Source organism: Cupriavidus sp. DB3 (genome assembly GCF_020418465.1).
GTDB classification, from domain to species: domain Bacteria; phylum Pseudomonadota; class Gammaproteobacteria; order Burkholderiales; family Burkholderiaceae; genus Cupriavidus; species Cupriavidus cauae.
Genome location: NZ_JAIZPL010000007.1, coordinates 220096 through 304213, shown reverse-complemented (window position 1 = coordinate 304213; position 84118 = coordinate 220096). Strand labels below are relative to the sequence as shown.

The 84118-nt window shown below is 67.3% G+C and carries 82 protein-coding genes, 1 tRNA gene and 1 riboswitch; of the genes, 57 read left to right on the top strand and 26 right to left on the bottom strand.

Going from position 1 to position 84118, the window contains the following annotated elements; translation table 11 throughout:
• From K7G19_RS22375 to K7G19_RS22365, 3 genes are all read right to left on the bottom strand, one after another.
• A partial coding sequence (locus K7G19_RS22375; protein ID WP_226109195.1) for a polysaccharide deacetylase family protein occupies positions 1 to 447 on the bottom strand: 447 nt, incomplete at its 3' end.
• Positions 448 to 540: 93 nt separating this feature from the next.
• Positions 541 to 1947: a nucleobase:cation symporter-2 family protein gene (locus K7G19_RS22370; RefSeq protein ID WP_149319416.1), complete on the bottom strand. Its 1407-nt coding sequence runs from the start codon at positions 1945 to 1947 to the stop codon at positions 541 to 543.
• A gap of 179 nt (positions 1948 to 2126) precedes the next feature.
• Positions 2127 to 2867: a GntR family transcriptional regulator gene (locus K7G19_RS22365; RefSeq protein WP_006576976.1), complete on the bottom strand. Its 741-nt coding sequence runs from the start codon at positions 2865 to 2867 to the stop codon at positions 2127 to 2129.
• A gap of 294 nt (positions 2868 to 3161) precedes the next feature.
• On the opposite strand from K7G19_RS22365, the gene uraH reads away from it, so the two are divergent.
• Both uraH and K7G19_RS22355 read left to right on the top strand, forming a co-directional pair.
• The gene (gene uraH / locus K7G19_RS22360) at positions 3162 to 3515 is read left to right on the top strand and encodes a hydroxyisourate hydrolase (RefSeq protein WP_149319441.1); all 354 of its coding nucleotides are present in this window, start codon (positions 3162 to 3164) and stop codon (positions 3513 to 3515) included.
• Between the two features lie 31 nt (positions 3516 to 3546).
• On the top strand, positions 3547 to 4755 hold the full coding sequence (locus K7G19_RS22355) for a urate hydroxylase PuuD (RefSeq protein WP_149319415.1): 1209 nt from the start codon (positions 3547 to 3549) through the stop codon (positions 4753 to 4755).
• Positions 4756 to 4889: 134 nt separating this feature from the next.
• On the opposite strand, the gene K7G19_RS22350 is transcribed toward K7G19_RS22355, so the two are convergent.
• From K7G19_RS22350 to xdhA, 7 genes are all read right to left on the bottom strand, one after another.
• A complete protein-coding gene (locus tag K7G19_RS22350; RefSeq protein ID WP_226109194.1) occupies positions 4890 to 5465 on the bottom strand; it encodes a TMEM165/GDT1 family protein in 576 nt (191 codons plus the stop codon).
• 50 nt (positions 5466 to 5515) lie between these two features.
• A riboswitch (yybP-ykoY riboswitch) is annotated at positions 5516 to 5696 on the bottom strand.
• 212 nt (positions 5697 to 5908) lie between these two features.
• Complete coding sequence (locus tag K7G19_RS22345) at positions 5909 to 7111, bottom strand: fatty acid desaturase (RefSeq protein WP_226109193.1); 1203 nt, start codon at positions 7109 to 7111, stop codon at positions 5909 to 5911.
• Positions 7112 to 7244: 133 nt separating this feature from the next.
• Positions 7245 to 8567, bottom strand: a complete 1323-nt coding sequence (guaD, locus tag K7G19_RS22340) for a guanine deaminase (RefSeq protein WP_226109192.1) — start codon at positions 8565 to 8567, stop codon at positions 7245 to 7247.
• 70 nt (positions 8568 to 8637) lie between these two features.
• A complete protein-coding gene (locus tag K7G19_RS22335; protein ID WP_226109191.1) occupies positions 8638 to 9693 on the bottom strand; it encodes an adenosine deaminase in 1056 nt (351 codons plus the stop codon).
• Positions 9694 to 9754: 61 nt separating this feature from the next.
• Positions 9755 to 10837: a xanthine dehydrogenase accessory protein XdhC gene (gene xdhC, locus K7G19_RS22330; protein ID WP_226109189.1), complete on the bottom strand. Its 1083-nt coding sequence runs from the start codon at positions 10835 to 10837 to the stop codon at positions 9755 to 9757.
• Between the two features lie 29 nt (positions 10838 to 10866).
• Complete coding sequence (gene xdhB, locus K7G19_RS22325) at positions 10867 to 13275, bottom strand: xanthine dehydrogenase molybdopterin binding subunit (RefSeq protein ID WP_226109187.1); 2409 nt, start codon at positions 13273 to 13275, stop codon at positions 10867 to 10869.
• 17 nt (positions 13276 to 13292) lie between these two features.
• Positions 13293 to 14813, bottom strand: a complete 1521-nt coding sequence (xdhA, locus tag K7G19_RS22320; protein ID WP_226109185.1) for a xanthine dehydrogenase small subunit — start codon at positions 14811 to 14813, stop codon at positions 13293 to 13295.
• Between the two features lie 267 nt (positions 14814 to 15080).
• On the opposite strand from xdhA, the gene K7G19_RS22315 reads away from it, so the two are divergent.
• Positions 15081 to 16031: a LysR substrate-binding domain-containing protein gene (locus K7G19_RS22315; protein WP_149319408.1), complete on the top strand. Its 951-nt coding sequence runs from the start codon at positions 15081 to 15083 to the stop codon at positions 16029 to 16031.
• A 42-nt stretch (positions 16032 to 16073) separates the two neighbouring features.
• Here the strand turns inward: K7G19_RS22315 and K7G19_RS22310 are convergent, their stop codons facing one another.
• Positions 16074 to 16976: a substrate-binding domain-containing protein gene (locus tag K7G19_RS22310; protein WP_226109184.1), complete on the bottom strand. Its 903-nt coding sequence runs from the start codon at positions 16974 to 16976 to the stop codon at positions 16074 to 16076.
• A 165-nt stretch (positions 16977 to 17141) separates the two neighbouring features.
• Here K7G19_RS22310 and K7G19_RS22305 point away from each other — a divergent pair, with 165 nt between their 5' ends.
• The 5 genes from K7G19_RS22305 (at position 17142) to K7G19_RS22285 (ending at position 23208) form a co-directional block, all read left to right on the top strand.
• A complete protein-coding gene (locus tag K7G19_RS22305; RefSeq protein ID WP_226109183.1) occupies positions 17142 to 18233 on the top strand; it encodes a substrate-binding domain-containing protein in 1092 nt (363 codons plus the stop codon).
• A gap of 180 nt (positions 18234 to 18413) precedes the next feature.
• On the top strand, positions 18414 to 19013 hold the full coding sequence (locus K7G19_RS22300) for a DUF4126 domain-containing protein (RefSeq protein ID WP_149319405.1): 600 nt from the start codon (positions 18414 to 18416) through the stop codon (positions 19011 to 19013).
• A 164-nt stretch (positions 19014 to 19177) separates the two neighbouring features.
• Positions 19178 to 21970 (top strand): ABC transporter permease, encoded by a 2793-nt coding sequence (locus K7G19_RS22295; protein ID WP_226109182.1) that lies wholly within the window; start codon positions 19178 to 19180, stop codon positions 21968 to 21970.
• 153 nt (positions 21971 to 22123) lie between these two features.
• A complete protein-coding gene (locus tag K7G19_RS22290) occupies positions 22124 to 22564 on the top strand; it encodes a group II truncated hemoglobin (RefSeq protein ID WP_226109181.1) in 441 nt (146 codons plus the stop codon).
• Positions 22565 to 22587: 23 nt separating this feature from the next.
• Positions 22588 to 23208 carry a DUF924 family protein gene (locus tag K7G19_RS22285; protein ID WP_226109180.1) on the top strand — a complete coding sequence of 207 codons (621 nt, stop codon included), beginning with the start codon at positions 22588 to 22590 and terminating at the stop codon, positions 23206 to 23208.
• 99 nt (positions 23209 to 23307) lie between these two features.
• Here the strand turns inward: K7G19_RS22285 and K7G19_RS22280 are convergent, their stop codons facing one another.
• From K7G19_RS22280 to K7G19_RS22235, 10 genes are all read right to left on the bottom strand, one after another.
• Entirely contained in the window at positions 23308 to 23892 is a 585-nt protein-coding gene (locus K7G19_RS22280; protein ID WP_149319403.1) for a TIGR00730 family Rossman fold protein, read from the bottom strand.
• Entirely contained in the window at positions 23889 to 24635 is a 747-nt protein-coding gene (locus K7G19_RS22275; protein WP_226109179.1) for a TetR/AcrR family transcriptional regulator, read from the bottom strand. Before K7G19_RS22275 ends, K7G19_RS22280 begins: the two co-directional genes overlap by 4 nt.
• A gap of 167 nt (positions 24636 to 24802) precedes the next feature.
• Positions 24803 to 25282: a diacylglycerol kinase gene (locus K7G19_RS22270; protein ID WP_149319401.1), complete on the bottom strand. Its 480-nt coding sequence runs from the start codon at positions 25280 to 25282 to the stop codon at positions 24803 to 24805.
• Positions 25203 to 26324, bottom strand: coding sequence for a glycosyltransferase family 1 protein (locus tag K7G19_RS22265; RefSeq protein ID WP_149319400.1), 1122 nt, complete (start codon positions 26322 to 26324; stop codon positions 25203 to 25205). Before K7G19_RS22265 ends, K7G19_RS22270 begins: the two co-directional genes overlap by 80 nt.
• 68 nt (positions 26325 to 26392) lie before the next feature.
• Positions 26393 to 27418, bottom strand: coding sequence for a UDP-2,3-diacylglucosamine diphosphatase (locus K7G19_RS22260; protein ID WP_149319399.1), 1026 nt, complete (start codon positions 27416 to 27418; stop codon positions 26393 to 26395).
• Between the two features lie 259 nt (positions 27419 to 27677).
• Positions 27678 to 28679, bottom strand: coding sequence for a triacylglycerol lipase (locus tag K7G19_RS22255; protein ID WP_226109178.1), 1002 nt, complete (start codon positions 28677 to 28679; stop codon positions 27678 to 27680).
• A complete protein-coding gene (locus K7G19_RS22250) occupies positions 28676 to 29218 on the bottom strand; it encodes an RDD family protein (RefSeq protein WP_370639589.1) in 543 nt (180 codons plus the stop codon). The genes K7G19_RS22255 and K7G19_RS22250 overlap by 4 nt, the downstream gene beginning before the upstream one ends.
• A gap of 251 nt (positions 29219 to 29469) precedes the next feature.
• On the bottom strand, positions 29470 to 30309 hold the full coding sequence (locus tag K7G19_RS22245; RefSeq protein ID WP_226109177.1) for a DUF3106 domain-containing protein: 840 nt from the start codon (positions 30307 to 30309) through the stop codon (positions 29470 to 29472).
• Positions 30284 to 30712, bottom strand: coding sequence for a DUF3619 family protein (locus K7G19_RS22240; protein WP_226109174.1), 429 nt, complete (start codon positions 30710 to 30712; stop codon positions 30284 to 30286). The genes K7G19_RS22245 and K7G19_RS22240 overlap by 26 nt, the downstream gene beginning before the upstream one ends.
• Positions 30709 to 31275 carry an RNA polymerase sigma factor gene (locus K7G19_RS22235; RefSeq protein ID WP_006577025.1) on the bottom strand — a complete coding sequence of 189 codons (567 nt, stop codon included), beginning with the start codon at positions 31273 to 31275 and terminating at the stop codon, positions 30709 to 30711. The genes K7G19_RS22240 and K7G19_RS22235 overlap by 4 nt, the downstream gene beginning before the upstream one ends.
• A gap of 305 nt (positions 31276 to 31580) precedes the next feature.
• Here K7G19_RS22235 and K7G19_RS22230 point away from each other — a divergent pair, with 305 nt between their 5' ends.
• From K7G19_RS22230 to K7G19_RS22200, 7 genes are all read left to right on the top strand, one after another.
• Positions 31581 to 33344, top strand: a complete 1764-nt coding sequence (locus K7G19_RS22230) for an acetolactate synthase 3 catalytic subunit (protein WP_149319396.1) — start codon at positions 31581 to 31583, stop codon at positions 33342 to 33344.
• Positions 33344 to 33835, top strand: a complete 492-nt coding sequence (ilvN, locus tag K7G19_RS22225; protein WP_006577027.1) for an acetolactate synthase small subunit — start codon at positions 33344 to 33346, stop codon at positions 33833 to 33835. The genes K7G19_RS22230 and ilvN overlap by 1 nt, the downstream gene beginning before the upstream one ends.
• The gene (ilvC, locus tag K7G19_RS22220) at positions 33832 to 34977 is read left to right on the top strand and encodes a ketol-acid reductoisomerase (RefSeq protein WP_255650881.1); all 1146 of its coding nucleotides are present in this window, start codon (positions 33832 to 33834) and stop codon (positions 34975 to 34977) included. Before ilvN ends, ilvC begins: the two co-directional genes overlap by 4 nt.
• A gap of 194 nt (positions 34978 to 35171) precedes the next feature.
• On the top strand, positions 35172 to 35816 hold the full coding sequence (locus K7G19_RS22215) for a phosphatidylserine decarboxylase (RefSeq protein ID WP_149319395.1): 645 nt from the start codon (positions 35172 to 35174) through the stop codon (positions 35814 to 35816).
• Positions 35817 to 35841: 25 nt separating this feature from the next.
• Positions 35842 to 36729 (top strand): CDP-diacylglycerol--serine O-phosphatidyltransferase, encoded by an 888-nt coding sequence (gene pssA, locus K7G19_RS22210; RefSeq protein WP_226109172.1) that lies wholly within the window; start codon positions 35842 to 35844, stop codon positions 36727 to 36729.
• 213 nt (positions 36730 to 36942) lie between these two features.
• Positions 36943 to 37449 (top strand): peptidoglycan-binding protein LysM, encoded by a 507-nt coding sequence (gene lysM, locus K7G19_RS22205; RefSeq protein WP_226109170.1) that lies wholly within the window; start codon positions 36943 to 36945, stop codon positions 37447 to 37449.
• Positions 37450 to 37817: 368 nt separating this feature from the next.
• Positions 37818 to 39356, top strand: a complete 1539-nt coding sequence (locus K7G19_RS22200) for a 2-isopropylmalate synthase (protein ID WP_006577032.1) — start codon at positions 37818 to 37820, stop codon at positions 39354 to 39356.
• Positions 39357 to 39518: 162 nt separating this feature from the next.
• Here the strand turns inward: K7G19_RS22200 and K7G19_RS22195 are convergent, their stop codons facing one another.
• Positions 39519 to 40043 carry a hypothetical protein gene (locus K7G19_RS22195; RefSeq protein ID WP_226109168.1) on the bottom strand — a complete coding sequence of 175 codons (525 nt, stop codon included), beginning with the start codon at positions 40041 to 40043 and terminating at the stop codon, positions 39519 to 39521.
• A 130-nt stretch (positions 40044 to 40173) separates the two neighbouring features.
• Between K7G19_RS22195 and K7G19_RS22190 the strand changes: the two genes are divergently transcribed.
• Entirely contained in the window at positions 40174 to 41421 is a 1248-nt protein-coding gene (locus K7G19_RS22190) for a branched-chain amino acid ABC transporter substrate-binding protein (RefSeq protein ID WP_149319391.1), read from the top strand.
• Between the two features lie 210 nt (positions 41422 to 41631).
• Complete coding sequence (rpsO, locus tag K7G19_RS22185; RefSeq protein ID WP_149319390.1) at positions 41632 to 41901, top strand: 30S ribosomal protein S15; 270 nt, start codon at positions 41632 to 41634, stop codon at positions 41899 to 41901.
• A 315-nt stretch (positions 41902 to 42216) separates the two neighbouring features.
• On the opposite strand, the gene K7G19_RS22180 is transcribed toward rpsO, so the two are convergent.
• Positions 42217 to 42456, bottom strand: a complete 240-nt coding sequence (locus K7G19_RS22180; RefSeq protein ID WP_149319389.1) for a hypothetical protein — start codon at positions 42454 to 42456, stop codon at positions 42217 to 42219.
• Between K7G19_RS22180 and pnp the strand changes: the two genes are divergently transcribed.
• From pnp to ureG, 40 genes are all read left to right on the top strand, one after another.
• Positions 42455 to 44626, top strand: coding sequence for a polyribonucleotide nucleotidyltransferase (gene pnp, locus K7G19_RS22175; RefSeq protein WP_226109166.1), 2172 nt, complete (start codon positions 42455 to 42457; stop codon positions 44624 to 44626). The genes K7G19_RS22180 and pnp overlap by 2 nt on opposite strands.
• A 212-nt stretch (positions 44627 to 44838) precedes the next feature.
• Positions 44839 to 45843 carry an NAD(P)H-quinone oxidoreductase gene (locus K7G19_RS22170; RefSeq protein ID WP_149319387.1) on the top strand — a complete coding sequence of 335 codons (1005 nt, stop codon included), beginning with the start codon at positions 44839 to 44841 and terminating at the stop codon, positions 45841 to 45843.
• Between the two features lie 330 nt (positions 45844 to 46173).
• On the top strand, positions 46174 to 46914 hold the full coding sequence (tpiA, locus tag K7G19_RS22165; RefSeq protein ID WP_149319386.1) for a triose-phosphate isomerase: 741 nt from the start codon (positions 46174 to 46176) through the stop codon (positions 46912 to 46914).
• A gap of 45 nt (positions 46915 to 46959) precedes the next feature.
• On the top strand, positions 46960 to 47328 hold the full coding sequence (secG, locus tag K7G19_RS22160; RefSeq protein WP_226109164.1) for a preprotein translocase subunit SecG: 369 nt from the start codon (positions 46960 to 46962) through the stop codon (positions 47326 to 47328).
• A 199-nt stretch (positions 47329 to 47527) separates the two neighbouring features.
• A tRNA-Leu gene (locus K7G19_RS22155) sits at positions 47528 to 47612 on the top strand.
• Positions 47613 to 47781: 169 nt separating this feature from the next.
• Positions 47782 to 48141, top strand: coding sequence for an NADH-quinone oxidoreductase subunit A (locus tag K7G19_RS22150; RefSeq protein ID WP_144828915.1), 360 nt, complete (start codon positions 47782 to 47784; stop codon positions 48139 to 48141).
• A 6-nt stretch (positions 48142 to 48147) separates the two neighbouring features.
• The gene (locus tag K7G19_RS22145) at positions 48148 to 48630 is read left to right on the top strand and encodes an NADH-quinone oxidoreductase subunit B family protein (RefSeq protein ID WP_006156837.1); all 483 of its coding nucleotides are present in this window, start codon (positions 48148 to 48150) and stop codon (positions 48628 to 48630) included.
• A gap of 1 nt (position 48631) precedes the next feature.
• Positions 48632 to 49231 (top strand): NADH-quinone oxidoreductase subunit C, encoded by a 600-nt coding sequence (locus K7G19_RS22140; RefSeq protein ID WP_149319384.1) that lies wholly within the window; start codon positions 48632 to 48634, stop codon positions 49229 to 49231.
• Between the two features lie 19 nt (positions 49232 to 49250).
• Positions 49251 to 50504: an NADH-quinone oxidoreductase subunit D gene (locus K7G19_RS22135; protein ID WP_149319383.1), complete on the top strand. Its 1254-nt coding sequence runs from the start codon at positions 49251 to 49253 to the stop codon at positions 50502 to 50504.
• A 166-nt stretch (positions 50505 to 50670) separates the two neighbouring features.
• Positions 50671 to 51171: an NADH-quinone oxidoreductase subunit NuoE gene (gene nuoE, locus K7G19_RS22130; protein ID WP_149319382.1), complete on the top strand. Its 501-nt coding sequence runs from the start codon at positions 50671 to 50673 to the stop codon at positions 51169 to 51171.
• 1 nt (position 51172) lies between these two features.
• Entirely contained in the window at positions 51173 to 52468 is a 1296-nt protein-coding gene (nuoF, locus tag K7G19_RS22125) for an NADH-quinone oxidoreductase subunit NuoF (protein ID WP_053821438.1), read from the top strand.
• A gap of 12 nt (positions 52469 to 52480) precedes the next feature.
• A complete protein-coding gene (gene nuoG / locus K7G19_RS22120; RefSeq protein WP_226109162.1) occupies positions 52481 to 54847 on the top strand; it encodes an NADH-quinone oxidoreductase subunit NuoG in 2367 nt (788 codons plus the stop codon).
• Between the two features lie 30 nt (positions 54848 to 54877).
• On the top strand, positions 54878 to 55942 hold the full coding sequence (gene nuoH, locus K7G19_RS22115; protein ID WP_150084776.1) for an NADH-quinone oxidoreductase subunit NuoH: 1065 nt from the start codon (positions 54878 to 54880) through the stop codon (positions 55940 to 55942).
• A gap of 98 nt (positions 55943 to 56040) precedes the next feature.
• Positions 56041 to 56532: an NADH-quinone oxidoreductase subunit NuoI gene (gene nuoI / locus K7G19_RS22110; RefSeq protein WP_149319379.1), complete on the top strand. Its 492-nt coding sequence runs from the start codon at positions 56041 to 56043 to the stop codon at positions 56530 to 56532.
• A gap of 127 nt (positions 56533 to 56659) precedes the next feature.
• Positions 56660 to 57301, top strand: a complete 642-nt coding sequence (locus K7G19_RS22105; RefSeq protein WP_149319378.1) for an NADH-quinone oxidoreductase subunit J — start codon at positions 56660 to 56662, stop codon at positions 57299 to 57301.
• Positions 57302 to 57316: 15 nt separating this feature from the next.
• Complete coding sequence (nuoK, locus tag K7G19_RS22100; RefSeq protein WP_006576687.1) at positions 57317 to 57622, top strand: NADH-quinone oxidoreductase subunit NuoK; 306 nt, start codon at positions 57317 to 57319, stop codon at positions 57620 to 57622.
• 72 nt (positions 57623 to 57694) lie between these two features.
• Entirely contained in the window at positions 57695 to 59803 is a 2109-nt protein-coding gene (nuoL, locus tag K7G19_RS22095) for an NADH-quinone oxidoreductase subunit L (RefSeq protein WP_150084777.1), read from the top strand.
• 14 nt (positions 59804 to 59817) lie between these two features.
• Positions 59818 to 61284, top strand: a complete 1467-nt coding sequence (locus tag K7G19_RS22090) for an NADH-quinone oxidoreductase subunit M (protein ID WP_149319376.1) — start codon at positions 59818 to 59820, stop codon at positions 61282 to 61284.
• Between the two features lie 18 nt (positions 61285 to 61302).
• On the top strand, positions 61303 to 62778 hold the full coding sequence (gene nuoN, locus K7G19_RS22085) for an NADH-quinone oxidoreductase subunit NuoN (RefSeq protein ID WP_149319375.1): 1476 nt from the start codon (positions 61303 to 61305) through the stop codon (positions 62776 to 62778).
• 45 nt (positions 62779 to 62823) lie between these two features.
• Positions 62824 to 63132, top strand: a complete 309-nt coding sequence (locus tag K7G19_RS22080) for a DUF2818 family protein (protein WP_053821445.1) — start codon at positions 62824 to 62826, stop codon at positions 63130 to 63132.
• 48 nt (positions 63133 to 63180) lie between these two features.
• Positions 63181 to 63816: an NUDIX domain-containing protein gene (locus tag K7G19_RS22075; protein WP_223819859.1), complete on the top strand. Its 636-nt coding sequence runs from the start codon at positions 63181 to 63183 to the stop codon at positions 63814 to 63816.
• A 146-nt stretch (positions 63817 to 63962) separates the two neighbouring features.
• The gene (locus K7G19_RS22070; RefSeq protein WP_226109160.1) at positions 63963 to 64427 is read left to right on the top strand and encodes a DUF1178 family protein; all 465 of its coding nucleotides are present in this window, start codon (positions 63963 to 63965) and stop codon (positions 64425 to 64427) included.
• Between the two features lie 89 nt (positions 64428 to 64516).
• Positions 64517 to 65719 carry an acyl-CoA dehydrogenase family protein gene (locus tag K7G19_RS22065; RefSeq protein ID WP_149319373.1) on the top strand — a complete coding sequence of 401 codons (1203 nt, stop codon included), beginning with the start codon at positions 64517 to 64519 and terminating at the stop codon, positions 65717 to 65719.
• Between the two features lie 13 nt (positions 65720 to 65732).
• The gene (locus tag K7G19_RS22060; RefSeq protein ID WP_226109158.1) at positions 65733 to 66851 is read left to right on the top strand and encodes an acyl-CoA dehydrogenase family protein; all 1119 of its coding nucleotides are present in this window, start codon (positions 65733 to 65735) and stop codon (positions 66849 to 66851) included.
• 100 nt (positions 66852 to 66951) lie between these two features.
• On the top strand, positions 66952 to 67404 hold the full coding sequence (locus K7G19_RS22055; protein WP_149319371.1) for a MaoC family dehydratase: 453 nt from the start codon (positions 66952 to 66954) through the stop codon (positions 67402 to 67404).
• Between the two features lie 55 nt (positions 67405 to 67459).
• Complete coding sequence (locus K7G19_RS22050; protein ID WP_006576677.1) at positions 67460 to 67939, top strand: MaoC family dehydratase; 480 nt, start codon at positions 67460 to 67462, stop codon at positions 67937 to 67939.
• A 200-nt stretch (positions 67940 to 68139) separates the two neighbouring features.
• Positions 68140 to 69396 carry an urea ABC transporter substrate-binding protein gene (urtA, locus tag K7G19_RS22045; RefSeq protein ID WP_149319370.1) on the top strand — a complete coding sequence of 419 codons (1257 nt, stop codon included), beginning with the start codon at positions 68140 to 68142 and terminating at the stop codon, positions 69394 to 69396.
• Positions 69397 to 69581: 185 nt separating this feature from the next.
• Entirely contained in the window at positions 69582 to 71219 is a 1638-nt protein-coding gene (gene urtB, locus K7G19_RS22040) for an urea ABC transporter permease subunit UrtB (RefSeq protein WP_226109156.1), read from the top strand.
• Positions 71216 to 72481, top strand: a complete 1266-nt coding sequence (urtC, locus tag K7G19_RS22035; RefSeq protein ID WP_226109154.1) for an urea ABC transporter permease subunit UrtC — start codon at positions 71216 to 71218, stop codon at positions 72479 to 72481. Before urtB ends, urtC begins: the two co-directional genes overlap by 4 nt.
• Positions 72478 to 73356, top strand: a complete 879-nt coding sequence (gene urtD / locus K7G19_RS22030) for an urea ABC transporter ATP-binding protein UrtD (protein WP_226109152.1) — start codon at positions 72478 to 72480, stop codon at positions 73354 to 73356. The genes urtC and urtD overlap by 4 nt, the downstream gene beginning before the upstream one ends.
• A 49-nt stretch (positions 73357 to 73405) precedes the next feature.
• The gene (gene urtE / locus K7G19_RS22025) at positions 73406 to 74098 is read left to right on the top strand and encodes an urea ABC transporter ATP-binding subunit UrtE (RefSeq protein ID WP_149319367.1); all 693 of its coding nucleotides are present in this window, start codon (positions 73406 to 73408) and stop codon (positions 74096 to 74098) included.
• A 58-nt stretch (positions 74099 to 74156) separates the two neighbouring features.
• Positions 74157 to 75041 (top strand): urease accessory protein UreD, encoded by an 885-nt coding sequence (locus K7G19_RS22020; protein WP_226109150.1) that lies wholly within the window; start codon positions 74157 to 74159, stop codon positions 75039 to 75041.
• Positions 75029 to 75262: a hypothetical protein gene (locus K7G19_RS22015; protein WP_226109149.1), complete on the top strand. Its 234-nt coding sequence runs from the start codon at positions 75029 to 75031 to the stop codon at positions 75260 to 75262. Before K7G19_RS22020 ends, K7G19_RS22015 begins: the two co-directional genes overlap by 13 nt.
• On the top strand, positions 75253 to 75555 hold the full coding sequence (locus tag K7G19_RS22010) for an urease subunit gamma (protein WP_149319365.1): 303 nt from the start codon (positions 75253 to 75255) through the stop codon (positions 75553 to 75555). Before K7G19_RS22015 ends, K7G19_RS22010 begins: the two co-directional genes overlap by 10 nt.
• Before the next feature lie 305 nt (positions 75556 to 75860).
• Positions 75861 to 76559: a HupE/UreJ family protein gene (locus K7G19_RS22005; protein ID WP_226109148.1), complete on the top strand. Its 699-nt coding sequence runs from the start codon at positions 75861 to 75863 to the stop codon at positions 76557 to 76559.
• 105 nt (positions 76560 to 76664) lie between these two features.
• Positions 76665 to 76970 carry an urease subunit beta gene (locus tag K7G19_RS22000; protein WP_149319363.1) on the top strand — a complete coding sequence of 102 codons (306 nt, stop codon included), beginning with the start codon at positions 76665 to 76667 and terminating at the stop codon, positions 76968 to 76970.
• Positions 76970 to 78688 (top strand): urease subunit alpha, encoded by a 1719-nt coding sequence (ureC, locus tag K7G19_RS21995; RefSeq protein WP_226109147.1) that lies wholly within the window; start codon positions 76970 to 76972, stop codon positions 78686 to 78688. Before K7G19_RS22000 ends, ureC begins: the two co-directional genes overlap by 1 nt.
• Positions 78689 to 78690: 2 nt before the next feature.
• Entirely contained in the window at positions 78691 to 79404 is a 714-nt protein-coding gene (gene ureE / locus K7G19_RS21990; protein WP_226109146.1) for an urease accessory protein UreE, read from the top strand.
• A 15-nt stretch (positions 79405 to 79419) separates the two neighbouring features.
• Entirely contained in the window at positions 79420 to 80112 is a 693-nt protein-coding gene (locus tag K7G19_RS21985; protein WP_226109145.1) for an urease accessory protein UreF, read from the top strand.
• A 151-nt stretch (positions 80113 to 80263) separates the two neighbouring features.
• Positions 80264 to 80887 carry an urease accessory protein UreG gene (gene ureG, locus K7G19_RS21980; protein WP_006578011.1) on the top strand — a complete coding sequence of 208 codons (624 nt, stop codon included), beginning with the start codon at positions 80264 to 80266 and terminating at the stop codon, positions 80885 to 80887.
• Positions 80888 to 80929: 42 nt separating this feature from the next.
• Here the strand turns inward: ureG and K7G19_RS21975 are convergent, their stop codons facing one another.
• The 3 genes from K7G19_RS21975 to K7G19_RS21965 all read right to left on the bottom strand — a co-directional run bounded on the left by K7G19_RS21975 (position 80930) and on the right by K7G19_RS21965 (position 83926).
• Positions 80930 to 81313, bottom strand: coding sequence for a helix-turn-helix domain-containing protein (locus tag K7G19_RS21975; protein WP_149319359.1), 384 nt, complete (start codon positions 81311 to 81313; stop codon positions 80930 to 80932).
• Positions 81314 to 81776: 463 nt separating this feature from the next.
• Positions 81777 to 82469 (bottom strand): glutathione binding-like protein, encoded by a 693-nt coding sequence (locus K7G19_RS21970; protein ID WP_226109144.1) that lies wholly within the window; start codon positions 82467 to 82469, stop codon positions 81777 to 81779.
• 194 nt (positions 82470 to 82663) lie between these two features.
• Positions 82664 to 83926 carry an acyl-CoA dehydrogenase family protein gene (locus tag K7G19_RS21965; RefSeq protein WP_149319357.1) on the bottom strand — a complete coding sequence of 421 codons (1263 nt, stop codon included), beginning with the start codon at positions 83924 to 83926 and terminating at the stop codon, positions 82664 to 82666.
• Between the last annotated feature and the right edge of the window lie 192 nt (positions 83927 to 84118).

The window sequence follows — 84118 nt, the reverse complement described above, 5'->3', positions numbered from 1 at the left end:
CATCGCGATGCGCATGTGCTCGCGCTCGGTGGCCTCGTCGATGTTCTGGTAATGGATCCAGCGCCAGCCGTGGCAGGCGATCTCGTGGCCCAGCTCGACGAAGGCGCGGGTCAGCTCGGGATGGCGCTGCAGCGCCATCGACACGCCGAAGATGGTCAGCGGCAGGCCGCGCTGCTCGAACTCGCGCAGGATGCGCCAGACACCGGCGCGCGAGCCATATTCGTAGATGCTCTCCATGCTCATGTGGCGGTCGGGATAGGCCGCCGCGCCGACGATCTCGGAGAGGAACTGCTCGGACGCCGCGTCGCCATGCAGCACGCAGTTCTCGCCGCCTTCCTCGTAATTGAGCACGAACTGCAGCGCCACGCGCGCGCCGCCCGGCCATTGGGCATGCGGCGGCTGGCTGCCGTAACCGATCAGATCGCGTGGATAGTTATGGTTTGTCATCAGGGTCACTCGGGTTGTCAAAACAGGCCGCACGGCATCGACCCGGCCCGCGCCGCCACCGAGGCGGCGACGCGGGCGATTGCACGGCTGGCCTTATTCCGTGCCGTGGGTATTGGCGGCCGCGTTGCGCATCGCTTCGTCGGCCGACTGCATGCCGTTGTAGAACAGGTTCAGCGCCACCGCGACCACGGTGCCCAGCACGATGCCGCTGTGCGTGATCGCATGGGTCCAGCTCGGCAGGTACTGGAAGAAGGTCGGTGACAGCGTCGGGATCATGCCGAAGCCGATCGAGATCGCGACGATGAACAGGTTGTGGCGGTTGCGGTTGAAATCGCACGAGCCCAGGATGCGGATGCCGGTCGCGGCCACCATGCCGAACATCACGATGCCGGCGCCGCCCAGCACGAACTGGGGCACCGAGGCAACCACGTGCGCCATCTTGGGGAACAGGCCGAAGGCGATCAGGATCAGGCCGCCCGCCGCCGCGACATAGCGCGAACGCACGCCGGTCACGGTGACGAGGCCCACATTCTGCGAGAACGAGGTGTACGGGAAGGTATTGAACACGCCGCCGATCACCGTGCCCAGGCCGTCGGCGCGCAGGCCGCGCGTCAGGTCGGCGTTGGACAGCCGCTTGCCGGTGATGTCCGCCAGTGCAAGGAACATGCCGGTCGATTCGACCAGCGTGATCACCATCACGATGCACATCGACAGGATCGCCGAGAAGTGGAAGGTCGGCATGCCGAAATGCAGCGGCGTGATGACGGCCACATAGCTCGCTTCGTGCAGGCCTTCGAACGACACCTTGCCCATCGCCATCGCGATCAGCGTGCCGGCGATGATGCCGAGCAGCACCGCGCAGTTCGACACCAGGCCGCGGCCGTACTTGGTCAGCAGCAGGATGATGACCAGCACCGCCCCGGCGATGCCGAGGTTGGTCAGGTCGCCGTAGGCGAGGTTGGGCACTTCCTTGACCACGCCGTCGATCACCGCACGGGTGGTGGGCTGGCCGCCGGCGGCCCAGTTGATGCCGACCCGCATCAGCGACACGCCGATCAGCGTGATCACCGTGCCGGTCACCACGGGCGGGAACAGCCCGAGCATGCGGCCCATCATCGGCGCGATCAGGATGCCGAACAGGCCGGAGGCAATCACCGCGCCGTAGATGCCCAGCAGTCCGATATTGGGATCGGTGCCGATCGCGATCATCGGCGCCACCGAGGCGAACGTCACACCCATCATCACCGGCAGCCGGATGCCGAATTTCCAGAAGCCGAACGCCTGGATCAGCGTGGCGATGCCGGCGGCGAACAGGTCGGCGTTGATCAGGAAGGCCAACTGGTCCTTCGGCAGCTTCAGCGCGCCGCCGACGATCAGCGGCACCGCCACGGTGCCCGCGTACATCACCAGTACATGCTGCAGCCCGAGCGCGAGCAGCCGCCCCGAGGGCAGGCGCTCGTTGGTCAGGTCCGTGGGGACCGTGGTGCTTGCGCTTGTCATTGTGTTTGTCTCCTCTCCGATGGTTGGACGTTTGCTTGGCGTCCGCATGCCTTCTGGTGCGTCCGGCCAGATCGTTCGGAACGATCCGGGCCTGGGCCCGCTGCCGGCACCTGCGAGGGTGCGCGTGGCTGGGCGGGCTGCGAAAGCTGGGCGGGGCGCCGGCAGGGTGGAACAGCGGGCTAGGTGGAGCGTCCCAGCACGCTGCGAAGATCGAAGCTGCCCGGATCGTCGGGCTGTACGCGGTCGGCGCAGGCGCCGAGATGGTGCGCCATGCGCGATTGCGCCAGGGCGGCGTCGCCCTGTTCCAGCGCATCGAGAATGGCCTCGTGTTCGTCGAAGGAGCAGGCGTTGTTGCCCGGCGCCTCGACGCTGGCGATCATCAGCGTGGTGCGCGACACCAGGCGGCGCATCATCGTGACCAGCAGCGCGTTGCCGGACAGCTCGGCGAGCGCGGTATGGAATTCGGCCGACAGGCGGATCCACTTGGGCCGTTCGTTGTTCAGGAAGGCCTGCCGTTCCTGCTGGACCATCTGGCGCACCGGCGCGATCACGCTGCGGACATTGCGCTGCGCCGCGAGCTTTTCCAGCACCGCGCGCTCGAGCATCTGGCGCAGCTCGAACATGTCGTGCGCCTCGTCGGTGGAAGGGCTGGCGATGAAGGCGCCGCGATTCGGTTCGAGGTCCACCATGCCGTCGGCCGCGAGACGGGCCAGCACCTTGCGCACGGTGTGCCGCGCGGTGGCATAGATCTCGCAAAGCGAATGCTCGGTCAGCTTGGTGCGCGGCGGCAGCCGATGCTCCATGATCGCGTCGTAGATCTCGTGATACATGCGCTCCTCGACCGAACCCTTGCGCGGCTTCGTTTCGTTGGGCGCGGCGCCTTCATCGGCGCCGGCAATCAGCTTGAGAGTCTTGGACATCGTGGGCACCCGCTGGTAGAGGGTTCGGCCGCGCCTCGTCCGAGGGCGCCGATCCAAAAATTGTTGACAATTATTTGGTTGTGCATTCAATATTGTCAACAAAACCGAACCAGGTTTTCGACAACTACGGGTAATCCCGCAGTTGTCATCCGGATTGGTGCAGCGCATTGTCGCCATGCACCAGTTCTGCGCCGGGATGCGTTGAAAAGACGTACCGAGCGGGCACCATACCCACAAATGGTGCTAGTGAAGGCAGCGGCGCCTCTCACCACCCACGTGCTAAGGAACCAGACCATGGGACGCTTGACCACCCACGTTCTCGACACCGCCGCAGGCATTCCCGGCCAAGGCCTGTCGATTACCCTTTCCAAAATTGTTGACAATCGCCGCGAAACGCTGAAGACCGTTGTGACCAATCACGATGGCCGTTGCGATCAGCCGCTGCTCGAGGGCGCCGACTTTGCCGTCGGCGTCTACGAGCTCGAATTCGGTGCCGGGGATTATTTCCGCGCGCGCGGCGTGCAGTTGCCCGAGCCCGCCTTTCTCGACGTGGTGACGCTGCGTTTCGGCATTGCCGATACGAACGCGCATTACCACGTGCCGCTGCTGGTGTCGCCGTGGTCGTATTCGACCTACCGCGGCAGCTGATTCGCGCAGCGAGGGAAACAGGAGACAAGAGATGGAAGGCTACATTCTCGACTGGGCCAATCTGCTGCTGCGCTGGGCCCACGTGATTACCGCGATCGCGTGGATCGGCTCGTCGTTCTACTTCGTCTGGCTGGACAACAGCCTGCAAAAGCCGGTCGATCCCGATCTGGTGGACAAGGGCGTCGGCGGCGAGCTGTGGGCCGTGCACGGCGGCGGCTTCTACAACCCGCAGAAATACCTGACCGCACCGAAGAAGCTGCCAGAGAACCTGCATTGGTTCTATTGGGAGTCGTATTCGACCTGGATGACGGGCTTCGCGCTGCTGGTGGTGCTGTACCTGTTCAACGCCAGCACGTTCCTGATCGACAAGAACGTCTACGACATGTCGCCCGGCGCGGCGGTCGGCCTGGCGGTGGCGTACCTGCTGGTGGGCTGGGTGGTCTACGACTGCATCTGCCGCGTGTTCGGCAAGAACGATCGCGTGGTCGGCATCCTGGTGGCGCTGTACGTGGTGCTGGCCGCCTATGTGGCCTGCCATCTGTTCTCGGGCCGCGCCGCGTTCCTGCTGACCGGCGCGATGATCGCGACCATCATGAGCGCCAACGTGCTGGTGTGGATCATCCCGGGGCAGCGCAAGACCGTTGCGGCGATGCGCGAAGGCAAGCCGGTCGATCCGATCCACGGCAAGAACGCCAAGCAGCGCAGCGTGCATAACACCTATTTCACGCTGCCGGTGCTGTTCGCGATGCTGTCGAACCACTACAGCATGACCTACGCGCACAAGTACAACTGGGTCGTGCTGGTGCTGATCATGCTGGCCGGCGTGCTGATCCGCCAGTTCTTCATCCTGAAGCACAAGGGCAAGATCAATGTCCTGTGGCCTGCCGCCGGCGTTGCCGCGCTCGGCGTGGTCGCCGTGATGATCGCCCCGCAGCCGCGCCAGCCTGTGGCCGCGCAACCGGACGGCGCCACCGCGACCAAGGTCAGCTTCGCCAAGGTGCAGGAGATCATGAACGCGCGCTGCGTGCAGTGCCATGCCGAGGCGCCGAAGATGATGCCGACCGCGGCCAAGGGCATCAAGCTCGATACCGCCGACGAGATCAAGGCGCATGCCCAGCTGATCTATCAGCAGGCCGTGCAGCAGAAGGCGATGCCTCTGGGCAACGTCACGCAGATCACGGACGACGAGCGCGCGCTGCTGGGCCAGTGGTTCGAGTCCGGCGCCAACACGACGCAATAACCCACCGATCGGTGATCGACGGTCCGGTGGCCGCGCAGTCGGCGACCGCAGTACCGGACCGGCGAGGGTTTGAACGGGGCGAAAGCCCCGTTTTTTTATGGGCGGCTGCTTTTTGGGTGCGGCTGGTGGGCGTTCTAGCGCGCGATATCCATCAACGCCACCACGCCCAGCACCACGAACACCGCCGCGGCGATGCGGTGGACCAGCCGGATCGGCAGCCGGTGGGCGAAGCGTTCGCCGAGCAGCACGGCGGGCACGTTGGCCAGCATCATGCCGAACGTGGTGCCGGCGACCACGGCGAGGATATCGGTGCTGAAGCGGGCGGCGAGGGCGACGGTGGCGATCTGGGTCTTGTCGCCCATCTCGGCGAAGAAGAACACCACGACGGTCGCGCACAGCACGCCGAACGCGCCCTTGACTGCCTTGGGCTTTTCGGTCTCGTCGAGCTTGTCGGGGATCAGCATCCATGCGCCCATCGCGATGAAGCCCAGGCCGAGGATCCAGCGCAGCAGCGCCGGGCCGACCATTTGCGTGATCCAGCCGCCGAGCGCGCCGGCCAGGCCGTGATTGACCAGCGTCGCGATCAGGATGCCGAGGATGATGGGGATGGGCTTGCGGTAGCGCGCAGCGAGGATGAGCGAGAGCAGCTGAGTCTTGTCGCCCATTTCCGCGAGGGCGACGATACCGGTCGAGACGAGCAGGGATTCCATTCGTTGTTATCGGAGCAGCGGGCCGGACGCATCGCGAGATGCCAATGACGTGCGTTTTCCCCGGCCCAGCCGAAAAACGACGTCATCGGTCTCGCCAGGCCCTGGAACAGGCATTGCACCGTTCCGAAGCTGCGCACGCCATAACCGCGAGCGGTCAAGTCTGTTGACGTACGCCCCTGTCGCCAGGCTAGGTGCCGAGCGGCAGGGCGGCTACTCCCCAATGAGGAAGCGCGATTATAGCCAGTCTGCGAGGCGGTCGTCCATACCACGGCTAGCCTGTGACGCACCGGATCGCGCCAAGATCTGGCGCAGACCGGCCTCGGACTGGGCACCGATCGCGCCCGGACCGCGCCCGGACCGCGCCCGGACCGAGCCCGGACCGCGCCAACACCGCGCCAACACCGCGCCAACACCGCGCCCGGGCCGCGCCAACACCGCGCCCACTACGCCGGCACCGCCGACGGCGCGGTGGTGCGGCGGCCGCGGAAGTCGGTCCAGCACAGCGCCTGGAAGTCGTACAGCTTGCAGCGGCGCGCGGTATCGAAATACCAGCGCCACGAGAAGTTCTGCACCACGATGCGGCCGGGCAGCGCCTGCTCCAGCAGCGCTTGCGCCCGCTTGAGCCGGTACAGCGGCACGCTCATGTCGACGTGGTGGGCGGTGTGTTCCATGATGTGGTGCAGCAGGGTGCCGACACCATGGCGAAAGCGCAGATGGACCGTGGTCGAGACGAAGGGCTGTGCGCGCGCCCACATCGTCTTGCTGTCGTACCAGGCCACGCTCTCATGGGTATGGTGGACGTACAGCACGAAACCGACGGTCGCGTTCCAGACCAGGAAGGGCACGGCGAAGCCGGCCACCAGCAGCAGCGCGACCGACTGCTGTGTCGCCAGCGCCAGCCAGACCAGCGAGCCGATCCACAGCGCCGCAAAGCCGGCCACCAGCAGGCAGTCCAACAGGAAGATCTTGCGGCGCGTCGCCATCTGCCGCCGGCTGGGGAAGAACAGTTTCAGCCACCAGATCTCGATCAGGTAATACAGCCCGGCACCCAGGCCGTTGCGGTACAGCCGTTCGAGCGCGCGCCGCCACCACGGCAGCGCCGCGTATTCCTGCATCGAACACGGGGCCCAGACGAAGTCGAAGCCCTTCAGGTTGGTATAGCCGTGATGGACGACGTTATGCCCGACCTCCCACAGGCTGTATGGCGTCAGCGACGGCAGGAAGGCGATCCGGCCCAGCCATTTGTTCAGGCCGCGGCGCGGCGTCAGGCTCTGGTGGCAGGCATCGTGCCCGAGGATGAACAGGCGCGCGATCAGCACGCCGGCCAGCACGCCGAGCCCGAGCTTGGCGAGCCAGTGCGGGGCGACGACCAGCGCGGCGAGGGCGGCGATGAACAGCGTCGCGTCGAGCGCGAACAGCAGCAGCGCGCGCGGCGTGCTGCGCTCGGACAGCGGAATCAGCCAGCCGCGGATGATCTTGCGCGGCGGCAGCGGCGCGTCGGCAGACAGCGGCGCGGGCGGATGGCCGGAACCATCGGCATCGGCGGACGGAACGGCCGAGGCCGCGGGAACGGCTGGGGCGGGGGAAACGAGCGAGACGGGCGAGACGGGCGAGACGGGTGCAACGGCTGAGGCGGGTGTGGTCATCTTGGCATCGGCATTGTCGAATGGCGCGGGCCAGCGTAATGCAGATCGATGACAACCGCCTTGACCGCGGTCAAGCCACGGCGCCGGACCGCCTGCGCGGCCTGTCCGGCGCCGTTCGGGGCTGGCGAGGCGCTTAGACGCCCGCCCGCTCGCCCATCACGTAGACGCTGTCGATCACCCGATCGTCGCCCAGCATCGCAAACGCGAACAGCTGCTCCTCGAGCGTTTCCGAGCGCGCGCTGCGGCGGCCCAGCAGCGGCGTGGCGTCGGGGTCGAGCACGATGAAGTCGGCCTCGTTGCCCGGCGCGAAGCTGCCGACGCGGTCGCCCCAGCCCAGCGCATCGGCCGGCGCGCGCGTGGCAAGGTAGAACATCCGCAGCGCGGTCAGGTGGTAGCCGCCCATCCGGGCGACCTTGTGCGCGGCGTTCATCGTGCGCAGCATCGAGAACGAGGTGCCGCCGCCGACGTCGGTGGCCAGCGTCAGATTGAGCCGATGCGCGTCCGACTGGTGGAAGTCGTACAGGCCGCTGCCGAGGAACAGGTTCGAGGTCGGGCAGTGCGCCACGGCCGCGCCGGTATCGGCGAGCCGGCGGCGATCGTCGTCATCCAGATGGATCGCATGGCCGTAGAACGCGCCCGGGCGCAGCAGGCCGTATCGATCGTAGACGTCCAGATAGCTGCGCGCCTGCGGGAACAGCTCCGCGACCCATTTGACCTCGTCGCGGTTCTCGGCCACGTGGGTCTGGATCAGCGCATCGGGGTAGGCGCGCGCCAGCTCGCCGCAAGCTGCCAGCTGCGCCTCGGTCGAGGTCGGCGCGAAGCGCGGCGTGATCGCATAGGACAGGCGCCCCTTGCCATGCCAGCGCGACAGCAGATCGGCCGATTCGCGCGCGCCCGATTCCGCGGTATCGCGCAGGAAGTCCGGGCAATGGCGGTCCATCAGTACCTTGCCGGTCGCCAGCCGCAGATTGCGGCGATGGCTCTGGGCGAACAGCGCGTCGGCCGAGGCGGCATGCACGGTGCTCCAGACCAGCGCGCTGGTGGTGCCGTTGCGCAGCAGCTCGTCGGCGAAGAAGCTGGCCACCGCGGCCGCGTATTCGGGCTCGGCGAAGCGGCGCTCCTCGGGGAAGGTATAGGTGTCGAGCCAGTGCAGCAGGCCCGGCGACGGCGACGCGATGATGTCGGTCTGCGGGTAGTGCACGTGCGTATCGATAAAGCCCGGCACGATCAGCTTGCCGCGATGGTCGATCACCTCGGTGTCCGGGGCAATCGAATGCGCCAGTTCGGCGTAGGGGCCGGCCGCGGCGATGCGGCCATTGGCGACCAGCAGCACACCGTCTTCCCAATACTGATACGCGTCATCATGGAATTGCGGGTCGCGCAGGAAATGCAGCACGCGGCCGCGGATGGCGCGGGTGGTACCGGTCGGGGAAGAGGAGCTGGTGGTCTGGTTCATGGTCGTGGGGTTGGAGAAGGCCGGCGCGGGGCGCCGGCCCGATGTTGCGCCGGTCAAGGCCGCAACGGCGTCAAGCCGTCGCGGCGCTTGCCGGCGTCGTGGGGCTGGCCGATTGCCAGAAGCGGTCGACCTCGGTCAGGTATTCGGCCTTCAGGGCCGGCCGCAGGAAACTCGCCTCGAAGCTGTTGCGTGCGAGCCGGTGCGCGTCGGCGGCATCGAGGGGCAGCGCATCGAAGGTCGCTTCCCAGTTGGCGTTCATATAGCCGCCGAAATAGGCCGGGTCGTCCGAATGGATCGTCACCGCGACGCCGGCATCCAGCAGCTTCTTCAGCGAATGGTCGCGCAGGTCCGGATAGACCTTGAGCTTCTGGTTCGACAGCGGGCAGACCGTCAGCGCGATGCGTTCGCGCGCCAGCCGCTCGACCAGCGCCGGATCGTCGATGGCGCGCACGCCGTGGTCGATCCGCTCGACCTGCAGGATGTCGAGCGCGTCGCGGACATAGTCGGCGGGGCCTTCCTCGCCGGCATGGGCCACGCGATGCAGGCCCAGCTCGCGCGCGCGGGCAAATACCCGCGCGAACTTCTCGGGCGGATTGCCGCGCTCCGACGAATCGAGGCCGACGCCGATAAAGCGGTCGCGATAGGGCAGCGCGGCTTCGAGCGTGGCGAACGCGTCTTCCTCCGACAGATGCCGCAGGAAGCAGAGAATCATGCTGCTGGAGAAATCGTACTGCGTGCGCGCCTGCGCCAGGGCGTCGGCGATGCCGTCGATCACGATCTCGATGTCCACGCCGCGCGCGGTATGCGTCTGCGGATCGAAGAAGATTTCCGCGTGGCGCACGTTGTCGGCGACGGCGCGCTCGACGTACGCCATCGTCATGTCGAAGAAGTCTTCCTCGGTCAGCAGCACGCTGGCGCCGGCATAGTAGATGTCGAGGAAGGACTGCAGGTCGGTGAACGCATAGGCGGCGCGCAGCGCCTCGACGCTGGGGTAGGGCAGCTTGACCTGGTTGCGCTGCGCGAGCCGGAAGATCAGCTCGGGCTCGAGCGTCCCTTCGATGTGCACATGCAGTTCGGCCTTGGGAGTGCGGCGGATGCGTTCCGCGAGCGCGGCGTCGAGCGTCATGGGGGGATCCTTTTTTGCTATGCCGGCATGCTGTTCGGGTTCGAGCAGAAGGCCGGCGCGGTTACCGGTGGGCGGGGCTGCCGCTGTCGCTATCGCCTTCGCCCGGTTGCCCGCCGTCCCGCTGCGTTGCCGGTGCGTCGGAGCGCAGCGCGGCCAGGCGCTGATCGCGCACTTGCAGCAGCTGGGCGACGATGGCAACTGCAATCATAGCCGGAGCCTTGTCGGTGATGCCCGCGACGCCGATCGGGCAGGTCATCCGCGCAAAGGCGGCCGGGTCGATGCCATGCTCGACCATCCGGTGTTCGAAGCGGGCGCGCTTGGTCTTGGAGCCGATCAGCCCGAAGTACGCGAAGTCGGTGCGCCGCAGGATCCGTTCGCACAGCGCCTGGTCCAGCGCATGGCTGTGCGTCATCACCAGGAAGTAGCTGCCGGGCGGCGCGTGATCGACCACCGCCTCGGCCGTATCGGTGGCCTCGGCCACCACGTTGCCGGGCAGGCCGGCCGGAAACAGCGTGTCGCGCTCGTCGACCCAATGGACCGTGCACGGCAGCGTGCCGAGCACCTTGACCAGCGCATGGCCGACATGGCCGGCGCCGAACAGCACCACGTGCATCTCGTCCGGGGCCAGCAGGTCGGTCCAGCTGCCGTCCTCGTGCAGCGTGACGGCGGGCAGCGTCGGCAAGGGCGTGCGGTCGACGGCATGGCGCACCGGGCCGGCGGCCGGCACCGTGCGCGTCACGGTGCGGCGCGCGGCAAAGGCCGCTTCCACCGCGTCGAGCCATTCCAGATCGGCCGCGCCAAGCCGCTCGAAGCCGAGCTGCACCACGCCGCCGCAGCACTGGCCCAGCGCGGGCCCGAGCGGAATCCGCACGACGCGGCGCGTGGCATCGGGCGCGAGAGAAGCGGCCTCGCCGCGCGCGGCCGCATCGAGCATCTCGCGCGCGATCGCCATGCCGCGCCATTCCAGATGCCCGCCGCCGATGGTGCCGATCAGGTCGTCGCCGGTCACCAGCATGCGGATGCCGGGCTCGCGCGGCGCGGAGCCCTTGACCTCGACGATGGTCACCATCGCCACCGGCACGCCGGCGCGCACCAGGGCGGCGGCATCGGCGAAGCGGAAGGGCTTGAGCGGAGCGTCCTGCATGATCGCTTTCGTGCCGTCGGGGACCGCGATCACGCGGCCGCGGCCTGACGCACGGCATCGGCCGCGTTCAGGATCGCCTCGGCGGTCGCCGGCGCATCCAGCGGCGGGTTGACGCGATAGCCGCCCAGGCTGGCGATGGCGTCGCGGATCGCGAAGAACACGGAGAACGGCAGCAGCAGCGGCGGCTCGCCGACCGCCTTCGAGCGGTGGATGCTGTCCTCGGCGTTGCGGTTCTCGAACAGCCGCACGTTGAACACTTCGGGGCAGTCGTTGACGGTCGGGATCTTGTAGGTCGACGGCGCATGCGTCATCAGCTTGCCGTCCTTGTTCCACCACAGCTCCTCGGTGGTCAACCAGCCCATGCCCTGGATGAAGCCGCCTTCGACCTGGCCGATATCGATCGCCGGGTTCAGCGAGCGGCCGACGTCGTGCAGCACGTCCGCGCGCAGCAGCCGGAATTCGCCGGTCAGCGTGTCGACCAGCACTTCCGAGCAGGCCGCGCCATAGGCGTAGTAGTAGAACGGCCGGCCCTGCAGCTTGCTCTGATCCCAATGCAGCTTGGGCGTCGCGTAGAAACCGTCGGACCACAGCTGCACGCGGGCCACATACGCCTGGCGCGCCAGTTCGTCGAAGCGCAGGCGCAGCTCGCCCGCGACCACCAGATCGTCGCCGAAGCGCACGGTCGACGGATCGACGCCGGCCTGGCGCGCGGCGAAGGCGGCCAGCCGCTCGCGGATCTGGCGCGCCGCGTCCTGTGCGGCCTTGCCGTTCAGGTCGGTGCCGGTCGAGGCCGCCGTCGCCGAGGTGTTGGCCACCTTGCTGGTGTCGGTCGCGGTCACGCGCACGCGTTCGAGCCGGATGCCCAGCTCGTGCGCGACCACCATCGCCACCTTGGTGTTCAGCCCCTGCCCCATCTCGGTGCCGCCGTGATTGACCAGCACCGAACCGTCGTTATAGACGTGCACCAGCGCGCCGGCCTGGTTGAAGTGGGCGACGTTGAACGAGATGCCGAACTTGACCGGCGTGATCGCGATGCCCTTCTTCAGCACCGGGCTGGCCGCATTGAAGGCGCGCGTGGCCTCGCGCCGGGCGCGGTAGTCGCTGCTGGCCTCGAGCTGGTCGAGCAGCTCGTGGATGACGTTGTCCTCGACGGTCTGGCCGTAGGGCGTCACGTTGCGCTCGGTCTTGCCGTACAGGTTGTCGCGCCGCACGTCGAGCGCATCGCGGCCCACGGTACGCGCGATATTGTCGAGGATGTACTCCATCGCGAACGCGCCCTGCGGTCCGCCGAAGCCGCGGAAGGCGGTATTGCTCTGCGTGTTGGTCTTGCCGCAGTAGCCGTCGATCTGCACGTGCGGCAGCCAGTACGCGTTGTCGAAATGGCAGATCGCGCGGGTCATCACCGGGCCCGACAGGTCGGCCGAGAAGCCGGCGCGCGACACCATTTCCACCGCGACCGCCTCGATGCGGCCCTGCGGGTCGTGGCCGACCTCGTAGTCGAACACGAAGTCGTGGCGCTTGCCGGTGATCATCATGTCGTCGTCGCGGTCCGGACGCAGCTTGACCGGGCACATCAGCTTCCACGCGGCCAGCGCTGCGCAGCAGGCGAACAGCGCGGACTGCGATTCCTTGCCGCCGAAGCCGCCGCCCATGCGCCGGCATTCGACCAGCACCTGGTGCACCTGCCAGCCCAGCACGTGGGCGACCGCGTGCTGCATCTCGGTCGGATGCTGGGTCGAACACCAAACGTGCATGCCGTCGTTTTCCTTCGGCACCGCATAGGCGATCTGGCCTTCCAGATAGAACTGCTCCTGGCCGCCGAGGCGGATATGGCCCTTGTCGCGATGCGCGGCCTTGCCCAGATGCTCGCGCGGCTGGCCGCGCTCCAGATGCATGGGCGGCAGCACGTAGCTGCCGGCCTCGTGCGCGGCTTGCGGCGACAGGATCGGCGGCAGGTCTTCGTAATCGATCGCGGCCAGGCGCGCCGCGCGGCGCGCGGCATCGTGCGAGGAGGCCACCACGACGAAGATCGGCTGGCCGACGAACTGCACCGTGTCGCTCGCCAGGATCGGATCGTCGTGGATGATCGGGCCGCAGTCGTTGACGCCGGGGATGTCCTTCGCGGTCAGCACCGCGACGACGCCGGGCGCGGCGCGCACCTTGTCGAGCGCGATCGAGCGGATGCGGGCATGGGCGCGGGCGCTCATGCCGAGCGCGGCGTGCAGCGTGCCGGCTAGTTCGGGGATGTCGTCGGTATAGGTCGCCGTGCCGGCCACATGCAGATGCGCGGACTCGTGCGGGCGCGACACGCCGATCTGCGGCGGCGCCTCGGCGGCGATATGCGCGGCGAGGTCGCGGCCGCTGAAGTCCGCCGTCGCGGGGGCACCGCCGTTGGCGGCACCGGTGTCGAGCAGGAAGGCCTCGGTTTGCTTGTTCATGCCGATCGCTCCTCTTCTTAAACGGTGGCCGCGGTGGCCGCGGAGGCGGGCACGCTGCCCGCGCCGGGCGCCCGTACGTTGACGGCCGCGGCCGGCAGCGCATCGTCGCGCGTCTCCAGCCAGAAGCGGTACAGCAGATTGGCGGCGCCGCGCGCGCGGTATTCGGCGGTGGCGCGCATGTCGGTCAGCGGCGTGTAGTCCCGCGACAGCGCGGCCATCGCGCCCTTGACGGTGGCTTCGTCCCAGCGCTGGCCGAGCAGCGCGGCTTCGGCCTGGGCCGCGCGCTTGGGCGTGGCCGCCATGCCGCCGAAGGCGATGCGGGCCTGGCGGACCACGCCGTCGGCGACGGTGATGCCGAAGGCGGCGCAGACCGCGGAAATGTCCTCGTCAAAACGTTTGGACAGCTTGTAGGTACGGAAGTGCTGGGGCCCGGACACCGGCACGCGCAGCGCCGCGACGAACTCGCCTTCGGCCATCGCGGTCTTCTGGTAGGCCAGGTACAGCTCCTCGAGCGGCAGCGTGCGGCGCGTGTCGCGATGCTGCAGCACGACCTCGGCGCCGAGCGCGATCAGCGCCGGCATCGAGTCGCCGATCGGCGAGCCGTTGGCGATATTGCCGCCGAGCGTGCCGGCATTGCGGATCGGCAGCGAGGCGAAGCGTTTCCAAAGTTCTTCCAGCTCGGGATGCGCCTCGGTCAGCGCGGCATAGGCGCGTTCCAGCGAGACGGCGGCGCCGATCTCGATGACGCCATCGTGCTCGACGACCTGCTGCATGTCCTCGACCTGGCCGACATAGAGCAGATTGCCCAGCTCGCGGAACTGCTTGGTGACCCACAGGCCCACGTCGGTGCTGCCGGCCAGGATGCGCGCGGACGGATCGTCGGCCTTCAGCGCGGCGAAGGCCGAGGCGGTGCGCGGCGCATGGAAGACGGCCCCCGACGGGTCGCGATAGTGGAAGGTGTCCTCGCGTATCAGCGTGCGCAGCGCGGTGGCGATCGCCTTCGGCTCGAGCCGGCTGGCGTGCGGGGCGGGCAGCGACATCATGCGCTGGCCCGCCTCGATGATCGGGCGGTAGCCGGTGCAGCGGCACAGGTTGCCGGTCAGCGCGTCGCAGATGGTCTGGCGGTCCGGCGCGGGTCCGCCCGGCTGGTGCTGCTGGTACAGCGCCCACAGCGACATCACGAAGCCCGGCGTGCAGAAGCCGCATTGCGAGCCGTGGCATTCGACCATCGCTTCCTGCACCGGATGCAGCGAGCCGTCGGCCTGGCGCAGGTCCTCGACCGTGATCAGCGCCTTGCCGTCGAGCGTGGGCAGGAACTGGATGCAGGAGTTGACGGCCTTGAAGCTCAGTTCGCCATCCTGCTGCAGTTCGCCGATCACCACGGTGCAGGCGCCGCAGTCGCCCTCGGCGCAGCCTTCCTTGGTGCCGGTGCAACGCGCATCCTCGCGCAGGTATTGCAGCACGGTGCGGGTGATCGGGGCATCGGTGACCTGCTGAACCTGGCCGCGATGGTAGAAGCGGATGGGTTGTGTCTCCATGGTCGTTTTATCTCCTTGCGATGGGGACAAACATAGCACTCGCGCCGAGTAGCAATATTCGGCCCAGGTGATATGCCCCATCATGACGCGCACGCCGCCCGCGGGCCCGCCGCCGCGCCCCCCGATTGCGCTGCAGTGCACAGATTTGCGGGGATTCCGCGGGTTTGCGCCGAATTGACCGCTGCCAGGGTGACTGGCATACACTATGCGCCGATCCTTATCCCCACGCCACCGGCCCGCAGGCTTATCAGGCCGGACGAATTCATCATGCACGGACGCGACCATCTGGACACCTATCTGCTTCGGGTATTGCATACCCTGCTGACCGAGCAGAGCGTCACGCGCACGGCGGTGCGGATGGGGCAATCGCAGCCGGCCATCAGCAATACGCTCAAGCGGCTGCGCGAGATCACCGGCGACGCGATCCTGGTGCGCGGCAAGAGCGGCATGGTGCCGACCGAACGCGGCCGCGAGCTGCTGGAGCTGGCCGAACAGAGCCTGGCGGCGATGGACCGCATCGCGCGGCCGCCGCAGCAGTTCGATCCGGCCACCACCGACCGCACCTTCCATCTGGGCGCGCCCGATTATCTGGACGCCTTCTTCCTGCCCAATATCGTCGAGCGGGTGCGCCGGCTGGCGCCGGGCGCGAAGCTGTTCGTCCATCCGCTGACCAGCGCCACGGACTTTCTGGAGGAGCTGGAGCAGGGCAAGCTCGACATCGTGATCGGCAACTGGCTGTCGCCGCCCGAGCATCTGCATATCTCGCCGCTGTTCGAGGACGAGGTGGTCTGCATGCTCGGCGCCCAGCATCCGCTGGCGAAGAAGGGGCTGTCGCTGAAGCACTACCTGGAGATGCCGCATCTGGCGCCGGCGCCGTATGCGTCGATGCAGCGGAGCATGATCGACCAGGCGCTGGCGGAGCAGGGCTACAAGCGCCGCATCCAGGTCACGCTGCCGTATTTCGGGCTGGTGCCCTATGTGCTGATGAAGACCGACATGGTCTTTACCACCGGCCGGCAGTTCGCCGCGCACTATGCGCAGTACCTGCCGATCCGGATGGTGCCGGCACCGGTGTCGTTCCCGCGCATGCGCTTCTACCAGCTATGGCACGAGCGCTGCCACGCCGCGCCGGACGTGCTGTGGCTGCGCCGGATGATCGCCGAGGTCGCGGCCGACCTGCCGCTGCTGCCGCGGCTGGAGATGGCGGCCGAGCCCTGACGAGGAACGCGGCGGCCGCCGGCGCAGGCCGGGGATTGGCGCTCAGGAGCCGGTCTTGTAGCTCGGGAAGAACAGCTGCTCGCCGTCGACCTTGTAGCTGGCGATGGCGTCCTGCCCGGCCTTCGAGGTGATCCACTCGATCAGCTTGCGCGCATCGGTGTAGTTGATGCCGGGATGCCGGGCCGGATTGACCGCGATGATGCCGTAGGGGTTGAACATCTTCGGATCGCCCTGCACCGCGATCGCCAGGCCCGTCTTGGCGCGATAGGCGCCGTAGGTGGCGCGATCGGACAGCGTGTAGCCGGGCATTTGCGCCGCCATCGTCAGCACCTCGCCCATGCCGAGCCCGGCGTTGACGTACCAGGACTGGCCCTTGGGCTCGATGCCGGCCGCCTTCCAGTACGACTTCTCCATCAGGTCGGTGCCCGAGTTGTCGCCGCGCGAGATGAACCTGGCGCCGCTGGCGGCGATCTTGCGGAAGCCGGCAATCACGTCCTTGCTGCCCGCAATTCTGGCCGGGTCCGCCGCCGGGCCGACCACGATGAAGTCGTTGTACATCACGTCGCGCCGGTCTATGCCGTGGCCCGCCGCGACGAAGGCGTCTTCCATCTTGCGCGCGTGCACCAGCAGCACGTCGACGTCGCCCATCTCGCCCATCTTCATCGCCTTGCCCGAACCTACCGCGATCACCTTGACCGTGACGCCGGTGTCGCGCTCGAAGCGCGGCAACAGGGTCTTCAGCAGGCCGGAGTTTTCGGTGCTGGTGGTGGTCGCCAGCTTCAGTTCGCCGCCGAAGGCGGCGCCGGTGCCGAGCAGCGCGGCGGCCGACAGCAGGGCGGCGGCCAGGCGCGGCAGAGCGCGGGCGGCGCGGAATGGGCGGAATGGGTGGGAGGGGGCGGTCAGGCCGGATGAGGCGGAGTGGCGACCCGGACGGGCAAACGGCATGTCGGAATTCCTCTTGTTATGTTTATCTGAACATAATTGCATGCGCCCATCCGCTTCGGTGACAATGCGCGACATCCGAAGCTTCCGCTAATCTGCGCAAGCTTGTACGGGCGCCATGATTGTCTCGGCACTCCAAGAACAAAGTAAATAAGAACAGCGGAACATATGACATTCCATTTCGAACTGTTTCCGGTGGTATCGACGGACGACAACCCGCGTGCCAACGGCAAGGTGTTCCTGCTGCTGCAGGCGGTGCGCGAGACCGGTTCGCTGCATCGCGCCGCCGCCAAGGTCGGGCTGTCGTACCGGCATGCCTGGGGCGTGATGCGCGACTGGGAGGCGCTGCTCGGGCGCAGCATGCTCGATATGGAACGCGGCCGCGGCGCCTCGCTGACCCGCTTCGGCGAGCGCCTGCTGCGGGCGGAGGTCAAGCTGCGCGAGGCGGTCGATCCGGCGGTGCGCAAGGCGCTTGCCGAGTTCGCCGCGGAGCTGGACGATGCGGCCCGGCCGCAGACGCGCATCCATTTCTCCGGCAGCCACGACCCGGCGATGGAGGTGCTGGCGGCGGCGCTGAACGAGCAGCCCGAGGGCCTGCAGCTCGATACCGTGTTCTGCGGCAGCGTCGAGGGGCTGATCTGCCTGCACGAGCGGCAGGCCGAGCTGGCGGGCTTCTATGTCGCGCCGATCCAGACCGCCGGATCGGTTGCGCACGTGACGCTGCGCAAATGGCTGCGCCCGTCCTCGGTGCGGCTGATCCCCGTGGCCTCGCGCGAGCAGGGCCTGATCGTCGCGCCGTCGCGGGCGCGCGAGATCCGCGAGCTGCGCGACCTGGTGCGCACGCAGGCGCGCTTCGTCAACCGGCAGCGCAGCTCGGGCACGCGGCTGCTGTTCGACCAGTTGCTGGCGGCGCAGGGCCTGTATGCCGACCAGGTCGCCGGCTACGACCAGCCCGAGTTCAGCAACGAGAAGGTCGCCGAGGCCGTGCATGCCGGCCGCGCCGAGGTCGGCTTCGGCCTGCGCGTCAACGCCGAGGCGCACGGCCTGGCCTTCGTGCCGCTGACGCGCGAGGTCTACTATCTGGCGCTGCGCAAGGCCGACCAGTTCGCGCCGTGGGCGCACGCGCTGCTGGCGCTGCTGGCCGATCCGGCGATCGGTGCCCGCATCACCGCGCTGCCGGGCTATGCGCTGGCCGAGCAGCGCGGCTTGCTGGCGCCGGAGCAGGTGCTGCCCTGGTACGGGGTGGACGGGCGGGAGTAGGGGCGGCTCCCAGACCATTGGTCTTCTCCCTCTCCGCAGGCGGGAGAGGGGAGCAGGGTTGAGGCTTGGCGCGAGCCGCGCCGGGCAGGCCACGACGGGCCCGGAGGGGCGCGGATCAGGCCCGTATTACACTGCGCCCATGGCCGGCGCCGCCGGCCGCGACTCTGCGAGGGCGTCCCGATGCTGGAAACCGCCGCGCTGGCCGCGGGCATGTCCTGGGCCAGCGGCTTTCGTCTCTATCTGGCCGTGCTGGCCGCCGGCGTGCTGGCCCGCATGGGCTGGCTCGATCTGCCGGCCGGGCTGCAGCCGCTGGCGTCCAACTGGGTGATCGGCGTGGCGGCGGTGCTGGCGCTGGCCGAGTTCATCGCCGACAAGGTGCCGGGCTTCGATTCGGTCTGGGACGGCTTCCATACCTTTGTCCGCATTCCCGCCGGCGCGATCCTGGCGGCGGCCGCCTTCGGCAATCTCGATCCGCAGTGGATGGTGATCGCCGGCCTGATCGGCGGCACGCTGGCCGGCACCGCCCATGCGGCCAAGGCCGGCACCCGCGCGCTGATCAATGTGTCGCCGGAACCCTTTTCGAATTGGGCGGCCTCATTCACCGAGGATGTGACCGCCACCGGCAGCCTGCTGCTGGCGTTCTTCCTGCCGGTGCTGTTCTTCGTGCTGCTGGCGATCAGCCTGCTGCTCGCGTTGTGGCTGCTGCCCAAGCTGTGGCGCGGCGTGCGCAAGCTGCATGGCGCGCTGACCCGCAAGGGCGGGCCGCCCGCCGCGTACTGACCGGGAACGGCGCCATCGCCGGCGCCATCCGCGCCAGCAAGGCGAATATCCGGAATATCCGGAATATCCGCCGAATAGCCCGAGTACCCGCCGAATACGCCGAATACGCCGAATACGCCGAAACACTCGAATACGCCGAACACCGAATACCCGACCACGACATCATGCCGACCGATTCCGCCGCGGACTCCGCCGCCCCTGCGCTAGTACGCCCCGTCGCCGTTCCCCATGCCGGGACCCGTTTCTCGCCCTGGGCGCAGGCGTGGCGGATGGCGCGGCGCGACTGGCGCGCCGGCGAGCTGACGTTGCTGCTGTTCGCGCTGGTGCTGGCGGTGGCCGCGCTGGCCAGCGTCGGCTTCCTGTCCGACCGGATGCGGCAGGGGCTGGAGCGCGATGCCCGCCAACTGATCGGCGCCGACGTGCTGCTGGTCGCCGACCAGCCCTTCGATCCGGCCTTTGCGGCGCAGGCGGCGGCACAGGGCCTGACCGTCGCGCAGACGGTGACCTTTCCGAGCATGGCGACCGTGGCGAGCCCGGGCGGCGCTGCGAGCGGCACCACGGCCGGTGCCACAGACGGCGCCACCAAGGGCGCCACCAACGGCGCCACCAACGGCGCCACCGGGCAGATCGCCAATGGCGCGAACGGTGCCGGGCGCGCGGACAACGGAAATGCCGCCCAGCCCGGCGCCGCCACGGCCGAGGGCGCCGCGCCGGCCGAGGCCGATGCACCGGCCAGCCAGCTCGCCGCGCTGAAAGCCGTCAGCCCCGGCTACCCCCTGCGCGGCACGCTGAAGACCGCCACCGCGCCCGGCGCTCCCGGCGAGCCGGCCGGTGGCATCCCGGCGCCCGGCACGGTATGGGTCGACGAGGCCCTGCTCGGCGGGCTCGGCGTGCAGGTCGGCGACACGCTGCGGCTGGGCAGCCGCAGCTTCCGCATCGAACGGATCATCACGCAGGAGCTCGACCGGGGCGGCGGCTTCATGAACTTCGCGCCGCGCGTGATGCTGCCGCTGTCCGATCTCGAGGCGACCGGCCTGATCGGCTGGGGCAGCCGAGTCAGCTACCGGCTGCTGGTGGCGGGGCCGGAGGCGGCCGGCGTGGCCTATCGCCAGTGGGCGGAGGGGGAGATCGAACGGCGTGGGCTGCGCAATACCCGCGTCGAGTCGCTGGACTCGGGCCAGCCGCAGATGCGGGCGACGCTGGACCGGGCCGAGCGCTTCCTGTCGCTGGTCGCGGTGCTGTCGTCGATGATCGCCGCGGTTGCGATCGCGATGTCGGCGCGCCGCTATATGCAGCGCCATACCGACGCCTGCGCCATCTACAAGTGCCTGGGGCTGTCGCGCAGGGAGATCCTGCTGGCCTTCGGGCTCGAATTCCTGCTGGTCGGCGTGCTCGGCGCGGCGCTGGGCGTCGTGCTCGGTTATCTCGGCCATTACGGGCTGCTGCTGTCGCTTGGCAACCTGCTGACCGTGTCGCTGCCGCAGCCGTCCGCGCTGCCGGCGGTGATCGGCCTGCTGTCCGGGCTGGTGCTGCTGATCGGCTTTGCCTTGCCGCCGCTGCTGGCGCTGACGCGGGTCGCGCCGCTGCGCGTGCTGCGCCGCGACGTCGGCATGCCGCCGATCTCGGTGTGGATCGCCTATGCGCTGGGCCTGGGCGCCTTCGTCTCGCTGCTGCTGGTGGCCGCGCGCGACCTGAAGCTCGGCCTGCTGACTGCGGGCGGCTTCGCCGGCGCGGGCGTGGTGTTCGCGCTGCTGGCGCTGGGCCTGCTGACGCTGCTGGCGCGACTGGTACGCGGCCGCCTGGTCGGCGGCAAGTCGGCCGGCCGCGCGGTGGGCTGGCGCTTTGCGCTGGCCGTGCTGGAGCGCCGCCGCGCGGTCACGATGCTGCAGACCGTGGCGCTGGCCGTCGGCCTGATGGCGCTGCTGCTGCTCGGCATGACGCGCAACGACCTGATCGATTCGTGGCGCAACACCACCCCGGCCGACGCGCCCAACCGCTTCATCATCAATATCCAGCCGGACCAGCGCGAGCCGCTGCGGCAGATGCTGTCGCGCGACGGCATCGACGATCTGCTCTATCCGATGGTGCGCGGCCGGCTGACGCATATCGGTGGCGAGCCGGTGCAGGCCTCGCGCTACGAGGAGGGCCGCGCGCGCAATCTGGTCGAGCGCGAATTCAACCTGTCCTATACCGATGCGCTGCCCGAGGGCAACCGCGTGGTGGCTGGCCGCTGGTTCGACGGCAAGCGGCCCGAGGCGTCGATGGAGGAGGGTATCGCCAGGACGCTTGGCGTGAAGCTGGGGGATACGCTGCGCTTCGACGTGGCGGGCCAGCAGATCGAGGCGCCGGTGACTTCGCTGCGCAAGCTGGACTGGAGCTCGATGCGCGTCAATTTCTTCGTGATCCTGCCGCCGTCGATGATGCAGGGGCTGCCGGAGACCTATATCACCGCCTTCCACCTGAAGCCCGAGCAGGCGCCGCTGGGCAATGCGCTCAGCGCGCGCTTTCCCAACATCACGATCGTCAATACCGAGCTGATCCTGCGGCAGGTGCAGGGCGTGCTCGACCAGGTCATTGCTGCGGTGCAGTTCCTGTTCGCCTTCACGCTGGCGGCCGGGGTGACCGTGCTCTATGCCGCGCTGGCAGGCGCGCGCGACGAACGCCGTCGCGACGCCGGGCTGCTGAAGGCGCTGGGCGCCTCGGCGGCGACCATCAAGCAGACGCAGTACGCCGAATTCCTGGTGGTCGGCGGGCTGGCCGGGCTGCTGGCCAGCATCGGCGCGATCGCGGTCGGCTGGGCGCTGTCGCGCTTCGTGTTCGACTTCTCCTATGTGCTCAATCCGTGGATCGTGCCGGTCGGCGTGGTTTCTGGCATGCTGTGCGCTTTTGCCGGCGGCTGGCTGGGCCTGCGCGACGTGCTGCGCCAGCCGGCACTCGCGACGCTGCGGGAGGCTTGAAGGGCTCAGAGGGCTCGGAGGGCTCGGAGGGCTCGAAGGGCTCGAAGGGCTCGAAGGGCTCGAAGGGCTCGGAGGGCTCGAAGGGCTCGGAGGGCTCGAAGGCCATGAAGCGGCGCCATCGCCGGCAAACCGACTCCGTTGATTCGAACCGCAATGTCCGACGTATCCCGGCAGACTGCCGACACCCCCAACGCTGCCGACGAGCAGACCCCGCAGCCCACCGCCTACGAGTTGATCGGTGGCGAGGCGCGCGTGCGCGAGCTGGTCGACCGCTTCTATGACCTGATGGACCTGGAGCCGGAGTTCGCCGGCCTGCGCGCGCTGCATCCGCCCTCGCTGGACGGCTCGCGCGACAAGCTGTTCTGGTTCCTGTGCGGCTGGCTGGGCGGTCCCAACCATTTCATCGAACGCTTCGGCCATCCGCGCCTGCGCGCCCGCCATCTGCCGTTCGAGATCGGCATCAGCGAGCGTGATCAATGGATGCGTTGCATGGCGATGGCGATGCAGGACGTGGGCCTGTCCGAGGATCTGCAGATGCGGCTGCTGCAGGCGCTGTTCCAGACGGCCGACTGGATGCGCAACGTGGCGCGGTGATACGACGGCAGCAAGGAGAAACGATGGACCACATCAATCACAACAACCTCGCCGCCCGCATCCTGGCGTTCTGGTTCGGCACGCCCGACTCGGCCGACTGGGATCGCGAGCGGGCGATGTGGTTCACCCGCAGCGAGGCCTTCGATGCGCGCGTGCGGGAAGAATTTTTGCCCGCATGGGAAGCCGCGCATGCGGGCACCGATGGGTGGTCGTCGTTCGTCGAGAACACCGCCGACGTCGCGCCGGAAACCGTCTGCGCGCGCATCGTGCTGCTTGACCAGTTCCCGCGCAACATGTTCCGCGGCGATCCGCGCAGCTTTGCCACCGATGCGCAGGCGCTGGCGCTGGCCCGGCGGATGGTCCAGCGCGGCGACGATCGCTGCCTGCCGACGCCGTATCACCGCATGTTCTGCTATATGCCGTTCGAGCATGCCGAAGCGCTGGACGCCCAGCACGCGGCGGTCGAGCTGATGACCGCGCTGCGCGAGGACACCGCGGGGCGGGTCGATGTCGTCGAATGGGCCGAGCGGCACCGCGTGGTGATCGAACGCTTCGGCCGCTTCCCGCATCGCAATGCGGTGCTGGGCCGGCCCAGTACCGACGAGGAAGTGGCCTTCCTGCGCCAGCCGGGATCCTCGTTCTGAGTTCCGATTCTGGCGTTCTGAAGTTTCGAAGTTCCGAAGTCCTGACGCTAATACGCAGCGCGCGTCGTTACGCGCCCGCTGGCGAAACCGAAACGGCGTTCAGGTCTTGTCGCGCGCCTGCTGCCACTTGTCGACGCGCAGCTGCGGCACGTTGGCCAGCGACTCGATGATGCCGTCCGGGGTGTCGGCCACGCGCAGCAGGCCGGCATGTTCCGGCTTCAGGAAGCCTTCGCCGACCGCATGGCGCAGGAAGCCGAGCATGCCGTCATAGAAGCCCGCGACATTGAGCACGCCGACCGGCTTGGCGTGATAGCCCAGCTGCAGCCAGGTGAAGGTCTCGAACAGTTCCTCGTAGGTGCCGATGCCGCCGGGCATCGCGACGAAGGCGTCGGCGCGGTCGGCCATCATCTGCTTGCGCTCGTGCATGTTGCGCACGACGTGCAGCTCGGTCAGGCCGGCGTGGCCGATCTCCTTGTGCATCAGCGCCTCGGGAATGATGCCGATCGCGGTGCCACCGTGTTCGAGCACCGCATCGGCGACCATCCCCATCAGGCCCACCTTGCCACCGCCGTAGACCAGCGCCAGGCCCTTGTCGGCCAGCGCGCGGCCCATCGCGCGCGCCGCCTGCGCGTATTCCGGGCGATTGCCGGGGCTCGAACCGCAATAGACGCAAACCGATTTCACTGCTTTCCTTCCTGTCGTGGTTTGGGGTGGGCGGGCGACGGCGCACCGGCCTTGCCCGATGGCTCCGCCTGCGCCTTGCCGGCGGCGAACTCGCGCGCGAGCTGATCGAAGGCCTGGCGCGCGTTGCCGCGCAGATAGGGCGCGAGGATCGAGAAGATGTGGTAGCTGGCGCTGTGCAGGTAGCCGCGGATCTGCTCGGGATCGTTGTACTGGCGCGGGTGCTGCACGAACTGGAACGACAGCCAGTAGGTCGCGACCACGACGATGTTGGTGCAGATCGCGTCGACCTGCTCGGGCGTGGCTTCCATCTCGCCGTCGTCGAGGAACTGGCGGCAGATCTCCTGCGCGAAGCGCTTCTTCTGCTCGACGATGCGCTTGAAGTTGGTCTCCAGCATCCGGTTGCGGGCCAGCAGGTCGTTGATGTCCCGGTACAGGAAGCGATAGTTCCACAGGAACTCGGACATGTACTGCAGATAGCCCCAGCTTTCGCCGAGCGTCGGCTTGTGGTCGTCCGGCAGCTTCAGCCGGCGCTCCATTTCCTGCTCGAAGCGCGCGAAGATCGACGTGATGATGTCGTCCTTGTTGCGGAAGTGGTAGTACAGGTTGCCGGGGCTGATGTCCATCGCCTCGGCGATGGTGGTGGTGGTCACGTTGGGCTCGCCGACCTCGTTGAACAGGCGCAGCGAGACATCGAGGATGCGGTCCCGCGTGCGGCGGGGACCGGTCTGGGGTTTGGATTCCATGAGGCCGGGCAAGCTAGGACAGGCGAGGGCCGCAAACGGACGGACCGGCGCACTGCGAATGGACGGACTGCGATTATATGCAATGGCATCGCAGCTGGCCCCGCGGCGCCATGCCGCTGCGGTCCACTCAGCCGCCCAGCCGCCCAGCCGGTCAGCTGCTCAGCCGATCAGCCGATCAGCGCGCGCAGCCAGCCCACCACATGCGGGGCGGCGATCGCCAGCCAGGTGCCGCCGCACAGCACCAGCGCCAGCATCACCGCCGCGCTGCCGAAATCCTTGGCGCGCTTGGACAGCCCGTGCCGCTCCAGCGAGATGCGGTCGACCGCGGCCTCGACGCTCGAATTGAGCAGCTCGACGATCAGCACCAGCAGCAGCGTGCCCAGCAGCAGGATCCGTTCGACCACGGTGACTGGCAGCAGGAAGGCCAGCGGCGTCAGCACCGCGACCAGCGTCAGTTCCTGCCGGAACGCGCTTTCCTCGAGCACCGCATAGCGCAGGCCCGACAGCGAATTGACCGCGGCTCGCCAGGCGCGGGCGATGCCGCGGTTGCCCTTGTGGGGGTTGTCTTCAATCGTGTAGTCGCCGTTCTCGCGGGGCAAGGTCGGCTTCGGCACGGAGTTGTCGGAGGGAAGAGGGGGTTTCGCCATGATCTTGTCGGGGGCGCGCGGTCTGGCCGTGGCCGTTCGGCATGCCGTGCAGCGGTCGCAGATGCGCGAGGAACTGTTCGGACGCGGCGCGCCACGAAAAGCGTTCGGCGTGCGCGCGTGCGGTGGCACGGTCGATGCGCAGCGCTTCGAGGCAGGCCTCGCGCAAATCCTCGTGCATCACGCCGGCGTCGCTGTCGCCCAGCACATCGATCGGACCGGTGACCGGATAGGCCGCGACCGGCAGGCCGCTGGCCAGCGCTTCGAGCAGCACCAGGCCAAAGGTATCGGTGCGGCTCGGGAACACGAAGACATCGGCCGAAGCATACACCTTGGCAAGCTCGGGCTGGCTCAGCACGCCCAGGTAATTGGCGTTCGGATAGCGCGCCCGCAGCGCCGGCAGCGCGGGGCCGTCGCCGACGACCCACTTCGAGCCGGGCAGATCCAGCGCGAGGAAGGCCTCGACGTTCTTCTCGACCGCGACGCGGCCGACGTAGAGAAAGATCGGGTGGGCGGTGTTCAGCACGTTGACCGACTGCGGCACGAACACATCGAGATCGACGCCGCGCGTCCACAGCACCGCATGCTCGATGCCGAAGCGGTGCAGGTCCTGCAACACCACCGGCGTCGGCGCCATCACCGCCTGCGCGGGACCGTGGAACCAGCGCAGGAAGCGGTAGGTCCAGGCCAGCGGAATGCCGAAGCGCGCCTGCACGTATTCCGGAAAGCGGGTGTGATACGCGGTGGTGAACGGGAGCTTCTGGCGCACCGCGTGACGGCGCGCAGCGAGGCCGAGCGGGCCCTCGGTGGCGATATGCAACGCGTCCGGCGCGAACTCGCGGATGCGCCGGCGCACCGCCGCGCCGGGCAGCAGCGACAGGCGGATCTCGGGGTAGGTCGGGCAGGGCACCGTGCGGAATTCGAGCGGCGTCAGCAGCTCGACGGTATGGCCCATCGCCTGCAGCTCGCGGCGGGTCGACTTCAGCGTGCGAACCACGCCGTTGACCTGCGGTTCCCAGGCATCGGTGACGATCAGGATTTTCATGGTGTGTCCTTGCGGCGGCGCCGCGGTATCGGTTGCCCAGCAGCGATCGATCGGCATGCGGCGCGGCGCTACACCGTCGCCGCGCTCTTGCGCATGCGGCGCGCGACGGGCTGCGCAGGGTCGCGCAGCGTGGTCCAGTAGACGATCTTCAGCTCGCCCTCCATGGTCTCGACCAGCGCCGACAGGCTTTCGACCCAGTCGCCGTCGTTGCAGTAGAGCTGGCCGTCGACCTCGCGGATCTCGGCCTTGTGGATATGGCCGCAGACCACGCCGTCGCAGCCGCGCCGGCGCGCTTCCTCGACCATCGCGTGTTCGAACGAGCTGATGTAGTTGACCGCGTTCTTGACCTGGTGCTTCAGGTACTGCGACAGCGACCAGTAGGGAAAGCCCAGCCGCGCGCGGATGCGGTTGAAATGCCGGTTCAGCGCCAGGATCAGCGTGTAGAGCGTGTCGCCAAGATAGGCGAGCCAGCGCGCGTGCTGCACCACGCCGTCGAACAGGTCGCCATGCACGACCCACAGGCGCCGGCCGGTGGCGGTCACGTGCACCGCTTCCTCGCGCACCACCACATCGCCGAAGGCCAGGCCGTCGAACTGGCGCGCGACCTCGTCGTGGTTGCCGGGCACGTAGATGACCTCGGTGCCCTTGCGCGCCTTGCGCAGCAGCTTCTGCACGACGTCGTTGTGGCTCTGCGGCCAGTACCAGCCGCGCCGCAGTTGCCAGCCGTCGATGATGTCGCCGACCAGGTACAGCGTGTCGGACTCGTTGTGCTTGAGGAAGTCGAGCAGGTAGTCGGCCTGGCAGCCCGGCGTGCCCAGATGGATGTCTGACAGCCAGATCGCGCGGTAGCGCTCGACTTCAGGCGGATCTGCGGAGGGGACGGAGGCCGGAACCGGGTCGCGCCGGTCCTGGTGGTTCAGGCGGTCGGTATCGGCGGGGAAGGCGGTGGTCGGCGCACGGTCCAGGCCGGGCGGCATGAAGGCGGCTGGCATGCCGGGAATGGCGGCCAGCGGCAGCATCGGGTCGGAGCGTCCGCGCAGTCGCTGCGCGGCGCGGGCCAGATGTGCCCGGGCGGAACGGAGTGGACTGACCATGGCGGCCCCGGTGACGGCAATGACTGCATTGAGCCAGCCATCGATGACGGCGCCATGACGGAAACATGAATGACATGTGACCAACCGTAAAGGCGGTCGGCGGTTCGCCGTCGGCCGTTAGCGATCAGCGATCAGCGGTAAGCGGTAAGCGGTAAGCGGTCCGCGGTCCGCGGTCGACGGGGGGCGAGCGGCGATGCCCACGGAAATCGATCGGTCAGAAGTTGGCCGCTCAGGAAGCGACCGATCAGGGCGAGACCGCTCAGGAAGCGGCCGGAGCCGCGGCGTGCGCGAGCCGGTCCAGCGCCGACAGCACCGCGTCGAACGCGCGCGGGTCGCGCAGCAGCGACACATGGCCGATGCCGGCCAGCGCGACGTTGTGGGCGCCGTCGAGCCAGCTGGTTTCGGCCGGGCCGGCGATCGAATCGTGCCAGCTGAAGATCGACACCATCGCGGCGCGATCGCGCGGGCTTTCGCTGCGCGCGAGCGCATGCAGCCAGTCGTTGCCGCAGCGCATCTGGCGCGCATTGGCGCCGCTGCCGATGCTGGCCAGCGTGCAGCCGTGGTGCGGCGTGCCGAGCGTGACGATGCCCGCGCAGGCGGCCGGGCGTCCCTCGCGGCGGGCGCGGGCCAGCGCCGCGCGGGCGGCGAGTCCGCCCATGCTGTGGCACAGCAGCAGCGGGGCGCGGCCGGCGCTGCGGTTCAGCGCTTCGGTCGCCGCCAGCAGCGCGTCGCCATAGTCGTCGATATCGGCCAGCATCGGCTCGAGGTCGATCGCCTCGCAGCGATAGCCGGCCGCCGCCAGCGCCGGCTGCAGGTCGAGCCAGACCGCGCGATTGCAGCCGTAGCCGTGCACCAGCAGCACCGGCGGGCGCACCGCCGCGGCATCCGGCGTCGCCGGTACCAGCGGCTGGCGATGGCGGAAGGGCTGCAGCCAGTTGAACATGCGGAACACCGCGATGCATTCGCGCAGATAGCAGAGCAGGGCCCGCCCCGGACCGAGGCGCGCGGCGGCGCGATGCGCCTGCAGCGCGGGCGGCAGCGTCGGCATGCCGCCGCCGAACGCACCGGTGCCGCCCACCGAGATCGCGAAGGCCATCGCCACCGACAGCGCGAACAGCACCAGCACCGTGGCGATGCCGCCGGCCAGCGCCGCCGGCCAGCTCCAGCCGGCCAGCCGCACCAGCGCCAGCGCGACGCCGTACGCACCGCCGAGCTGCATCGCCACGGCGATGCGGCGCACCGCGGTGGCGGTCAGTTTCATGGCTGGCGCGGCGGCCGCAGGTCGACCAGCCGCGTGCCGGCCAGGCGGTCGTGCAGGAACTGGCGGCGCCGATCGAGGAAGGCCAGCAATAGCCAGATCGCCAGGCCGCACGCCAGCACGCCGACGAAGGGCCCCTTGACCAGGCCCAGCGCATGGCCGGCTGCCGCCGACGGCGGCAGCCACAGCCAGGCCAGCAGATAGCGCAGCGCCGCGCGCGGCCAGCGCGGCGGCTGGCCGTCGGCGCCCTCGACGCGGATGCGCCAGGTCTGCATCGGCAGGGTCTGGCCGGTGCGCTGCCAGAACCAGGTGAAATAGAAGCCCATCACCAGGAAGCTCCATAGCTGCATGGTCAGCGGCGTATCGACGCGCAGTTCGCGCAGCAGCGGCCGGGCCAGCAGATAGAGCGCGGTGGAGGCGCTCAGCACCCCGAACAGCAGCACGCCTTCGTACAGCATGCAGGCGACGCGGCGGCGGATGGTGGGCGCCGCCGGCGTGGGCTGCTTCGAGGCGTGCATCGAGGCGTGCGCCGCGGCCTGCATGGGAGCCTGCCGCGCGGCGGTCGGCTCGGTGCGGGGTTCGGCGGCGTCAGTGGCGGGCTTGGCGGACATGGGCTGGCATGGTCAGAGTCGGGGCGAGGCGCGGACGAACGCGGTGCGCCGGCGTGATGGGCAGCGGCATTATGCCAAACGCGTCGCCGTGCGCTGCATTGGGCGGCGCGGCGGCGGTGCGTGGGATGGAGCGGGAGCGGTGGGGGGGCCGTCGCGTGGCCGCGGCGGACGACGTGGGTGGATCAGTTGCCGCGAGAGAAGGTGTCGGTGGTCGCGGGTGGCGTGGTTTCGGCGACGGGCACCGAGGCCGCCGCCGCGCCGCTGGCTGCGTCGGCGGGGAGGCTCGCGCTGGCTGCCGCCACGTTGGCACCGCTGGCCGGGGCGACGCCCGGCACCAGCGCCGCGGAGGCGGAGAGCGCCGCGGCAGCGTTCGCCGCCGCCGGGACCGAGGCGGCGCTCGCCGCGTGGGGCGGCACCGCCCGCGCCGGCGTCGTCGTCGAAATCGGCGGCTTGCGGCTGGAGGGCAACGCGCTGACCGCGCCGGGTCGCGGCGGCACCTTGGCGGCCTCGGCCAACTGGCGCTTCTGCGCTTCGGGCAACTGCTGGTAGCGGTCCCAGGCCTCGGTCTTGCGCTCGACCGGCACGGTGCGATGGATCTGGAAGTTCTCGCGCGCCAGCCTGCGCTGCTCCGGCGTCAACTGCGCCCACTCGGTCATGCGCGCATGCACGCGCTGCTGCTCGGCCGGCGACAGTTCCTGGAAGCGGGCGGCGATGCGCAGCCATTTGCGGCGATGGACCTCGGTCAGCGTGTTCCACTGGCCGGCCAGCGGCGCGAGCACGCGCTGCTGGGCCGCCGTCAGCTCGGACCAGGCGGGGCGGGCCGTACGGACTGCCGCGCTGGTGCCCGGCCTGGCCGCCGGGCTCGACGCCCTGGCCCCCGGCTCGACGGCATCGTGGGCATGCGCGGCGGGCGGCGTCAGGCACCACAGCACCATGGCGCCAAGGCCGGCGCCCAGCAGCAGCGCCAGGCCGCGGCGCGTGCGGATCCTCGCCGGCTTATTCGCCATGCTTGAGGAAGACATGGAAGCCCTCGTCCGCGTAGGCGGCGGGCGGCAGTTCGTCGAGCAGCATGGCGGCGTCGACATCGGCGAGTTCCTCGATCCGCTGCTGCTGTTGCCATTGGTAGATGCCGGCGAGGCCGCCGGCCAGCGCGACCAGCGTCCATACCAGGCCGAGCCGGCGCACCCAGTCGCCCAGCGGCCGCATGGCGCGGCGAGCGTCGCCGTGCAGCGACGGGCCGGCCGCGGCAAGGCGGGGTGATGTTTGAGGCGCTTCGACGCGGCGGCGCGACAGCGCCACGCGGCGTGCGGCGGCCAGCCGGTCGGCGATGTCGGCCGGCACCTGGTTGGCGGAGGCGTCCAGCATGGCGGTGATCTGCCGGGCCAGGCGGCGTTGCTCGATCTCGGATGCGTTTCTGCTGTTCATAGTCGGAGTCCCCGGGCGCGCAGCGCCTGCGCCAGGGCATGCGTGGCGCGCGAACAGTGGGTCTTGACGCTGCCTTCGGAACATCCCATGGCAGCGGCCGTTTCCGCGACGTCCATATCCTCCCAGTAACGCAGCAGGAAGGCCTCCCGTTGACGGGTGGGCAGGCGCTGCACTTCTTCCTCGATGATGCGCATGGTCTGCACGCGCTCGAACCGGTCTGCGCTGCTCTCGGCGGCCTGCGAACCCGGCTCGCTCTCCAGCGCCTCGAGCAGGTCGGCGTCCTCGCCGTCGCGCTCGTCGCGCAGGTTCGAGAACAGCGTGACCCAGGTATTGCGCACCTTCTGGCGGCGAAACCAGTCGTGGATGGTGTTCTGCAGGATGCGCTGGAACAGCGGCGGCAACTCGGCCGGGCCGCGGTCGCCGTATTTTTCGGCCAGCTTGATCATCGCGTCCTGGACGATGTCCAGGGCCGCCTGTTCGTCCCGTACCGCGAATACCGCGTGCTTGAAGGCGCGGCGTTCGGCGCTGGCGAGAAAATCGGATAGTTCCTGTTCGGTTGCCATGCGGCGGGCAAGGGCGGCCGGCGCGCATGCCGCACCCTGGCGGGGCGGCCGGCAGCCCGGAAATCAGCAAAATGCGCCGATGCTAGCAAATAACCGGGCGGCCGTGTCGCCCCGGCGACACGATACGAGACCATAGACCGTGCTGGTGCGATGCAGTATCATCGACGGTTCACGACATCAGTGGTTGTCTCATCTGGCCGCTTATGAGGCGGTCTCCCATGCAGACGCGCACCGCTTGAACCCGTGCCACAAGCCCGGCAGAGAGCATCCAAACAATTTTTTGCCGAAAATTGCAAAGGACTGACATGAACATGCCCAGCGCGGAATTCTCCCACGCCGACAGCAATTCATCCGCCGCACCCGAAATGATCGGGGCGGAAATCCTCGTCCACGCACTTGCCGAAGAAGGCGTCGAATACGTCTGGGGTTATCCCGGCGGCGCAGTGCTGTATATCTACGACGAGCTGTACAAGCAAAAGAAAATCGAGCACATCCTGGTGCGCCACGAGCAGGCCGCGGTCCACGCCGCGGACGGCTATGCGCGCGCGACCGGCAAGGTGGGCTGCGCGCTGGTGACCTCGGGTCCCGGCGTGACCAATGCCGTTACCGGCATCGCCACCGCCTATCTGGACTCGATTCCGATGGTCGTGATCACCGGCAACGTGCCGACCCACGCGATCGGCCAGGATGCCTTCCAGGAGTGCGACACCGTCGGCATCACGCGCCCGGTGGTCAAGCACAACTTCCTGGTCAAGGACGTGCGCGATCTGGCGGCGACGATCAAGAAGGCCTTCTATATCGCGGCGACCGGCCGTCCCGGCCCGGTGGTGGTCGACATCCCGAAGGACGTGTCGCGCAATGCCTGCCGCTACGAGTACCCGAAGGCGATCGACATGCGCTCGTACAACCCCGTCAACAAGGGGCATTCGGGCCAGATCCGCAAGGCATTGGCGCTGCTGCAGAGCGCCGAGCGGCCGCTGATCTATTCCGGCGGCGGCGTGGTGCTGGCCAATGCCAGCGACGAGCTGCGCCAGCTGGCCGCGCTGACCGGCCATCCGGTCACCAACACGCTGATGGGCCTGGGCGCGTTCCCCGGCACCAGCAAGCAGTTCGTCGGCATGCTGGGCATGCACGGCACCTACGAAGCCAACATGGCGATGCAGAACTGCGACGTGCTGATCGCCATCGGCGCGCGCTTCGACGACCGCGTGATCGGCAATCCGGCGCACTTCACCTCGCAGCCGCGCAAGATCATCCATATCGACATCGACCCCTCGTCGATCTCGAAGCGGGTCAAGGTCGACATCCCCATCGTCGGCAACGTCAAGGACGTGCTGCAGGAGCTGATCGCGCAGCTGCAGGCCAGCGACGTCAAGCCCCGCCGCGAGGCGCTGTCGCGCTGGTGGGAGCAGATCGAGCAATGGCGCTCGGTCGACTGCCTGAAGTACGACCGCAACTCCGAGATCATCAAGCCGCAGTACGTGATCGAGAAGATCTGGGAACTGACCGGCGGCGATGCCTTCATCTGCTCGGACGTCGGCCAGCACCAGATGTGGGCCGCGCAGTTCTACAAGTTCGACCAGCCGCGCCGCTGGATCAACTCGGGCGGCCTCGGCACGATGGGCGTGGGCCTGCCGTACGCGATGGGCATCAAGAAGGCGTTCCCGGACAAGGAGGTCGTCACCGTGACCGGTGAGGGCTCGATCCAGATGTGCATCCAGGAACTGTCGACCTGCCTGCAGTACGACACCCCGGTCAAGATCTGCGCGTTGAACAACCGCTATCTGGGCATGGTGCGCCAGTGGCAGGAGATCGAGTACGACAACCGCTACTCGCATTCCTACATGGACGCGCTGCCCGACTTCGTCAAGCTGGCCGAGGCCTATGGCCACATCGGCATGCGCATCGAGAAGACCGCCGACGTCGAGCCGGCGCTGCGCGAAGCCTTCCGCCTGAAGGACCGCACCGTGTTCCTGGACTTCCAGACCGACCCGACCGAAAACGTCTGGCCGATGGTGCAGGCGGGCAAGGGCATTTCGGAAATGCTGCTCGGCGCGGAGGACCTGTGATGCGACACATCATTTCGGTCCTGCTGGAGAACGAACCGGGTGCGCTGTCGCGCGTGGTCGGGCTGTTCTCGGCGCGCGGCTACAACATCGAGACGCTGACCGTGGCGCCCACCGAGGATGCCTCGCTGTCGCGGATGACGATCGTGACGACCGGCTCGGATGACGTGATCGAACAGATCACCAAGCATCTGAACCGGCTGGTCGAGGTGGTCAAGGTGGTCGACCTGACCGAGGGCGCGCATATCGAGCGCGAGCTGATGCTCGTCAAGGTGCGCGCGGTCGGCAAGGAGCGCGAGGAGATGAAACGCACCGCGGACATCTTCCGCGGCCGGGTCATCGACGTCACCGAGAAGACCTACACGATCGAGCTGACCGGCAACGGCAGCAAGCTCGATGCCTTCCTCGATGCGATCGATCGCAGCGCGATCCTGGAGACCGTCCGTACCGGCGGCTCGGGAATCGGCCGCGGCGAGCGCATCCTGAAGGTCTGACGCCGGTCTCTCGCGCGGCAACCCCACCACACCACATTGCAGTATCGACGGCGGCGCGCACGCGCCGACTACATGCGCGGCGCGTCGTCGACTCCCAACATCGGAAAAAGAGCGAAGGAATCATCATGAAAGTGTTTTACGACAAGGACGCCGACCTGTCCCTGATCAAGGGCAAGAACGTCACCATCATCGGCTACGGCTCGCAGGGTCACGCCCACGCGCTGAACCTGAACGACTCGGGCGTCAAGGTGACGGTCGGCCTGCGCAAGAACGGCGCGTCGTGGAACAAGGCCGTCAACGCCGGCCTGCAGGTCAAGGAAGTCGCCGAGGCGGTCAAGGACGCCGACGTGGTGATGATCCTGCTGCCGGACGAGCAGATCGCCGACGTCTACAAGAACGAAGTGCACGACAACATCAAGGAAGGCGCCGCGCTGGCCTTCGCCCACGGCTTCAACGTGCACTACGGCGCGGTGATCCCGCGCGCCGACCTCGACGTGATCATGATCGCGCCGAAGGCCCCGGGCCACACCGTGCGTTCGACCTACAGCCAGGGCGGCGGCGTGCCGCACCTGATCGCGGTGCACCAGAACAAGTCGGGCGCCGCCCGCGACATCGCGCTGTCGTATGCCACCGCCAACGGCGGCGGCCGTGCCGGCATCATCGAGACCAACTTCCGCGAAGAGACCGAGACCGACCTGTTCGGCGAGCAGGCCGTGCTGTGCGGCGGTACCGTCGAGCTGATCAAGGCCGGTTTCGAGACGCTGGTCGAAGCCGGCTACGCGCCCGAAATGGCCTACTTCGAATGCCTGCACGAACTGAAGCTGATCGTCGACCTGATCTATGAAGGCGGCATCGCCAACATGAACTACTCGATCTCCAACAACGCCGAGTACGGCGAGTACGTGACCGGCCCGCGCGTCGTCACCGAGGAGACCAAGAAGGCCATGAAGCAGTGCCTGAAGGACATCCAGACCGGCGAATACGCCAAGAGCTTCCTGCTCGAGAACAAGGCCGGCGCCCCGACCCTGATCTCGCGCCGCCGCCTGACCGCCGAGCACCAGATCGAGGAAGTGGGTGCGAAGCTGCGCGCGATGATGCCCTGGATCGCCAAGAACAAGCTGGTCGACCAGTCGAAGAACTAAGCGTGCCGAACGCCGCGCCGCCGGGTTTGCCGGCCGGCGCGGCCTCAGCCCCGCAGCCGTTCAGCCTTCCGTCCCCCAGAGGCGGTGGCCATGGCCAGACCATGGTCCGCCGAGGGAAAACGGGCGAGGGCTGGGCGGCTTTTTGTTATCCTTGTCAGACTTGACTGACCTCCATTGACCTCTTTCCCACCTGCATGAACTATCCCCATCCGCTGATCGCCCGTGAAGGCTGGCCGTTTCTGGCCGGCGCTTTTGTCATTTCGCTGCTGGTGCATGCCAGCGCGGGATTCTGGTGGGCGCTGCCGTTCTGGATCGTCACGGTGTTCGTGCTGCAGTTCTTCCGCGATCCGCCGCGGCCGATTCCGACCCAGCCCAACGCGGTGCTGGCGCCGGCCGACGGACGCATCGTCGCGGTCGAGAAGACCCAGGACCCCTACGCCGGCCGCGAGGCGCTGAAGATCAGCGTGTTCATGAACGTCTTCAACGTGCATTCGAACCGCGTGTCGGTCGACGGCACCGTCGAGAAGATCGATTATTTCCCCGGCCAGTTCGTCAACGCCGATCTGGACAAGGCCTCGACCGAGAACGAGCGCAACGCGGTGGTGATCCGCCGCACCGGCGACGGCAAGGTCGTCACGCTGGTGCAGGTCGCCGGCCTGATCGCGCGGCGCATCCTGTGCTACACGCGCGTCGGCGACACGGTGGCGCGCGGCCAGCGCTACGGCTTCATCCGCTTCGGCTCGCGCGTCGACGTCTATCTGCCGCTGGACGCCCGGCCGCGCGTGACGATCGGCGAGAAGGTGTCGGCCTCGTCGACGGTCCTCGCCGAGCTGGATTGAGCCACGGCGATCGAGGAGATTCGGCATGGGTGCATTCAACCGGCGCAACAAGCGCGTGATCGGCGGCAACGTGACCCATCTGCGGCCGTTCCGCCATAACCAGATGCGGGGCGCGGAGATCGATCCGGCGGACGACGACGAGCTCGAGGTCGAATACGTGCGCCCGCGCCGGCGCGGCATCTACCTGCTGCCGAACGCCTTCACAACGGCCGCGCTGTTTGCCGGTTTCTTCGCCATCGTGCAGGCGATGAACATGCGCTTCGATGTCGCCGCGATCGCGATCTTCGCGGCGATGGTGCTCGACGGCATGGACGGCCGCGTGGCGCGCATCACCAATACGCAGAGCGCCTTCGGCGAGCAGTACGACTCGCTGTCGGACATGACCTCGTTCGGCGTCGCGCCGGCGCTGGTGATGTACGAATGGATCCTGAAGGACCTCGGCAAGTGGGGCTGGATCGCGGCCTTCGTCTATTGCACCTGCGCGGCGCTGCGGCTGGCGCGCTTCAACGCCAATATCGGCGTGGTCGACAAGCGCTTCTTCCAGGGCCTGCCAAGCCCCGCGGCGGCGGCGCTGGTGGCCGGCTTCGTCTGGCTGGCGATCGACAACAAGCTGCCGGTGCGCGAGCTGTGGATGCCCTGGGTGGCGTTCACGATCACGCTGTACGCCGGGCTGTCGATGGTCACCAACGCGCCGTTCTACAGCGGCAAGGCGCTCGACGTGCGCCACCGCGTCTCCTTCGGCGTGATGATCCTGGTGATGGTGCTGTTCGTGGTGGTGTCGAGCGATCCGCCGGTGGCGCTGTTCGGGCTGTTCGTCGGCTATGCGATTTCGGGCTACGTGCTGTGGGGCTGGCGCGCGATGCACGGCGAGCAGGGCGGCGTGGCGCGTGCCCGGGCGGACGGCTCGGACTGACACCGTCCTCGCCGGAACCATGGCGGATGTCGATTTGATGAACGGGAAAGGCGCTTCGGCGCCTTTTTCGTTTTTGCGTTTCCTTGCGATTCCCCGCTTGTGATGTGCGTCCGATTCGCGGTATGTTGCCGTTGCGTCATGCCGCGAGGGCATGGCGGCCCGTCGCGTAGCCATGCCCGGCTACCGACTTGCCACTGACACAAGGAGAATCCCATGAGCGTGCTGGATTTCATCAAGGAAGCAGGCGAGAAGCTGTTCGGCCGCGAAGCCAAGGCCGCCGAGCCGGCCCAGGCCGCGCCCGCCGCGGATGCCGCGCAGAAGGCCGAGGCGGCCAACCGCACCGCCGGCGAAGCGATCGAAAACTACATCCGCAAGATGGGTCTCGATGCGACCGGGTTGTCGGTGCAGGTCGACGGCGCCCAAGGCAAGGTCACGGTATTTGGCGTCGCGCCGGACCAGGCCACCCGCGAGAAGATCATCCTGTGCTGCGGCAACGTCGAGGGCGTCGAGCAGGTCGAGGACAAGATGTCGGTCAACGTCGAGTCCGAATCGGCCCAGTGGCACACCGTGGCCAAGGGCGACACGCTGTCGGCGATCGCGCAGAAGTACTACGGCAAGGCCTCCGCCTACAACGCGATCTTCGAGGCCAACCGGCCGATGCTGTCGCATCCGGACAAGATCTATCCGGGCCAGAAGCTGCGCATTCCGCCGCAGGCCTGATGCTCCTGCCGCGGCCCCGCATCGCGCGGGGCAGGCCGGCGCGCGGCCGCTGGGGAAAACCCGCGTGTTGCGCGCCGTTGCCATCTCGGCTATATTCGCTGCCATGATTTCGCGCCAAGCCCGACTCGCCCGTACCCTGCTAGGTAGCCTACTAGGCAGCCAGGTCGGGACGCGCGCGCGCTGAGGAAGCGATACCTTAACGCGAAGTCGCACAGGATTTATCCACGCCCCGGCCTGCATCCCTGCACGCCGGGGCGTTTTGCATTGTGCCGCAGCGATCGGCGACGATGCGAACAGCCGGCAGCGGGGCACCCGGAACAGAAACCGCCGAAACCCGTTCGAGCACTTATCCCCCAGGAGCGTTTTCCATGTCGGACAAACTGATCATTTTCGATACCACCTTGCGCGACGGCGAGCAGTCGCCCGGCGCCTCGATGACGCGCGAGGAGAAGATCCGCATCGCGCGCCAGCTCGAGCGCCTGAAGGTCGATGTGATCGAGGCCGGCTTCGCCGCCAGCTCGAACGGCGACTTCGAGGCGATCCGCGCGATCGCGCAGACCGTCAAGGACTCGACCATCTGCTCGCTGGCCCGCGCCAACGACAAGGACATCGCCCGCGCCGCCGAGGCGCTCAAGCCCGCCAACTCCTTCCGCATCCATACCTTCATCGCCACCTCGGCGCTGCATATGGAAAAGAAGCTGCGCATGACGCCGGACCAGGTCTACGAGCAGGCGCGCCTGGCGGTGCGTTTCGCGCGCCAGTTCACCGACGACATCGAGTTCTCGCCGGAAGACGGCAGCCGCTCCGACATGGACTTCCTGTGCCGCGTGCTCGAGGCCGTAATCGACGAGGGCGCGACCACGATCAACCTGCCGGACACGGTCGGTTATGCGGTGCCCGAAGGCTATGCCGCGCTGATCCGCTCGGTACGCGAACGCATTCCGAATTCGGACAAGGCGGTGTGGTCGGTGCACTGCCATAACGACCTGGGCATGGCGGTGGCGAACTCGCTGGCCGCGGTCAAGCTCGGCGGCGCGCGCCAGATCGAATGCACGATCAACGGCCTGGGCGAGCGCGCCGGCAACACCAGCCTCGAAGAGGTGGTGATGGCGGTCAAGACGCGGCGCGACTACTTCAATCTGGATGTGGGCGTCGATACCACGCAGATCGTGCCGGCGTCGAAGCTGGTCTCGCAGATCACCGGCTTCGTGGTGCAGCCGAACAAGGCCGTGGTCGGCGCCAACGCCTTTGCGCACGCCTCCGGCATCCACCAGGACGGCGTGCTGAAGGCGCGCGACACCTACGAGATCATGCGGGCCGAAGACGTGGGCTGGACCGCGAACAAGATCGTGCTGGGCAAGCTGTCGGGCCGCAACGCGTTCAAGCAGCGCCTGCAGGAACTCGGCATCGAGCTCGACAGCGAGAGCGAGGTCAATGCCGCCTTCGCGCGCTTCAAGGAGCTGGCCGACCAGAAGGCCGAGATCTTCGACGAGGACATCATGGCCATCGTCTCGGACGAGGCCCATGACGCCAACGAGCACTATCGCTTCATCTCGCTGTCGCAGCGCTCGGAAACCGGCGAGCGGCCGCATGCGCGCGTGGTGTTCAACATGGACGGGCAGGAGTACACCGGCGAAGGCGAGGGCAACGGCCCGGTCGATGCCACGCTGCACGCGATCGAAGGCAAGGTCAACAGCGGCGCCGAGCTGGTGCTGTATTCGGTCAACGCGATCACCACCGGCACGCAGGCACAGGGCGAGGTCACGGTGCGGCTGTCGAAGGCCGGCCGCATCGTCAACGGCGTGGGCACCGATCCGGACATCGTCGCGGCCTCGGCCAAGGCCTATCTGGCCGCGCTGAACAAGCTGCACGACAAGGCGGTGCAGAAGATCAATCCGCAGATCTGATCGCGTCGACTGCGGGCGCGCCGGACCGCAACGCCGGTCGTTCGCGAGCATGGCTCGCGGACGCCCGGCGTTTTTTCATGGACGCCGGCCCAGGCCTGATACGTGTGGTCCCGCGCCGGCCATCCCTTTCGCAGGTTTCGCTGTCCGCGCCGTGAGCGCTACCTAGCGGATCGTTTCGCGCGGATCGGCCAGCGGATCGGGCGTGATCTGGGTCTGCCGCAGCACGCCGGCGTCGTCGAAGTAGAAGTGGAACAGCGACGGCCAGTTCTCCTCGTGCAGGAAGCGGTACGACCAGACATCGCGGCGCATCAGCGGAAAATACTGCGTCGGCTCGCGCGGCAGGCCGAAATGCTCGGCGACGTCGCGCTTGGTCCAGGTGCCGATCCGCGCCTTGTACAGCTCCGTGGTAGTCAGCATCTGGCGGAAGCGCGTCAGCTTGCCGCTGGTATCGAAGTCGGCCGCATAGGCCTGGCGCCCGAGCGGCTGCTTCGAATAGATCCAGCGCACGGTGCCGTCGTCGAGCCGGTAGATGTCGGTGGGCTCGCCGAAGGTCGCGCGTACCGTGCTCTCGGGCGCGCCGATCAGCTTCTGCGCCTCCTGTACCGGCTGCAGGTAAACGCACGCCGTCAACAGGGCGCCGCAGGTGCCGAGCGCCAGCCAGCGGCCAATGCTTTCCAGTGCTTTCATTGCGATCCTCGATCCTTTATTGCAACGGATAGCGGCAGTGTAGCGCCGCAGGCGCCGCATCGCACCGCCGGCGCGATTGCAAGGCGGTGAGCGCTGGCTTACCATGCTGCGCTTTCGCGGAGGTCGTTCGATGGTTGGGAAGGGGTGGCTGGGGGCTTGCCTGTTGGCCCTGGCGGCGGGTGCCGCGTCGGCGCAGGAGCCGATCCGGCTCGGCATGATCGACGGGCTGTCCGGCCCGTTCGCCAATGCCGGCGAGGCGGTGGTGCGCAATCTTCGGCTCGCGATCGACCGGGTCAACGCCCGCGGCGGCGTGCGCACCGCGGAAGGGCAGCGCCCGCTGGAGCTCGTCACCTTCGACAGCAAGGGCAATGTCGACGAGAGCCTGATCCAGTTCCGCGCGCTGGTGGACCGCCGCATCCCCTTCGTGCTGCAGGGGAACAGCTCCGCGGTCGCCGCCGCGCTGGTCGGCGCGGTGAACCGCCACAACGCGCGCCAGCCCGATGCGCGCGTGCTGTTCATGAACTATTCGGCAGTCGATCCGGCCCTGACCAACGAGAACTGCAGCTTCTGGCATTTCCGCTTCGATGCCGGCGCCGACATGCGGATGGAGGCGCTGACCGAGGTCATCCGTGCCGACGCCAGCGTGCGCCGCGTCTACCTGATCGCGCAGGACTACAGCTTCGGCCACCAGGTCTCGCGGCTGGCGCGCGACATGCTGGCGGCCAAGCGCCCCGATGTGAAGATCGTCGGCGACGAGTTCCACCCGATCGGCAAGATCAAGGACTTCGCGCCGTATATTGCCAAGATCAAGGCCAGCGGTGCCGACGCGGTGATCACCGGCAACTGGGGCAACGACCTGACGCTGATGGTCAAGGCGGCGCGCGAGGGCGGCCTCGGCGCCAAGTTCTATACCTTCTACGGCAATGGCCTGGGCGCCCCCGCGGCGATGGGCGAGGCCGGCGTGGGCCGGGTGCTGGCAGTGGCGGAATGGCATCCGAACGTGGGCGGCGCCGCCTCCGATGCCTTCTATCAGGCCTTCCGCAGCCGCTATCCCGAGCCGAAGGACGACTACGTGCATCTGCGCATGCAGATGATGGTCGAGATGCTGGCGCGCGCGATCGAGCAGGCCGGGTCCACCGATGCGGTCAAGGTCGCGCGGGCGCTGGAGGGCATGCGCTACGTCAACGACTTCCATGACGCCACCGTGCGCGCGGACGACCACCAGGTGCTGCAGCCGCTCTATGTGTCGATGATGGAGCGCCAGGGCGGCGAGGTGCGCTTCGACAACGAGGGGTCGGGATTCGGCTTCCGCACGGTCAAGCGGCTGAAGTCGGCGCAGACCACGCGCGCTACCACCTGCAAGATGGAGCGCCCCTAGGTATCTGCCCGCCGGTATTGGAAGGGCACGGGCAGGCGGTTTTGCCCGGCCACCCCAGTTGCGCTATAATGCGCGGCTGTCGTTCAGGCGGCACTCGCGGTAACGCGGGCGCGCCAGGCGGCAATGCAGTGTGCGGCGCAAGCCGCACGTTTATCCCGCACGACGATCGCGGCCCTGGCGCTGCGACGTTCGCAAGTGAAAGGAAACATCATGTCCGTAGCCGATATCAACAAGTCCGAAGTCATCAAGCAGTTCGCCCGCGGCGCCAACGACACCGGCAGCCCCGAAGTCCAGGTCGCTCTGCTGACCACGCGCATCAACGAACTGACCCCCCACTTCAAGGCCAACATGAAGGATCACCACAGCCGCCGCGGTCTGCTGCGCATGGTGAGCCGCCGTCGCCGCCTGCTGGACTACCTGAAGTCGAACGACGCCGATCGTTATCGCGCGCTGATCGAGAAGCTGGGCCTGCGCAAGTAAATTGCGCCAGGCTGCTCGGATCGGGGAAGGGAAGAGGATGGCGATGCCGATGCCGGCATGGTCGGCACTGTCGGTCCTCGCACCGCACGCCCCGGCGTGACGCCAGGATGCCTGCGTCAGCTCTGCTGATGCAGGCATTTTGTTTTTTGCGGCGGCGAATCGGCCGTGGCGGCAAATGCCGCGAAGCCGAATGACGCCGCGGGCGGCCGGCTTGACCGGGCGCCGTTGCCGTTGCGCCACGATGCGCAACGGAGTAAGTTAATTCGTTCTTTTCATTCATGACACCGGAGTCCGGCAAGGAAACAGGGCCTTGTGTCATTCCAGCGCCTCATCGAATATCGGCAGCGATCGTTTCACCTTGATCGCTGCGCGTCGATCGTCGTGCATCGATGCCGCGGCGGCGACCGCGGTGACGCGCTGGAATGGCATAGCACTTCCCTGCGACCGCGCCTGACAGCGATCCGGCAGCAATGCCCGCGGCTGCATCACGCGGGCGCCGGCACGCCGGCGGGCCCGATGGCCCGTCGCCGTGCAAGCACACAGGGGAACGCTCATGTCCATGTTCAATAAGGTCGTCAAGCAATTCCAGTGGGGCCAGCATACGGTCCGCATGGAAACCGGCGAAATCGCCCGCCAGGCCGGCGGCGCGGTGCTCGTCGATGTCGAGGACACCGTGGTGCTCGCCACCGTGGTGGCCGCCAAGCAGCCCAAGCCGGGCCAGGATTTCTTCCCGCTGACGGTCGACTACATCGAGAAGACCTATGCCGCCGGCAAGATCCCGGGCGGCTTCTTCAAGCGCGAAGGCCGTCCGTCGGAGAACGAGACGCTGACCTCGCGCCTGATCGACCGTCCGCTGCGTCCGCTGTTTCCGGAAGGCTTCTATAACGACGTGCAGGTGGTGATCCACGTCGTCTCGCTGAACCCCGAAGTGCCGGCCGATATCCCGGCGCTGATCGGCGCCTCGGCCGCGCTGGCGGTCTCTGGCATTCCGTTCAACGGCCCGGTCGGCGCCACCCGCGTCGGCTACCAGAACGGCCAGTACCTGCTGAACCCGACCCGCAGCCAGCTGGCCAGCTCGGACCTCGACCTGGTCGTTGCCGGCACCGAGCGTGCCGTGCTGATGGTCGAATCGGAAGCCAACCAGCTGTCCGAGGACGTGATGCTGGGCGCCGTGGTCTACGGCCACGAGCAGATGCAGGTCGCGATCAACGCGATCCACGAGCTGGTGCGCGAAGGGGGCAAGCCCGAGTGGAACTGGGCGCCGGCGCCCAAGAACGAGGCGCTGATCGCCAAGGTTGCCGAGGTCGGTTCGCCGCTGCTGCAGGAGGCCTATCAGATCCGCCAGAAGTCGGCGCGTTCGCAGAAGGTCAAGGAAGCCTACGCCGCGGTCGAGGCCCGTCTGGCCGAAGCCGGCGTCGAGTTCGACAAGGTCGAGGTCGGCAACATCCTGTTCGATCTGGAAGCCAAGATCGTCCGTGGCCAGGTGCTGGCCGGCGAGCCGCGCATCGACGGCCGCGACACGCGCACCGTGCGCCCGATCGAGATCCGCTCGTCGGTGCTGCCGCGCGCGCACGGCTCGGCGCTGTTCACCCGCGGCGAGACGCAGGCGCTGGTGGTGGCCACGCTGGGCACCAAGAGCGATGAGCAGATCATCGACGCGCTGGCCGGCGAATACCGCGACCGCTTCATGCTCCACTACAACATGCCCCCGTTCGCCACCGGCGAAACGGGCCGCGTCGGTTCGCCCAAGCGCCGCGAGATCGGCCACGGCCGTCTGGCCAAGCGCGCGCTGATTCCGGTGCTGCCGGCCGAGGACGAGTTCGCCTACACGATCCGCCTGGTCTCGGAAATCACCGAGTCGAACGGCTCGTCGTCGATGGCTTCGGTCTGCGGCGGCTGCCTGGCGCTGATGGACGCCGGCGTTCCGGTCAAGGCGCACGTGGCCGGCGTGGCCATGGGCCTGATCCTGGAAGGCAACAAGTTTGCCGTGCTGACCGACATCCTGGGCGACGAGGACCACCTCGGCGACATGGACTTCAAGGTGGCGGGTACCGACAACGGCATCACCGCGCTGCAGATGGACATCAAGGTCCAGGGCATCACCAAGGAGATCATGCAGGTCGCGCTGGCGCAGGCCAAGGAAGGCCGCCTGCATATCCTGTCGAAGATGCAGGAAGCGATGGGCCATGCGCGCACCGAACTGTCGGAGCACGCGCCGCGCATGATCACGATGAAGATCCATCCGGACAAGATCCGCGAGGTCATCGGCAAGGGCGGCTCGACCATCCAGGCGCTGACCAAGGAAACCGGCACGACCATCGACATCCAGGAAGACGGCACGATCACGATCGCGTCGACCTCGACCGAGGGCATGGCCGAGGCCAAGCGCCGCATCGAGGGCATCACCGCGGAAGCCGAAGTGGGCAAGATCTACAACGGCACCGTGCTGAAGCTGCTGGACTTCGGCGCCATCGTCAACATCCTGCCGGGCAAGGACGGTCTGCTGCATATCTCGGAGATCGTCAACGAGCGCGTCAAGGACATCAAGGACTGGCTGAAGGAAGGCCAGCAGGTCCGCGTCAAGCTGATCCAGGCTGACGAGAAGGGCCGCCTGCGTCTGTCGCTGAAGGCGGCGATGGCCGAGGAGGGCGGTTCGATCGCCCCGCTGGCCAACGCCGAAGCGCCGGCAGCGCCGGCCGAACCGACGGGCGGCGAGCAGCAGTAAGCCGGTCCGGGGCCGCCGTTCCGCGCAAGCGGGGCGACGGCTTCTCGGTCGGACGCAATGCGTGTGGAAAAACGGCTGGGCGATGCCCGGCCGTTTTTTTGTTTACACTGCCGCCAGTCCCTCAGGGCAGGCGCGATCGTTCGCGCTTTCTTTTTTCCCTTTCCGCATCCCTACCGCGCGCCAGGCGCGGTTTCAGTTTTCAAGGAGCCAGCATGCAAGCCATCGAGATCCGCGAATACGGCGGCCCCGACGTGTTGCAGCCGACCGAGCGCCCCGATCCGGCGCCCGGTCCCGGTGAAGTCCTGATCCGCGTTGCCGCGGCCGGCGTCAACCGGCCCGACGTGTTCCAGCGTACCGGCAACTATCCGGTGCCGCCGGGGGCCTCCGATCTGCCCGGTCTCGAGGTCGCGGGCGAGATCGTCGGCGGCGATCTGTCGCATCCGGACAATCGCTTCGGCCTGAAGGTCGGCGACCGCGTGTGCGCGCTGGTGCAGGGCGGTGGCTACGCGCAGCTGTGCACCGCGCCGCTGGCGCAGTGCCTGCCCGTGCCGCAGGGCCTGAGCGATATCGAGGCCGCGGCCTTGCCCGAGACCTTCTTCACGGTGTGGAGCAATGTGTTCGACCGCGGCTATCTTGGACGCGGCCCGCGCGGCAAGGACGAGACGCTGCTGATCCAGGGCGGTTCGAGCGGCATCGGTACCACCGCGATCCAGATCGCCAAGGCGCTCGGCCACAAGGTCTTCGTCACCGCCGGCAGCGACGAGAAGTGCCGTGCCTGCGAGGCACTCGGCGCCGACCGCGCGATCAACTACAAGACGCAGGACTTCGCCGCCGAGGTCAAGACGCTGACCGGCGGCCGCGGTGTCGACGTGATCCTCGACATGGTGGCCGGCCCGTATCTGGCGCGCGAGCTGTCGTGCATCGCCGACGATGGCCGCATCGTCATCATCGCGCTGCTCGGCGGTGCCAAGGCGGAGATTCCGCTCGGCGACATCCTGCGCCGCCGCATCACCGTCACCGGCTCCACGCTGCGGCCGCGCCCGGCCTCGTTCAAGGGCGAGATCGCCCGCGCGCTGCACGAGCAGGTGTGGCCGCTGCTGGCCGACGGCAGCATCAAGCCGGTGATCCACCAGGTGTTCCCGGCCGCGCAGGCCGCCGACGCCCATCGTCTGATGGAGTCGAGCGAGCATGTCGGCAAGATCGTGCTGACCTGGTAACGGGTGGCCGGGCCGGGCCCGGCTCGGCTCGGCGCGGCCATCGGGCCGGGCTGATGGATTGGACGGCGCTGGGCGGGACCGTGCAGGACCGGGCCGATGGCTGGGGCGGGGTTGGGCTGGCCTGGGCTGGCCTGGGCTGGCCTGGGCTGGCCGGGGCTGGCCGGGGCTCGCCGGGGCTGACCGGGGCTCGCCGGGGCTGACCGGGACTGACCGGGGCTGACCGGGGCTGGCTTGGTCGGGCGCCGGATTCGCGCGCTTTCCGGCCGATCGGCGTAGCGCCCCGTCCCCGCGCACGGTAGAATAGCGGGTTTGATTTTGAGAGGCGCTTTCGTGAGACAAAAGCTCGTCATCGGCAACTGGAAGATGCATGGCAGCCTGGCTGCCAACGAGGCCCTGCTGAACGGTGTCAAGGCCGGCGCCCCTGCGGGTGCCAGCCTCGCGGTGTGCGCGCCGTTCCCCTATCTGGCGCAGTGCCAGGCGTTGCTGGCGGGCAGCCAGGTCGCCTGGGGCGCCCAGGACGTGTCGGCCGAGGCGCGCGGCGCGTTCACCGGCGAGGTGGCGGCGTCGATGCTGGCCGAGTTCGGCGTCAGCTACGTGCTGGTGGGGCATTCCGAGCGCCGCACCTATCATGGCGAGAGCGATGCCGCTGTCGCCGCCAAGGCGCTGCGGGCCCTCGAATTCGGCATCGTGCCGGTGATCTGCGTCGGCGAGACGCTGGCGCAGCGCGAGGCGGGCGAAACCGAGGCCGTGGTCGGCCGGCAGCTGCAGGCCGTGCTGGACGCGCTGTCGGTGGAGCAGCTGGGTCGCGTGGTGCTGGCCTACGAGCCGGTCTGGGCCATCGGTACCGGCAAGACCGCCAGCAAGGAGCAGGCCCAGGCCGTGCACGCCTTCCTGCGGGCCCAGGTGGCTGCGCGCGACGCCGGCGTGGCGCAGCGCATGGCGATCCTGTACGGCGGCAGCGTCAAGCCGGACAATGCGGCCGAGCTGTTCTCGATGGCCGATATCGACGGCGGCCTGATCGGCGGCGCCTCGCTCAAAACCGAAGATTTTCTCGCGATCGGCAACGCCTGATGCCGGCCGCACCGACCGTCTGAATCAGGCAAGCGAATCGAATCCATGGCAATTCTGAAAACTCTATTGATGGTCGCGCAGGTGCTGTCGGCACTGGGCGTGATCGGCTTGGTGCTGCTGCAGCACGGCAAGGGCGCCGACGTCGGCGCGGCGTTCGGCTCGGGCGCCTCGGGCAGCCTGTTCGGCGCCACCGGCTCGGCCAACTTCCTGTCGCGCACCACGGCCGTGCTGGCCACGCTGTTCTTCGTCTGCACGCTGGCGCTGACGCTGCTGGGCAACTACCGTCCGTCGGCCTCGCTGGGCGTGATGGGCGCGGCTCCGCAGACCGCTCCGGCCCCGGCCGCCTCGGTGCCGGCTGCATCGGCCCCGGCCGCTGCCGCATCGGTGCCGGCGGCTCCCGCCGTGCCGAAATAATCCGGCATTTGCGCCCGGGATTGCCGAACATTTTGCACTTGTGCATTGAACAAAGTGGCGATCATGGGTTAGAATGCAGGGCTTGAAACGATTCCCCAGCGACGGTTCCTGGCGGTGCAGCCAAATAGCAAAAATGGCCGCAAAACCAGCATACCGAAGGGCTTGAAACCCGGCGCCAGGCAATATTGTTTCTCCCCCAGCCGACGTGGTGAAATTGGTAGACACGCTATCTTGAGGGGGTAGTGGCGAAAGCTGTGCGAGTTCGAGTCTCGCCGTCGGCACCAAACAACTTGATCGGAGTCTGCTCCCGGGCAATGCCCCGGTGAGGGGCTCCGGCAGTCCGCAAGGCGGCGCCGTGATGTCTGCGCAATGGCGTTGGGCGCTTGGGGTGGGCAACAGGACGCCGCTTCAGCTGGTGCTGTTGACAACATTCCAGATAAGGCTGGCCGTACCTTGAATCTCGAAGCCTATTTCCCCGTTCTCATCTTCATCATCTTCGGCGTGGTGCTCGGCCTCGCGCTGATGTCGATCGGCCGGATCCTGGGTCCGAACAAGCCCGACGCCGCCAAGCTCTCGCCCTACGAGTGCGGCTTCGAAGCGTTCGAGGACGCGCGCATGAAGTTCGACGTGCGCTATTACCTCATCGCCATCCTTTTCATTCTGTTCGATCTCGAAACCGCTTTCCTTTTCCCGTGGGGCGTCGCCCTACAGGACATCGGCTGGCCGGGTTTCATCGCCATGGGCGTGTTTCTGCTGGAATTCATCGTGGGCTTCGTCTACATCTGGAAAAAGGGCGCGCTCGATTGGGAGTGATGTGAAATGGCAATCGAAGGCGTTCTGAACGAAGGCTTCGTCACGACTACCGCTGACAAGCTGATCAACTGGACCCGCACCGGGTCGCTGTGGCCGATGACCTTCGGCCTGGCCTGCTGTGCCGTGGAAATGATGCATGCCGGCGCCGCGCGCTACGACATGGACCGCTTCGGCGTGATCTTCCGCCCGTCGCCGCGCCAGTCGGACGTGATGATCGTGGCCGGCACGCTGTGCAACAAGATGGCCCCCGCCCTGCGCAAGGTGTACGACCAGATGGCCGAGCCGCGCTGGGTCATCTCGATGGGCTCGTGCGCCAACGGCGGCGGCTACTATCACTACTCGTATTCGGTGGTGCGCGGTTGCGACCGGATCGTGCCGGTCGACATCTACGTGCCGGGCTGCCCGCCGACGGCCGAAGCGCTGATCTACGGCATCATCCAGCTGCAGAACAAGATCCGCCGCACCAACACCATCGCGCGCAAGGGTTGACATGGCCAAGCTCGATACCCTGAAGTCCGCGCTGGAGAAGGCGCTCGGCAATCGCATCGGCAAGCTGGTGGAGTCGTTCGACCAGCTGACGCTGATCGTCAAGGCCGACGACTACCTCGAAGTGGCCCGCATCCTGCGCGACGATCCGTCGCTGCGTTTCGAGCAGCTGATCGACCTGTGCGGCGTCGACTATTCCACCTATGGCGACGGCGCCTGGGACGGTCCGCGTTTCGCCGCGATCTCGCATCTGCTGTCGCTGACGCATAACTGGCGCCTGCGCGTGCGCGTGTTCGCGCCGGACGACGACATGCCGGTGATCCCGTCGCTGATCGACGTGTGGAACTCGGTCAACTGGTTCGAGCGCGAGGCGTTCGACTTCTTCGGCATCATCTTCGAAGGCCATCCGGACCTGCGCCGCATCCTGACCGACTACGGTTTCGTCGGCCATCCGTTCCGCAAGGACTTCCCGGTGTCCGGCTATGTCGAGATGCGCTACGACCCCGAGCAGAAGCGCGTCATCTATCAGCCGGTCACGATCGAACCGCGCGAGCTGACGCCACGGGTGATCCGCGAGGAAAACTACGGCGGCCTGAAGCACTGACCGGCACTGAGAACCCGCGATGGCAGATATCAAGAATTACACCCTGAACTTCGGTCCGCAGCACCCGGCGGCGCACGGCGTGCTGCGCCTGGTGCTGGAGCTGGACGGCGAAGTGATCCAGCGCGCCGACCCGCACATCGGCCTGCTGCACCGTGCCACCGAGAAGCTGGCCGAGCAGAAGACCTGGATCCAGAGCGTGCCGTACATGGATCGTCTCGACTACGTGTCGATGATGGCCAACGAACACGCCTACGTGATGGCGATCGAGAAGCTGGTCGGCATCGACGTGCCGATCCGCGCGCAGTACATCCGCGTGATGTTCGACGAGATCACGCGCCTGCTGAACCATCTGATGTGGATCGGCTCGCACGCGCTCGACGTCGGCGCGATGGCGGTGTTCCTGTACGCGTTCCGCGAGCGCGAGGACATGTTCGACATGTACGAGGCGGTGTCGGGCGCGCGGATGCACGCGGCCTACTATCGTCCGGGCGGCGTCTATCGCGACCTGCCCGACACGATGCCGCAATACAAGGCGTCCAAGGTCCACAACGAGCGGGCGATCAAGGCGATGAACGAGGCGCGCTCCGGCTCGCTGCTCGACTTCATCGAGGACTTCACCAACCGGTTCCCGAAGTACGTCGACGAGTACGAGACGCTGCTGACCGACAACCGGATCTGGAAGCAGCGACTGGTCGGCATCGGCGTGGTCAGCCCGGAACGCGCGCTGCAGATGGGCTTTACCGGCCCGATGCTGCGCGGCTCCGGGATCGAGTGGGACCTGCGCAAGAAACAGCCCTACGAGGTCTACGACAAGCTCGACTTCGACGTGCCGGTCGGCGTGGGCGGCGACTGCTATGCGCGCTATCTGGTGCGGGTGGAAGAAATGCGCCAGTCCAACCGCATCATCAAGCAATGCGTCGACTGGCTGCGCCGCAATCCCGGCCCGGTGATGAGCGACAACCACAAGGTCACGCCGCCGTCGCGCGTCGACATGAAGTCGAACATGGAAGAGCTGATCCACCATTTCAAGCTCTTCACCGAAGGCATTCGCGTGCCGGAGGGCGAGACCTACGCGGCGGTGGAGCACCCGAAGGGCGAGTTTGGCATCTACGCGATTTCCGATGGCGCGAACAAGCCGTACCGTCTGAAGATCCGCGCACCGGGCTTTGCCCACCTGGCCGCGCTCGACGAAATGGCCAAGGGCCACATGATCGCGGATGCGGTGACGATCATCGGTACGCAGGACATCGTGTTCGGCGAGATCGACCGCTAACGACGTGCCGCCGCCGGACGACGATCCGGACCGACCGCGGCAAGCCGGCATGGGGCTCATGCCTGCGAGGACAACGCAGCGACGGCTGCAACTGATGCGGACCGCGCCACCGGCTGGCGCGTTTCGCTTGTAAATCGGCGCATTAGGCAACACCACGGCAACGACCATGCTATCAGCAGAAGCTCTCAAGGAAATCGATCGCGCGATCGCCAAGTATCCGGCCGACCAGAAGCAATCGGCCGTGATGGCGGCATTGGCCGTGGCGCAGGGCGAAGTGGGCTGGGTGTCCCCGGAAGTCATGGAATTCGTGGCCAAGTACCTCGACATGCCGCCGGTGTGGGTGGAGGAAGTGGCCACCTTCTACAACATGTACGACACCAAGCCGGTCGGCCGCTACAAGCTGACCGTCTGTACCAACCTGCCTTGCGCACTGTCCGGCGGCGAGCGTGCCGGCGAGTACCTGAAGCGCAAGCTGGGCATCGACTACAACGAGACGACCCCGTGCGGCACCTTCACGCTGAAGGAAGGCGAGTGCATGGGCGCCTGCGGCGACGCCCCGGTGATGATCGTCAACAACACCCGCATGTGCAGCTTCATGAGCGACGCCAAGCTCGACGCGCTGGTCGACGAGCTCAAGGCCGAAGCCGCTGCCAAGGGGGACAAGTAATATGACCTGTCTGCACGACCGCCATATCCAGCCGCTGATCCTGGCCGGGCTGGATGGCAAGAACTGGCATCTGGAAGACTACGTCAAGCGCGGCGGCTATCAGCAGCTCAAGCGCATCCTGACCGAGAAGGTGCCGCCCGAGCAGGTGATCGCCGACGTCAAGGCCTCGGGCCTGCGCGGCCGCGGCGGCGCGGGCTTCCCCACCGGCCTGAAGTGGAGCTTCATGCCGCGTCAGTTCCCGGGCCAGAAGTACCTGGTCTGCAATACCGACGAGGGCGAGCCTGGCACGTTCAAGGATCGCGACATCATCCGCTACAACCCGCACGCGCTGATCGAAGGCATGGCCATCGGCGCGTACGCGATGGGCATCACCGTGGGCTACAACTACATCCACGGCGAGATCTGGAACGAGTACAAGATCTTCGAGGAAGCCCTCGAAGAGGCGCGCGCGGCCGGCTTCCTGGGTGACAACATCCTGGGCTCGGGCTTCAGCTTCCAGCTGCATGCCCACCACGGCTATGGCGCCTACATCTGCGGCGAGGAAACCGCGCTGCTCGAATCGCTGGAAGGCAAGAAGGGCCAGCCGCGCTTCAAGCCGCCGTTCCCGGCCAGCTTCGGCCTGTACGGCAAGCCGACCACGATCAACAACACCGAGACCTTCGCCGCGGTGCCGTTCCTGCTGGCCGTCGGTCCCGAGAATTACCTGAAGATGGGCAAGCCGAACAACGGCGGCACCAAGATCTTCTCGGTCTCGGGCGACGTCGAGCGTCCCGGCAACTACGAGATTCCGCTCGGCACGCCGTTCGCGACGCTGCTGGAACTGGCCGGCGGCATGCGCGGCGGCAAGAAGCTCAAGGCCGTGATCCCGGGCGGGTCGTCGGCGCCGGTGGTACCGGCGGACCTGATGATGGCGTCCGACATGGACTACGACTCGATCGCCAAGGCCGGCTCGATGCTGGGCTCGGGCGCGGTGATCGTGATGGACGAGACGCGCTGCATGGTTCGCTCGCTGCTGCGCCTGTCCTATTTCTACTTCGAAGAATCGTGCGGCCAGTGCACGCCGTGCCGCGAAGGCACCGGCTGGCTCTACCGCATGGTGAACCGCATCGAGCATGGTGAAGGCCGCCAGGAAGACCTGGACCTGCTCAACAACGTTGCCGAAAACATCATGGGCCGCACCATCTGCGCGCTCGGCGATGCGGCGGCGATGCCGGTCCGCGGCATGCTCAAGCACTACTGGAAAGAGTTCGAATATCACGTCGAACACAAGCAGTGCATGGTTCCGGCCTACATCTAAGCGTGGCAGAACATGGTTGAACTCGAAATCGACGGCAAGAAGGTTGAGGTTGCGGAAGGCAGCCTGGTGATGGAAGCGGCCCGCAAGCTGGGCACCTACATCCCGCACTTCTGCTATCACCGCAAGCTGTCCATCGCGGCCAACTGCCGCATGTGTCTGGTCGAGGTCGAAAAGGCGCCGAAGGCGCTGCCGGCCTGCGCCACGCCGGTTACCGCGGGCATGAAGGTCTTCACCAACTCGGAGAAGGCGGTCAAGGCCCAGAAGTCGGTGATGGAATTCCTGCTGATCAATCACCCGCTCGATTGCCCGATCTGCGATCAGGGCGGCGAATGCCAGCTGCAGGATCTGGCGGTCGGCTACGGCGCCTCCGAATCGCGCTACAAGGAAGAGAAGCGCGTGGTGTTCCACAAGAACGTGGGCCCCCTGATCTCGATGGAAGAGATGACGCGCTGCATCCACTGCACCCGCTGCGTGCGCTTCGGCCAGGAAGTGGCCGGCGTGATGGAGCTGGGCATGCTGAACCGCGGCGAGCACTCCGAGATCACGACCTTCGTCGGCAAGACGGTGGACTCCGAGCTGTCGGGCAACATGATCGACCTGTGCCCGGTCGGCGCGCTGACCAGCAAGCCGTTCCGCTACACCGCGCGGACGTGGGAGCTGTCGCGCCGCAAGTCGGTGTCGCCGCACGACGGCCTGGGCACGAACCTGATCGTCCAGTCCAAGAACCACCGCGTGATGCGCGTGCTGCCGCTGGACAACGAAGCCATCAACGAATGCTGGCTGTCGGACCGCGACCGTTTCTCGTACGAGGGCCTGAACAGCGCCGACCGCCTGACGCGGCCGATGATCAAGCAGGACAACCAGTGGCTCGAGACCGACTGGCAGACCGCGCTCGAATACGTCGCCAACGGCCTGGCCGGCATCAAGCGCGAGCATGGCGCCGACCAGATCGCCGCGCTGGCCAGCCCGCACGCCACCGTCGAGGAGCTCTATCTGCTCGGCAAGCTGGTGCGCGGCCTCGGTAGCGACAATATCGACTTCCGCCTGCGCCAGGCCGATTTCTCGGCGCCGGTAGCGGGCGCACCGTGGCTCGGCATGCCGATCGCGGACGTGTCGACGCTGCAGGGCGCGCTGGTGATCGGCGCCTCGCTGCGCAAGGATCAGCCGCTGCTGGCCTCGCGCCTGCGCCAGGCCGCCAAGAAGGGTGCACGCGTCGCCGTGCTGGGCGCCAGCCCCGAAGATCTGCTGATGCCGCTGGCGGCGCGCATCGCCGTGGCGCCGTCGGCCTGGGCCGCCGCGCTGGCCGGCGTGGCACGCGCGGTCGCGGCCGCCAAGGGCGTCGCCGCTCCGGCCGGTACGGACGGTTTCGACGGTGGCGCGCTGGCCGAGGCGGCCGCGCAGGCCCTGCTGTCGGGCGAGCGCCGTGCCGTGTTCCTCGGCAACGAGGCGGTCCGCCATCCGCAATTCGCCGCGCTGCACGCGCTGGCGCAGTGGATCGCGGACAACACCGGCGCCACGCTGGGCTTCCTGACCGAAGCGGCCAACACCGTCGGCGCGCATCTGGTCGGCGCGCTGCCGCGCCAGGGCGGGGCCGATGCCCGCGCCATGCTGGAGTCGCCGCGCAAGGCCTATGTGGTGCTGAACGCCGAACCCGAGTTCGACACCGCCGACCCGCAACGCGCGCTGGCCGCGCTGAGCCAGGCCGGCACCGTGATCGTGCTGTCGCCGTTCCGCTCCGACGCCGCGCTGCAATACGCCGACGTGATCCTGCCGATCGCGCCGTTCAGCGAGACCTCGGGCACCTACGTGAACTGCGAAGGCGTGCCGCAAAGCTTCAACGGCGTGGTGCGTCCCCTGGGCGAGACCCGTCCGGCGTGGAAGGTGCTGCGCGTGCTGGGCAATCTGCTCGACGTGCCGGGCTTCGACTACGAGACCGCCGAGTCGGTCCGCGACGAAGCGCTGGCCGAAGCGATCGCTCCGCGCCTGAACAACCGCACGTCCGCCGCGATCCAGGTCGCCGCGCCGTCGGCCAACGGTGCCGTGCCGGCGATCGAGCGCGTCGCCGACGTGCCGATCTACCACTCGGATGCGATCGTGCGCCGTGCCGATTCGCTGCAGCTGACCGCTGCCGCGCGCCGCGCGATGCAGGTGGGCCTGTCGGCCGACCTGTTCGCCGCGCTCGGCGTGGCCGCCGGCGATCCGGTGCGCGTGACGCAAGGGCAGGGCAGCGTCGTGCTGCCGGCCGTGCTCGAGGAAGGTCTGCCCGCCAATACGGTGCGCGTGTCGGCGGCCACGCCGGCCGCCGTCGGCCTCGGGCCGATGTTCGGCACCGTGCTGGTGGAAAAGGCGGTGGAACTGGCCCCGGTGGCCGCGGCTTAAAGAAGCGAATACGACAGGCGAGAGAGAAAGATGATCGATTGGATTACCTCGCAGGGACAGGCCGTCTTCGGTGGCGCATGGACGCCGCTGTGGATCCTGATTCGCGCCGTGGTCATCGTGGTGCCGCTGCTGCTGTGCGTGGCCTACCTGATCCTGTGGGAGCGCAAGCTGATCGGCTGGATGCACGTGCGGATCGGGCCGAACCGGGTCGGCCCGCTGGGACTGCTGCAGCCGATCGCCGACGTGCTGAAGCTGCTGCTCAAGGAAGTGATGACGCCCTCGCAGGTCAGCAAGGGCCTGTACCTGATCGCACCGCTGATGGTGCTGATGCCTGCCGTGGCGATCTGGGCGGTGATCCCGTTCCAGGCCGAGGTGGTGATGGCCGACGTCAACGCCGGCCTGCTGTATGTGATGGCGATCAGCTCGGTCGGCGTCTACGGCGTGATCCTGGCGGGCTGGGCCTCGAACTCGAAGTACGCCTTCATCGGCGCGATGCGTGCCGCCGCGCAGATGGTGTCGTACGAAATCGCGATGGGCTTCGCACTGGTCACGGTGCTGATGGTGTCGGGCAGCCTGAACCTGTCGGCGATCGTCAACGGCCAGAACACCGGCTACTTCGCCAACATGGGCCTGAACGTGCTGTCGTGGAACTGGCTGCCGCTGCTGCCGATGTTCGGCGTCTACTTCATCTCGGGCGTGGCCGAAACCAACCGCCACCCGTTCGACGTGGTGGAAGGCGAATCGGAAATCGTGGCGGGCCACATGATCGAGTACTCGGGCATGGGCTTCGCGCTGTTCTTCCTGGCCGAATACATCAACATGATCATCATCTCGACGATGACCGCGCTGATGTTCCTCGGCGGCTGGGCGCCCCCGGTCGACAGCGTGGTCACCAACGCGATCCCGGGCTTCTTCTGGCTGCTGATCAAGGTGTTCCTGCTGCTGTCGGTGTTCATCTGGATCCGCGCCTCGTTCCCGCGCTACCGCTACGACCAGATCATGCGCCTGGGCTGGAAGGTCTTCATTCCGCTGACCGTCGCATGGCTGATCATCGTGGCGATCTGGATCAAGTCGCCCTGGAACATCTGGCACTGAAATCGCCGCCGATCCCGGCCACGAAGCTGGCCGGGACGGGCCAAACCGGGCCGCGGCGCACGCGCCGCGCCCGGTGGAATTACTAGGAAGCAATCGTCATGCTGCTCGCCATCAAGGACTTCTTCAACAGCCTGCTCCTGAAGGAACTCTTCAAGGGCATGGCCTTGACCGGCCGCTATCTCTTCGCTCGCAAGATCACGGTGCAGTTCCCCGAGGAGAAGACGCCGATCTCGCCGCGCTTCCGCGGCCTGCACGCGCTGCGCCGCTATCCGAACGGCGAGGAGCGCTGCATCGCCTGCAAGCTGTGCGAAGCGGTCTGCCCGGCGCTGGCCATCACGATCGAGTCGGACGTGCGCGCCGACGGCACCCGCCGTACCACGCGCTACGACATCGATCTGACCAAATGCATTTTCTGCGGCTTCTGCGAGGAAGCCTGCCCGGTCGACGCCATCGTCGAAACCCAGATTCTCGAGTACCACGGCGAGAAGCGCGGCGACCTGTATTTCACCAAGGACATGCTGCTCGCGGTGGGCGACCGCTACGAGCCGCAGATCGCGGCGGCCAAGGCGGCGGACGCGAAGTACCGCTGATCGCGCCGGGCGCGCGCATCGGGCCGCAAGGCTTCATATTGAATCGGGCCCCGCGAGGGGCAACTAGAAGGATGCCGCAAGGGCAGGCCGCCGGGGGTGGCCTGTGCCGTGCGGCACGACGAGAACCATGGAATTCACGACCACCATCTTCTACGTCTTCGCAGTGGTGCTGGTGCTCTCCGCACTGAAAGTCATCACCGCCAAGAACCCGGTGCACTCGGCGCTGTACCTCGTGCTGTCGTTCTTCACGGCAGCCGCGCTGTGGATGCTGCTGCAGGCCGAATTCCTCGCCATCCTGCTGGTGCTGGTCTACGTCGGCGCCGTGATGGTGCTGTTCCTGTTCGTCGTGATGATGATCGATATCGATATCGAGCACCTGCGGCGCGACTTCTGGACCTATGTGCCGCTGGCCTCGGTGGTGGGCGCGCTGATCATCGCGGAAATGGCGATCGTGCTGGTGCGCAACTTCATCGGCACCACGCAGCCGCTCAAGCCGATGCCGCAGGGCTCCGACTACTCGAACACCGGCGCGCTCGGCCAGGTCATCTACACCGACTACATCTACGCCTTCGAGGTGGCCGGCATCATCCTGCTGGTGGCCATCATCGCCGCGGTCGCGCTGACGCTGCGCCGCCGCAAGGACACCAAGGCGCAGGACGTGTCCGAACAGCTGCGCACCCGCCGCGCCGACCGCGTGCGGCTGGTCTCGATGCCGGCACAGACCGCGCAAGCCGCCGGCGAGCAAGCCGACGCCGCCAACAAGAACTGAAGATCGGGGAACGACGTGCTCTCTCTCGCCCATTTCCTGGTGCTCGGTGCGATCCTGTTTGCGATCAGCATCGTCGGCATCTTCCTGAACCGCAAGAACGTGATCGTGCTGCTGATGGCGATCGAGCTGATGCTGCTGGCGGTCAATATGAACTTCGTCGCCTTTTCGCACTATCTGGGCGATCTGGCCGGCCAAGTCTTCGTTTTCTTCATCCTGACGGTGGCCGCCGCCGAGTCGGCGATCGGTCTGGCAATCCTGGTCGTGCTGTTCCGCAATCTGGACACGATCAACGTCGACGACCTGGATGCGCTCAAGGGCTGATGCCCGCGAGCCGATCCTGTCGAAACACGTCACCCAACCGACCGCACCCGACCGCACACCAACAAGCGTCCTATGGCAACCACGCTCAACCCCAACCTGCTGCTCGCGATTCCGCTGGCGCCGCTCGCCGGCGCGGCCATCGCGGGATTGTTCGGCACCAAGTTCTTCGGATCGTTCTCGTCGGAGACGCGCGCCGGCCGCGCCATCGCCCACACCGTGACCATTCTCGGCGTGGCGATCGCCTGCCTGCTGTCGCTGCTCGTGCTGCGCGACGTGATGGTGGATGGGGCCAGCTTCAACGCCACCGTCTATGAGTGGATGGTGCTGCCGTTCAACGGCCATCCGCTGAAGATGGAGGTCGGCTTCCTGGTCGACTCGCTGACCGCAATGATGATGGTGGTGGTGACCTTCGTCTCGCTGATGGTGCACATCTACACCGTCGGCTACATGCAGGGCGACCCCGGCTACAACCGTTTCTTCGCCTACATCTCGCTGTTCACCTTCTCGATGCTGATGCTGGTGATGAGCAACAACTTCCTGCAGCTGTTCTTCGGCTGGGAAGCGGTGGGCCTCGTCTCGTATCTGCTGATCGGCTTCTGGTACACCCGTCCGACCGCGATCTTCGCCAACCTGAAGGCCTTCCTGGTCAACCGCGTCGGCGACTTCGGCTTCATCCTGGGCATCGGCCTGCTGCTGGCCTACAGCGGCAGCCTGAACTACACCGACGTGTTCGCCGCGCGCGACCAGCTGGCGACCGTGACCTTCCCGGGCACCGACTGGATGATGCTGACGGTGGCCTGCATCTGCCTGTTCATCGGCGCGATGGGCAAGTCGGCGCAGTTCCCGCTGCACGTGTGGCTGCCGGACTCGATGGAAGGCCCGACCCCGATCTCGGCGCTGATCCACGCGGCCACCATGGTGACCGCGGGCATCTTCATGGTCAGCCGCATGTCGCCGCTGTTCGAGCTGTCCGACGCCGCGCTGTCCTTCGTGCTGGTGATCGGCGCGATCACCGCGCTGTTCATGGGTTTCCTGGGCATCATCCAGAACGACATCAAGCGCGTGGTCGCGTACTCGACGCTGTCGCAGCTGGGCTACATGACGGTCGCGCTGGGCGCCTCGGCCTACCAGGTCGCGGTGTTCCACCTGATGACCCACGCCTTCTTCAAGGCGCTGCTGTTCCTGGCCGCGGGCTCGGTGATCATCGGCATGCACCATGACCAGGACATCCGCAACATGGGCGGCCTGCGCAAGTACATGCCGATCACCTGGATCACCTCGCTGGTCGGTTCGCTGGCGCTGATCGGCACGCCGTTCTTCTCGGGCTTCTACTCGAAGGACTCGATCATCGAGGCCGTGGCCGAGTCGCACATCGCCGGTTCGGGCTTCGCCTACTTCGCCGTGATGGCGGGCGTGTTTGTCACCGCGTTCTACTCGTTCCGGATGTACTTCCTGGTATTCCACGGCGAGGAGCGCTTCGGCAAGCCGCACCTGCACCACGACCACGCCGAGGAAGAGGAAGAGGCGCATGGCGACGATCATCACCACGGCCTGGCGCCGGGCGAGAAGCCGCACGAGTCGCCGTGGGTCGTGACGCTGCCGCTGGTGCTGCTGGCGATCCCGTCGGTGGTGATCGGTGCGATCGCGATCGAGCCGATGCTGTTCGGCGACTTCTTCAAGAACGGCGTGGCCTTCCAGAACGTGATCTTCGTCGGCGAGAACCATCACGCGATGCGCGAGCTGGGCGAGATGTTCCACGGCTGGGTCGCGATGGGCATCCACTCGCTGCAGACCCCGGTGCTGTGGCTCGCGCTGGCCGGCGTGGTGCTGTCGTGGTTCTTCTACATGAAGCGCCCCGACATCCCGGCGGCCATCCAGCAGCGCTTCAGCGGCGTGTACAAATTGCTCGACAACAAGTACTACATGGACGCCATCAACGAGGCGGTGTTCGCCCGCGGCGCGCGCCTGCTCGGCACGGGCCTGTGGAAGGGCGGCGACCAGGGCCTGATCGACGGCCTGCTGGTCAACGGCGCCGCGCGCGTGGTCGGCTGGGTCGCCTCGGTCAGCCGCTACGTGCAGTCCGGCTATATCTATCACTACGCATTCGCGATGATCCTGGGCATGCTGGTGCTGCTGTCGATCACGATCTTCGGCTCGGCTAGCGCGGTGGGCGCCAAGTAAGGAATACAACGAAAATGGTTCTCTCTTTCGCTATCTGGCTGCCTGTCTTTTTCGGCTTGCTGGTGCTGGCTTTCGGCTCGGATCGCAGCCCGGGCTTCGTCCGCTGGACCGCGTTGTTCGGCTCGATCGTCAGCTTCCTGGTCACGCTGCCGCTGATTCTGAACTTCGACCGCGGCACCGCGCAGATGCAGTTCGTCGAGAAGTATTCGTGGATCGAGCGCTTCAACATCAACTACCACCTCGGCGTCGACGGCATCTCGATGTGGTTCGTGGTGCTGACCGCCTTCATCACGGTGATCGTCGTGATCGCCGGCTGGGAAGTCATCACCGAGCGCGTGGCGGCCTACATGGCCTCGTTCCTGATCCTGTCGGGCATCATGGTCGGCGTGTTCGCCTCGCTCGACGGCATGCTGTTCTACGTGTTCTTCGAGGCCACGCTGATCCCGATGTACATCATCATCGGCGTCTGGGGCGGTCCCAACCGGGTCTACGCGGCCTTCAAGTTCTTCCTCTACACGCTGCTCGGCTCGCTGCTGACGCTGATCGCGCTGCTGTACCTGTACAACAAGACCGGCAGCTTCGAGATCCTGCAATGGCATCAGGCCAGGCTGTCGATGAACGAGCAGGTGCTGCTGTTCCTGGCGTTCTTCCTGGCCTTCGCGGTCAAGGTGCCGATGTGGCCGGTCCACACCTGGCTGCCCGACGCCCACGTCGAGGCGCCCACCGGCGGCTCCGTGGTGCTGGCCGCGATCATGCTGAAGCTGGGCGCCTACGGCTTCCTGCGCTTCTCGCTGCCGATCGCGCCGGACGCCAGCCACAGCCTGGCCGCGTTCATCATCGCGATCTCGCTGGTGGCCGTGATCTACATCGGCCTGGTGGCGATGGTGCAGGCCGACATGAAGAAGCTGGTCGCGTACTCGTCGATCGCCCACATGGGCTTCGTCACGCTGGGCTTCTTCATCTTCAGCGAGATCGGCATCGAGGGCGGCATCGTGCAGATGATCTCGCACGGCTTCATCTCGGGCGCGATGTTCCTTTGCATCGGCGTGCTCTATGACCGCGTGCACTCGCGCCAGATCGCCGACTACGGCGGCGTGGTCAACACGATGCCGAAGTTCGCGGCCTTCGCGGTGTTCTTCGCGATGGCCAACAGCGGCCTGCCGGCCACCTCGGGCTTCGTCGGCGAGTGGATGGTGATCCTGGGCGGCGTCCAGTACAACTTCTGGATCGGCCTGGCGGCGGCCACCTCGCTGATCCTCGGCGCGGCCTATTCGCTGTGGATGGTCAAGCGCGTGGTGTTCGGCGATATCAAGCACCAGCACGTCGCCGAGCTGGTCGACCTGAACAAGCGCGAGTTCGTCATGCTGGGCCTGCTGGCCGCGATGACGCTGTACATGGGCCTGCATCCGAAACCCTTTACCGATGTGATGCACGCATCGGTGGTCAACCTGCTGTCGCACGTGGCGCAGTCCAAGCTGTAAGCAGGGAGAGAACGAATCATGGAATCGACCACGACTTGGGCGCCCGTCGCCCCGATCATCTTCCTGGCGATCGCCATCGCGGCGGTCAACTGGATCGACCTCGCGCGCGGCAAGAACCGCCCGAGCGTCGCCTATCCGCTGTCGCTGCTGATCACGCTGGTACTGACCGTCTGGTTCGGCCTGAACGCCGCCAACGGCGAGACCCACTACGCCTTCTCGAACCTGGCCGTGATCGACCCGATGGCGAACGTGCTGGCCTCGTTCTCGGCGCTGGCGCTGTTCGTGACGCTGGTCTACACCCGCCGCTACCTCGGCGACCGTGACCTGTACGCCGGCGAGTTCTACATGCTGGCGCTGTTCACGCTGGGCGGCCAGATCGTGATGATCACCGGCAACAACTTCCTGACGCTGTACCTCGGCGTGGAACTGCTGTCGCTGTCGTCGTACGCGCTGGTCGCGCTGCGCCGCGATTCGCGCGTGACGTCCGAATCGGCGATGAAGTACTTCGTGCTGGGCGCGCTGGCCTCGGGCTTCCTGCTGTACGGCATGTCGATGATGTACGGTGCCACCGGTTCGCTGAACCTGGGCGAAGTGTTCCGCGTGGTCGAATCCGGCCGCGTCAACACGACGATGCTGGCCTTCGGCGTGGTGTTCCTGGTCGCCGGCCTGGCCTTCAAGCTGGGCGCCGCGCCGTTCCACATGTGGATTCCGGACATCTACCAGGGCTCGCCGACCGCGGTGACGCTGCTGATCGCCGGTGCGCCGAAGCTGGCCGCCTTCGCGATGACGCTGCGTATCCTGGTCGAAGGCCTGCTGCCGCTGGCGGTGGACTGGCAGGTCATGCTGTCGGTGCTGGCGGTGGTGTCGCTCGCGATCGGCAACCTGACCGCGATCGTGCAGAGCAACCTGAAGCGGATGCTGGCGTATTCGACGATCTCGCACATGGGCTTCCTGCTGCTGGGCATGCTGTCGGGCGTGGCCGGCGGCCAGACCGACGGCGCCGCCAGCGCGTACGGCTCGGCGATGTTCTACGCGGTCACCTACGTGCTGACCACGCTGGGCACCTTCGGCATCATCCTGCTGCGCACCAACAAGGGCTTCGAGGCCGAGACGCTGGAAGACCTGAAGGGCATGTCGCGCAAGAACCCGTGGTTCGCGCTGCTGATGCTGGTGATGATGTTCTCGCTGGCCGGCATCCCGCCGACCGTGGGCTTCTACGCCAAGCTGGCCGTGCTCGAGGCGGTGGTCGCGGCGGGCATGTCGTGGCTGGCCGTGGTGGCGGTGCTGTTCTCGCTGATCGGTGCGTTCTACTACCTGCGCATCGTCAAGCTGATGTACTTCGACGTGCCGGCCGGCGAGGAAACGCTGGAAGCGTCCGGCGGCCTGCGTTCGCTGCTGAGCCTGAACGGCCTGGTGATCGTCGCGCTGGGCATCTTCCCGGCCGCGCTGATGAACCTGTGCTACCAGGTCGTGCGCACCACGCTGGGCGCCTGAGCGCCCGGCCGACGCGCACACGAAGCGAATACCACCCAAACCGCAATGAGCGCATCCGCGGGCGGCTGGTTTGTCATCCTGCTGGCATTGGCCTGTGCCAATCTGCCGTTCGTCAACCAGCGCCTGTTTGCGGTCATTCCGCTCGGCAAGCCGCGCAAGCCGTTCTGGGTGCGGCTCGCCGAGCTGATCGTCTACTATCTGCTGGTCGGCGCGGTCGGGTTCGCGGTCGAGGCCGGCCTGGGCAACCGCTTTGCCCAGGGCTGGCAGTTCTACGCGATCACCGCCTGCCTGATGCTGGTGTTCGCCTTCCCCGGCTACACCTGGCAGTACCTGGTCAAACATCGCGCGAGCTGACGCCGAACCCGGCATGACCTTCGGCGGCCTCGCCATCCCGGAGGGTTCATGTCGTCATCCCACTCGAAAGCCGCCTCCCTGGTCTCTCCCGAAGCGCTCGACGCCGGCGGCGACGACCATCTGAAGGAAGTCCCCCTGGCGTCCGCGACGCTGCACCGGGGCAAGTTTCTGACGCTGAAGCAGGACATCGTGCGGCTGCCCGACGGCAAGCAGGCCGGCCGCGAGTATGTCGAGCACCCGGGCGCGGTGATGATGATCCCGCTGTTCGACGACGGCACCGTGCTGGTGGAGCGCCAGTTCCGCTATGCGGTGCGCGAGGTCATGCTCGAATTCCCGGCCGGCAAGCTCGACCCCCAGGAAGGGGCGCAGCGCTGCGGCGAGCGCGAGCTGCGCGAGGAAACCGGCTACAGCGCCGCGCGCTGGGACTACCTGACCCGCATCCACCCGGTAATCTCGTACTCGACCGAGTTCATCGACCTGTTCCTGGCGCGCGAGCTGACCGCCGGCGAGGCGGCGCTGGACGACGGCGAATTCCTCGAAACGCTGATCGTGCCGGCCGGGCAGGTGATCGACTGGGTCCGCCAGGGCCGCATCACCGACGTCAAGACCATCATCGGCGCGTTCTGGCTGGAAAAGGTGCTGTCGGGCGCCTGGCAGCCGGGCGAGCAGAAGGTGCCGGGCTGAGCGCCGCCCACCTTTAAATTCGCCGAAGCGCTACCATCTTCCCGACAGGCCAGCCTCCGGGCTGGCACCGGTCAGGAAAAAATTAGAACGACCGTTCACAAATTTGCGATTCACGGCTAATATTGCTTTGACGGGCTGGAAACATCATGAAGGTGCTCGACCTGCGCTGTGCGCATGACCATCGGTTCGAAGGCTGGTTTGCTTCGGAGGAGGATGCGCAGTCGCAGATTTCGCGCGATCTCGTTCAGTGTCCTGTCTGCGGCGACCACGCGGTGACGCGGCTGCCGAGCGCCCCGCGCCTGAATCTGTCCGGCGCGGCCGAGCGAGCGCCGACGCCGCGGGCGCCGGTACCGCAGGCACAGGAGGCGGTCCCGCAGGCGGCGCAGGTTCTGCAATCGCTGTATCTGAAGGCGGTCAGGCAGGTGCTGGCGCAGACCGAGGACGTGGGGCCGCGCTTTGCCGAGGAGGCCAGGCGCATGCATTACGACGAGGCACCGGAACGCGGCATCCGCGGGACGGCGTCGCCGGAGGAAGTGCAGGCGCTCGCCGAAGAGGGCATCGAAACGTTTCCGCTCGTGGTGCCGGATGCGCTGAAGCAGACGGCTCACTGAATCGCGTCCCGTGCCCGCCTTCGCGCCGGTGCGAGGGCGCGTTGGCCAGAACAATTTGCCGGCCGCAGCCGGCATCACTGGAGACGGGCATGGATCTCAATTACACGGCGGCCGACAACGCCTTCCGCGAGGAAGTGCGCAGCTGGCTGGAAGCCAACCTGCCGGCGGACATTCGCGCCAAGATTCTGAATCACCGCCGGCCCAACCGCGACGATCTGGTGCGCTGGCACAAGATCCTGGCGGGCAAGGGCTGGTCGGCGCCGCACTGGCCGGTCGAGTTTGGCGGCACCGGCTGGAACGCGACCCAGCGCCATATCTGGGATGAGGAAAATGCCCGCGTCGGCGCGCCCGGCGTGCTGCCTTTCGGCGTGGCGATGGTCGCGCCGGTGATCATGAAGTACGGCAACGAGCAGCAGAAGTCGTACTACCTGCCGCGCATCCTGGACTGCACCGACTGGTGGTGTCAGGGCTATTCGGAGCCGGGCTCGGGCTCGGACCTGGCCTCGCTGAAGACCCGCGCCGAACTGACGCCGGACGGCAAGCACTACATCGTCAACGGCCAAAAGACCTGGACCACGCTCGGCCAGCACGCCGACATGATCTTCTGCCTGGTCCGCACCGACCCCGAGGCCAAGAAGCAGGAGGGCATCTCCTTCCTGCTGATCGACATGAAGACGCCGGGCATCACCGTGCGTCCGATCATCATGCTCGACGAGGACCACGAGGTGAACGAGGTCTTCTTCGACAACGTCAAGGTGCCGGTCGAGAACCGCGTCGGCGAAGAGAACAAGGGCTGGACCTACGCCAAGTACCTGCTCGGCCATGAGCGCACCGGCATCGCCCGCGTCGGCAATTCCAAGCGCGAGCTGGGCTTCCTGAAGCGCGTCGCGCGCCAGCAGCAGAAGAACGGCAAGCCGCTGCTGGAAGATCCGGTATTCGGCGCCAAGGTCGCCGCGCTGGAGATCGAGCTGATGGCGCTGGAAATCACCGTGCTGCGCGTGGTCTCGAGCGAGAGCGCCGGCAAGGGCCCCGGCCCCGAGGCCTCGCTGCTGAAGATCAAGGGCACCGAGATCCAGCAGATGCTGACCGAGCTGATGGTCGAAGCCGTCGGCCCGTACGCGCAGCCGTTCGACCGCGACTACCTGGAGTGCGAGACCGAGCATGCCGTGACCGGCTACGACGATGCCGCGCCGCTGGCCGCGTACTACTTCAATTTCCGCAAGACCTCGATCTACGGCGGATCCAACGAAATCCAGAAGAACATCATCAGCCAGATGATCCTGGGGCTGTGAGGAGACAGGAACCATGAACTTCAATCTCAGCGACGAGCAGAAGCAACTGGCTGACGCGGTACGCCGCTTCATCGACAAGAGCTACGACTTCGAGTCCCGCAAGAAGGCCTACAAGAGCGAGACCGGCTACAGCGAAGCGGCCTGGAACGCGCTGGTCGAGCTCGGCCTGACCGCGCTGCCGGTGCCCGAGGCGCAGGGCGGCTTCAACGGTACCGCCATCGACATGATGGTGGTAATGCAGGAGCTGGGCCGCGGCCTGGTGGTCGAGCCGTATCTGGCGACGGTGACCGCGGCCTACGCGCTGAAGCAGGCCGGCGGCCAGGACGCCGTGCTCGAACAGGTTGCCTGCGGCGAGATCAAGCTGGCCACCGCGTTCAACGAGCGCGAGGCGCGCTACGCGCTGAACGACGTGCGCGTGACCGCCAGGGGCGGCAAGCTGAACGGCACCAAGGTCGTGGCGGTCCACGGCGGTCAGGCCGACAAGCTGGTGGTGTCCGCACGCACCGGCGGCGGCAATGCCGACCAGGACGGCATCTCGCTGTATCTGGTCGATGCCAGGGCCCCGGGCGTCACGATCCGCGACTACCGCACCATCGACAATCTGCACGCGGCCGATATCACCTTCCAGGACGCCGCCGGCGAACTGCTGGGCGCCGAAGGGCAGGGCTGGGCGCTGCTCGAGCAGACCGCCGACTACGCCGCGGTGCTGCTGTGCGCCGAGGCCGTGGGCGTGATGGACACGCTGACCGCCGCCACCATCGAGTACGCCAAGACGCGCCAGCAGTTCGGCGTGCCGATCGCGCGCTTCCAGGCGCTGCAGCATCGCATGGTCGAGATGTTCATCCATGCCGAGCAGTCGCGCTCGATCACGCTGCTGGCCGCGGCCCGCTTCGACGAGGCCAGCCCCGAGGAGCGCCGCCGCTATGTGTCGGCGGCCAAGGCCCGCGTCGGCCAGGCCGCGCGCACGGTCGGCCAGGAAGCGGTGCAGATCCACGGCGGCATGGGCGTGACCGACGAACTGCCGGCCGCGCACATGTTCAAGCGGCTGACGCTGATCAACACGACCTTCGGCGATGTCGACCATCATCTTGGCCGCTTCGCCAGCCTGCCGGAATTCCAGCAGGCGGCATGATGGCCAGCCGTTGAGGCAACACAGGCCGCGCTCGGGCGTCAACGTCCGGCGCGGCTTTTTGCTTTGGCGGACCAGAACAACCCAGCAGACTGGAGACCCCATGTCCGACACCATGTACTTCGAAGACTTCGTCGTCGGCAGCCGGCGCGAGCTCGGCTCGCGGCTGATCACCGAGGACGAGATCGTCAGCTTCGCGACGCAATACGATCCGCAGCCCTTCCACGTCGACAAGGAGGCCGCCCAGCGCAGCATCTACGGCGGCCTGATCTCGAGCGGCTGGATGACCTGCGCGGTGATGATGCGCATGCTGGTCGACAACATGACGTCGAAGTCGGCCAGCATGGGCTCGCCCGGCGTCGACGAGATCCGCTGGCTCAAGCCGGTCTATGCCGGCGATACGCTGACGGTGTTCGTGTCGGTGCTGGACAAGCGGCCGTCGCAGTCCAAGCCCGATCGCGGCGTCGTGCACACGCAGTGGGAGGCGGTCAACCAGCGCGGCGAGCTGGTCTGCACCGTCAAGGGCATGGGCATGTACGGCCGCCGGCCGGCCTGAATCCCCCATCGAACCGGAACCGTCGTTCCGGCCCGACATTGGACAAGGAGAGAAGATGCGCACCATCGCTTCGCTGGAAGAACTCGAGGGCCTGCAGGGGCAGGAGGTCGCCGTCAGCGACTGGACCGAGATCACGCAGCACCAGGTCAACCTGTTCGCCGAGGCGACCGGCGACCATCAGTGGATCCACGTCGATCCCGAACGCGCGCGGCGCGAATCGCCGTTCGGCGCCCCGGTCGCGCACGGCTTCCTGACGCTGTCGCTGCTGCCCGCGCTGATGCAGAGCGCGATGCAGATGCCGGGCGTCAAGATCGGCGTCAACTACGGCCTGAACCGCGTGCGCTTCACCGCGCCGGTGCCGGTCGGCAGCCGGCTGCGCGCCCGCATCAAGCTGCTGAAGGTCGAGCGCATCGCGCCGCCGCCCAATGCCCCGGACCTGGTCGGCGCGCAATCGACCTGGGAGGTCACGATCGAACGCGAGGGCAGCGACCGTCCGGTCTGCGTCGCGGAATCGATCAGCCGCCGCTACTCCTGACGCCCCGGTGCGGTGCGTCGCACCGCTTTGCATCATCGCACCATCGTGATGCAAGGCGCCGGCGCACCGCCACGGTGCCGTCATGCCAATGCAGTCTCCCGCGCGGCGCCAGGCCGCGTTCTTTTTTTGTGGCACGCTAGTTGCAGAAGTGCTCCCGGGGTGCGTTCTTCCTCGAACACAAACAGAGCTAGGGAGCTGCAATGAAACGACGTGAGGTGTTGAAGCTGTCGGCGTTGGCCGCCGCGGCGATGATCGGTACCAGCCCGCTGGCGATCGCGCAATCGAAAGAGCCGATCAAGGTGGGCGTGCTGCATTCGCTGTCGGGCACGATGGCGATCTCGGAGACGTCGCTGAAGGACGTCGCGCTGATGGCCATCGACGAGATCAACAAGAGCGGCGGCGTGCTGGGCCGCAAGCTGGTGCCGGTGGTCGTCGATCCCGCGTCGAACTGGCCGCTGTTCGCCGAGAAGGCGCGCCAGCTGATCAGCAACGACAAGGTCGCGGTGACCTTCGGCTGCTGGACCTCGGTGTCGCGCAAGTCGGTGCTGCCGGTCTACGAGGAACTGAACGCGCTGCTGTTCTATCCGGTGCAGTACGAGGGCGAGGAGATGTCGAAGAACGTCTTCTACACCGGCGCCGCGCCCAACCAGCAGGCCATTCCCGCGGTCGAGTACCTGATGAGCAAGGAGGGCGGCGGCGCGAAGCGCTTCTTCCTGCTGGGCACCGACTACGTGTACCCGCGCACCACCAACAAGATCCTGCGCGCCTTCCTGAAGAGCAAGGGCGTGGCCGACAAGGACATCGAGGAGGTCTACACGCCGTTCGGCCACAGCGATTACCAGACCATCGTCGCCAACATCAAGAAGTTCTCGCAGGGCGGCCGCACCGCGGTGATCTCGACGATCAACGGCGATTCCAACGTGCCCTTCTACAAGGAACTGGGCAACGCGGGCCTGAAGGCCAAGGACGTGCCGGTGGTGGCGTTCTCGGTCGGCGAGGAAGAGCTGCGCGGCATCGACACCAAGCCGCTGGTCGGCCATCTGGCCGCGTGGAACTACTTCATGTCCGTCAAGAACCCGGAGAACGACGCCTTCAAGAAGCAATGGGCGGCCTGGGTCAAGGCGAACAACCTGCCGGGCGGCGACAAGCGCGTGACCAACGATCCGATGGAAGCGACCTACGTCGGCATCCACATGTGGGCGCAGGCGGTCAAGAAGGCCGGCACCACCGATCCGAACAAGGTCCGCGCCGCGATGATCGGCCAGACCTTCAAGGCGCCGAGCGGCTTCACGCTGACGATGGGCGAGAACCACCATCTGTACAAGCCGGTGATGATCGGCGAGGTCAAGGGCGACGGTCAGTTCTCGGTCGTGTGGAAGACGCCGAAGCCGCTGCGCGCGCAGCCGTGGAGCCCGTTCATCGCGGGCAACGAGGGCAAGCCGGACAAGGTGATGTAAGGGCTGTCGTTGAGGGGGAGCAAATCACCCCATCTCCCAGACCCTCTCCCACCGAGGGGAGAGGGGGAACACAGTCGGTTCTCGCATTCCGCAGAGGGAGAGGGCAGCGGCGCCCCTTGTTCCGCTGCGGTTCCGCTGCCGTTCGTTCGATGGCCATCGTCTTGATCCAACCACCACCCATCTCCATGTCCCGATCCATGCTGCCCCGCGCGCCCTGGTGGCGCGCCACGCTCGCCGTGCTGCTGCTGATGGCGGCGCCCGCGCTGTGGGCGGCCGCCGCGCTGACCCAGGCCGATCTGCAGCCCCTGGCCGAAGACGATTTCGATGCCAAGCGCGCCGCCATCGTCGCGCTGGCCAAGGCCGACCCCAAGCAGGCCGGACCGATCCTGCAGGCGCTGCAGGACGACACGCTGCAGTTCGCGCCGGGCGTCGGCATGGTGCGCGTGGAGGGCGAGCGCGCGATCGACGCCATCACCGGCAAGCCGGTCGAGGTCGATGCCGGCGCGCTGCAATCGCTGACGCTGAACAACAGCCTGCGCGCGCAGGTGGACGGCGCGGCCGGCAGCCTGCTGCTGTCCTCGCCCGACGCCACGGTGCGCGCGCAGGCGATCGCCGCGCTGCTCGAGCGCCCCGAGGACGCGCCGCGCGAGGCCGTCGCCGCCGCGCGCCAGTCGGAGGCCGACACCGCGCTGCGCGCCCAGCTCGACGTGATCTGGGCCAATACCGTGCTGGCCGATGGCAGCCGGGACGAACGGCTCGAAGCGATCCGCATCCTCGGCCGCGACAGCGATCCGGCCACGCGCCAGCGGCTGCAGCCGCTGGTCGAACGGGACGAGAGCGGCCAATACCGCGAGCCCGACGCGCAACTGCGCGCCGCCGCGCAGCAGGCGCTCGACAACCTGCAAGCGAGCGAGCGCCAGGCCGAGCTGATCGGCAACCTGTTCGCCGGCCTGAGCCTGGGCAGCGTGCTGCTGCTGGCCGCGCTGGGCCTGGCCATCACCTATGGCCTGATCGGCGTGATCAACATGGCCCACGGCGAATTCCTGATGATCGGCGCCTATGCGACGTGGCTGGTGCAGTCGCTGTTCCGCACCTATCTGCCCGACGCCTTCGACTGGTATCTGCCGGCGGCCTTGCCCGCAGCCTTCCTTGCCGCCGCCGCGGTCGGCTTCGTGCTGGAGCGGCTGGTGCTGCGCCATCTGTACGGCCGGCCGCTGGAAACGCTGCTGGCGACCTTCGGCGTCAGCCTGCTGCTGATGCAGGCGGTGCGGATGCTGTTCGGCGCGCAGAACGTCGAGGTCGCCAATCCCAGCTGGATGAGCGGCGGCGTGCAGTGGATGCCGGGCCTGGTCATTCCGTACAACCGCATCGTCATCGTGGTGTTCGCGCTGGCCGTGGTGGCGATCGCCTGGGCCGTGCTGAACCGCACCCGGCTGGGCCTGTTCGTGCGCGCCACCACGCAGAACCGCACGATGGCCGCCTGCGTCGGCGTGCGCACCTGGAAGGTCGACAGCTATGCCTTCGCCTTCGGCGCGGGCATCGCGGGCCTGGGCGGCTGCGCGCTGTCGCAGATCGGCAATGTCGGCCCGGACCTGGGGCAGGCCTACATCATCGATTCCTTCATGGTGGTCGTGCTCGGCGGCGTGGGGCAGCTGGCCGGCACCATCGTCGGCGCCTTCGGCCTGGGGATCATCAACAAGTTCATCGAGCCGTTCTACGGCGCGGTGCTGGCCAAGATCATCGTCCTGGTGCTGATCGTGCTGTTCATCCAGAAGCGGCCACAGGGACTGTTCGCGCTCAAGGGGCGCAGCGCGGAGGCATGATGCAAAGCTCGATCGATCCCGGCACGCGTGCCTTCTCGCTGGCGGTGCCCGCGCGCCAGCCGCTGTTTTCCGCGCGCGGCTGGCTGGCGCTCGCCGTCGTCGCGCTGCTCGCGGCCGTGGCGGTGCCGGTGTGCGCGCTGGTGCTGCCCGACACCCATCCGCTGCATCTGTCCGCCTATGCGCTGACGCTTATCGGCAAGATCATGTGCTTCGCGCTGGCGGCGATCGCGCTCGACCTGGTGTGGGGCTACTGCGGCATCCTGAGCCTGGGTCACGGGCTGTTCTTCGCGCTGGGCGGCTACGCGATGGGCATGTACCTGATGCGCGCGATCGGCCGCGACGGCGTCTATCGCAGCGAGCTGCCCGACTTCATGGTGTTCCTCGACTGGAAGGAGCTGCCGTGGTTCTGGCACGGCACCGAACACTTCGGCTATGCGCTGCTGCTGGTGGTGCTGGTGCCCGGCGTGCTGGCCTGGCTGTTCGGCTTCTTCGCCTTCCGCTCGCGCATCAAGGGCGTCTACCTGTCGATCATCACGCAGGCGATGACGTATGCCGCGATGCTGCTGTTCTTCCGCAACGAGACCGGCTTCGGCGGCAACAACGGCTTCACCGACTTCAAGCGCATCGCGGGCTTCGCCATCGCCGCGCCCGAGACGCGCACCGTGCTGTTCGTGCTGACGGCCTTCGCGCTGCTGGGCGGGCTGATCGCCTGCCGCTACATCGTGACCTCGAAGCTCGGCCGCGTCGTCACCGCGGTACGCGATGCCGAGACGCGCGTGATGTTCTCCGGCTACAACCCGCTCGGCTACAAGCTGTTCGTCTGGACCTTCTCGGCGGTGCTGTGCGGCATCGCGGGCGCGCTGTATGTGCCGCAGGTCGGCATCATCAATCCGGGCGAGATGTCGCCCGCGAATTCGATCGAGATGGCGGTCTGGGTCGCGGTCGGCGGGCGCGGCACGCTGATCGGTCCGGTGATCGGCGCCTTCCTGGTCAATGGCGCGAAGACGCTGTTCACCGCGCACTTCGCCGAGTACTGGCTGTTCCTGCTCGGCGCGATGTTCGTGCTGGTGACGCTGTATCTGCCGAATGGCGTGGTGGGGCTGCTGGCGCGGCTGCGCCGTGCCGACGGTGTGCGCGCGTCCGCGCCGTCAGCGGCCTCCGCGTCGCCCGCTGCATCCGCGTCACCATCTTCATCCGCGTCGCCAACGACGCCCGCCACACCGATCGCGGCGCCGGCCGCCCGCAGCGGAGCAAAAGCATGAGCGCCGCAACGAACCCGAACCGAAATCCGACGCTACGCCACGACGCCACGCAGGCGGAAAGCGGCGATGCCACCGGCCTGGGCCGCGTGCTCGAGCGCGGCGCCATCGATGTCTCGCACGGCCCGATCCTCTATCTGGAGGACGTCACCGTGCAGTTCGACGGCTTCCGCGCGCTGAACAAGCTGACGCTGGCGATCGACCACGGCGAGCTGCGCTGCGTGATCGGCCCCAATGGCGCGGGCAAGACCACGATGATGGACGTGATCACCGGCAAGACCGGGCCGCGCAATGCCTCGGTCAGCGGCCGCGTGTTTCTCGGCCAGAGCATCGACCTGATGCGGTTGAACGAGCCGACCATCGCCCAGACCGGCATCGGCCGCAAGTTCCAGAAGCCCACCGTGTTCGAGCAGCACGCGGTGTGGGAGAACCTGGAGCTGGCGATGAAGGCCGACAAGCGCTGGTGGTCGTCGCTGCGCGCGCGGCTCGACGCGGACGGCCGCAACCGCATCGAGCAGACGCTGGCGCTGACGGGCCTGGAAGACGAGGCCTACCGGCCGGCGGGGCTGCTGTCGCACGGGCAGAAGCAGCGGCTCGAGATCGGCATGCTGCTGATGCAGCGGCCGCAGCTGCTGCTGCTCGACGAGCCGGTGGCCGGCATGACCGACGAGGAAACCATGCAGCTGGCGAAGCTGCTCGATGGCCTGCGCGGCAGCTGCTCGATGATGGTGGTCGAACACGACATGGAATTCGTCGCCGCGCTGGCGGGCGAGTCCGGCAAGGTCACGGTGCTGGCCGAAGGCAGCGTGCTGGCCGAGGGCACGCTGGACGCGGTCAAGCGCGACGAGCGCGTGATCGAATCGTATTTGGGGCGCTGAACTGCCGCGCTGAATTCGGCGCCGGATTGGAACGCAGAAAGGAAAACCGATGCTGCAAGTCAGCGGATTGAACCAGTACTACGGCGGCAGCCATATCCTGCGCGACGTCAGCTTCGAGGTGCCCGAAGGCCGGCTGACCACGCTGCTCGGCCGCAACGGCGTGGGCAAGAGCACGCTGCTGAAATGCCTGATGGGCGTGGTGCAGACGCGCAGCGGCAGCATCCGCTGGAATGGCCGGGCGCTGGACAAGGCGCCGCCCTACGAGCGCGTCGCCGCCGGGCTGGCGTATGTGCCGCAGGGGCGCGAGATCTTTCCGCGGCTGACCGTCGAGGAGAACCTGCTGATCGGCGCGGCCAGCCGCGGCAAGCCGGACGGTGTGCCCGACCGCATCTACCAGCTGTTTCCGGTGCTGCGCACGATGCGGCAACGTCGCGGCGGCGACCTGTCCGGTGGGCAGCAACAGCAGCTGGCGATCGGCCGCGCGCTGATGAGCGAGCCGAAGCTGCTGATTCTCGACGAGCCCACAGAAGGCATCCAGCCGTCGATCATCCAGGACATTGGCCGCGCGCTGCGGCTGCTGGTCGACGAGTTCGGCATGACGGTGCTGCTGGTCGAGCAGTACTACGAATTCGCGCGCCATCTGGCCGATCACTACGTGGTGATGAGCCGCGGCGAGGTGGTGGCGAGCGGCGAGGGCGGCCGGATGGAAGAAGAGGGCGTGCGGGAGATGATCGCGGTCTAGGCGGCCTCTCTCCTTTTCCCTGTCTTTATCTCGCTTTCTCCCGCTCCTTCGCCGAGTCATGCGCCATCCCGATTTCCCCGCCGACGATCCCGCCGCGACGCTGGCGATGCCGGCCGCGTGGCACGCTAGCCTGCGTCTGCGCTTCGCGGTGCGCGGCGAGCGCAGCGCGCTGGTCGAGCGGCGGCATGCCGGGCCGCTGATGGTGCAGAAGCCGCTGTATCCGGAGGGCGGCATCTGCCACGCGGTGGTGCTGCATCCCCCGGCCGGCATCGCGGGCGGCGACGTGCTCGACATCGATATCGGCATCGAATCCGGCGCGCACGCGGTGCTGGCCACGCCGGGCGCGACCAAGTGGTACAAGTCGCTCGGCCGCGACGCCAGCCAGTGCGTGCGCATCGTGGTCGCCACGGGCGCGCGCCTCGACTGGCTGCCGCAGGAAAACATCGTGTTCGACGATGCGCGCGCGCGGCTCGCGACCACCGTCGAGGTGGCGCCCGGCGCCAGCGCGATCGGCTGGGACGCGCTGGTGCTCGGCCGGCAGGCGTCCGGCGAGCAATGGCGACGGGGCACCGCGTGGATGGACACGCGCATCGGGCAGGGCACGCGCACGCTGTGGCGCGAGCACGCCCGCCTCGATGCCGATTCGCCGCTGCGCCACGCACGCGTGGGGCTGGACGGCCTGCCGGTGCTCGGCACGCTGTGGGCCGTCGGCGCGGGCGCGACGCAGGACCTGGCCGAGCGGCTTGCCGAGAGCCTGCCGTATCGCGCCGATCTGCGTGCCGGTGTGACCTGCCTCGCCGACGCCGAGCAGCCGATGCTGCTGCTGCGCGTGCTGGGCGCGCGCATCGAACCGGTGCGCGAGCTGATGGTGGCGGCGTGGAGCGCGTTGCGCATGCCGATCCATGGGGTCGAGGCGAAGCCGCTGCGGCTGTGGTCGACGTGATGGCGGACGTGAGGGCCGACGTGAGGGCCGACGCGAGGGCCGACGCGAGGGCCGAAGCGAGGGCCGAAGCGATGGCCGGCGTAACGGCGGAGCTGATGGCGAACGTAATGGCGAACGTCATGGCGAACGTCATGGCGGCCGTACCGGTGAACGCGATGGCCTGCGTGCCGCGCCAACCGAAAGACAACGAACCGAACACCGAGGACAGGCGATGGAACTGACGCCAAGAGAGAAGGACAAGCTGCTGATCTTCACCGCCGCGCTGCTGGCCGAGCGCCGCCGCGCGCGCGGGCTGAAGCTGAACTATCCGGAGGCGGTGGCGCTGATCACCGCCGCCATCATGGAGGGCGCGCGCGACGGGCGCACCGTCGCCGAACTGATGCATGCCGGCACCACGGTGCTGTCGCGCGAGGACGTGATGGAGGGCGTGGCCGAGATGATCCCCGAGATCCAGGTCGAGGCGACCTTTCCCGACGGCACCAAGCTGGTCACCGTGCATCAGCCGATCGTCTGACGCACTACCGGCGTATCGCAACGCATGCGCGCATCGGACGCATCGGACGCATCGGACGCATCGGACGCATCGCACGCCGGTAAGCAGGCACGCAGGCGCGCAGGCACGCAGGCACGCAGGCACGCAGGCACGCAGGCACGCAGGCGCGCAGGCACGCAGGCACGCAGGTGCGCAGGCACGCAGGCACGCAGGCACGCAGGCGCGCATCGCACGCATGACGGACATCCCAGCCGCCGACTGAATTTCCGTATTTCACCGAGGACAACATGGCCGGTTTCATTCGCTCCCTTTCTTTCCAACAAGCCATGCCGCGCGGTCTGGCGCGCGCCGCGACGCATCTCGCGGCTTCGGCCACGGTGCTGGGCAGCGCGCCGGCGCTGGCCCACCCGGGCCACGACGTCGCCAGTGTCGGCGCCAGCCTGGCCTCGGGCCTGCTGCATCCACTGACTGGCGCCGACCATCTGCTGGCGATGGTGGCGGTCGGCGTCTGGAGCGCGCTGGCGGTCGGCACGGCGGGCGCGTTCGGCTCGGTCGGCTCGGTCGGTTCGCTCGGCTCGTTCGGCTCGTTCGGCTCGGTCGGCGCGGGCGGCGCGGGCGGCGGCGTGCTGCGCGTGCCGCTGACCTTCGTCGCGCTGATGCTGGTCGGGGCCGCGCTCGGCCTCGCCGGCGTTGCCTTGCCCGCGGTCGAGCCGATGATCGCCGCCTCGTTGCTGGTGGTCGGCCTGCTGGTCGCGTTGCGCGCGCGGCTGCCGGCAGGCGTGGCGATGGCGCTGGTCGGCGGCTTTGCGGTGTTCCATGGCTACGCGCACGGCGCCGAGCTGCCGCCCAGCGCCGGCGCGCTGCCGGCGGTGCTGGCCTATGTCAGCGGATTTGCGGCCGCGACCATGGCACTGCATCTGGCCGGCATCGCCGCCGGCACGGTGCTGCGCCGGCATGCGCCGTGGCTCGCGCGCGCGGCCGGCGCCGGTGTCGCGCTGTATGGCGTCGGGCTGATGGTGGCCTGATCTGGCAGCCGACAGCCGACAGCCGACAGCCGACAGCCGACGGACGACATCCGAAAGCACGACAGCACGACAGCACGACAGCACGACAGCACGACAGGAGACGCCATGATCCCCGGTGAACTGATGCCCGCCGACGGCGAGCTCGAACTGAACGCGGGCCGCGCGACGATACGGCTGGCGGTCGCCAATACCGGCGACCGCCCGATCCAGGTCGGCTCGCATTTCCACTTCCACGAAACGAACGCCGCGCTGGACTTCGACCGCGATGCCGCGCGCGGCTTCCGTCTCAATATCGCCGCCGGTACCGCGGTGCGTTTCGAGCCGGGACAGTCGCGCACCGTCGAGCTGGTCGCGCTCGATGGCGACCGCATCGTCTACGGCTTCAACGGCAAGATCATGGGAGCGCTGTGATGGCGTTGACAATCGGAAGGCAGGCCTATGCAGAGATGTTCGGCCCGACCACCGGCGACCGCGTGCGGCTGGCCGACACCGCGCTGGTGATCGAGGTCGAGAAGGATTTCACGATCTACGGCGAGGAGGTCAAGTTCGGCGGCGGCAAGGTGATCCGCGACGGCATGGGGCAGAGCCAGCGGCTGGCGCGCGATTGCGTCGACACGGTGATCACCAATGCGCTGATCGTCGACCATTGGGGCATCGTCAAGGCCGATATCGGCATCAAGGATGGGCGCATCGCCGGCATCGGCAAGGCGGGCAATCCGGACATCCAGCCGGGCGTGACGATCGTGATCGGCCCCGGCAGCGAGGTGATCGCCGGCGAAGGCATGATCGTGACCGCCGGCGGCATCGACAGCCATATCCACTTCATCTGCCCGCAGCAGATCGAGGAGGCGCTGATGAGCGGCGTCACCACGATGATCGGCGGCGGCACCGGTCCGGCCACCGGTACCTACGCGACCACAGTGACCCCCGGCCCCTGGCATATGGAGCGGATGCTGCAGGCGGTGGACGCCTATCCGATGAATATCGGCCTGCTGGGCAAGGGCAACGCCAGCCTGCCGCAGCCGATCGTCGAGCAGGTCGAGGCCGGCGCGATCGGGCTGAAGCTGCACGAGGACTGGGGCACCACGCCGGCGGCGATCGATACCTGCCTGTCGGTGGCCGACGCGACCGACGTGCAGGTCGCGATCCATACCGACACGCTGAACGAGGGCGGCTTCGTCGAGGCGACCATCGCCGCGTTCAAGGGCCGCACCATCCATACCTATCACACCGAAGGGGCGGGCGGCGGGCACGCGCCGGACATCATCAAGGTCTGCGGCGAGGCCAACGTGCTGCCGTCGTCGACCAATCCGACGCGGCCCTACACGATCAATACCATCGACGAGCACCTGGACATGCTGATGGTCTGCCATCACCTCGATCCGTCGATCGCCGAGGACATCGCCTTCGCCGAAAGCCGCATCCGCCGCGAGACCATCGCGGCCGAGGACATCCTGCACGACCTCGGCGCGTTCTCGATGATCTCCAGCGACTCGCAGGCGATGGGGCGCGTCGGCGAGGTGATCCTGCGCACCTGGCAGACCGCGCACAAGATGGCGGTGCAGCGCGGCAAGCTGCCCGGCGATCCGCACGATGCGCGCAGCGGGCACGACAACTTCCGCGTCAAGCGCTACGTCGCCAAGTACACGATCAATCCGGCGTTGACGCATGGCGTCGCGCACGAGGTCGGCTCGATCGCGGTCGGCAAGTGGGCGGACCTGGTGCTGTGGAAGCCGGCGTTCTTCGGCGTCAAGCCGAGCCTGATCCTGAAGGGCGGCATGATCGCCGCCGCGGCGATGGGCGATCCGAACGCGTCGATCCCGACGCCGCAGCCGGTGCACTATCGGCCGATGTTCGCCAGCGCCGGCGGGGCGCTGCATCGTTCGTCGCTGACCTTCGTGTCGCAGGCCGCGCTGGCGGCCAACGTGGGCGAGCGCTACGGGCTGCAGAAGACGCTGTCGGCGGTGCGCGGCACGCGCACGGTCAGCAAGCGCGACATGATCCACAACGACTGGCAGCCGGTCGTCACCGTCGATCCGGAGACCTATCAGGTCGTTGCCGACGGCCAGCTGCTGACCTGCGAGCCGGCCACCTCGCTGCCGATGGCGCAGCGCTATTTCCTGTTCTGACCATGCACCAGATCGACAAGCATCTTCCCGCGCCGCACGGCATCGCGCCGGTGCTGGTGCGCCGCGCGCCCAAGCTGGTGCTGCCCTTCGGCGACCGCAGCAAGAGCCGCCTGCGCGCCGTGCTCGACAACGGCGAGGAAGCGGCGATCTTCCTGCCGCGCGGCACGGTGCTGCGCGGCGGCGATCTGCTGGTGAGCGCCGACGGCACGTTCGTCGAGGTGCAGGCGGCCGCGGAATCGGTGCTGCAGGTACGGGCCGAGGATCCGCACGCGCTGATGCGCGCGGCCTACCATCTCGGCAACCGCCACACGCCGGTCGAGATCGGCCGAGACTATCTGCGGCTCGAATACGACCCCGTGCTGGCCGATATGCTGATGCGCCTGGGCGTGCAGGCCGAACGCGCCGAGCTGCCGTTCGAGCCGGAGGCCGGCGCCTACGGCGGCGGCCACAAGCACGGCCACGACGCGACCTTCGCCGAGGACTATGCGGCGGCGCAGGCGGTGTTTCACGAGCATCATGGGGGCTCGCAGTCGCAGTCGCAGTCGCAGTCGCAGTCGCAGTCGCAGTCGCAGTCGCAGTCGCATTCGCACTCGCACCAGCATTCGCGGTTGCACTCGCATGGCCATGATCACCAGCATGGCCACGATCACCCGCATGACCATGATCATTCACATGGCGGCCACGCGCACCATGCCGGCTGCGATCACCGGCACTGACTCGCTCGCGCTGCCATGACCCAGCTCCCCCAACTGCTCTCGCTGCTGCATCTGGCCTCGCCGGCGCTGCCGATCGGCGGGTTCAGCTATTCGCAGGGGCTGGAGGCGGCGATCGACTGCGGCATCGTGCGGGATGCCGACAGCGCGGGGCAGTGGATTCGCGACAATCTGCTGCACGTGCAGGCGCATGCCGAGGCGCCGCTATGGCTGCTGCTGCATCGCGCCTGGCGTGCCGGCGACCGCGAGGGCGTGCGCTACTGGAACGACTGGTTCCACGGCAGCCGTGAGAGCGCCGAGCTGCGGCTGGAGACCGAGCAGATGGGATGGTCGCTGGCGCGCCTGGTCGGACAGATGGCATGGGGCGAGCCGGCGCTGCGCGATGATCTGGCGGCGATGTCGCCGGTGTGCCTGCCGACGGCCTTCGCCGCCGCCTGCGTCGCGCTGCAGGTCGACGAGGGCGACGGACTGGCCGCCTACTGTTTCAACTGGGCGGAGAACCAGATCGCCGCGGCGATCAAGGCGGTGCCGCTGGGGCAGGTGGCGGGCCAGCAGATCCTGCGCGGCATGCATGGCTGCGTGCTCGACGCCGTGGCCGAGGCAACGCGCCGCGCCGATGCCGAACCGCCCGCTCTGTCGACGCTGTCGCCGATGCTGGGCCTGCTGTCGGCACGCCACGAAACGCAGTATTCGCGGCTGTTCCGCTCCTGAGCGCGGCCACATTTCACGGGCAGACATCCGCAGCCACATATCCGCAGCGACACATTCGCAGCCGTACATTCGCAGCCACATTGGCGGCCACATTCGCAGCCACATTCGCAGCCATACATCCGCAGCCACAAATCGAATCGGACGAGACATCATGACCCGTACCAAGACACTCCCTCCGCTGCGCGTCGGCGTCGGCGGCCCGGTCGGCTCCGGCAAGACCACCTTGCTCGAGATGCTGTGCAAGGCCATGCGCGAGCGCTACGACCTGGTGGCGATCACCAACGACATCTACACGAAGGAAGACCAGCGCCTGCTGACGATCTCCGGCGCGCTGCCGGCCGAGCGCATCATGGGGGTGGAAACCGGCGGCTGCCCGCATACGGCAATCCGCGAGGACGCGTCGATCAATCTCGAGGCGGTCGACCGCATGCTGGCGCGTTTTCCCGATGCCGACGTGGTGTTCATCGAATCCGGTGGCGACAATCTGGCGGCGACATTCAGCCCGGAGCTGTCGGACCTGACGATCTACGTGATCGATGTCGCCGGCGGCGAGAAGATTCCCCGCAAGGGCGGGCCGGGCATCACCAAGTCGGATCTGCTGGTGATCAACAAGACCGATCTCGCGCCGTATGTCGGCGCCAACCTCGACGTGATGGAAAGCGATGCGCGAAAGATGCGCGGGGAACGGCCTTTCGTGATGGGAAGCGTCAAGTCGGGGCAGGGTCTTGACGCGGTGATCCGCTTCATCGAGCGGCAGGGCATGCTGGCGATGTAGCCGCGATGTAGCCGCGATGTGCGGCGCCGTCGACGGCGCGTGCTAGGTGTGGTTGTTGCGCTTGCGGGCGAGGGCTCGTGCCACCGAGGCGACCAGGTCCTGGTCGTCATTATCGAGCCTTGCCATATAACGCCGCGCATTGCGTTGCGCGGTGGTTTCCTCGCCGCCAAATGGAACGCGTAATTCCTCGACTGTCAACACCGCGTTTTCGCCATCGAACTTCAACATTTCGCCGGGAGGGACGCCGAGGGTATCGGCCAGAGTGCAGATGTTGATCAGCGCTACATTACGCAGTCCGCGTTCGATGCCGCTGAGATAGGAACGCGCCATTCCGCTTTCGAGGGCGAGCTTTTCCTGGGACCAGCCCCTTTGCTTGCGCAGGGCCGTCAGGCGTTGGCCAAATTGCTTGAGAGGATCGCCGACCATGGTTTTGACAAGATGTGAACTCGAAGGAAGTTAAGGGATTGGCCCGGTCGACTCGACATCCTAGAGTCCGTCGCACAATCGGTGTCAGCCAACATAAAGTGTGTGAACTCACCCTATAGGTTGCATTTACTGTCGAAAATCGGATGGGCGGTAGCGGAACGAGGACCGGGGTGCACTGTTTTCGCATGGACGCGAGCGAATGTCATACAGGTATTCACCTGAATCCTCGGTTCCGAAAACGATAGGTTTGTTGTTGCCCGTTAATCTGACGAAATCGGAAGCCGCAGATGGGGCGCTGAGGCGGCCGGAACGGCGAGAGACGGTTGCCGCAGCGTGGCGGCGCAGGCGAAGAGAGGAGTGAGGCGGGAGCCGGCCGCGGGATGGCCGGCGAGGGACTGCGGGGGCGTCGTCGGGCGCCGCGGCGGAAAAGGCGCCGCGAGTCCTGCCCGCGGCGCCGCGCCGCTCAACGGCGGACGTATTGCGTGGCGCCGAACAGGATCTCGCGTTCCTTCTCGGTATGCAGCGGCTTGCGTTCGCGCGCCAGTACCTCGACGCCGCGCTTGACCGCGGGGCGCTCGGCGATCGTGTTGAACCAGCGCTTCAGATGGGGATAGTCGTCGAGTTCGACGCCCTGGTTCTGCCAGCTGCGCAGCCACGGGAAGGTTGCGATATCGGCGATCGTATATTCGTCGCCGGCCAGCCAGGGACGACCGGACAACTGCTTGTCGATCACGCCATAGAGGCGGCGCGCTTCATTGGTATAGCGGTTGACCGCATATTCGATTTTCTCCGGCGCATAGATGCGGAAATGGTGCGCCTGGCCCAGCATCGGACCGACGCCGCCCATCTGGAACATCAGCCATTGCAGCGTTTCGTATTTGCCGCGCACGTCCTCGGGCAGAAACTTGCCGGTCTTGCCGGCCAGATACACCAGGATCGCGCCCGATTCGAACAGCGAGATCGGTTTGCCGTCCGGCCCTTCGCTGTCGACGATGGCGGGAATCTTGTTATTCGGGCTGATTTTCAGGAATTCCTCGCCGAACTGGTCGCCGGCGCCGATATTGATGGGGTGCACCTGGTAGGGCAGGCCGCACTCTTCCAGCATGATATGAACCTTGTGGCCATTGGGCGTGGCCCAGCTGTAGACATCGATCATCGAGGAAGCTCCTGGACGGGAGAGAGCGCCGCCGACTCGCCAGCGGAGCGGAGCGCCGGTTGAATGGACCGACGCATTTAATCACAGAAGAAAAAAACGCGCAGACAGGCTGCGCGTGGATGGCTCGCTGCCGGCGCAGCTGCCCTGGAGTCGTGCGGCCGGATGGCCGCCGATGTTTTTACCGGGCGACGGCCTCAGCCGCCGCGCGTGACCGGCATCTGGATCTCGTCCGGATTCAGGCTCATGTGCTTGGCCAGTTCCAGCTTGGCGATCGCGTTGCGGTGCACCTCGTCCGGACCGTCGGCCAGGCGCAGCGTGCGCTGGTGCGCCCACCACGAGGCCAGCGGGAAGTCTTCCGACACGCCGGCGGCGCCATGCACCTGGATCGCCCAGTCGATGACCTTCAGCGCGACGTTCGGCGCCACCACCTTGATCATCGCGATCTCGGCCTTGGCCACCTTGTTGCCGACCGTGTCCATCATGTACGCGGCCTTCAGCGTCAGCAGGCGCGCCATCTCGATCTCGCAGCGGGCCTCCGCGATGCGTTCCTGCGTGACGCCATGGCGGGCGATCTGCTTGCCGAACGCGACCCGGTCCAGGCTGCGCTTGCACATCAGTTCGAGCGCGCGCTCGGCCACGCCGATGCTGCGCATGCAGTGGTGGATGCGGCCCGGACCGAGGCGGCCCTGCGCGATCTCGAAGCCGCGGCCTTCGCCGAGCAGGATGTTGTCCGCCGGCACGCGCACGTTCTTCAGTTCGATCTCCATGTGGCCGTGCGGCGCGTCGTCATAGCCGAACACCGGCAGATGGCGCTTGACGGTGATCCCCGGCGTATCGGCCGGCACCACGATCATCGACTGCTGCTCGTGGCGGCCCGCATCGGGATTGGTCTTGCCCATCACGATATAGACCTTGCAGCGCGGGTCGCCGGCGCCCGACGACCACCACTTGGTGCCGTTGATCACGTAGTGGTCGCCATCGCGCTCAATGCGGCAGCGGATATTGGTCGCGTCGGAGGACGCCACGTCGGGCTCGGTCATCAGGAAGGCCGAGCGAATCTCGCCGCGCAGCAGCGGCTCGAGCCACTTGTCCTTCAGTTCCTCGGAGGCATAGCGCTCCAGCGTTTCCATGTTGCCGGTGTCGGGCGCCGCGCAGTTGAACACCTCCGGCGACCAGGGCACGCGGCCCATGATCTCGCACATCGGCGCGTATTCCAGATTGGACAGCCCTTCCGGCGCGCGCGGCGAGCGCGGCAGGAACAGGTTCCACAGGCCCGCCTCGCGCGCCAGTGGCTTCAGCTCCTCGATCAGCTTGCTCGGCACCCAGGCGTTGCCGGCCTTGCGGTTGGCCTGGATCTCGGCGTGGAAGCGCTTCTCGTTCGGATAGATGTGCTGGTCGAAGAAGGCCAGCAGCCTGGCGCGCATTTCCTTGACCTTGGGCGAGTATTCGAAATCCATGGTGTCTCCTCACAACCCCTGCGATTTGGCCCCGCCGCTGATGCCGGACCACCGCAGGGCAGCGGACCGGCAGGCGGCGGGCGGGCGCGATATACGCCGACTGGGGCCACTCTATCCGATTCGTCGTAATATGAAAAATGAATTTTCTGGATTCGACGGTATCAATCTCCTGCATTCCATGCCACAATCGCC

Bases quoted from the DNA above. Each gene is read 5' to 3' on its own strand.
- K7G19_RS22370 (WP_149319416.1), bottom strand. From the start codon at position 1,947: ATGACAAGCGCAAGCACCACGGTCCCCACGGACCTGACCAACGAGCGC.
- K7G19_RS22365 (WP_006576976.1), bottom strand. From the start codon at position 2,867: ATGTCCAAGACTCTCAAGCTGATTGCCGGCGCCGATGAAGGCGCCGCG.
- uraH (WP_149319441.1), top strand. From the start codon at position 3,162: ATGGGACGCTTGACCACCCACGTTCTCGACACCGCCGCAGGCATTCCC.
- K7G19_RS22355 (WP_149319415.1), top strand. From the start codon at position 3,547: ATGGAAGGCTACATTCTCGACTGGGCCAATCTGCTGCTGCGCTGGGCC.
- K7G19_RS22350 (WP_226109194.1), bottom strand. From the start codon at position 5,465: ATGGAATCCCTGCTCGTCTCGACCGGTATCGTCGCCCTCGCGGAAATG.
- K7G19_RS22345 (WP_226109193.1), bottom strand. From the start codon at position 7,111: ATGACCACACCCGCCTCAGCCGTTGCACCCGTCTCGCCCGTCTCGCCC.
- guaD (WP_226109192.1), bottom strand. From the start codon at position 8,567: ATGAACCAGACCACCAGCTCCTCTTCCCCGACCGGTACCACCCGCGCC.
- K7G19_RS22335 (WP_226109191.1), bottom strand. From the start codon at position 9,693: ATGACGCTCGACGCCGCGCTCGCGGAACGCATCCGCCGCACTCCCAAG.
- xdhC (WP_226109189.1), bottom strand. From the start codon at position 10,837: ATGCAGGACGCTCCGCTCAAGCCCTTCCGCTTCGCCGATGCCGCCGCC.
- xdhB (WP_226109187.1), bottom strand. From the start codon at position 13,275: ATGAACAAGCAAACCGAGGCCTTCCTGCTCGACACCGGTGCCGCCAAC.
- xdhA (WP_226109185.1), bottom strand. From the start codon at position 14,813: ATGGAGACACAACCCATCCGCTTCTACCATCGCGGCCAGGTTCAGCAG.
- K7G19_RS22315 (WP_149319408.1), top strand. From the start codon at position 15,081: ATGCACGGACGCGACCATCTGGACACCTATCTGCTTCGGGTATTGCAT.
- K7G19_RS22310 (WP_226109184.1), bottom strand. From the start codon at position 16,976: ATGCCGTTTGCCCGTCCGGGTCGCCACTCCGCCTCATCCGGCCTGACC.
- K7G19_RS22305 (WP_226109183.1), top strand. From the start codon at position 17,142: ATGACATTCCATTTCGAACTGTTTCCGGTGGTATCGACGGACGACAAC.
- K7G19_RS22300 (WP_149319405.1), top strand. From the start codon at position 18,414: ATGCTGGAAACCGCCGCGCTGGCCGCGGGCATGTCCTGGGCCAGCGGC.
- K7G19_RS22295 (WP_226109182.1), top strand. From the start codon at position 19,178: ATGCCGACCGATTCCGCCGCGGACTCCGCCGCCCCTGCGCTAGTACGC.
- K7G19_RS22290 (WP_226109181.1), top strand. From the start codon at position 22,124: ATGTCCGACGTATCCCGGCAGACTGCCGACACCCCCAACGCTGCCGAC.
- K7G19_RS22285 (WP_226109180.1), top strand. From the start codon at position 22,588: ATGGACCACATCAATCACAACAACCTCGCCGCCCGCATCCTGGCGTTC.
- K7G19_RS22275 (WP_226109179.1), bottom strand. From the start codon at position 24,635: ATGGAATCCAAACCCCAGACCGGTCCCCGCCGCACGCGGGACCGCATC.
- K7G19_RS22270 (WP_149319401.1), bottom strand. From the start codon at position 25,282: ATGGCGAAACCCCCTCTTCCCTCCGACAACTCCGTGCCGAAGCCGACC.
- K7G19_RS22265 (WP_149319400.1), bottom strand. From the start codon at position 26,324: ATGAAAATCCTGATCGTCACCGATGCCTGGGAACCGCAGGTCAACGGC.
- K7G19_RS22260 (WP_149319399.1), bottom strand. From the start codon at position 27,418: ATGGTCAGTCCACTCCGTTCCGCCCGGGCACATCTGGCCCGCGCCGCG.
- K7G19_RS22255 (WP_226109178.1), bottom strand. From the start codon at position 28,679: ATGAAACTGACCGCCACCGCGGTGCGCCGCATCGCCGTGGCGATGCAG.
- K7G19_RS22250 (WP_370639589.1), bottom strand. From the start codon at position 29,218: ATGCAGGCCGCGGCGCACGCCTCGATGCACGCCTCGAAGCAGCCCACG.
- K7G19_RS22245 (WP_226109177.1), bottom strand. From the start codon at position 30,309: ATGTCTTCCTCAAGCATGGCGAATAAGCCGGCGAGGATCCGCACGCGC.
- K7G19_RS22240 (WP_226109174.1), bottom strand. From the start codon at position 30,712: ATGAACAGCAGAAACGCATCCGAGATCGAGCAACGCCGCCTGGCCCGG.
- K7G19_RS22235 (WP_006577025.1), bottom strand. From the start codon at position 31,275: ATGGCAACCGAACAGGAACTATCCGATTTTCTCGCCAGCGCCGAACGC.
- K7G19_RS22230 (WP_149319396.1), top strand. From the start codon at position 31,581: ATGAACATGCCCAGCGCGGAATTCTCCCACGCCGACAGCAATTCATCC.
- ilvN (WP_006577027.1), top strand. From the start codon at position 33,344: ATGCGACACATCATTTCGGTCCTGCTGGAGAACGAACCGGGTGCGCTG.
- K7G19_RS22215 (WP_149319395.1), top strand. From the start codon at position 35,172: ATGAACTATCCCCATCCGCTGATCGCCCGTGAAGGCTGGCCGTTTCTG.
- pssA (WP_226109172.1), top strand. From the start codon at position 35,842: ATGGGTGCATTCAACCGGCGCAACAAGCGCGTGATCGGCGGCAACGTG.
- lysM (WP_226109170.1), top strand. From the start codon at position 36,943: ATGAGCGTGCTGGATTTCATCAAGGAAGCAGGCGAGAAGCTGTTCGGC.
- K7G19_RS22200 (WP_006577032.1), top strand. From the start codon at position 37,818: ATGTCGGACAAACTGATCATTTTCGATACCACCTTGCGCGACGGCGAG.
- K7G19_RS22195 (WP_226109168.1), bottom strand. From the start codon at position 40,043: ATGAAAGCACTGGAAAGCATTGGCCGCTGGCTGGCGCTCGGCACCTGC.
- K7G19_RS22190 (WP_149319391.1), top strand. From the start codon at position 40,174: ATGGTTGGGAAGGGGTGGCTGGGGGCTTGCCTGTTGGCCCTGGCGGCG.
- rpsO (WP_149319390.1), top strand. From the start codon at position 41,632: ATGTCCGTAGCCGATATCAACAAGTCCGAAGTCATCAAGCAGTTCGCC.
- pnp (WP_226109166.1), top strand. From the start codon at position 42,455: ATGTCCATGTTCAATAAGGTCGTCAAGCAATTCCAGTGGGGCCAGCAT.
- K7G19_RS22180 (WP_149319389.1), bottom strand. From the start codon at position 42,456: ATGAGCGTTCCCCTGTGTGCTTGCACGGCGACGGGCCATCGGGCCCGC.
- K7G19_RS22170 (WP_149319387.1), top strand. From the start codon at position 44,839: ATGCAAGCCATCGAGATCCGCGAATACGGCGGCCCCGACGTGTTGCAG.
- secG (WP_226109164.1), top strand. From the start codon at position 46,960: ATGGCAATTCTGAAAACTCTATTGATGGTCGCGCAGGTGCTGTCGGCA.
- K7G19_RS22145 (WP_006156837.1), top strand. From the start codon at position 48,148: ATGGCAATCGAAGGCGTTCTGAACGAAGGCTTCGTCACGACTACCGCT.
- K7G19_RS22140 (WP_149319384.1), top strand. From the start codon at position 48,632: ATGGCCAAGCTCGATACCCTGAAGTCCGCGCTGGAGAAGGCGCTCGGC.
- K7G19_RS22135 (WP_149319383.1), top strand. From the start codon at position 49,251: ATGGCAGATATCAAGAATTACACCCTGAACTTCGGTCCGCAGCACCCG.
- nuoE (WP_149319382.1), top strand. From the start codon at position 50,671: ATGCTATCAGCAGAAGCTCTCAAGGAAATCGATCGCGCGATCGCCAAG.
- nuoF (WP_053821438.1), top strand. From the start codon at position 51,173: ATGACCTGTCTGCACGACCGCCATATCCAGCCGCTGATCCTGGCCGGG.
- nuoG (WP_226109162.1), top strand. From the start codon at position 52,481: ATGGTTGAACTCGAAATCGACGGCAAGAAGGTTGAGGTTGCGGAAGGC.
- nuoH (WP_150084776.1), top strand. From the start codon at position 54,878: ATGATCGATTGGATTACCTCGCAGGGACAGGCCGTCTTCGGTGGCGCA.
- nuoI (WP_149319379.1), top strand. From the start codon at position 56,041: ATGCTGCTCGCCATCAAGGACTTCTTCAACAGCCTGCTCCTGAAGGAA.
- K7G19_RS22105 (WP_149319378.1), top strand. From the start codon at position 56,660: ATGGAATTCACGACCACCATCTTCTACGTCTTCGCAGTGGTGCTGGTG.
- nuoL (WP_150084777.1), top strand. From the start codon at position 57,695: ATGGCAACCACGCTCAACCCCAACCTGCTGCTCGCGATTCCGCTGGCG.
- K7G19_RS22090 (WP_149319376.1), top strand. From the start codon at position 59,818: ATGGTTCTCTCTTTCGCTATCTGGCTGCCTGTCTTTTTCGGCTTGCTG.
- nuoN (WP_149319375.1), top strand. From the start codon at position 61,303: ATGGAATCGACCACGACTTGGGCGCCCGTCGCCCCGATCATCTTCCTG.
- K7G19_RS22080 (WP_053821445.1), top strand. From the start codon at position 62,824: ATGAGCGCATCCGCGGGCGGCTGGTTTGTCATCCTGCTGGCATTGGCC.
- K7G19_RS22075 (WP_223819859.1), top strand. From the start codon at position 63,181: ATGTCGTCATCCCACTCGAAAGCCGCCTCCCTGGTCTCTCCCGAAGCG.
- K7G19_RS22070 (WP_226109160.1), top strand. From the start codon at position 63,963: ATGAAGGTGCTCGACCTGCGCTGTGCGCATGACCATCGGTTCGAAGGC.
- K7G19_RS22065 (WP_149319373.1), top strand. From the start codon at position 64,517: ATGGATCTCAATTACACGGCGGCCGACAACGCCTTCCGCGAGGAAGTG.
- K7G19_RS22060 (WP_226109158.1), top strand. From the start codon at position 65,733: ATGAACTTCAATCTCAGCGACGAGCAGAAGCAACTGGCTGACGCGGTA.
- K7G19_RS22055 (WP_149319371.1), top strand. From the start codon at position 66,952: ATGTCCGACACCATGTACTTCGAAGACTTCGTCGTCGGCAGCCGGCGC.
- K7G19_RS22050 (WP_006576677.1), top strand. From the start codon at position 67,460: ATGCGCACCATCGCTTCGCTGGAAGAACTCGAGGGCCTGCAGGGGCAG.
- urtA (WP_149319370.1), top strand. From the start codon at position 68,140: ATGAAACGACGTGAGGTGTTGAAGCTGTCGGCGTTGGCCGCCGCGGCG.
- urtB (WP_226109156.1), top strand. From the start codon at position 69,582: ATGTCCCGATCCATGCTGCCCCGCGCGCCCTGGTGGCGCGCCACGCTC.
- urtC (WP_226109154.1), top strand. From the start codon at position 71,216: ATGATGCAAAGCTCGATCGATCCCGGCACGCGTGCCTTCTCGCTGGCG.
- urtD (WP_226109152.1), top strand. From the start codon at position 72,478: ATGAGCGCCGCAACGAACCCGAACCGAAATCCGACGCTACGCCACGAC.
- urtE (WP_149319367.1), top strand. From the start codon at position 73,406: ATGCTGCAAGTCAGCGGATTGAACCAGTACTACGGCGGCAGCCATATC.
- K7G19_RS22020 (WP_226109150.1), top strand. From the start codon at position 74,157: ATGCGCCATCCCGATTTCCCCGCCGACGATCCCGCCGCGACGCTGGCG.
- K7G19_RS22010 (WP_149319365.1), top strand. From the start codon at position 75,253: ATGGAACTGACGCCAAGAGAGAAGGACAAGCTGCTGATCTTCACCGCC.
- K7G19_RS22005 (WP_226109148.1), top strand. From the start codon at position 75,861: ATGCCGCGCGGTCTGGCGCGCGCCGCGACGCATCTCGCGGCTTCGGCC.
- K7G19_RS22000 (WP_149319363.1), top strand. From the start codon at position 76,665: ATGATCCCCGGTGAACTGATGCCCGCCGACGGCGAGCTCGAACTGAAC.
- ureC (WP_226109147.1), top strand. From the start codon at position 76,970: ATGGCGTTGACAATCGGAAGGCAGGCCTATGCAGAGATGTTCGGCCCG.
- ureE (WP_226109146.1), top strand. From the start codon at position 78,691: ATGCACCAGATCGACAAGCATCTTCCCGCGCCGCACGGCATCGCGCCG.
- K7G19_RS21985 (WP_226109145.1), top strand. From the start codon at position 79,420: ATGACCCAGCTCCCCCAACTGCTCTCGCTGCTGCATCTGGCCTCGCCG.
- ureG (WP_006578011.1), top strand. From the start codon at position 80,264: ATGACCCGTACCAAGACACTCCCTCCGCTGCGCGTCGGCGTCGGCGGC.
- K7G19_RS21975 (WP_149319359.1), bottom strand. From the start codon at position 81,313: ATGGTCGGCGATCCTCTCAAGCAATTTGGCCAACGCCTGACGGCCCTG.
- K7G19_RS21970 (WP_226109144.1), bottom strand. From the start codon at position 82,469: ATGATCGATGTCTACAGCTGGGCCACGCCCAATGGCCACAAGGTTCAT.
- K7G19_RS21965 (WP_149319357.1), bottom strand. From the start codon at position 83,926: ATGGATTTCGAATACTCGCCCAAGGTCAAGGAAATGCGCGCCAGGCTG.